This window comes from Nostoc sp. NMS9, assembly GCF_017114995.1.
Classification (GTDB): domain Bacteria; phylum Cyanobacteriota; class Cyanobacteriia; order Cyanobacteriales; family Nostocaceae; genus Nostoc.
Map to the genome: position 1 here is coordinate 1 of NZ_JABXKL010000088.1, position 92,913 is coordinate 92,913.

Annotated in this window: 72 protein-coding genes and 1 pseudogene; 43 read left to right on the top strand and 30 right to left on the bottom strand. The window is 40.0% G+C overall.

Going from position 1 to position 92,913, the window contains the following annotated elements; all coding sequences use genetic code 11:
• Window positions 1–54 precede the first annotated feature (54 nt).
• Complete coding sequence (locus HWQ40_RS28340; protein ID WP_292784841.1) at window positions 55–192, bottom strand: hypothetical protein; 138 nt, start codon at window positions 190–192, stop codon at window positions 55–57.
• Window positions 193–747: 555 nt separating this feature from the next.
• On the opposite strand from HWQ40_RS28340, the pseudogene HWQ40_RS28345 reads away from it, so the two are divergent.
• The 4 genes and pseudogenes from HWQ40_RS28345 to HWQ40_RS28360 form a co-directional block, all read left to right on the top strand.
• A pseudogene (locus HWQ40_RS28345) lies at window positions 748–4,041 on the top strand (phycobilisome rod-core linker polypeptide); the annotation flags it as partial.
• A gap of 397 nt (window positions 4,042–4,438) precedes the next feature.
• A complete protein-coding gene (gene apcA, locus HWQ40_RS28350; RefSeq protein WP_099100538.1) occupies window positions 4,439–4,927 on the top strand; it encodes an allophycocyanin subunit alpha in 489 nt (162 codons plus the stop codon).
• A gap of 65 nt (window positions 4,928–4,992) precedes the next feature.
• Window positions 4,993–5,481: an allophycocyanin subunit beta gene (gene apcB, locus HWQ40_RS28355; RefSeq protein ID WP_292784844.1), complete on the top strand. Its 489-nt coding sequence runs from the start codon at window positions 4,993–4,995 to the stop codon at window positions 5,479–5,481.
• A 222-nt stretch (window positions 5,482–5,703) separates the two neighbouring features.
• A complete protein-coding gene (locus HWQ40_RS28360) occupies window positions 5,704–5,910 on the top strand; it encodes a phycobilisome linker polypeptide (protein ID WP_292746978.1) in 207 nt (68 codons plus the stop codon).
• Window positions 5,911–5,990: 80 nt separating this feature from the next.
• Here HWQ40_RS28360 and HWQ40_RS28365 read toward each other — a convergent pair whose 3' ends face one another.
• Window positions 5,991–6,995 carry a hypothetical protein gene (locus HWQ40_RS28365; protein ID WP_292784847.1) on the bottom strand — a complete coding sequence of 335 codons (1,005 nt, stop codon included), beginning with the start codon at window positions 6,993–6,995 and terminating at the stop codon, window positions 5,991–5,993.
• 502 nt (window positions 6,996–7,497) lie between these two features.
• Here HWQ40_RS28365 and HWQ40_RS28370 point away from each other — a divergent pair.
• The 6 genes from HWQ40_RS28370 (at window position 7,498) to HWQ40_RS28395 (ending at window position 13,660) form a co-directional block, all read left to right on the top strand.
• A complete protein-coding gene (locus HWQ40_RS28370) occupies window positions 7,498–8,268 on the top strand; it encodes a class I SAM-dependent methyltransferase (protein WP_292784848.1) in 771 nt (256 codons plus the stop codon).
• A complete protein-coding gene (locus HWQ40_RS28375) occupies window positions 8,265–8,999 on the top strand; it encodes an iron-containing redox enzyme family protein (RefSeq protein WP_292784850.1) in 735 nt (244 codons plus the stop codon). Before HWQ40_RS28370 ends, HWQ40_RS28375 begins: the two co-directional genes overlap by 4 nt.
• A gap of 303 nt (window positions 9,000–9,302) precedes the next feature.
• Window positions 9,303–9,854 (top strand): heme NO-binding domain-containing protein, encoded by a 552-nt coding sequence (locus HWQ40_RS28380; RefSeq protein ID WP_292784852.1) that lies wholly within the window; start codon window positions 9,303–9,305, stop codon window positions 9,852–9,854.
• A 10-nt stretch (window positions 9,855–9,864) separates the two neighbouring features.
• Entirely contained in the window at window positions 9,865–11,313 is a 1,449-nt protein-coding gene (locus HWQ40_RS28385) for an ATP-binding protein (protein ID WP_292784855.1), read from the top strand.
• A 241-nt stretch (window positions 11,314–11,554) separates the two neighbouring features.
• Window positions 11,555–12,757, top strand: a complete 1,203-nt coding sequence (locus tag HWQ40_RS28390) for an FtsW/RodA/SpoVE family cell cycle protein (RefSeq protein ID WP_292784856.1) — start codon at window positions 11,555–11,557, stop codon at window positions 12,755–12,757.
• Window positions 12,758–12,814: 57 nt separating this feature from the next.
• Window positions 12,815–13,660: a class I SAM-dependent methyltransferase gene (locus HWQ40_RS28395; protein ID WP_292784858.1), complete on the top strand. Its 846-nt coding sequence runs from the start codon at window positions 12,815–12,817 to the stop codon at window positions 13,658–13,660.
• On the opposite strand, the gene HWQ40_RS28400 is transcribed toward HWQ40_RS28395, so the two are convergent.
• From HWQ40_RS28400 to HWQ40_RS28410, 3 genes are all read right to left on the bottom strand, one after another.
• Window positions 13,635–15,944 carry a hypothetical protein gene (locus tag HWQ40_RS28400; protein WP_292784860.1) on the bottom strand — a complete coding sequence of 770 codons (2,310 nt, stop codon included), beginning with the start codon at window positions 15,942–15,944 and terminating at the stop codon, window positions 13,635–13,637. The two genes, HWQ40_RS28395 and HWQ40_RS28400, sit on opposite strands and share 26 nt — an antisense overlap.
• Before the next feature lie 13 nt (window positions 15,945–15,957).
• Window positions 15,958–18,192, bottom strand: coding sequence for a hypothetical protein (locus HWQ40_RS28405; protein WP_292784863.1), 2,235 nt, complete (start codon window positions 18,190–18,192; stop codon window positions 15,958–15,960).
• A gap of 292 nt (window positions 18,193–18,484) precedes the next feature.
• A complete protein-coding gene (locus tag HWQ40_RS28410; protein ID WP_292784866.1) occupies window positions 18,485–20,548 on the bottom strand; it encodes an outer membrane protein assembly factor in 2,064 nt (687 codons plus the stop codon).
• A gap of 138 nt (window positions 20,549–20,686) precedes the next feature.
• Between HWQ40_RS28410 and HWQ40_RS28415 the strand changes: the two genes are divergently transcribed.
• Window positions 20,687–22,051 (top strand): lipid-A-disaccharide synthase-related protein, encoded by a 1,365-nt coding sequence (locus HWQ40_RS28415; RefSeq protein WP_292784868.1) that lies wholly within the window; start codon window positions 20,687–20,689, stop codon window positions 22,049–22,051.
• A 79-nt stretch (window positions 22,052–22,130) separates the two neighbouring features.
• On the opposite strand, the gene HWQ40_RS28420 is transcribed toward HWQ40_RS28415, so the two are convergent.
• Complete coding sequence (locus HWQ40_RS28420) at window positions 22,131–22,853, bottom strand: response regulator transcription factor (protein WP_104908003.1); 723 nt, start codon at window positions 22,851–22,853, stop codon at window positions 22,131–22,133.
• Window positions 22,854–24,111: 1,258 nt separating this feature from the next.
• Between HWQ40_RS28420 and HWQ40_RS28425 the strand changes: the two genes are divergently transcribed.
• Together HWQ40_RS28425 and HWQ40_RS28430 are read left to right on the top strand one after the other, a co-directional pair.
• Window positions 24,112–25,467 (top strand): hybrid sensor histidine kinase/response regulator, encoded by a 1,356-nt coding sequence (locus HWQ40_RS28425; protein WP_292784870.1) that lies wholly within the window; start codon window positions 24,112–24,114, stop codon window positions 25,465–25,467.
• A 16-nt stretch (window positions 25,468–25,483) separates the two neighbouring features.
• A complete protein-coding gene (locus HWQ40_RS28430; RefSeq protein WP_292784873.1) occupies window positions 25,484–26,608 on the top strand; it encodes a hybrid sensor histidine kinase/response regulator in 1,125 nt (374 codons plus the stop codon).
• A gap of 556 nt (window positions 26,609–27,164) precedes the next feature.
• On the opposite strand, the gene HWQ40_RS28435 is transcribed toward HWQ40_RS28430, so the two are convergent.
• Window positions 27,165–28,961 (bottom strand): ShlB/FhaC/HecB family hemolysin secretion/activation protein, encoded by a 1,797-nt coding sequence (locus HWQ40_RS28435; protein ID WP_292784875.1) that lies wholly within the window; start codon window positions 28,959–28,961, stop codon window positions 27,165–27,167.
• 372 nt (window positions 28,962–29,333) lie between these two features.
• A complete protein-coding gene (locus HWQ40_RS28440) occupies window positions 29,334–31,109 on the bottom strand; it encodes an SWIM zinc finger family protein (protein ID WP_292784985.1) in 1,776 nt (591 codons plus the stop codon).
• Window positions 31,110–31,573: 464 nt separating this feature from the next.
• Between HWQ40_RS28440 and lpdA the strand changes: the two genes are divergently transcribed.
• The 4 genes from lpdA to HWQ40_RS28460 all read left to right on the top strand — a co-directional run bounded on the left by lpdA (window position 31,574) and on the right by HWQ40_RS28460 (window position 35,267).
• On the top strand, window positions 31,574–33,004 hold the full coding sequence (lpdA, locus tag HWQ40_RS28445; protein WP_292784877.1) for a dihydrolipoyl dehydrogenase: 1,431 nt from the start codon (window positions 31,574–31,576) through the stop codon (window positions 33,002–33,004).
• A 97-nt stretch (window positions 33,005–33,101) separates the two neighbouring features.
• Window positions 33,102–33,992: an indole-3-glycerol phosphate synthase TrpC gene (gene trpC / locus HWQ40_RS28450; protein WP_292784880.1), complete on the top strand. Its 891-nt coding sequence runs from the start codon at window positions 33,102–33,104 to the stop codon at window positions 33,990–33,992.
• Between the two features lie 243 nt (window positions 33,993–34,235).
• Window positions 34,236–34,487 (top strand): DUF5340 domain-containing protein, encoded by a 252-nt coding sequence (locus HWQ40_RS28455; protein WP_069072137.1) that lies wholly within the window; start codon window positions 34,236–34,238, stop codon window positions 34,485–34,487.
• A 117-nt stretch (window positions 34,488–34,604) separates the two neighbouring features.
• Window positions 34,605–35,267, top strand: coding sequence for a carbonic anhydrase (locus tag HWQ40_RS28460; RefSeq protein WP_292784883.1), 663 nt, complete (start codon window positions 34,605–34,607; stop codon window positions 35,265–35,267).
• Window positions 35,268–35,542: 275 nt separating this feature from the next.
• Here the strand turns inward: HWQ40_RS28460 and HWQ40_RS28465 are convergent, their stop codons facing one another.
• From HWQ40_RS28465 to HWQ40_RS28490, 6 genes are all read right to left on the bottom strand, one after another.
• Entirely contained in the window at window positions 35,543–35,701 is a 159-nt protein-coding gene (locus HWQ40_RS28465; protein WP_179065728.1) for a YqaE/Pmp3 family membrane protein, read from the bottom strand.
• A gap of 142 nt (window positions 35,702–35,843) precedes the next feature.
• Window positions 35,844–36,191, bottom strand: a complete 348-nt coding sequence (locus tag HWQ40_RS28470; RefSeq protein WP_292784886.1) for a translation initiation factor — start codon at window positions 36,189–36,191, stop codon at window positions 35,844–35,846.
• A gap of 218 nt (window positions 36,192–36,409) precedes the next feature.
• Window positions 36,410–36,904, bottom strand: a complete 495-nt coding sequence (locus HWQ40_RS28475) for an ureidoglycolate lyase (RefSeq protein ID WP_292784889.1) — start codon at window positions 36,902–36,904, stop codon at window positions 36,410–36,412.
• Between the two features lie 116 nt (window positions 36,905–37,020).
• The gene (locus tag HWQ40_RS28480; protein ID WP_292784891.1) at window positions 37,021–38,040 is read right to left on the bottom strand and encodes an RpoD/SigA family RNA polymerase sigma factor; all 1,020 of its coding nucleotides are present in this window, start codon (window positions 38,038–38,040) and stop codon (window positions 37,021–37,023) included.
• A 1,246-nt stretch (window positions 38,041–39,286) separates the two neighbouring features.
• Entirely contained in the window at window positions 39,287–39,715 is a 429-nt protein-coding gene (locus HWQ40_RS28485; RefSeq protein WP_292784894.1) for a deaminase, read from the bottom strand.
• A gap of 74 nt (window positions 39,716–39,789) precedes the next feature.
• Window positions 39,790–40,173 carry a hypothetical protein gene (locus tag HWQ40_RS28490; RefSeq protein ID WP_292784896.1) on the bottom strand — a complete coding sequence of 128 codons (384 nt, stop codon included), beginning with the start codon at window positions 40,171–40,173 and terminating at the stop codon, window positions 39,790–39,792.
• Window positions 40,174–41,292: 1,119 nt separating this feature from the next.
• Between HWQ40_RS28490 and HWQ40_RS28495 the strand changes: the two genes are divergently transcribed.
• The 10 genes from HWQ40_RS28495 (at window position 41,293) to HWQ40_RS28540 (ending at window position 53,765) form a co-directional block, all read left to right on the top strand.
• Window positions 41,293–43,497 (top strand): polysaccharide biosynthesis tyrosine autokinase, encoded by a 2,205-nt coding sequence (locus tag HWQ40_RS28495; protein ID WP_292784898.1) that lies wholly within the window; start codon window positions 41,293–41,295, stop codon window positions 43,495–43,497.
• Between the two features lie 70 nt (window positions 43,498–43,567).
• On the top strand, window positions 43,568–44,521 hold the full coding sequence (locus HWQ40_RS28500) for a glycosyltransferase family 2 protein (RefSeq protein WP_292784900.1): 954 nt from the start codon (window positions 43,568–43,570) through the stop codon (window positions 44,519–44,521).
• Between the two features lie 108 nt (window positions 44,522–44,629).
• Window positions 44,630–45,952 (top strand): flippase, encoded by a 1,323-nt coding sequence (locus tag HWQ40_RS28505; RefSeq protein WP_292784903.1) that lies wholly within the window; start codon window positions 44,630–44,632, stop codon window positions 45,950–45,952.
• A gap of 25 nt (window positions 45,953–45,977) precedes the next feature.
• Entirely contained in the window at window positions 45,978–46,904 is a 927-nt protein-coding gene (locus HWQ40_RS28510) for a glycosyltransferase family 2 protein (RefSeq protein WP_292784987.1), read from the top strand.
• 17 nt (window positions 46,905–46,921) lie between these two features.
• Window positions 46,922–48,151, top strand: a complete 1,230-nt coding sequence (locus tag HWQ40_RS28515; protein WP_292784905.1) for an O-antigen ligase family protein — start codon at window positions 46,922–46,924, stop codon at window positions 48,149–48,151.
• Between the two features lie 48 nt (window positions 48,152–48,199).
• A complete protein-coding gene (locus tag HWQ40_RS28520) occupies window positions 48,200–49,471 on the top strand; it encodes a glycosyltransferase family 4 protein (RefSeq protein WP_292784907.1) in 1,272 nt (423 codons plus the stop codon).
• A gap of 24 nt (window positions 49,472–49,495) precedes the next feature.
• On the top strand, window positions 49,496–50,512 hold the full coding sequence (locus HWQ40_RS28525) for a hypothetical protein (RefSeq protein ID WP_292784910.1): 1,017 nt from the start codon (window positions 49,496–49,498) through the stop codon (window positions 50,510–50,512).
• A 130-nt stretch (window positions 50,513–50,642) separates the two neighbouring features.
• Window positions 50,643–51,536: a glycosyltransferase family 2 protein gene (locus HWQ40_RS28530; RefSeq protein ID WP_292784913.1), complete on the top strand. Its 894-nt coding sequence runs from the start codon at window positions 50,643–50,645 to the stop codon at window positions 51,534–51,536.
• A 107-nt stretch (window positions 51,537–51,643) separates the two neighbouring features.
• Window positions 51,644–52,795, top strand: coding sequence for a glycosyltransferase family 4 protein (locus HWQ40_RS28535; RefSeq protein WP_292784989.1), 1,152 nt, complete (start codon window positions 51,644–51,646; stop codon window positions 52,793–52,795).
• A gap of 145 nt (window positions 52,796–52,940) precedes the next feature.
• Window positions 52,941–53,765 (top strand): WecB/TagA/CpsF family glycosyltransferase, encoded by an 825-nt coding sequence (locus tag HWQ40_RS28540; protein WP_292784915.1) that lies wholly within the window; start codon window positions 52,941–52,943, stop codon window positions 53,763–53,765.
• A gap of 283 nt (window positions 53,766–54,048) precedes the next feature.
• Here the strand turns inward: HWQ40_RS28540 and HWQ40_RS28545 are convergent, their stop codons facing one another.
• Window positions 54,049–55,206, bottom strand: coding sequence for an endo-1,4-beta-xylanase (locus HWQ40_RS28545; RefSeq protein WP_292784918.1), 1,158 nt, complete (start codon window positions 55,204–55,206; stop codon window positions 54,049–54,051).
• Between the two features lie 406 nt (window positions 55,207–55,612).
• On the opposite strand from HWQ40_RS28545, the gene HWQ40_RS28550 reads away from it, so the two are divergent.
• The 6 genes from HWQ40_RS28550 (at window position 55,613) to nifJ (ending at window position 64,750) form a co-directional block, all read left to right on the top strand.
• Window positions 55,613–56,200 (top strand): TetR/AcrR family transcriptional regulator, encoded by a 588-nt coding sequence (locus HWQ40_RS28550; RefSeq protein ID WP_292784921.1) that lies wholly within the window; start codon window positions 55,613–55,615, stop codon window positions 56,198–56,200.
• Between the two features lie 135 nt (window positions 56,201–56,335).
• On the top strand, window positions 56,336–57,625 hold the full coding sequence (locus HWQ40_RS28555) for an ABC exporter membrane fusion protein (protein ID WP_292784924.1): 1,290 nt from the start codon (window positions 56,336–56,338) through the stop codon (window positions 57,623–57,625).
• Between the two features lie 72 nt (window positions 57,626–57,697).
• On the top strand, window positions 57,698–58,858 hold the full coding sequence (devC, locus tag HWQ40_RS28560) for an ABC transporter permease DevC (protein WP_292784927.1): 1,161 nt from the start codon (window positions 57,698–57,700) through the stop codon (window positions 58,856–58,858).
• A 74-nt stretch (window positions 58,859–58,932) separates the two neighbouring features.
• Entirely contained in the window at window positions 58,933–59,685 is a 753-nt protein-coding gene (locus HWQ40_RS28565; protein ID WP_292784930.1) for a DevA family ABC transporter ATP-binding protein, read from the top strand.
• A gap of 57 nt (window positions 59,686–59,742) precedes the next feature.
• Window positions 59,743–60,603, top strand: a complete 861-nt coding sequence (locus tag HWQ40_RS28570; RefSeq protein WP_292784933.1) for a nucleotidyltransferase family protein — start codon at window positions 59,743–59,745, stop codon at window positions 60,601–60,603.
• A 511-nt stretch (window positions 60,604–61,114) separates the two neighbouring features.
• Complete coding sequence (gene nifJ, locus HWQ40_RS28575; protein WP_292784936.1) at window positions 61,115–64,750, top strand: pyruvate:ferredoxin (flavodoxin) oxidoreductase; 3,636 nt, start codon at window positions 61,115–61,117, stop codon at window positions 64,748–64,750.
• A 454-nt stretch (window positions 64,751–65,204) separates the two neighbouring features.
• On the opposite strand, the gene HWQ40_RS28580 is transcribed toward nifJ, so the two are convergent.
• Complete coding sequence (locus tag HWQ40_RS28580) at window positions 65,205–66,119, bottom strand: DUF1338 domain-containing protein (RefSeq protein WP_292784939.1); 915 nt, start codon at window positions 66,117–66,119, stop codon at window positions 65,205–65,207.
• Between the two features lie 108 nt (window positions 66,120–66,227).
• A complete protein-coding gene (locus tag HWQ40_RS28585; protein WP_292784942.1) occupies window positions 66,228–67,547 on the bottom strand; it encodes an acetyl ornithine aminotransferase family protein in 1,320 nt (439 codons plus the stop codon).
• 324 nt (window positions 67,548–67,871) lie between these two features.
• Here HWQ40_RS28585 and HWQ40_RS28590 point away from each other — a divergent pair, with 324 nt between their 5' ends.
• Complete coding sequence (locus tag HWQ40_RS28590; protein WP_292784944.1) at window positions 67,872–68,921, top strand: serine/threonine-protein kinase; 1,050 nt, start codon at window positions 67,872–67,874, stop codon at window positions 68,919–68,921.
• Between the two features lie 16 nt (window positions 68,922–68,937).
• On the opposite strand, the gene HWQ40_RS28595 is transcribed toward HWQ40_RS28590, so the two are convergent.
• The gene (locus tag HWQ40_RS28595; protein WP_292784945.1) at window positions 68,938–69,132 is read right to left on the bottom strand and encodes a hypothetical protein; all 195 of its coding nucleotides are present in this window, start codon (window positions 69,130–69,132) and stop codon (window positions 68,938–68,940) included.
• Window positions 69,133–69,344: 212 nt separating this feature from the next.
• Here HWQ40_RS28595 and HWQ40_RS28600 point away from each other — a divergent pair, with 212 nt between their 5' ends.
• Both HWQ40_RS28600 and HWQ40_RS28605 read left to right on the top strand, forming a co-directional pair.
• Window positions 69,345–70,658, top strand: a complete 1,314-nt coding sequence (locus HWQ40_RS28600; RefSeq protein ID WP_292784947.1) for a serine/threonine-protein kinase — start codon at window positions 69,345–69,347, stop codon at window positions 70,656–70,658.
• A 202-nt stretch (window positions 70,659–70,860) separates the two neighbouring features.
• A complete protein-coding gene (locus tag HWQ40_RS28605) occupies window positions 70,861–71,133 on the top strand; it encodes a DUF2281 domain-containing protein (RefSeq protein WP_292784950.1) in 273 nt (90 codons plus the stop codon).
• 442 nt (window positions 71,134–71,575) lie between these two features.
• Here the strand turns inward: HWQ40_RS28605 and HWQ40_RS28610 are convergent, their stop codons facing one another.
• From HWQ40_RS28610 to HWQ40_RS28620, 3 genes are read right to left on the bottom strand one after another with little or no spacing between them, the layout of a single operon-like run.
• Entirely contained in the window at window positions 71,576–72,133 is a 558-nt protein-coding gene (locus tag HWQ40_RS28610; protein ID WP_292784952.1) for a DUF2808 domain-containing protein, read from the bottom strand.
• Window positions 72,134–72,156: 23 nt separating this feature from the next.
• Window positions 72,157–72,594 carry a DoxX family protein gene (locus HWQ40_RS28615; RefSeq protein WP_292784954.1) on the bottom strand — a complete coding sequence of 146 codons (438 nt, stop codon included), beginning with the start codon at window positions 72,592–72,594 and terminating at the stop codon, window positions 72,157–72,159.
• A gap of 35 nt (window positions 72,595–72,629) precedes the next feature.
• The gene (locus HWQ40_RS28620) at window positions 72,630–72,992 is read right to left on the bottom strand and encodes a Spx/MgsR family RNA polymerase-binding regulatory protein (RefSeq protein WP_292784956.1); all 363 of its coding nucleotides are present in this window, start codon (window positions 72,990–72,992) and stop codon (window positions 72,630–72,632) included.
• Between HWQ40_RS28620 and HWQ40_RS28625 the strand changes: the two genes are divergently transcribed.
• Window positions 72,981–73,118, top strand: a complete 138-nt coding sequence (locus HWQ40_RS28625) for a hypothetical protein (protein ID WP_292784958.1) — start codon at window positions 72,981–72,983, stop codon at window positions 73,116–73,118. The genes HWQ40_RS28620 and HWQ40_RS28625 overlap by 12 nt on opposite strands.
• An 87-nt stretch (window positions 73,119–73,205) precedes the next feature.
• A complete protein-coding gene (locus tag HWQ40_RS28630) occupies window positions 73,206–75,380 on the top strand; it encodes a DEAD/DEAH box helicase (RefSeq protein WP_292784960.1) in 2,175 nt (724 codons plus the stop codon).
• A gap of 29 nt (window positions 75,381–75,409) precedes the next feature.
• Here HWQ40_RS28630 and HWQ40_RS28635 read toward each other — a convergent pair whose 3' ends face one another.
• The 5 genes from HWQ40_RS28635 to HWQ40_RS28655 form a co-directional block, all read right to left on the bottom strand.
• Entirely contained in the window at window positions 75,410–76,195 is a 786-nt protein-coding gene (locus HWQ40_RS28635) for an FHA domain-containing protein (RefSeq protein ID WP_292784962.1), read from the bottom strand.
• A 495-nt stretch (window positions 76,196–76,690) separates the two neighbouring features.
• A complete protein-coding gene (locus tag HWQ40_RS28640) occupies window positions 76,691–79,384 on the bottom strand; it encodes a PAS domain S-box protein (protein WP_292784964.1) in 2,694 nt (897 codons plus the stop codon).
• Window positions 79,385–79,847: 463 nt separating this feature from the next.
• Window positions 79,848–81,026 (bottom strand): DNA double-strand break repair nuclease NurA, encoded by a 1,179-nt coding sequence (locus tag HWQ40_RS28645; RefSeq protein WP_292784966.1) that lies wholly within the window; start codon window positions 81,024–81,026, stop codon window positions 79,848–79,850.
• Window positions 81,027–81,310: 284 nt separating this feature from the next.
• Window positions 81,311–82,096, bottom strand: coding sequence for an HAD family hydrolase (locus tag HWQ40_RS28650; RefSeq protein ID WP_292784968.1), 786 nt, complete (start codon window positions 82,094–82,096; stop codon window positions 81,311–81,313).
• A 137-nt stretch (window positions 82,097–82,233) separates the two neighbouring features.
• Complete coding sequence (locus HWQ40_RS28655; protein ID WP_292784970.1) at window positions 82,234–82,800, bottom strand: Rieske 2Fe-2S domain-containing protein; 567 nt, start codon at window positions 82,798–82,800, stop codon at window positions 82,234–82,236.
• Between the two features lie 332 nt (window positions 82,801–83,132).
• Between HWQ40_RS28655 and HWQ40_RS28660 the strand changes: the two genes are divergently transcribed.
• A complete protein-coding gene (locus tag HWQ40_RS28660) occupies window positions 83,133–83,465 on the top strand; it encodes a hypothetical protein (RefSeq protein WP_292784971.1) in 333 nt (110 codons plus the stop codon).
• Window positions 83,466–83,578: 113 nt separating this feature from the next.
• On the opposite strand, the gene HWQ40_RS28665 is transcribed toward HWQ40_RS28660, so the two are convergent.
• From HWQ40_RS28665 to HWQ40_RS28675, 3 genes are all read right to left on the bottom strand, one after another.
• Window positions 83,579–83,890: a hypothetical protein gene (locus HWQ40_RS28665; RefSeq protein ID WP_292784972.1), complete on the bottom strand. Its 312-nt coding sequence runs from the start codon at window positions 83,888–83,890 to the stop codon at window positions 83,579–83,581.
• Window positions 83,891–83,940: 50 nt separating this feature from the next.
• Complete coding sequence (locus tag HWQ40_RS28670; RefSeq protein WP_292784974.1) at window positions 83,941–84,546, bottom strand: PDDEXK nuclease domain-containing protein; 606 nt, start codon at window positions 84,544–84,546, stop codon at window positions 83,941–83,943.
• Window positions 84,547–85,572: 1,026 nt separating this feature from the next.
• Entirely contained in the window at window positions 85,573–87,012 is a 1,440-nt protein-coding gene (locus HWQ40_RS28675; protein WP_292784976.1) for an RtcB family protein, read from the bottom strand.
• 419 nt (window positions 87,013–87,431) lie between these two features.
• Here HWQ40_RS28675 and HWQ40_RS28680 point away from each other — a divergent pair, with 419 nt between their 5' ends.
• The 3 genes from HWQ40_RS28680 (at window position 87,432) to HWQ40_RS28690 (ending at window position 90,466) form a co-directional block, all read left to right on the top strand.
• Window positions 87,432–87,626, top strand: a complete 195-nt coding sequence (locus HWQ40_RS28680) for a heavy-metal-associated domain-containing protein (protein ID WP_094350009.1) — start codon at window positions 87,432–87,434, stop codon at window positions 87,624–87,626.
• Window positions 87,627–87,879: 253 nt separating this feature from the next.
• A complete protein-coding gene (locus tag HWQ40_RS28685; protein ID WP_292784979.1) occupies window positions 87,880–90,219 on the top strand; it encodes a heavy metal translocating P-type ATPase in 2,340 nt (779 codons plus the stop codon).
• A 19-nt stretch (window positions 90,220–90,238) separates the two neighbouring features.
• Window positions 90,239–90,466 carry a hypothetical protein gene (locus tag HWQ40_RS28690; protein ID WP_292784981.1) on the top strand — a complete coding sequence of 76 codons (228 nt, stop codon included), beginning with the start codon at window positions 90,239–90,241 and terminating at the stop codon, window positions 90,464–90,466.
• 6 nt (window positions 90,467–90,472) lie between these two features.
• Here the strand turns inward: HWQ40_RS28690 and HWQ40_RS28695 are convergent, their stop codons facing one another.
• Window positions 90,473–90,898 carry a heavy metal-responsive transcriptional regulator gene (locus tag HWQ40_RS28695; protein WP_292784983.1) on the bottom strand — a complete coding sequence of 142 codons (426 nt, stop codon included), beginning with the start codon at window positions 90,896–90,898 and terminating at the stop codon, window positions 90,473–90,475.
• Between the two features lie 346 nt (window positions 90,899–91,244).
• On the opposite strand from HWQ40_RS28695, the gene HWQ40_RS28700 reads away from it, so the two are divergent.
• Window positions 91,245–92,333, top strand: coding sequence for an aromatic ring-hydroxylating dioxygenase subunit alpha (locus tag HWQ40_RS28700; RefSeq protein WP_292784984.1), 1,089 nt, complete (start codon window positions 91,245–91,247; stop codon window positions 92,331–92,333).
• Window positions 92,334–92,913: the final 580 nt, after the last annotated feature.

Genomic DNA, 92,913 nt, shown 5'->3' on the forward strand with positions numbered 1-92,913 from the left:
TTTAACTATTGAGCTTTAGCCACTTGACAAGTTTCTATTTTTCTTAACTTGACACTAATGGCAAGATGCCGACTTAACAACGGTGCTGATGTTTTGCTCTGGAAGTGCATTTGCAGGAGTAACAGTCAAAATAACTGCGATCGCAGATAGGGTAGCATTGAATAAATAGTTAAAATTACAACTTTTGTCCATAGTATTTATCCTGTATGTAAATACTGACTATTTGCAGACCAAACCACCACAAATCAAGAATTACTTCCCCTACGGTGTCAGTTGTGAATATGAGTCTATCAGTAGCAAAAACCACTTAGTATCGACTAATAAACACTGTCCAGTGACTAAGTGCAACCTTTAATTAATCCATAGCTAATTCTCTGCGTGCCTCTGCGCTTCCCTCTGCACCCCTACCCTGCGGGAAGGCGAAGCGCCTATGCGTTTAAATAAAAAAGAAATCAGTAGACAGTTCCCAACCTACTACTTAGTTACAAAACTTAGACTAATCTCAGACAAACTGGAGTATACACTTTTAAGACTGGAGACATTTAAGATACAGGTTCTACACACTTCTTAATAAATCCGCCTTGAGAACGCAAAACGTTCTAATCTAAAAGCTAACTGGGTTAATTTACTGGCAGTTTTGCAGGCAATACTCTCAAGCTCATATAGCATAAACACAGCGATGTGTCAAGCCTCAAAACAATCCAGACTTAACATATAAACGCTTATGATGGGAGTTTTACAAATCCGATGAGTGTTAAGGCGAGTGGTGGAAGCTCGGTTGCGCGTCCGCAACTATATCAAACCCTAACTGTATCCACAATTACCCAAGCGGAGCAGCAAGACCGCTTCTTGGGAAGTGGTGAATTAAATGAACTGGCAAGCTATTTTGCATCTGGTGCAAAACGTCTAGAAATTTCCCAGACGTTGACGGACAATGCCGAGATTATTGTGTCTCGAGCTGCCAACCGGATTTTTGTCGGTGGTTCGCCAATGGCTTTTTTAGAAAAGCCCAGAGAAATAGAAATAGTACCTGTTAGTGCTGGTGCTAATGTTCAGCAAGGGATGCAACTGGGAACCGTAACCTACGTTGAAAGTCGTGGTGGGTTCCTAGAAAATCTACGCTCAATATTTAATTCATCCCCCAGTGGGCCGACACCTGCAGGTTTCAGACCAATTAACATTGCTCGTTATGGCCCAAGCAACATGGCCAAGAGCTTGCGGGATTTATCCTGGTTCTTGCGCTACGCTAGTTATGCGATCGTTGCTGGCGACCCCAACATCATAGCGGTGAATACAAGGGGCTTGCGGGAAATCATTGAAAATGCCTGCTCTGGTGAAGCAACGCTAGTAGCTTTACAGGAAATCAAAGCCGGGGCACTTTCATTTTTCCGCAACGATGCTGAGGCTACAGAAATTGTGTCTCAGTACATGGATGTTTTGTTAACAGAATTCAAAGCAGCCACACCTTCAAACAAAGTCCGCCAACGTCCCTCTAGCGACCAGCAAGGGTTGCAATTGCCGCAAATCTACTTTAATGCAGCAGAACGTCGTCCCAAGTTTGTGATGAAGACTGGGTTATCAGCTAGCGAAAAAAATGAGGTAATCAAGGCTACATATCGGCAAATCTTTGAGCGCGACATTACCCGTGCTTATAGCTTATCCATATCTGACCTGGAATCCAAGGTTAAGAATGGTGACATCTCTGTGAAAGAGTTTGTCCGTCGTTTAGCTAAATCTCCTCTTTACCAAAAACAGTTTTACCAGCCTTTTATTAACAGCCGAGTCATCGAGCTAGCTTTCCGTCATATTCTAGGACGGGGGCCAAGTAGCCGCGAAGAAGTACAAAAATACTTCTCGATTATTTCTAACGGTGGTCTACCAGCCTTAGTAGATGCCTTAGTAGATTCTGCTGAATACAGCGACTATTTTGGTGAAGAAACAGTACCCTACCTGCGGGGTCTGGGTCAAGAAGCACAAGAATGTCGCAACTGGGGACCGCAGCAAGACCTGTTTAATTACAGTGCGCCTTTCCGCAAGATACCTCAGTTCATCACCACATTCGCGGCTTACGAGCAACCACTACCAGATCAACATCCCTACGGTTCTGGTAATGACCCCTTGGAAATTCAGTTTGGGGCGATTTTCCCGAAAGAAACTCGCAACCCCAGTACCAGTCCGGCTCCTTTTAGTAAGGATACCAAACGCATCCTGATTCACCAAGGAGCAGGGATTAATAACCAAAATAGTAATCCCAGAGCGCGGGGTGAAGCTCCAGGTACCCTTGGCCCCAAGGTATTCAAGTTAGATCAACTGCCTGGTACTAGAGGTAAAAAGGCTGCCAAAAATTCTAGCGTCAGATTCTCCGAAAGCTCCACGCAAGCAGTAATTAGAGCTGCTTACCTGCAAGTTTTCGGTCGTGATGTCTACGAAGGTCAGCGCCCGAAGGTATTAGAAATTAAGCTGGAAAACGGCGACATCTCGGTACGGGAATTTATTCGTGCTTTGGCTAAGTCGGATGTATTCCGCAATCTGTACTGGTCATCGCTGTATGTTTGTAAAGCGATCGAGTATATTCACCGTCGCTTGTTGGGTCGTCCGACTTATGGTCGTCAAGAAATCAACAAGTACTTTGATATCGCTGCAAAACAAGGCTTTTACGCGGTGGTTGATGCCATTATTAACAGCGTAGAATACAGCGAAGCCTTTGGTGAAGATACAATTCCTTACGAACGATATCTGACTCCTGGTGGTGTAGCAGGGCGACAATTGCGTGTTGGTAGCATTGGCGAAGATATCGGTACTCAAGTCAAGAAGGAAGTAACGCCGAGCTTTGTGACACTGGGTACTGTAACAGAAAATCGGTCAGAACCAGATATTCAGTTCCGCATTAACCAAGGTGTTAGCAAGCAACGGGAACAGACCAAAATCTTCAAGCTTGTGGCCAATACCAGTGACAAAGTTGCAGTCAAAACTTTGATTAGCGCTGCGTATCGTCAGATATTTGAGCGGGATATTGCACCCTACATCGCCAAAAACGAATTTACCAAATGGGAAAGCAAGCTGGGAAATGGCGAAATTAGCGTCAAGGAATTTATTGAAGGTTTGGGTTACTCTAACCTCTACCTGAAAGAGTTCTACACACCTTACCCCAACACCAAAGTGATTGAGTTGGGAACCAAACACTTCTTGGGACGTGCGCCACTAGACCAAGCAGAAATCCGCAAGTATAACCAGATTTTGGCTACTCAAGGTATTCGTGCCTTTATTGGTGCTTTGGTAGATAGTGTGGAATATAACCAAGTGTTTGGTGAAGATACGGTTCCTTACCGTCGCTTCCCGACCCTACCTGCGGCAAACTTCCCGAATACGGAGAAGCTTTACAACCAGCTTACCAAGCAAAACGATGACGTGGTTGTACCAAGCTTTAAGCCAGTACAAGCCCGTGTCGGAGCTAGTAACGATACACCGCTTGTGCTACAGGCAATCGCGGATATCGCAGCCCAAACAAATGGTCAGCCATCCTTTGCTGAACTAGGTCGTTCCTACAACGATGCTAGCGGACAAACTGTGGAAATGGGAGTGCGTAAACATGCACGCATTTACCGTCTAACAGAAAACACCAACCAAGAGGAAAAACAACAGGCAATCAACGCCATTTATCGTCAAGTATTGGATGTATTTAGCGGTGAAGTGCCCGATCATTTCCGTCGCACTGACCTAGATAGCAAACTCCAGAATGGTGAAATTTCCGTCCGCGAGTTTGTTCGTGAACTAGCTAGTTCCCAAATCTATCGCCAACGCTTCTTATCACCTTACCCTCATGCCAAGGTCATTGAGTTCCTCTTCCATCATCTGTTGGGGCGTACACCTGCAACTCAGGAAGAAATTGGCCAGTACAACAAGCTGCTAGCCGATAGTGGTTTGTCAGCTGCTGTAGAAGCAATAGTCGAAAGTCCAGAATATAGCCGCTACTTCGGTGAAGATGTTGTACCTTACAACCGTTTCCCATCTTTGCCAGTAGGTAACTACCTCGGCAGTGTAGCGGTTGATTAAGGAGTAGGAAGTCGGGAATAGGGAATAGGGTACAGATTATTTACTGTCCCCTATCCCCTGTAACCTGTCCCCTGTCACCTTCGTAACCTTTCGTAATACCGCTCTCAGATTGCAGTTAAAACAGTAAATTCTGAAAAGCAATATTACAAAGTATTAAGAGCAGTCATAAATGCTCAACAGAATGCCGGAAAATGTTTTGCGGAAGGTAGCTGAGTTTGAAAGCTTGTGTACTTATGTTGACTCAAGCAAACTCGTAATTTTTTAACCGTAGCAGTTGTGAAACTGTTGTGTCTAAAAGGACGAGAAAACAAACTCAGTAAACCAAACTCAAAGTCGCACCAGTTTAATCAAATCCTGGTTTCATTCGTATTGGAGGAATCCATTAATGAGTATTGTCACGAAAGCTATCGTGAATGCTGATGCAGAAGCCCGCTACCTCAGCCCTGGTGAGTTAGATCGGATCAAGTCCTTTGTTGCAAGTGGCGAGCGCCGTGTGCGGATTGCTCAAGTTTTGTCAGAAAATCGCGAACGGCTCGTTAAGCAAGCTGGCGATCAACTGTTCCAAAAGCGTCCTGATGTTGTATCTCCTGGTGGTAACGCTTACGGTCAAGAATTGACTGCTACTTGTCTGCGTGACCTAGATTATTACCTCCGCCTCGTTACCTATGGTATCGTTGCTGGTGATGTCACCCCCATCGAAGAAATTGGTGTTATTGGTGCCCGTGAACTGTACAAGTCCTTGGGAACTCCTATCGATGGTGTTGCTGAAGGTATCCGTGGGCTGAAGAATGGCTCTACATCATTGCTCTCTGGTGATGACGCTAGTGAAGCTGCTGGCTACTTCGACTACCTAGTTGGTGCCCTTCTAGGATAGGGTAAAGCTGTTTACCTACTTAAACAGAAGTATTGCAATACGGTTGGAAATAAGGAATTAACAACATGGCTCAAGACGCAATTACCGCTGTCATTAACTCCGCAGACGTTCAAGGGAAATATCTTGACTCTTCTGCTTTAGAAAAGCTAAAAGTTTACTTCTCTACTGGCGAACTGCGGGTACGTGCTGCTAGCACCATCAGCGCTAACGCTGCTGCGATCGTCAAAGAAGCTGTAGCAAAATCTTTGCTATACTCTGACATCACCCGTCCCGGCGGCAATATGTACACCACCCGCCGCTATGCTGCTTGTATCCGTGATTTGGATTATTACCTCCGCTACGCTACCTACGCTTTGTTGGCTGGAGATCCTTCCATCTTAGATGAGCGTGTGCTAAATGGCTTGAAGGAAACCTACAACTCCTTGGGCGTTCCCGTTGGTGCTACCGTGCAAGCTATCCAAGCAATTAAAGAAGTGGCTGCCAGCTTGGTAGGTTCCGAAGCTGGTAAGGAAGTCGGTGTTTACTTAGACTATATCTCCTCTGGCTTAAGCTAAGAACTAGTTTGCGCTTAAAAATTTAGGTGCGGCTTTATTAAGGTCTGGAAATCAACCGTGAGTGCTAGAACGTTATATTGCTTATCTTGGTAAATTATCAGTGATGAGTGTTGGTGGTCTAGTATTGATGTTTGATTTCCAGCCTTTGAATGATTAAAAGATTTGCACTCAAGATTTTGAGATAAAAAAGTTTTCACAAGGTATACAGGAGATTTTCAAAATATGTCCCGTTTGTTTAAAATTACTGCTCTAGTTCCCAGCCAAACCCGAATTCGTACCCAACGCGAACTGCAAAATACTTACTTCACTAAGCTAGTTCCTTATGAAAACTGGTTCCGCGAACAGCAACGCATTCAAAAAGCAGGTGGTACAATCATCAAGGTGGAACTGGCAACTGGTAAGCAAGGCGCTAATACTGGCTTGTTGTAATTCTGTAAATAGAATATTATTTTAGGGAATTGGTAAGAGGTCGAGAAAGACCTCTTTTTTATGGCTTAGATTTTTGCAAATCAAAAGTTAAACATATTTAAAAGGCGATACCCGCGAGTGTAAAGTGGAACTGGAGCGTCAGCATTCTGTCTATTCTTAGTCTGTTCAACAGTTTCATCAAACACAATTAGCGTTTCTTTCCCAACCTTCAGCCAGTCTTGATATGGCACACTCATATCTTCTTCAATACCACCAATATTAGGTGCAACCATTGCTCGGTAAGCTTCATTGAATTTCCTGCGGAACCGGAAATCTACTGAAATTCTTAGACCTTCAGTTTTCCTTCTTACTGTTTGATGCAATCCACGGGCATCATTAAAGTACATTGTGCCGTGTTGTAGTTGTGCTTCCGTGTAGGAGACAACCATCGGAATATCCCGACCTTCATCAAAGTCTGACATCACTTGCATGGACTGTAATTCCATTTCGCGGGGCATTTCACCTGCTTCGATAGTGATATTATCGATGTCGCCAAATAATGGTAGAACCACTACAGTTGCATCAGCAGCAACACCTGCCCAGACATCGCTATGGCACTTTGAGCTAGCAAAGGGCAAACCCAACTTCTTGGCGTCAGTCTTGCCGTAGACCATACGGAGATTTACTGGTAAATCCACTGCATCAATCAGGTCATTTGCTCCTAGTTGGTAAAAAGCCTCTGCGACGCTTTTTTGAAAGAGGTTAAATGCCAAAGTATGTTCTCGCTTGGGCATCAAAAGACCAGTGCCGGTGTAGTTCGGCAAAGTACTTCTTGCTTCCAGTAGTCGTTCAAGCATTTCAGCTTCCGAAAGAATGATGGGACTATTCAGACACGCTGAAATATAACCCGCAGCAGCAATTCGGATTTGCTGAAATAATTCAGGCTTTAATGTGTGTTCAAACAGTAGTCGGTACTGTCGCCTTGTAGCAATTTTATCGGCAAGCTCATCAAATAGGCGATCGCCAAGCTGAGAAAATGTGATCGCACATTCATATTGTAAGCGATCGCGCACTGGTGATTCTGCTAACAGTTCTTCTAACATCATTTCTTCCAACGTTATTCTAAATCGGCTAAATAACTCATACATTCAAAGCCATTCCGTTTGCAAAACGAATCTGGCTATTACAAATTAACAATATTCTTCCCTTTATACTTCGTAAAATATACTGTTTTATTTTTCTTAATTTTCTTAATTAAAATAATTAATTTTAACTTTATTAGTAAAGCCCAGATGAAGTTATAGTTTAAAAACCGAAATTTCTATATATAAAGTTGCTGTTAACTAAGTAACAATTCCATTTTATGAAGTTAAATCTAATTTAGCTGCTTATATTTAAAGAAACTAACAAGCTAATAATATTCAAGGTAGTTTTTCCTTGGAAAAGAATAGTTTTTAAACGCAAAACTCATCAATAAACTAAAACCAGTAAAATCAACATTCTCAGCAAAGTATATTAATTGTTAAAACATATACATCAGCTATTTTAGTCTAGCAAGACTAAATTGATGAAGATAAGCATAAATCAAGTATAGATAAATACTTAAAAATGTCAAATGTGAATCACAAAAACTCAACTAAAAACTTATATAATCGCACAGCATCAGAATGGATTAGAGGAGAACCTACTTCTTTATCAGACTTTACAGCACGCCCTTTTGTACTAGAGCTTTGTCAGCCTGTTACTGGGTTGCGAGTACTTGATATAGGTTGTGGAGAAGGTTATTGTAGTCGAGAATTAAGCCGACGTGGCGCTGCATGGGTACATGGAATAGACCTTTCCGAAAGCATGATTGCAGCAGCAAAATTGCAAGAAATAGAAGATGCATCGGGTATTAGCTATGAAGTAGGATGTGCTACCAATCTCAAGCAGTTTGATGATGGCGAAATTGACTTAGTTGTTGCAGTGTTTCTATTTAACTATTTGACAATTGCTCAGACCCAAGAATGTATGGCAGAAGTTGCACGCATTCTTCGTCCAGGCGGTCGATTTGTATTCAGCGTTCCCCATCCATCTTTTCCATATATGCGGGAGGCGGCATATCCGTTTTATTTTCAAGTTGAAGGTACAGGCTACTTCAGCAAGCGAGATCAACAGTTTCCTGGTCGTATTTGGAAACGAGATGGTTCTTGGCTAAATGTGCAATTGATTCATAAAACTCTTGAGGATTACTTTAATGCTCTTAAAATTGCTGGCTTCAATACGATGCCAATTTTACAGGAATTGCGTGTGACTCCAGAACATATCGCAATAGACGAATCATTTTTTAGCCCGTTACTTGACCAACCCCTTCATCTCGCCCTACAAATATCACGATGACACAGACATCTTCTTTAGTTAGAAATTCTTTCCGTGAAATAACGATTAATCATCCTCTATGGAATCATGAGTTTTTAATGCGCTGTCGGACTGGAAATTTATTTTTACCAGACGTACAGGTACTAGCTGTCCAGATGTACAAATTCTCCAAAGAATTTAATCGTATTTTGGCTAGCATTTTGTCTTGCTGCCAAGATGAAAGTAGTCAGTTAGTCATCTTGGAAAATCTATTTGACGAAATGGGACACGGAGATATAACTCAGTCTCACCCAGAATTATTTCGTCAATTTACCCGCGCACTTGGTATCCACGACGAAACTCTAGCATCACTACCCACTGCACCTGAAACTCGCGCCCTTATTGAAACCTACTTGCAGATGCCACATAAGTACGGCTATTTAGCTGCACTCGGTGCCGTCTGTTATGCTTCCGAAGGGATTGTTAGCTCGCTGTACACGCAACTATACAAAGGAATTGTTGGCGCTACTCCTTTACCCAAAGAATCGCTGATCTTTTTTGAAGTCCATATTGATGTGGATGATAGTCATGCAGCGAAGCTAGCGGCAGTGATTGAGCCTCAAATTACCATGAATGAAGAAGATATCAAGATAAAGCTGGCTATTGCAGAAGCTATGGATGCTCGTCTCCAATTTTTTAACGGTATTCAGCGTCAAATCTCTAAATATAGCTTGTATCCTGATTCATGGCTGCCTTTTGATGAATCCCTGTAGTTAGTCTGTCAAGCTTAAATTGATGGGTAAAGAAGTTCGTAGTAAGGACTAAAGTCCTTACTACAAACCTTCAAAACTAGCTAGGTAAAGCGAATAAGTTAAAATACGGTTGTAATAATTAAAACTTGTGTCATAAAGTACAAATAGTTTTCCCTACTTTTTTCGATTTTTAAAGCTGTAATAAAACATTTTAAGATTTGATTACAGAAAGTTTTGTCATTTAAATAAGCTTTTTAAGAAATTAGTTGTCGAGTCTTGGGCAAATTCACAAAGTAAAATTAGGTACAGCAAGAGGAGGCTTCCATGTACGGATTAGTGAACAAGGCGATTCAAGACATGGTGTGCAGTCGCTTTGGCGAAGATACTTGGAAAACAATCAAGCAGAAAGCAGAGGTGGATGTAGATGTTTTCCTCAGTATGGAAGGCTATCCCGATGACATCACCCACAAGCTGGTAAAAGCTGCTAGTGTCATTCTCGGTTTATCTTCCTCAGAGATTATGCAAGCCTTTGGGGAATTTTGGGTTCAGTACACTGCTCAAGAAGGCTATGGCGAATTGATGGATATGAGTGGAGATGCACTCCCTGAGTTTTTAGAAAACCTTGATAATCTTCATGCTCGTGTAGGAGTTAGTTTTCCTAAACTCCAACCCCCATCATTTGAGTGTACTGATATAGAAGAAAATTCTCTGAGCTTACATTATCGCTCTGATAGAGAAGGGTTAACGCCAATGATTCTTGGACTAGTCAAGGGATTGGGAACCAGGTTTGATACAGAAGTTCATATTACCCAAACCCAAAGTCGAGATGAGGGTGCTGAACATGATGAATTTTTAGTGATTTATAAACCAAATTGAGTGCAGTAGCATGGCTCCTCCTCACCTTACACTTTCGCCAGAGTTGCTGGCGAAAGCTTTTCCTTTCCACTTTGCCTTTAACCGTAATCGGGAAATTGTACAAGCTGGTGATGTCTTCGGGCGCATTTGTCCTGAACCATTAGTTGGTAAATTGATTGAGCAGCATTTTCAGATCAATCGTCCAAAAATTTTGGTCGATTTTGATGTTATTAGTAAACAGTCTCGTGCCCTGTTTATATTAGAGTTTCTCCACAATGGAATGCATCTCAAGGGTCAGATGATGTATCAACCAGAGGAGGAGGTGATATTTTTTTTAGGTTCTCCCTGGATTACAGATACAACTAGCCTCGCTCCTCTGGGTATAAAACTCAAAGACTTTGCAATTCACGACCCAATTGTTGATTTCTTGTTTCTACTACAAGCTCAGAATACTGCTTTGGCTGATGCTAAAAAGTTAACAAGTGAACTGAAACAGCAAAGAGCACAACTACGGAGCGCGCTACAAATCAAGGAGAATTTGGCTGAAATTGCTGAGGCTCAGTCTAAAAAATTGGAAAAATCTCTCCGGGAGCTACAACAAACTCAAGCCCAATTAGTTCAGGCTGAGAAAATGTCCAGTCTGGGTCAGTTAGTTGCAGGAGTGGCTCACGAAATTAACAATCCTGTTAACTTTATTTACGGTAATTTGAAATATGTAAAAGATTATACGCAGTGTTTGCTGAATCTTGTGTATCTTTACCAGCAATTTTATGCCAATCCTGTGTCAGAAGTTCAAGAATACATTAAGGAGATTGAGTTAGATTTTTTACTAGATGATTTGCCCAAAATCCTAAATTCGATGGAAGTAGGAGCCGAACGGATCTCTGAAATTGTCTTGTCTCTGCGGAATTTCTCTCGTCTTGATGAGGCGGAGAAGAAAAGAGTTGATATTCACCAGGGACTGGATAGTACTTTGCTGATTTTACAAAGTCGCTTTAAGGATAGTGTTGATCGTCCTGGGATCAAAGTAGTGAAAAATTATGGAGATTTACCTTTAGTAGATTGCTACGCTGGCCAACTCAATCAAGTATTCATGAATATTATCAGTAATGCAATCGATGCGCTCGATAACTATGATAGTAGACGCGCGATCGCAGAAATTAATGCTAATCCTAATATAATTACAATTACTACGGAAATCATCGAAACGAACTGTGTAATCCGAATTGCCGATAATGGTTCAGGAATAACAGAAGCAGTTAAGGAACGACTGTTTGATCCATTTTTCACAACTAAGCCAGTTGGTAAGGGCACAGGATTAGGTTTATCAATTAGCTATCAGATTATAGTTGAAAAACATGGGGGAACACTAAGATGTATATCAGAACCTGGGCAGGGAACTGAGTTCTGGATTGAAATTCCCCTATCTATGAACAAACAAGCAGATCATTGTGTGAAATCATTAAGTTTAATTAAATAAATACTTTTAGTCAATTTTCGAGCGATCGCTCTTAACTATAGCAATTCTAAATCTTTAGTATAAAATATTACTTTTTTATTGCGGAGTAGAGATTGCAATTTGTCAGAAATATTGAACTAGTGGTGTATTGAAGTTAACAACTCTAAGATTTATGGTTGTAAAGCCTACTTATGAGTTATAAGTTATGATTTATGAGTTTTATTTTTAACTCCTAATTTCTAACTTTTTACCTGTACTGATCGTGAATCTACGCCACCTGATTCCAATTTTTGATAGTTCAGTCTCCAACTGGGCATTAGAAGCGCGGTTGTTGCGCTGGTTAACCTTGATTTGGCTGTTTGTCGGCTTGATCATGCTATTTTCAGCATCATATCCTGTTGCTGATGCCCGTCAAAATGATGGTTTGTACTACTTTAAACGTCAACTGCTTTGGGTCTTAGTTTCCTTAATCGGATTCAATATTATTGTTAATTCGCCGTTGCAGAAAATTTTGGGATTATCCCATTGGTTTTTGTTGCTGTTTTTGGGGTTAATTTTTGTCACACTGATCCCAGGGTTGGGAAAAAAGGCTTTTGATGCAGCACGTTGGATTGCGATCGGGCCAATTCCGATTCAACCTTCAGAACTAATTAAACCCTTTTTGGTATTGCAAAGTGCGCGGCTTTTTGGTCAGTGGGAACGAATTAGTTGGCAGGTTCGCTTCGCTTGGTTGGGCGTTTTTGGTCTGGTACTTTTAGGAATTCTTGCCCAGCCTAACTTGAGTACAACGGCACTTTGCGGCATGACTATCTGGCTAATTGCTCTAGCAGCTGGCTTACCTTACAAGTACCTGGGAGGAACAGCAATTGGTGGAGTAATGTTGGCACTACTCAGTATTAGTATTAAAGAGTATCAGCGTAAGCGGGTGATGTCATTCCTCAATCCTTGGGCGGATGCTACAGGAGATGGCTACCAGTTGGTGCAAAGTCTACTAGCTGTGGGTTCTGGTAAAACTTGGGGAGCTGGATATGGGCTTTCTCAACAAAAGCTGTTTTATTTACCAATTCAAGATACCGATTTTATTTTTGCGGTGTTCGCTGAAGAGTTTGGCTTTGTTGGCAGTATGGTGTTGTTGGTACTTTTAGCTACATTCGCTACTCTCGGATTAGTTGTGGCGCTGAAGGCTAAAAATATAGTACATAGATTAGTAGCGATCGGCGTGACGACTTTGATGGTAGGACAATCATTGCTCCACATCGGTGTTGCTACAGGTTCTCTTCCTACTACTGGCTTACCTTTGCCCATGTTTAGTTATGGTGGTAATTCCATGATTGCCAGCTTAATAGCTGCTGGGTTGTTGATTCGGGTAGCACGTGAGAGTAGTGAAGCTGAGATAGTACCGTTGCGAAAACCTCTGTTTGAAAATGGGAGCAGACGCCGAGCTTTTCATAAAACTAGGAATTGAGCTAGCAAAAGCTACGATAGACAAAGTTTTACGCTCTTTGCAGGAATTGAATAGATTATGGAAGACTTAAAACAAGCAATAATCAGCTACTCTAGCACAGACCTCGAACAACGCAAACATTGGTATTCTCCGGCAGCAGAAGCTTACAATCAGGCAAGACCACGTTATCCTCAAGATTTGATTCACCAAGTTGTGGAACTTGCTCAACTCTCCACTAACTCAAAAATTCTGGAAGTGGGATCTGGCCCTGGAACTGCAACAGTAGGCATCGCTCAATTGGGTTGCTCTATAATCTGCTTAGAACCCAATCCAGATTTTTTCCGGTTAGCTCAACAGAATTGTCAACCGTATTCCAATGTAGAGATACAGAACACATCCTTTGAAGAGTGGGAACTTAAAGCACTTGAATTTGATGCAGTTTTAGCCGCCAGTTCTTTTCATTGGATATCACCAGAAGTTGGATATCCAAAAGCAGCAAATGCCCTAAAAGAAAATGGCAACCTAATTTTATTGTGGAATAAGGAACTTCAACCCAGCTACGAAATATACCAAAGTTTATCGCAAGTCTATCAACTACATACTCCATCTCTTAACCGATATGAAGATCAAAAAACTCAAGAATATATCTTGAGACAATTAGGAAATATGTCCATTGATTCGGGGCAATTCCAAAACTTGAGAACAGGACAAGTTATATCAGAAGTAACCTACACTGTCGATGAATATTTAACACTTTTGAACACCTACTCGCCATACATAAAATTAGAACCAGAAACTAAAGAGTCTTTATTTTTGGGATTGAGGCGTTGTATAGAAGATGATTTTGGAGGCAGTCTGCAACTTTCATATATCTCTGCTTTTCACATCGCTCAAAAAGTTACCTCCGAGGTAAGGGAGTCTTAAATGGGCTATTGTTAGGTGGCAGAATAGGTGGAATTGGGTTAATGCCAGGTATAGGAGTAGGCTCTACTTTTTTGAGCACTGTGATTGCAAATCCTCTTTGCTGGGGTTGTTGCTTACCAGATATATCATTGACTAGCAGTCCGATTTGAGGGGGGAAGGCTTGATTGACTGGAAACTTCATTGAACCAACTGCTGGAACGTCATTGCCGTATGGTAGAAGTTTAACCTGAATATTTTCTCCCTCTACTCTCCAACTCAGAATAGCAGATGTCCCTTCATTGAGAACCAAATTTGGTTGCTCACTACCGTTGATTTTAAAATAGACAATCTTAAATGGTTTGGGTAATATTTGAATTTTTGATTCAGCTTTTTTAGAACTAATTTTGTCGCTTCCATTGTTAGAAACAGCTTTGATTTCAAATGCAAAATTTCCCACTTTATTTGCTACTAAAGGAATATTTTTACATTGCAGTTGTTGATTTTTTTGTGTACATAGTTTTTTAAGTTTAGGGTCTGTAATATTGCCTTGATTAAATTTGTAGGTAACTGGTTCACCATAAGATGTACCATCATCTGCATTGCCAACAACCTGAAGTTGTGATAGCAATAATGGACGTGCAATTGTCCAACTAAAAAGAATATTTTCAGCTTTTGTATACTGTGGCTTATCTAGCTGAAAATCAATTATTGATGCAATTGGTTTTTCCGCAATTTCTACCTGGGTAGTTTGCGGCGGTGCTACTTGGTTATTTCGGGAAAATATTTGTATACCATTGCGATAAAAGGCTTGTAACTCAAAAGTGTAATTCCCTTTTGTTTTCACTCCAGTTTTAACGTTGCTACAAATTAGCTCTTGTTTATCTTGCACCTGACAAGGAGGTATTTCATTAGCGCTTCCTTTACCCAGTGTTTCAGGAATGCCATTGCTAAAGTCATAAGTAATAGGCTGAATAGGTTGGGAACCTTTAGCCGTCAAAACTAACTTTGTTAACTGTTTATAGGGGTGAATTTCCCAGTTTAAAGCTACCTCATCACCTTCAGTAATTTGAGAGTCATTTGCACTAAAATTTTCTAATCTCAAAGGTTCGGGGTTTAAAATTCGCCAAATGATAAATCCTATCCCTCCCAATAACCCCAAAATTGCCAAAATTAACAGAAGAAATTGCCACCAAGGACGGGGTTTCCATACCAAAGTTCCTTGAGGCAGTGTATTCGGTAGGGGTAAATTTTGTTGGTCTTTGATGTTGAGTTGAAAGTTGACCACTAGCCCTGCACCAAACCACGGTCGTCGCCACCAAGGTTTGGGTTTGACCGTCAAATTAGCCAGAGCACTTCTATTAGGTAATAATCTTACTTCAGTGGGATCAAATTTGTAAGTATATAGTTCTTCTTCGTCTCGACTTTTTAAGTTTAATATCAGTTCGCGGACAATATTACCTTGGTTAGCGAGTGATAATTCGTACTTGCCAAGGCTACGGCTAACTTGTCCCAAGATGGTATTAAGTTCTATATCTAAGCGATAATTTGTCGGAATTTGGATATAGACCAAATCCAGCAGTACTAAGTCTGGAGAGTTTTCTGAATACAAGCGGATTGTCGGAGAATAGCTTCCTGCAAGGGTATCCCCAGGTGGGTGAAATTTCAATAATATTTGACCTTGAGTACCAGGATTGAGTTCTAGTGCAGTCACGTCAGACACTAATCCTGGTCCCTCAAATCCAGTTGCAGGATAATTAATTGTGAACCAGTCATCGTCTAAATCTGGACAACTCAAGCGGAATCTGTCTACGAGATAAGAGCGATTGTCAACTATTACCTCCACTTGCAGAGGCTGACTAGGATTGAAAATTAACGGTTTGTTGGGGTTGGTGTTAGGTCTAATGGAAAATGTCGGGTCGTTCACCCGAATTGCGGTCTGTTCTTTTAGCAGAACCTTAATTTGGTTTGGGAAGGTTATGGGTGTATCTTGTGGATAATGTAGAGGAGAATCTGCGACTAGTGTATAGTCATAGGTTCCTGGGAGAGCATTTGCGGCGATTTGAAACTCAAATCTTACTTCGTCACTATTTTGCCCTGGAGCTAATGCTAAACTTTCTCTAGGAGAACTAGACCAACCGGTTAAATTTTGAAATACTTCGTCAAAAACAAAATATAAGTCAATAACCGCACTCGGATCTCCCTGATTGATTACAACAATATAGAGTTCAATCGCATCTCCTGGCATCCCAAATTGAATTCCAGGTGGGTTGATAATAACTTGCAGTGGATTGAATTTAGCTTGCATGTCATTGATTCCCTTATTTGATGCGGTGTAATTTAACCTGAAAATCTTCACCACCACTCACAATCATGGTTCCTTGATTGGTTTTCAAGTCGATACTATTGATTTTTTTAGAGCTTTGGTAAATTGTTTTACCTTCTGCTGCTCTTGTTTTGTCAAGCTTATGTTCGGGAGTTAAGTACCAAACTACGACTCGTCCATCATCGCCACCACTTACTAAGAGACTACCATCGTCACTAAATGCTAGAGTCCGCACAGATGTTTTTGATGCTGACCAACGGTCTAGTTGTGAACAATTAAGTTCATTTACTTTTTCTAGCGGATTCGGATTTTTGATAGTTTGACACTGATTTAAATCCCAAATCGTAATAAATCCCGCAGAATCAGAAGTTGCGAGGATTTTTCCTGTTGAGTCAGGAACAAAAGCTAATCCCCAAATATAGTCTTCAGGCCCAACTAATGGGTCTAGTTTTTCTAGATTTTGCACTGATAAACTTGGGGATTGTTTATCAGATTGAGTTTGATTCCACTGCCATAATATAAAACGCTTAAAGTTTCCAGCAATTACTAGAGTTTTTGCATCTGGGCTGAGATTTAATGCCCGGACTTGGAAACCTGAGAGTTTCAATCTACTTTGTACGTCAATAACTTGCGGTTCTGGCAGAAAATCGCTGTTAGGCGCTGGTCTTGACCATAGTCTCACTTTACCACTGCCATACCCACTGAATAAGTTAAGTGAGTTTGAGGTGAAAGCTAGGTCAAAAACGCGATCGCCTTTTGCTTTAGGATCTTTAAGGTCTTGAAGTTGGCTAATCTTTGCACCTGAAGGAACATCTCTGAGTTCAATTACACCATTATCTAAACCAACAGCAGCACGATTATTTTGTAATGGCATGAAGCGCAAGACTTCTACAGCGTCACCGGTAATTGCCATCAAGCCTTTGGACTGTTGCGTTTGGTCACAAGCAAGGGGCTGCCCAGCGTATCTTACTGTATCATCAGGGTCTAAGCTATCAGCACCAATTCTCCAAAGTCTTAAGGTGCAATCATCTGAGCCACTGACCACAGATAAACCAATGCCACTAAAGCGCACTGAGTTGACAGAACGAGTATGCATTACACCTCTTGGTTGCAAGATTAATGCTAAGAGTGCGGCTAATAGTGCGATCGCAGCCAATTGTAGCCATAAAGGTATAATTGGCAGAGTCTTTACTTCTAATGTCTGCGTGGCTGGGTCTGTACTCCCTAAACGTTGGTCGGATAATTCTGATTTAGCCTCCAGCAACAAAGTTTTGCCGATTCCAATCCAAGGACGTTTTGTTTTAACATCGAGAATAACTTTACTTGTCTCTCCTAGATGAAGATTGGCAGTTTCAGGAAGCTTTTTAAAACTACATTTTCGCCAGTCTCTACCCTGCACCTGCACATTAATTTCCTGGTTGAGATTGCTAGAGTTTTTAAATAGTAATTCAAAGGAAGCTGTATCAGATTTCCAGTCAGGCAACCATGCAGATTTACTGGGAATTTTCAGGTGTTTTTGGGTGGTAGTAAAGTCTATAAAACCCACTGGTAAAACTTCGATGTTGCCTTCAGCATTAGTTGGATAACCATTATTGCTAACAGCTTCAATAGTAAAAGGGTAATTTTGACTGGGCGCTTGCACTACAGAAGGAGGTTGGCATTGGAATGTAGCTTCTGCTAAACCACCTGGATCTAAGGGTAATCGGCGTTCTGCACTGCCAGCCAGCCAAGACGGATCGACGCCTGTAAAACGTAGCATTACCTCAGTTGGTTGTTGCCCCAAGTTCCGCACCCGTACTGGTATATCGACAGAATTGCGGGGATAAACTTGGAACTCTCGTACAGGCAACTCTACACTTAAATGCGTTGGTCTGTTGTCTCGCTCGATTTTCAGGCGTAGCACAAGTCTGGACTGTTGTGCTAATTGCGGTGAAAAAATATTTACCATCAGGTTGACAGTACCAACAAATCCCGGAATGGGTGTATTGAATACGAAAACTTGGAAGATGGTACTACTGCCCGGTGGCTTGGCTGCCGCTACCTCTGGTTCGAGTCTATACCAGCGATATCCTGTGTTGCGGATTTCTCCGGCTGCGGTAATTTCTATCTGAAAATTAACGAAGCGATCGCTGTCATTATTGACAGTTACCTCAAATGATACAGGAGTATCACCTGGACGAAAGGTTAGGTTCTGAGTAGAAAGGCTGGCATTAATAACACTTTTTTCCATGCTATTACTTATAATATTTTTTTATATTCTGCACGACTAGCACTATTAAAAAATTAATGTCTCGTGAAAACGTGACAATAGCTTTTTTCCTTTGATTATTGAAATTTATATACTATTAAATATTGTGTAATAAATTGGCCAATTTATAAAAGTCATTTTCAAAGGCGATCGCTAATAGAGATATCAGCCAAAAAGAATGTAGAGACGTAGCACTGCTACAGTCTCTACAAGGATTCTAGATAACGCATATTTAGTTTTTGGATATGACCTCTCAGCAACGCCTTAACTCAAATTAAAATCGCTGCCCAATTCCTAGATGCACTTTGCCTTCTCCCTGGTCGTTAATGCCATAGTCAGCCCGAATTAAGCCTAGTGGTGAATTTAATCGCACTCCCGCCCCATAACCAAAACCATAACCTGGTTTATCCCGTACACCTGCCGGATCTCCTAATACAGTATCACCAGAGCCTAAATCTGAGGCGAAGTCGGCAAATAACACACCGCCTACAATTGGTAAGACGGGAAAACGATATTCTGCGGAAGCCAACACATAACTGCGACCACTGCCAACTTCTCCAGAATCGTAACCGCGCACTGAATTAGAACCACCCAAGTTAAAGCTTTCGTAAGGCGGTAAATTCCCAATGACAGTACCAGCTTGCACATTCACCGCAAATACTTGTGGCTGTTTGCTGTTAAATAACTGCACTGGTAAATATTGGCTGTAGTTAGCTTTGAGGCGATTGAGGGAAATATTACCTTCACCAATGGGCACAGATTGTTCTGTACTGAGACTCAAAACGGAACCTTGAGTTGGATTGAGGGGATTATCCCGTTGGTCTTTGGTGGCGGTGAAGGATACGGTAGTTAGGTCGTCAATACCAGTTCCACTCGCAGAGAGGGGATTGCCCTGAGCGTCGGTTGGGGTAATATTACCTTGGCGATCGCGAATACTAGTTCGGGTATAATTTAATCCTAATGAGGTATTCCAGTCGTCGATTGGTCGCTGCAAGCTGACACCACCGCCAATTTGACCTTCTCGCACTTTGTCGCCGTTAGCTAACTTAATCTTGTCATCAAAAGTTTCCGAAAGTTCCTGACTACGAAAACCATTTACAGTGTAGCCCAAGCGATCGGGGTTAGTTGTCCAATAAGGACTGGTAAATTTGGTATTAAACTGCAAGTCTCGGCTACTTACACCAAGATTCACACCGAAAGTATCATTAACACCGCCGACATTCTGATCTTGATAGTTGATTGTACCTACCAATCCCTGATCGGCATTGTAACTACCACCTAAGTTAACACCACGTGCCCCAGTTTCTTTGAGTTGATAGACTAAATCAAGTTTTGTCGCATCTCCTTCTAAGGCAACATTCACGGTCTCAAATAAACCAGTACGATATAGCTGTTGGATGTCTTGTTTAACAACATTTTCTTGGAAAATTTGACCGGGTTTCAACTTGAGTTGTTGTTGTAGGAAATCTGGTTTGGTGCGTCCTCCAACGGGATTACCCTTGCTATCAACGGTTTTACCCTCATCGTTGACAAAGCGAAATTTGATATCACTCACCAAACCTTCAGCGACATTCACAGTGAGAATGCCTTGAGAACTGGGTTTAATTGATAGCACCCGTGCTAAGTTATAACCATTGTCGGCGTACCACTTGTTAATTTGTGCTACTGCTTGTTGCAGTCCACTGGGACTAATAGTGGTTCCAATCTGAGATTGCAAACGTTGTTGGGCGACTTGATAGGTAAGTACTTTAGCACCAGATAGTTGCAGCGATCGCACAATCACCGGTTGGACTTGGTATACTACATTCAATCCAGCCTGTGTGCTAAAGCTATTCACACTGACACTGCTAAATAAACCTGTATCCAAAATTGCTGTTACATCTCTTTGTAACTGGCTTTGACTGGTTTCTCCACCCACCTGGGTTTTAATTACCTGGCGAATGATTTGCTGTAATTCTTGATTGGTTCCCACCACTTGTACATCTGTAGCTGTGACTACCAAATTGCCTTCAGTCGCGGGGAATGAGGGAGAGGAGGAGATGAGAGGGAGTGTTACTGATGAATTTCCCTTGTCTGCTGATTTTAAAACTACTGGGGAATTTTTGTTTGCACCTATTTGCACGGCGACAGGATTTTGGGAAAATTGTTGTGCAACTATAGTTTCTGGGGAAGCAATTGTCTCTACCCGTGCGGGAGTGTCTTCAATTATCGGCACCACCAAGTTACCAGCTTTTGCAGTTGGAGTAACGGTTTTAGCAGGTGCAGCCGTTGCTTGCTGAGTCACATTGCCAGTAGCTAAAGTAGCTAAAGTAAAAATTGCAGTAGCAGAAACTCGCATAATATTTAACCTAATTAACTGGGAGTTAGTTGTAGAGACGCTAGCGAATAGGGATAATACTAACTTCCAGCTTCTTCGTCGATTTCCCTATTTATACCTCTTACCCAAACAGACAGTTAATTTTGATATTTTGTTTCTATGAGTAATGTATCTCGGTCATCTCTAGCTTCTAACTCCCAATCTGCAACTTCTCCTTTGCGGTTACTTGTATTAAGTAATGGTCATGGGGAAGATGTGATTGCAGTTCGGATTTTGCAAGAACTCCAACGACAACCAAACCCACCAGAGATATTTGCTTTGCCTCTGGTCGGTGAAGGACGTGCTTATGAACAGTTGGATATCCCCTTTATCGGTTCAGTCCTGAATATGCCTTCTGGCGGCTTTATTTATATGGATGGCCGCCAATTAGCGCGGGATGTACGTGGTGGTTTATTGCAACTTACCCTCAGCCAAATTAAAGCTATCCGTCGTTGGGTAAGTTCTCAAAAAAAATTAGGTAATAGAAGAGCGATTTTAGCAGTGGGAGATATTGTCCCGCTGTTGTTTGCAACATTAAGTGGCGCTAATTATGCTTTTGTCGGTACGGCAAAATCTGAATATTATGTGCGAGATGAAGCTGGATTATTACCACGAAAATCTAAAGACGCAGGTTGGGAAAACTTTTCTGGTTCAGTTTACCATCCTTGGGAACGTTGGTTAATGAGTCGTCACCGTTGTAAGGCTGTGTTCCTTAGAGATGCGCTGACAACGGAAACATTAAAACAATGGCCAATTCCAGCTTTCTATTTGGGTAATCCCATGATGGATGGTCTAGAATCGACGTTTTCACGCCAACAATTTTATAGTCAGAATATCCAACAGCAAGAGACAGTTCGACCTTTCGTAGTGACTCTTCTTCCTGGTTCTCGTCCACCAGAAGCTTACAGGAACTGGGAAACAATTATGATTGCTATATCTGCATTGATGGCAAGTTTTCAACAGCGAGATTCAATCTTCTATAGTTCTAACAAAGTAGTATTTTTAGGTGCGATCGCTCCTGGTTTAGACTCTAATATTTTATCCCAAAGTGTGCAATCCCAAGGCTGGCGCGCTGAATCAGCATCTCCTATCAAACTTCGCGATCCAAATATCTTGACATTTAAACAGAGAAATGCTTATCTGCTATTGACACAACAAGCCTATAATGATTGCTTGCATTTGGGAGATTTAGCGATCGCAATGGCAGGTACAGCTACAGAACAGTTTATCGGTTTAGGGAAACCTGCGATCGCGATTCCCGGTAATGGACCACAATATAATCCTGGCTTTGCTGAATCTCAAAGTCGTCTTCTCGGATCGTCTTTGATTTTAATCGATCAACCAGCAGAAGTAGCGAAGGTTGTACAATCCCTATTTAAAAACCCTGATAATTTGCAAATTATTGCTGAAAATGGTGGGCGACGCATGGGCAAACCGGGAGCAGCACTACGTATTGCTAATTGCTTGCGGGAAAAATTTGGATAATGGGGCAGTGAGTATGGGGCATTGTGGCAGGTTATTCTCCTTATCCCCTTGTCCCCTCATCTCCCTTGTCCCTAATTCCTCACGCCACCAACCCCGAACGTAAGGCCCTTACAGCAGCTTGGGTACGGTCATCAGCACATAGTTTATTTAGAATATTACGAACATGGGTTTTGACAGTACCAACTGTAATGTAGAGTTTCTCGGCAATTTGCCCATTGCTACACCCAGCTACAATCAACTCTAGGATTTCCAGTTCCCGTTGAGTTAGAGGGTATGTTTCCAAAACTTGCTCGTATTCTGTTGCCAGTGCCTCAATTTTTACAGTCTTCGGCTTGTCAGAACCTTGACTTTCTCCAGGAATACCTTGGCGCATCTTCCGCAATACCACGTTGGCAATTGCCGGATCAATCCAAGAGTTACCGCCGTGAGTTGCTTGAATTGCCTCAGTTAATTTACTGATGCTGGTTTCTTTCATATAATAAGAATCAGCGCCAGCTGCGAAGGCTGCAAGTACAGCATCCTCTGTATGATCCATTGTCAAGATGAGAATCTTCGTAGTAGATTGCCCATTTTCAGCCTGGGAGCGTTTAAATTTACGAGTCAGTTCGATGCCATCCATGTCAGGCAAGCCGATATCTACTACCGCTACATCTGGCTTTGCCGTTTCTAAAAGTTTTAATCCTTGGGTAGCATTTGCCGCTTCCCCAATTACTTTCAATGCACTATGAGACTGTAATGCTGCTCGTAGCCCCATTCGCGTTAAATCATGATCTTCAATTAAAATAATACTAATTTCATTCATCGCTACACTCATCTCTTGCGCTGTTTGCATCTTTCAAAGTATTGCCTTTTGTAACTATTATCTCTTATTTTCCCAAACTCAAGATAGATGATATTTTAACCTGTCTGCATCCACCGATAGAAATAAGAAGTATCCAAAATTTTCATATTTAGATAGAGGACAAATCTAGCTGGAGATATATAGATACTTACACAAAAAGTATGAAATATTGAAACAAATGCCAAATTGCTGCTCCTTGTTGATAATTCAGCTTTGAGTTGCGATGTTCCATTCGTTAATTAGTATTATTTTGGATAAAACTTTAAAAAAAGCTTACGAAAATGAAAAAATTACACCGGCTGAAAGTTGCTTTACGAGAAAGTGAACGATGGTTGCGAACGATTTTTAATCAAACCTTGGGATTCATCCGATTGATAGAGCCAATAGAGATCCTGATGCAAGGGAATCAGGCAGCGTTAAAATTTTGTGGAATCACGAACAGCAAAGTAATTCGTAATTCTTGGTGGCGAACTTGTTCGTCTGACTTTTCACAAGATATAATACAAACCCTCTGTGCGAACTTCTCCCATTTTAGGTTTTGAATTTTTGCCTAACTTTTGTCGGGAACCTTTCTTCGGCATTAAGATTTGGTAATTTTGCGAAGATTTATAAGTTCGATATACCTGGATAAATTCTAACACAGACGTGGCGATCGCTAAGAAAATTGTTGAAATTTCCGGAGCTAGGATTACTTCAGATTCACAAATAGCTATAGATATTACTTTTTTATTTACCTGGTCTAACTAACCTGATAGGTAAAACTTTTCAAGCTTATGGTACACGATAATGGGATGCAACTCTCACCAATGACTGACGACGGTAGCTTGTTCACTCATCTACAATTGTTTTAACCTTGGTAAAGTATTTTATTTTACTTTATATCAGCGGTGTCTGCTTGTTAATTACTAATTTTTTGCAGGACATTGGTCATTTGCTAGAAGTTTAGTTACCAGAGTCTGGTAAATTAACCAGATTGAAGATACAACAGACTCAATTCAACCCAAGGAAAGGCCCAAAAGAACGATTAACATACTACTAATGGAGGATAACAAAGTTGATGTGATCAATGTCAAGCAGGCATTGTGGATATTATGCAAAATATCTTAGTCAATCAAATTACAGATTTTAGATGTCCGAAAATCTTATATTCTTTAGTTGGATAATCTCAAAAGAGAAATGTTATACATCAACCTATGTTTGGCGGCGAAAATAAAAACTGATGGAAGAGACGCTGAAAATTTTGGTTGTAGACCATGACGAAGTAGACCGGATAGCAATCCGTTCGGCCTTGACTAAAGCAGGTGTTCAGATGGAACTGTCTGAAGTAAGCAACGGTAATGATGCATTCTCTGTCTTAAGCATCACTGCTTACGATTGTGTTTTCCTCAACTATTGCTTACCAGATCGGGATACACTAACCTTGATTCAACAGCTACGTTCTTCGGATATTAAAGTTCCTTTAGTAGTTCTAACTGGTCAAGGAGACGAACAAATTACTCTCCAATTATTGAAAGCTGGTGCTACAGACTATCTTTCTAAGTCTAGGATATCCCCAGAAACTTTGTCGCAGGTTTTGCGGAATGTGATTCGGATTTATCGGGCGGAAATACAGGCAGATTTGGCAAACCAGCAGCTAAAAGAAAGTCGTGAACAACTCATTTGTAAGAACCAAGAATTGGAGAGACAACAGCAACAGATTCAAATGCAAAACTTCAAGCTATTGGAGGCATCACGTCTAAAATCACTTTTTTTGGCAACTATTTCACATGAACTTAGAACGCCAATGAATGCGATTATTGGTTTTTCGCAAATACTGCTGCGTCCTAAGTTCGGGCAACTAACGCACCAACAAGCAGATATGGTTGAGCGCATTTTGAATAATGGGAAGCATTTACTGATGCTACTCAATGAAGTTCTCGACTTTTCCAAGCTGGAGGGAGGAGGATTAGATTTAAAGCCAGAAATATTTGATATATCAAAGGTAATCAATCTCGTTGTCAGTGAAATGCGTTCCCTAGCTGATGCTAAAAATCTTTCATTGTTAGTACAAACCGATTTGCAAAACCCTTTGATATTTAACGATCCGGTTCGTGTCAAACAGATTTTGATTAACCTGCTTTCCAACGCCATTAAATTCACAGAATCTGGTGAAATTTGGGTTGAGGTTAAGGAACTACCTGCAAATCGAGTAGTAATTATCGTTCAAGATACAGGTATTGGCATAGCCCCCAGAGATTTTAAACATATTTTTGAAGCATTTCGACAAATCGATCAAACTATCACTCGTAAATATCCAGGTACAGGTCTGGGTTTGGCAATTACAGATTCGCTAGTGCGAATGATGGGCGGTAAAATCTTTCTTGAGAGTAAATTGGAGGTGGGTTCAAAGTTTAAAATTGAATTGCCACGTCAAATTACATTACCGACTGTAGCAGCCAATGCTCCAGCTTCACAGTTAGATAACGATAACGACGATTTTTTTTGCCCTGCTAAAAATCCTCATCAGTCATCTTCTCAAGCCAGGAAAGCACCAATAGAATATCCTAAATTTAAAAATTACTTCCAAAAAAACTGATAAAAATTTATAAATCATGTCTGTAGTTGAAAATAATAAAATTTATCGGATCTTAGCAGTTGACGATACTCAAGATAATCTCATTTTGGTTCAAGCAATTTTAGAAAGTGAGGGGTATGAAATTGATTTGGCTTCAGATGGAATAAAGGCTTTACGGCAAATTGAGCAATCTCCACCCGATCTGATTCTGTTAGATGTAATGATGCCGGGAATAGATGGTTATGAAGTCACACGTCGGATTCGGAAGAACCCTGCAATCTCTTATATTCCAATTCTGTTGATTACTGCCTTTCACCAATCCAGTGTTGTCGAAGGTTTGGATGCAGGTGCTGACGATTTTATTCGTAAACCATTTGATACTGATGAACTATTGGCAAGAGTGCGATCGCTATTACGTCTCAAGCACAGTCTGGACGAACAACAAAAAATGGCCCGCCAACGGGAAGACTTTGTTTCCCGTCTGACTCATGACTTGCGAACTCCCCTAGTAGCCGCCGATCGCATGTTGAATTTGTTTGAAATGGAAACATTCTGCAAAATTTCGCCGGAAATGAAACAGGCGATCGCAGTAATGATTCGCAGTAACCAAAATTTGATGGAAATGGTGAACACGCTCTTAGAAGTCTATCGCTTCGAGGCAGGAAAAAAAACGTTGAATTGGGAGGAATGCGATTTATGTGAGATATCTCAAGAAGTAGTCAGCGAACTAAGTCCTCTAACTAGTGAAAAAGGCTTGACTCTGGAAATTCATACCCGTGAATTAGATCCACTGAGTCAAAACGCCGGTATTATCATGGGCGATCGTTTAGAATTACGGCGAGTGTTAAACAACCTGATTGCAAATGCCATCAAATTTACAGATACAGGAGGCATAACAATCCGCATTTATGAAACATCATCTAATCCAGGAGATCCAGATTCAGTAATAATTGAGGTACAAGATACAGGATATGGGATTGCACCAGAAGATCAGGCAACAATTTTCGAGCGATTTCGCCAAGGCAGAAATAAACGCTCAGGTAGTGGCTTAGGACTACATCTATCCCATCGCATTGTAGAAGGGCACGCAGGAACTATCAAGGTCGCTTCTGAACTAGGTAAAGGAAGTTTATTTACTGTGCAACTACCTAAAAACACTTAACTTATTCTCCTTCACCACCGATTATTTTGCGGATATCTCCTAAGAAATTACATTTAATTTTTGATGTGTTTTTATGCCCACAACAAAAATTAAATTAGCTTCAATTATATGGATTAATTACAGTACCATTTGAAGGTTAATCCAATCAGAATATTGCCGGATAATATCGTGTCCGACTAAAGACTTATCATTTAGCTCGCAGGGGGCAGGGAGCAGGGGGAAAGAGGCTTTTGGGATTTTTGTACAGATGCGGTAATCATAAGTAATTAACCGGACTTGATATAACTTGCCTCTTCCAATATTTGTATACTCCCAACGGTAGATGTATTGATAGACTAGAATAACTAAATTCTATTTTTGTATCATTCTATAGATAGTAGAAATAACTATTTTACCAAGTTATTATTCAACCTATTAATGCCTGAAAAACGTGTATGCACCCTGGAATCATAACCCAGGGTCTTTTTTATAAAAACCTAGATAATCATCGTTTTTTCATCATTGACTACTGTCCATGTCCACCCTCAACTCGTAATAGGGTGGACATGGACAGCGGTTAAAAAGGATTATAAAGTAAACTAAAATACAGACCGTTTTCTTGTAATGTTCTCTCATCATTTGAGTTAACAGATACTAAAGGAATACCCCAGTCAAGACGAACGGTGAAGCGATCGCCCTGTGCCCAACGCAACCCCAGACCAACAGCAGCTAAAGTATTATGGTCGGGATTGTCTTCACCAGAACTATTCCAGCCAACACCAAAATCCACAAACGGGACAACTTGTAATGTGCTATCTATCTGGGGTAAGCGCAGAATCGGTACTTGAACTTCCGCAGAAACAAAAGTGCCATTATCTGTGAGCAGGTAATCTTGACGGTAGCCTCGAATGCTATCCTGTCCACCTATGCCAAATTGCTCTATAGGCAGAAGTTTTGTAGATGCTAGTTGCGTATTTAAACGTAATAACAATAAGGTTTCAGGAGCTAAAAGGCGTGCCCACTGTGCTTGCCCTTGCCAAGCAAAAAAACGGCTATCGGGAGCATCTTGATTAACTGTGGCATTCAACACATCTATGCCCAAACTGAATTGAGAGCGTAGGGCGATAACTTCCCGACTGTTACGACTCGTCCATTCTTGAAAAAATCGCAACGCAGATACCTTAGTGCGTCCCTCATCATCAGCACCAGGCGAAAGTTCAGAGGCAGGAACCCCTTCTCTCTGTAAAAAGGACGAGATATCACTTTCTCGTCGGGAGGCTGTTAACCCTAGAGCCAATTCTTGTGTAGGAGTTTGGATTATTGGCTGGCGAAATGTCAGTTCGTAGTAGCGAGAAGCTGATTCGATATCTAGGAAGTCGAAAGGAGGCTCAATGACATTGCTCGACGTAGTGCCATAGTTAAAGGTAAGCGTTCCGTTGCGGGGATTAAGAGGCAATGTGTAACTAGCGTCAAAGGAGTTGCTACCATCAGTGTTGGTGTATCCTAAACTCAGACCATCTCCAAATCCGAGTAAGTTGGCTTCATTCAATCGTAATCCGCGTCGAAAACTGCCAACACTAGGCGATCGCCCATTATCAAGGACTATTTGACCACTAAAGGTTTTTGCCTCACTGATTTTAACTTCCAAAAGACTCGTACCCGTCCGCGATCCTGCTGAGAGTTCAGCAGTCACGTTTTTAATCAAAGGATTAAGTTGCAAAAGTTGCAGGGCTTCTAATAGACGCTGGCGATTGAGAGGCGGTGATGTCGCGATTGCTAGTCGGTTACGGACATAATTCGGATTTAACCGCCGAGTTCCAGTTACCTGGATATCTTCTAATTTACCTTCGACCACCTGAATTTTTACAACATGGGATTGGAATTTTTGGGGTGGAATCAAGGCACCAGAAGTAATGTAACCATTTTTGACATATAGATCAGTGATTTTAGAACGTGCTTGAAACAATTCAGTCAGTGAGATCGGTCGTTTGGTAAATTCAGCAGTGGCTTTGGCTAATTCTTGGGCACTGAAAACTGTGCTACCAACCACTTCAAAGCGTTCAACAACAATAGTTTGAGGAAAGTTGCCAGAGGGTGGTTCCTCAGGTGTGGGAGTTGGGGCAGAGGGTGGAAATAGTTCTGCTGGTGGGGGGAGTGGCTGTGGCACTTCAGGTGAGGGAAGTGGTGAAGGTGTGGGTGGTTGGATATCCTGTGGTGGTGGAATTTGTTGTGATAGGATGAAATTACTAGTTGGTAATTGTGTAGTATTAACAGCCTGAGCTTTCAGTGGACTTAAAGATATACTGCTGAGTAATAGAAGCATACTCAGCGGTAAGCAGGAAACTATAAGATTCTGAGGGTATTTATCAATCATCGCACTGGACTATTTTTTGTCAGTAACTATGGGATTATAAAGGGACTGCTTCAGATGTGAATCTTACTTCATCTTTTGTCGCTAAAGTTGATATCTTGAGCAAATCTCAATTTAAAAGCTAAATCATCTGGTTATTGCAGACTTAAAAGTATCAATAAGATACAGCAGTTTTCTTTTGCATGAAGTACAAAGCTACGGGTTTTGAGGCAGGAGGCAGGAGGGAGGAGGGTGGAATTTAGATGAGGCTTCACTTCCACCTAAATCAAGTCCACCAAATAGGAGATTTTGGTGGGAGACTTAAACCCTTGCTTCCTTTGATCGCAGCAGAAAACAGAGGTCAGTATTTCTTCTACCTCCTAACTCCTGCCTCCTTCACTCCATACCCCTTTCCTTAAACATTCCCATCAATTTACGTTTACGAGCGTGGGTTTGCATCAAGTTTTCCCGATAGCTTAACCAGTCAGCTTTCTTCCCAGATTCCAGGTAAGCATTACGCGCCTTTTTCAACCATTCAACCGCGTAATAGTAGTATTCTGCTTTACCTGCATCCATAATCTTTTCGGCACGGCGACGAGCATTAGCAATCACCCAACCAGGATTATGAGTGATAGCAGCATCCATAACTCGGTGAATTAACTCTGAACGCTCAGAACTTAGTTCACTAGTGATCGCAATTGCATCATCAATTAGCCCCTCATGCAAGAATATATCTACCTTGGCTGATTCTGTTCCCCAACCACTATAAGTACGGACAATTCTCAGCAGGTCTGTTTTGACACTTTCCCAGTTTTCCCCAGCCAATTCTGCCATCCTTTGGTAGTCCACAAAGGAGGGCTTCATTTGAAAAGCTGCCTTGATTGCTAATAAGGCAGCTTCACTATTACCCAACTCAATAGCTAAATCACTTGTCCAAATTCCCAATTCGTACTGACAATTACCCGGTAAATTTAATCCACTCTGGGCTATATCTAGTGCTTGCTGTAATGCTCCCTGAACGCTGAGTGTTTTCGCTAGGGCAAAGGCTTCTTCCATTGAGTTCATCTGGGTTTGAGCAGCATCAATTGCTTCTTCCACCCTGCCTAAACGCCCCAACATTGTCAGATATTGCTGGGTTTGCCCTTCCGCTTCTGCTAAATACAGGTATTCTTGATAACGTTCTTGACGTTCGAGAATTTTCAGACGAATTAATGCCAAATCATCAGCATAATCTGGTACGTCTTCTTCCCAAGCTCCCCTTTCAGTAATGTTACCTTGGAGAACTTGTATCAGCGGCGGATAATCCCAACCTTGGCGTAAAGCCTCCATAACTAGACCAAAATCAGCATTCCACTCATCTTGCCAAGCTTCTAAATTTATTTGAATATCAACTTTTTCTTCTGGAGTAAGTTCGGCGATTAGAATTGCTTCACACCAAGCATTATTTAATTCCCCGACAACTTCATCGTTTTCAGCGCCGTATTCGGCAACATCATCCCAATTTTCCGCACAGGTAGAGGTAATCGCTTCCAAAATAGCGATCGCATTTTCACCTTCTCCCCGTTCGCTAAAATCAACCGCAGTTTGCACTACACTCAGCAAATCTTCACCAATCGGATCTTCTTCGTATCCCTCCTCAAAGTAGCGCACGGTATCCTTGAGAATCTGCCGTACTTGCCGCCGAAACGGAGCGGGATCAAGAGTATTGCGGCGCACGAATTTTATGGTTGTTTGATTGTCAGCAGGATTTGTCATCCAACTTACATGACGGTCAATCGCCTCAATTAGGGGGGGGTATTCTGCTACCAACTCTTGCAACAGCCTTTGAGTTTGAATATGATCCAGGCGATTTAATAGTTCTTCAAGGGTGGGGCGCTGCTCAATTTTTTCTGAGTTACGCGCACAAACGAGCATCGTCGCTACAATGTGTTTGCACCACCCTTCATAGTCGTAGGCACAGGTGCATTTTACTGAGGTTAACCCACTGCTATCGAAATTCAGGTTGACATGATAAGGTCTAGCTTCGGTGCCTACAACATCTGCCTGAAGCAGATGACCACGTTGGATAACAGCATTAACAGCACCAGCGTTATAATATGCCTCGCCCCGCTGGAAAGATTTGGCGTTGGCATGACGGCGGATAGTAAATTCACTAATTTGGGGAATAGACATCGAGCGATCGCCTGCGTAAATCTTCTGGATCAATCCTAAATCCAGCTTAGTGTTAGGCTAACGCGCTGTAAAGAAAAAGGTGTGGAGAGTTGGGAAGGTGGGGCCCCCTCTGGGGATAAGAGGTAATGGGGAGTCTAGATGAGACTGCAATTTCTATTTATTAACTAGCTCAGAACTGAAATCAGCTTCATTACCCTGCAAATACTCACTTAATTTCTTGTCGCTTTTCTGGGAAAACCAACCCATATAATGAAAATATCCATATTTTCGCCAGAAGTGAGTGAATCATAATTTGAGTTAGCAATACCCGAACCTGAAATCAGTGAACAGTCAACAGTAAACAGTCAGGGTAATGTAAGGTGAGGGATTTAGAGGTCAGCGATAAAACTGATAACTGTTAAAAGGGTTGCGCTGATTGTCGGTCAAGTTGAGAATAAATAGGCGAAGCACACGGGGAAACTAACGTGAGTCAAGGATATGATTACGATTTAGTAATTATCGGCGCTGGTGTAGGCGGACATGGCGCAGCCTTACACGCCGTAAGTTGTGGTTTGAAAACAGCAATTATTGAAGCTGCTGATATGGGAGGAACCTGTGTTAATCGGGGCTGTATTCCTTCTAAAGCGCTACTGGCAGCATCTGGACGTGTGCGGGAGTTACGCAATGCTCACCACCTCAAGTCACTGGGAATTCAAATTGGTAGCGTGGAATTCGATCGCCAAGCGATCGCCAATCATGCTACCAATCTTGTTTCAAAACTTCAAGGCGACTTAACCAACAGCCTCAAACGTCTAGGAGTCGATATCATCAGAGGTTGGGGAAAAATCGCTGGGGCGCAAAAAGTTTCTGTAACCGGAGACGGCGGTGAAAAAACCATCACAGCCAAAGACATCATCCTTTCTCCTGGTTCAATTCCTTTTGTGCCTCCAGGGATTGAAGTAGATGGCAAAACTGTCTTTACCAGCGATCAAGGTGTCAAATTAGAGTCGTTACCAGACTGGGTGGCGATTATTGGTAGTGGTTACATCGGCTTAGAATTTTCTGATATTTACTCAGCTTTGGGTTGTGAAATCACCTTGATTGAAGCCCTAGATCAGTTAATGCCAGGATTTGACCGCGATATTGCCAAACTTGCCGAACGGGTGCTAATTACTCCCCGTGATATTGAAACGAAAGTCGGGATATACGCCAAAAAAGTTATCCCAGGTTCACCTGTGGTGATTGAGTTAGCAGATTTCAAAACCAAAGAAGATGTAGATGTCATCGAAGTAGATGCTTGCTTGGTGGCTACGGGGCGCATCCCGGCGACCAAAAATCTTGGTTTAGAGTCAGTGGGTGTAGAACTCGATCGGCGGAATTTTATCCCAGTAGACGATCGCATGGCAGTGCTATCAGCAGGTGAAGTCGTGCCGCATTTGTGGTCAATTGGCGATGCTAATGGGAAGATGATGTTAGCACATGCAGCTTCTGCTCAAGGCATCATCGCGGTAGAAAATATAGTTGGGAGGGAAAGAATAGTAGACTATCGCAGCATTCCCGCAGCGGCGTTTACCCACCCAGAAGTCAGCTATGTAGGCTTAACTGAAACAGCAGCTAAGGAGTTGGGACAAACCGAAGGGTTTGAAATCGCCACCAGTCGGAGTTACTTCAAAGGGAATTCCAAAGCGTTGGCAGAAAATGAAGCCGACGGTATTGCCAAGGTGATATATCGCAAAGACACCGGAGAAGTCTTAGGAGTCCACATTTTCGGACTACACGCCTCAGACTTAATTCATGAAGCGTCAGCTGCGATCGCAAACCGTCAATCTGTCCAAAGTCTCGCACATCTAGTTCATGCCCACCCGACACTTTCGGAAGTCTTGGACGAAGCTTATAAACGAGCGATCGCAATTTAGTCATTTGTTCTTAGTCATTTGTCCTTTGCTAAAAAACAAGGGCAAATGACCACCGATCAATGATTAATGACTAATGACCAATGACTAATGACTAATTATGCAAATCCGTCGCCGTTCACCTAACCCAGCTATTTCCGTGTCCATATTACGTTATCAGGCTGCCGTACCTGATGCAGCGCCAAACAATATTTTGGAAGAAATTGTCTGGCATAAAGAGGTAGAAGTTGACCAAATGCGTGAAAGGCTGCCTTTACGGGAATTGCAACATCAGGCACTCTCTGCGCCACCAACCCGTGATTTTGTTGCCGCTTTGCGTCAAGGTAAGACAAAGCCAGCATTGATTGCCGAAGTTAAAAAAGCTTCACCGAGTAAAGGCGTTTTACGAGCAGATTTTGACCCAGTAGCGATCGCCCTTTCTTATCAGCAAGCCAAAGCTAGTTGTCTTTCTGTACTAACAGATGTCAAGTTCTTTCAAGGTAGTTTTGACAATCTAGCTAAAGTTCGGGCTGCCGTAGATTTACCTTTACTATGCAAAGAGTTTGTCATTTATCCTTACCAGATGTACTTAGCGCGGGTTCAGGGTGCAGATGCGATTTTGTTGATTGCAGCGATCCTGAGCGATCAAGATTTGCAATACTTTCTGAAAATTGCTAACAACCTGAAAATGGCAGCCTTGATTGAAGTCCATAGCTTGGCAGAACTTGACCGTGTGTTAGCCTTAGATGGAGTCTCCTTGGTAGGAATCAATAATCGCAATTTGGAAGATTTCTCTGTTGATCTGCAAACTACTTGCCAACTTTTGGCTGCAAGGGGTAGACAATTGCAAGAGAAAAATATCCTTGTTGTCAGCGAGTCAGGACTACACAACCCAGAAGATTTGAGTTTAGTGCTGACAGCAGGTGCATCTGCTGTACTCATTGGAGAATCTTTGGTAAAACAACCAGATCCCGGCGCTGCGATCGCCCATATATTACCGAGGAATTTTTGAAAGAAACACCCCACCTGCCCTAAAAGGCGCACGGCAACTGCACATAATAGTTGAATAATTGGGCACACTATGCGTATACACGCAGCACTTTGCCATCAAATATCATCAATATCTTTGCCAAATCTTCATTGCTAATCAAATCAAAGCCATAAGTAACTAGTTATTTATTATGTAACAATTTATTAACAAGATACAAACTGTAACTAATACAAAATCCCAAATATGAAATCAAAATTGAACTTCATGGAGCAAATTCCTCTACCTTCACCTATTCACTACGAACTTATACTTCAACTCTTAGAAAGACAAACTATGTTAGCAGTCAATGATAACCCAGATTTACGGCATCAGGTGAATCAGCTAATTATTACTCTCCGTAAAGCTGCTGTACAGCAAAAGCGACTAGAAGAAATTTGCGAGTTTTCCTCTGTAACTATCGATCACCGTTGGTCAATCAACCATCATAACGATAGCAAAGTTGTTGCCCCCGATTGAAAAAAATTGTCATCTTTATAAGATTTTAGTTCTGAGAAAGTTCATCTTGATTTAGACAAAACTGTAGATCAGTTAAAATAAAATATTGATGAGATTCTCTCTCGAATTTGACGAAAGATGAAATACAACAGCATTGATGAACTCCTCAGAAATAATCAGGCTTGGGTTGCCGAAAAACTAGCTCTAGATCCAACTTACTTTCAAGAATTATCTAGTGGACAAACACCACCTTTTCTATACATCGGGTGTTCTGATAGTCGTCTAGCATTAACAAAGTTTACCCGTACAGAACCAGGAGAGTTATTTGTACATCGTAATATTGCCAATCAAGTCTCTCTAACGGATATAAACTTTTTAGCCATTTTAGAATACGCAATTTTACACCTGAAAGTGGAACACATTATCGTTTGTGGTCACTACGATTGCGGAGGAATTAAGACAGCTTTAGAAGGGAGAACTATCGGAATTCTTGATAACTGGGTAAATCCGATTCGGGAACTATATTTAGAGAAACAAGAAGAAATTGATGCCTTGCCAACAAGAGAAGAACGTCTGAATCGCTTGGCAGAAATCAATGTTGTGGCGCAAGTGAAAAATATTTACCAAACTTCCATCATGCGTCAGGTACTTTATGAGCGAAAAGCGCCTATGGTTCATGGCTGGGTACTAGATATACGCACTGGTTTAATCAAAGATTTAAACGTTTCAACTGTGCAATGGCAATTGCACATCTGCCCCTTGCTTCTAGAGTTTAGACTCTATGCCATGTTAAAAAGTTAGAGTTAATTCGGTATTTTCCGCCACACAAAAGCTTATATTAGAGACTCGATAAATATTGTTTTTACAACTTTTATTTAGATATCGGGTTTTCTGGGGTATTGTCTATGTATATTCTAAAAATAAAGTAGTATTCTTAGAGATTTTTATTTAATTAAAATTACGAATACAAAGTAGTTAATTTCATGAACTTTTTTGTAGAGGCAATTCATGAATTGCCTCTAGAATAATCACTAACACAGATATTGGTACGCTTAACCTACTTCTTCTACAAAAAATTATTTCTTAGCAATTATCCATACTGCATGAATAATCCCAGGAATGTAACCAAACAGCGTCAAAAGTATATTAATCCAAAAGTCTATACCAAAACCTACTTGTAAAAAAACTCCCAAAGGCGGCAGGAAAATGGCACACAGAATCCGAACTAAATCCATTTAAACCTCCTGTTCATCTCAAAAAAGACAGCTAGTTGGCAAACTAATTTACCACTGTTCAAGCATATTTGTACCTCTCAAAGATAACATTCACTCTCTTAATCTAGATAGCGGTTTAAGATACGGTAAACCGCACTCAAGATTAGCCACCGCTAATTTTGGCTTTGTAACCTAGCTTGGTCAAAATCTCGACAATTTTCTGTTTGTGTTCGCCCTGAATTTCAATTTCGTTGTCTTTAAGGGTCCCACCTGTCCCACACTGGGTTTTCAACTGCTTCACCAAATCTGCTAAGGTTTCCGGTTTCGCTTGAAAACCGCTAACAACTGTGACGGTTTTGCCTTTGCGTCCTTTGCGGGAAGCCTGTACTTTCAGATTTTGTTGTTGTGGGGGCAGTTCTGGAATTGGTCTTTCTGTGGCGGCGGAGTTATCGTTGCCAAATTCGCGGTAGACAAAGCTTTTGTTAGAAGATTGAGAATTGGAAGAAGCCATAAAATGAATATTTAAAAAAATTTCAAAGGCAGTGGAAACTTCCACGCAACCATTCTGCTGGGATATCAATTTCTAGGCTAACATTAGACAATCCATACATTATAACCAAACTGACGTAATACTTGAACTAATTTTTCCTTCTGTGGAAAGTAGATTCAAATGGTTGAACTGATTCAGAAAAATGGCTTGTCTATATCTATAATTAAATATAATCTTACCTAAACCATCTCAAACTCTAATTGATGACTCTTGAGAAAATCATGGGTGAAATGATCCACCATATTTGTATCAGCTAGTTCCAAATTATAAAAATCCACAGCTTCATGGTCAAAATGGGGCCCAGCGTGCCAAGTACCCTCATGTAGCTTGATAAAACAATTCCCCGGAATGCGGAAAGCAGCAATCTCTTCTAATGCTGGTTCATTCACATCATTATGAGGAGGACAAACTGCAATTAACCAATCCTTCCCTTCCAAAGAACCCAGACATTGAGTGCATTGCACATGGCGAGTAATTTTGTGGAACTTTCGCCCTATCTTCTCCAAGCGCATAACATAAAATCGTGGAATCCCGTTTTGCAGGTTTAACTGGGCATCTTCCCCATCGTAAGTTTTGCCATCAAGACTTGCAAAAATTACCTGTCCATAACGCCGAAAGTTTTCAGAAGTCACCCATTGTACCTGCAATTGTTGCACTGTCTTTGGTGTACTCATATCAAATCTTTAAGAGAGATTATTTAGGTTTATTTTCCCCCAGAATGACTGAATTTTATACAGCCATTATGGTGATTTCCTAAGTTTCAATGTCTTAAAATTATGAAAAAATAACCTTAGCTAGCTAGATAACTACGTACTTGTTCCTTTTGGCGTCGGAGGAGACTGAGAGCTTTTTGTTCTATCTGACGCACGCGTTCTCGACTAATACCCATGCGATCGCCAATCTGTGCTAAAGAAAGTTCATAGCCATCCGTTAGACCAAAGCGCAGAGTTAATATTTCTCGCTGCTGGGGAGATAGCTTTGCCAATAAGTCTTGTAAGTCTTGGTGGAGAGATTCTTCAACGGCATAATCTTCGGGGGAAGGGCCATCATCCTCCAATATATCCTGCAATTCTGTATCTTGTTGTTCACCAACTCGTGCCTCTAGAGAGAAGGGTTGACGAGCTAAGTACAAACACTCTCGAACTTGGCTAGGTGTCAAAGATAAGGCAGTGGCAATTTCAGCAGTAGTAGGAACGCGACCCAACTGTTGAGATAATTCTCGCTGCACCCGTTTAATTTTGTTCAGTTTCTCAAAGACGTGGATAGGTAAACGAATTGTACGCCCTTGTTGAGCGATCGCCCGTGTAATTCCTTGACGAATCCACCAGTAAGCATAAGTAGAAAACTTGTAACCAAGAGCGGGATCAAATTTATCTACCCCTCGTTCTAAACCTAAAGTACCTTCTTGAATTAAATCCATAAATTCTAGGTTCCGGTGCTGGTATTTCTTTGCCACAGCTACCACTAACCGGAGATTAGCCTGAATCATTTTCTGCTTGGCCTGGTGTCCTAAATTTAGCTGTTGCTCTAGCACCTCTACACTTAACTCCACCCGATCTGCCCATTCTTGCAGCGTGGGTTCGTGGTTTAATTTCACAGCCAATTCTTCCTTAGCAGCTAATAAATTCATCATCTGCTGCACTTGTTGGGCAAAAATAACCTCTTGTTCGCGAGTCAACAAATCTACACGCCCGATCTCTTGCAGATAACTACGCACAATATCATCTGTAGCTCGAGGCTTTTTATCTGCGGCTAAACTTTTTTTCTTCGTTTTTTGAACTTCGGTATGTGGAGATGTTAAGTTGCTCATGGTTATTTGCTCCTCTGTAACCTCATCAATTTATTGGTATCAAGTCTAGATATTCAGACCCACAGCCATTTCACACTGCTAATCAATAGATATCTTGCAAAAGTGTTTAATACCCCATCCCTTAATCTCCTTCCCGCTTGCGAGGAGGGGATACAAAGCTACGCTTTGGCGGTGTGGGGTTCTTAACTTGTAATTTATGCAAGAGGTCTAATCAATTTGCAACACTGATGAATTCTGGTCTATGATACATTACAAGTTAATTGTTGGAGATAATAAACCCAAAATCAACCCACCCCTAAATAATAACATCATCACTAGTCACAAATCAATTATCTAAAGTATCATTCACATATCCTTTGAAGTAATTACATTCTTTTATCATTGATTTTTGCATATTCTAAAATCCAATTAACAATTATATTGAGCCTAGTTATCCAATGCGGTTACTGGAAAAAGTAAAAAATACTGAGCAACGATTTCATTAGATGTAATCTCATTAATTAAAAACTCATTAAATATAAAATCTCCATTTTTCACCTCATTTTTTTGTAAGACAATCTAATCATATCAAGCCAGGTACATAGCGGGCGCTCGTTAAACATGAAAGAAATAACTTCTCCTGCTCCCTCTGTTTAAATAACAGCTTTCTTTAAGAATATGGTCAAATACTTAGTAATTAGGCGTCTGATGAAATTAATTATGCGGTATCCAGAACACTTGCACAGACGCAGCACTGCTACATCTCTACATTCATTCTTACTCATATCTCTTTCCTGGGATTTAGAATGGTCAAGAAGACGCAGACATTTGTGACAATTGCACTTGTGTCATAATTCCACGCAGACATCTGCACTGGATGCGGTATTATCAATTTGATTACTGCAAGAGACATTTTGTGGACTAAAAGTACTAACAGTGGTAACATTAACATCAAGGATAATACTTGGCAAGACACCAACACCCGCGATCACCCTAATATCCTCTTAAAGCGAAAATATTTTGGTGTAAGAGTGCTTAGTTGATTGTTATGCACTATAGCTTGAAGGACAACATCCCCACTTTTTGGATAAGTCGAAAATAGTCTAAAACTCCTAATTAAGCAACATCTCACAGCTTTCTTGCTTACTAGTTTAAACTTTAAGTTGACACAACAGCATAGTTGTGAATTTATACAGATGATTGGCTTATTGCAAATATTTTTGGAAAAATCGTACTATATTAAAGTTTTAATCTAACTTTTCAACCATCATCTTAGTAGATATTGGTTAAGAAAAACATTCACCTCATTGGCGCATAACCCGACATTAATTATCTTTCCTGCTTTTCTAAGAATGTCTAATCCTTTACCATTATTGCGGGGGTCTGGATCAAGTATAGATACATATATATCATGTATCCGACGATCTTCAGCGATCGCTAAAGCACATGCAGGTGTGCGTCCATGAAAAGAACAAGGTTCAAGAGTTACATACATTTTCAAGAAGTTGAAAGCTTTGCCTTGAATCTGTTTAAGTGCGTCAGCTTCAGCATGGTATTTTCCTGGTGTTCGCGTGTATCCTTGAGCTACTATCTCTTGTCCATCTACGATCACACAACCCACTGGTGGATTCGGCAAACATTCCGGCAAAGCTTTTCTGCTTTGAGCTAAAGCAGCCAGCATAAATATTTCATCCATGTTTGAGCGTATAAATTATCTAGATAAATCACATTACCAAGAATTAGCTATCTATTGTTAAAAAAGTTCCTATATCAAAACTTAGTAACTGTCACACTAATACCAGAATCCAATTTAGGAACCTTGAGATACTCAATTGGCTCAGTACTTTGAGTCTTGGTTGGCTCCTGACATTGTTTAAAAAAAGCGCTTGGGTTATTGATGAACTCAAGCGGGTTAATTTTTTGGCATCCTCGCTCCTGCATTAGCGAAATTGATTCAGCAGTTTGTTTTGGATTATTAGTCTGTTCAATAAAATTGCTCCATCTAGCGTTAATCGTAGCTGGTTCTGTCAATAAAACTCCAGCCTGGTTGCGATCGCCTATTGTTATAGGAACATTCTCTTGGTTAGCATAGGCACTCTGACTGAGAGTGAGTGCGCTAATCACAACAGCTAAGATCATAGAAGAGGATTTCATAATTCAATCTCTCAACATTTAATGTCAGTTTAATAATTACAATTGCTTAGATACAGAAACCAAGAAATAGCAGGCTAGCTTGAGTACTTCAGATTAACACAGGTAATAATAAATATAGCTAAACTTCATTAAAAATATAGTGAATTCTAGTAAAATATGACGGAAGTTTGCCTACCTTGAACAAGTTGCTTGAGCTATTTGTCTGGTTAATTGAGATAGTAGGTGGATTTCCGCTGTCTTGTACTAGTCTGATGTAGACTAATTTCTTGCTCTAACCACGCTGTTATTTGATACTCCTTTGCTAGGCTACGTTAAATTTAAGCTGATGCCAATTTACTTACTAGCCGTTTATATTTCATGCGTGTTACCATACATATACATTTGTATTACAAAATGTAATATGCTTATACATAAAGGCAAATTAAACTGATTGTGAGTCCTTATAGGTTCAATACTCAAATCATGCAATTTTATGATTGCTAGTCCCGTATTATTCCCAAAATTGACTATTATTCAGAGCAAGAATTAATTGTTACTTAAAGTTTTGAAGTAGCTTACGTAAAGATTCATCCAGTCTTTATAAGTATCTGTTTTCACTGTCCAAAGCCTACCTCCGAAGTGCTTCCATTCCTTATAGGCTGGCACAATTGTTCTATTCCTTGCGAGTAAGGAATTAACTCCTCTTGTCTTTTCAAAATCAGCAAACCGAGAGTGAATATATTAGTATATTGTATGAATTTTTTGTAAAGTTATCAAATTCCGTGTTCTTACATAATATGATAGTGATTGTTAGTTTACTAATCAATACTTGCATTAGTAGTAACATAAAACGAAGTTAACCAAAATTAATCCTCAAAAATGGAAAGCGACTAAATCAGGGATAAAATTGTAAGTTATCCTGTTTTTGCTGTCAGTAGAATGTCAATCTAAGTTAAAGTTGCGATTTGCAAAACTATTAGTTAACTTCAGATATTGAAGAACCTCAGCAACAACGTATTAGCTAACGATCAACGCAAATATTAATATCGCAAAGTAGAGTACAGTAGTACTGTAGTCCAAAATTCCGAGAAGAATCTGCTGTAAGTAAATAGTCTTTTTTATAAAACTTTACATAATATTATGACGATGGAATCTTTACCAAACTTTGAAGAAGTAAATATTCAGAAATACTTAGAAGTTCTTCAACGGCGTTGGCTACCTCTAGTTGGAATTTTCGCCATATCTGTTAGCCTTGGATGCTTGTATGCATTTTCACTAAAACCTTCATACAAGGCAGAAGGTAGTTTGATGATTAAAACAAATCGCTCTTCCTCACTCACGGGTTTATCGGATGATATAGGACGCCTAGAAGCTTTGAATGTGAACGACAATCCCTTGGAAACTCAAGTGAGAGTTATTGGATCAAATCCAGTAATTGAGAAAACGATTAATTCCTTAAATCTTAAAGATAGTCAAGGCAAACTGCTCTCGATTCCCGACTTGGCAAAACAACTAAAAATAGAAGGAATTAAAGGCACTGATGTTGTACAACTTTCTTATAAAGGTGGTGATCCAGAACTAGCTGCCAAAATCGTCAATGAAGTTATTGACAGTTATATCGATCTAAATATCAAGGCTAATCAGAATGAAGCGCGGACAGCTAAACAGGTTCTCGTAACGGAAGTACCTAAAGCTGAGGAAGTTGTCAGAAGAGCCGAATCAAAACTGCGGCTATTTAAAGAAACGAATAAAGTTGTTGTCCTAGAACAAGAAGCAGCCGCAGCAGTCGATACAATTTCTAAGTTAGGAAACCAAATTTCTCAAGCTTTAGCTCAACTAGATGATGTGAAGGGTCGTCTAGAACAGTTAAGCAGTGAAGCTCAGGTAGATTCACGGCAAGGTGTAATCGAATCTGAATTGAGTCAAGCACCTGGAGTTCAGAAAGTGCTAGCCCAACTTCAAGAAACAGAAAGCCAACTTGCACTAGAGCGTACCCGTTTTTCACCTGAACACCCTACAATTACTAACTTAGAAGAAAAAGTTGCAGCTCTTAACAACTTGCTAAAAGAGCGGACAGGACAAGTAGCGGGTAAAGCGCAGATAACACAGGGAAGTTTACAGGTTGGACAACTGCGACAAAGCCTAATTGCAGATATTACTCGTGCTCAGGCAGAACGCGTTGGTCTGGAGAGACAAATTGCCACACTCAAACAACAACAAAATGCCTACATCAAACGAGCAAATAATTTGCCAAGGTTAGAACAGAGTCAACGAGAGCTAGAACGGAAACTGCAAGCAGCTCAAACGACTTACGAAACACTCTTAAAGAAACGCCAAGAGATTGATATTGCACAGAACCAAAAGATTCCTAATGCTCGTGTTATTTCCTATGCTTTAACCCCTGATAAAGCAGAAGGGCCTCGGAAAATGCTGTTTATTGTTGGTGGAGCGGGAGTTGGTTTTTTCTTAGGTATCATTGTCGCTTTTACTTTAGACTTGATAGACCGCTCGGTGAAGACCGTCAAAGAAGCCAAAGAAGTCTTGAGATACAGTGTTTTAGGAGTAATTCCTACACAAGCTAGAAATGGTAAAGATCATTCTTCTATAGCAGGACTGGATAGAGCTATTCCCAAAATTATTGGCAGAGATATTCCTTACTTCCCTGTTGGCAATGCATATCAAATACTACAAGTGAACTTGAAGTTCCTCTGTTCTGATAAACCGCTCAAAAGCATTGTAATTACAAGTTCCGTTGCCAAAGAAGGAAAGTCTGACGTATCTGCAAACTTAGCTGTAACTATGGCTCAGGCGGGGCGTAGGGTGTTGTTGGTGGATGCAGATATGCGTCATCCCATACAGCATCATATCTGGGGGCTAACAAATACAATGGGACTAAGTAATGTCATAATTAATCAAGCTTCTTTAGATACAGTTGTTCAGGAAGTAATGCCTAATTTGGAAGTTCTTACTTCTGGAGTTTTGCCTCCCAATCCAGTGGCAATGCTAGATTCTCAACGTATGGCAACATTAATTAGTAACTTTGGGAGAGATTATGATCTTGTAATTTTTGATACTCCACCATTGTCAGGAATAGCAGATGCTGCTGTTTTAAGCACCTTGACTGACGGTATCTTATTAGTTGTTCGTCCTGGAGTGGTTGACTTGAACAGTGCAAATGCAGCTAAAGAGTTTTTAACTCAGTCAGGTCAGAAGGTATTAGGGATAGTCATCAATGGTGTGAATACTAAAAATGAACCTAATAATTATTTTTATGACACTAAAAAACGACAAATTGAACAAGATTTGGTATCTAGCAGCTTAACTAAATTTCGCAAAGAGCGTTAAGTTCTCTTATAAATTGTGAAAGCTACCATCACTACAACCATCTAAACCAAATTTTTTGACTGTAGGAATAATGGATAAAACTAAAATTAAAACTTCCTGTTTAATTAATAATTACAATTATGCTGAATTTCTCTGTGAGGCAATTGATAGCGCTTTAAATCAGACAGTTAAATTTGATGAGATTATCATTGTTGATGACGCATCTACAGATAATTCTGCGGAAGTTATCAATAAATTTACTCAAGTAACTAATGTTAAATCTATCTTGAAAGAAAAAAACCAAGGACAATTATCATCTTTTAATGAAGGTTTTTTAGCTGCTACTGGTGACATTATATTTTTTTTAGATGCCGATGATATTTATGAACCTCAGTATTTAGAAAATGCCCTAAATTTTTATAATAGACGCAGTGAATGTGATTTTATATTTTGTGCGTATAGAAAATTTGGAGCAGTACAAGGGACATTTCAAGACGATACAGTTGATTTAGATTTGGGTTATTCAGTAATTAGAACTTTATATAATGGTGAATGGATTGGTTCCATAACTTCAACATTATCAATACGTAGAGAGATAGTCAGAAAATTTTTACCTATTCCAAATATAGAAGATTGGCGTACAAGGGCTGATGACTGTTTGGTGTGGGGAGCTTCTTTGGTGGGGGCTAAAAAGTTTTATATGTCTAAACCTTTAGTGATGTATAGAATACATAAGAATAATCAGTATCATAATAAGAACTTTTTAGATGTAGACAAAAACTATGAATATAAAAGATTCTGGAAACGCAATTCCCTCTTTAATTACATTCTGCAAAAAAATAATTTTAGCTCCCCATTATTCTTAGCTTTCACATCTATAAATGAGCTACAAACAATACCATGCCCAAAATATCAAGATTTTGTTACTTATTTGAAAATAATATTTTTATTCGAGCATAGTTTTTATTGGAAAATAAAGGGTATTATTTTCTTATTTAGCTATTTTTTGAAAATTTTGATTAGTGGTAAATTAAAACCCTTGTAGGTGATAAATAATGTGAGTTACTGAATAAATGTATTTGAGAAAATGAAAAAGTTGCACGAGCGAGATTGATAGGTATAAAGAATGTCAGATGATTAATTCATAAAAATAATGTTAAGTAAATTAAAAATTAAAAATTTATCGAAATTTAAATCTCGTTCTAAACTGCGTGCAATTATTGCTAATACAGGTTGGTTATTTGCTGACCGCGTTCTACGTATGGGTGCAAGCTTAGTTGTAGGAGTATGGGTAGCACGTTATTTAGGAGTACAACAGTATGGTCTATTTAACTATGCTTTAGCTTTTGTTGCCTTATTTAGCCCAATTTTTACTCTCGGACTAGACGACGTAGTAGTTCGCCATCTTGTTCGTCAATCATCAAACAAAGAGGAAATTTTAGGAACTACTTTTTGGCTAAAATTTTTGGGTGGAATTGCTTCTGTTTTATTGGCAGTTAGCACGATGTTTTTCTTAGGTGAGCATGAAACACTAAAGATATGGCTAGTTACAATTTTAGGAATAGCAGGAATTTTTAGGGCATCTGATACTATTGAACTGTGGTTTCAATCACAGGTACAGTCAAAATACACTGTAATAGCTAAAAACACAGCGTTTCTGCTAAATACTGTCATCAAAATCGCACTAATTTTAACAAAAGCACCATTGCTAGCTTTTGCTTTGGTAACATTAGCAGAATTTGCAATGAGTGCAATTGGCTTACTGATTGTTTACCAAGTCAAAGGGTCTTCATTATGGTTATGGCGCTGGAGTGTTGCAACTGCCAAAACTCTTTTGAAAGAGAGTTTACCTCTAATTTTTTCAGGGTTCGCCATCATGATTTTTATGAGAATAGATCAGGTGATGTTAGGTCAAATGATCGGAGATAGTGAGGTTGGAGTTTATTCTGCTGCTGTGCGTATTTCTGAAATTTGGTATTTTATTCCAGGGGCTATTGTTTCTTCTGTTGCTCCGGCAATTTATGCAGCAAAGGAAAAATCAGAAAGTCTTTACTATCAGCGAATAGGACAATTACTCAGTCTAATGACATGTATATCTTTAGCAATTGCTCTTCCAATGTCCTTTTTATCAGACAAGATAATCATGGTGATGTTTGGAAGTGGATATGCAGAGGCAGGAACAATATTAGCAGTTCATATTTGGACTTCTTTGTTTGTATTTATGGGTCTTGCAACATCACCTTGGTTTATTGCTGAAGGTTTAAACCACGTTTCTTTAGGTAAGACTTTATTTGGGGCAATACTAAACATTATTCTCAATTTATTACTTATTCCTAAATATGCAGGACTTGGAGCTGCGATCGCAACAATAATATCTCAAGCTGCTGCTGCTTTTATATGCAACGCATTTGATTCAAGAACACAAAAACTATTTAAAATTCAGGTGCGATCGCTTATTCATTTTTATAAATACTAACCGTTATTATTTAACTTTTATTATTATGCAAACACCCGTAACTTTTATTATTTTTAAACGTCCACAAACAACAGAGAAAGTTTTTGAAGTTATTCGCCAAGCCAAGCCAACAAAACTTTTTGTAATTGCAGATGGACCCCGCACTGACCACGAAGGTGAGGCAGAAAAATGCGAATTGACTAGGGCAATTATTGAGAGAGTTGATTGGGATTGTGAAGTAATAAAGAATTATTCTGAAATCAACTTAGGTTGTGCAAAACGGGTATCAAGTGGTTTGGATTGGGTCTTTAATAATGTCGAGGAGACAATTATTTTAGAAGATGATTGTATACCTCACCCAACTTTTTTCAGGTTTAGTCAAGAACTGCTGGAAAAATATAGAAATGATACCAGAATCGCCACAATCTCTGCTCAAAATCTTCAACTTGGACAAAAACGTACAAATTACAGTTACTATTTTTCTCGCTACAACCACTGCTGGGGTTGGGCAAGTTGGAGACGTGCTTGGCAACATTATGATTTGACTATTAAACTCTGGAAAGAGGTGCAAGCAGAAAACCTTTTACATGACATTCTTATAGACCAAAAAGCAGTAAATTCTTGGCAACGAATATTTCAATCTGTTTATGATAATCCTACAGGTATAACCTGGGATTATCAATGGACATTTGCTTGTTGGATGCAGGGAAGCTTAAGTATTATTCCCAGCGTCAATTTAATCTCTAATGTTGGTGTTGGTGCAGACGCAACTCATTTCACTTCAAATCAAGAATTTTCCTTCATCAATATGTCCGTGCAGGCAATGGAATTTCCATTAAAGCATCCACCATTTATTGTCAGGAATGTAGAAGCAGATAATTTTACACAGAAAACAGTCTATAAAGTAACTGCATTGGATATTTTTAAAGAGGAAGTGAAGAAAAAATTGAATTACTCAACGATAAAAAAATAGATAAATAAATCTCCAAAATGAAAGTTAAATTAACAGAGAAAATATTAACCATCTTGCTATTACTGATTGCTGTAGGTGCATTAACAATACACCCCGCACAAGAAGTTTCCATGTCTACACTTGGAGGGGATAAGCTAGATACTTTGTTCAATATAATTTCATATTTAATCCTATTTTATTTCCTAATTTTATACTGGAAAGGTTTTATTTATGTAATCACTAGAAGTCCATTACAGTTTTTTTTACTAGCAATAGTTATATTTTCTCTTTTATGGTCAGAAGACCTAAGTTCTAGTCTTACTTATCTAAGAGGTCTAATCCGAATATATTTTCTTGCCATCTATTTAGCAATGCGTTATCCGCTTAGAGAACAAATTAAGCTGATAGCTTGGGCACTTGGCGTAGCTGCAGCATTATCTATGCTATTTTCTGCATTCGTACCAGGTTATATTCACGAATCACCGGAATTACTAGGTATGTGGAGTGGAATTTATGGTCATAAAAATGAATTAGGTTACATGATGGCTTGGAGTGCAGGAGTTTTTTTGCACCTTGCTCTTAGTGGCCATCGATATCGCTGGTTGATGTGGGCACTATATGGGATCTCTACATGTCTAATTATCCTCTCACGTTCAACAACATCTTTAACGATTTTGTTGACAATGATATTACTTTTACCTTTCTACCGATCCCTGAAGAAAACTAATTATAAATTACAAGTTATTATGATTACTTCAACTTTGATGTTACTGATGATTTCTTCAATATTACTTCTCAATAATGCCGAAACTGTAGTTGGTACTTCTGGTAAAGACCTTACCTTCAATGGACGCTCTGACCTCTGGGAGCTAGTGATTTCCAAGATTTTGGAAAGACCTTGGTTAGGTTATGGATTTTCGGGATTTTGGACTAGTAATGCTGCATCTAAATTAAGAGCTACTTATGATTGGGCAAGTAATGCCCATAATGGTTTTTTAGAATTATTGTTAGAATTAGGATTCTTAGGTTTTTTGACTTTTGCAGCAGGGTTTATCAGGTTTTTTGTAATGGCATTGACTCGAATTATTTCTGTCGCTAAAAAACCGGAAGATTATTGGCCAATGCAGATGCTACTTATCATAGTCATAGTTAATTTTTCAGAAGCCAGATTATTAACTCCTAGCTGGAATTGGTTAATGTATATCACCATGTCATTATCTTTGACTGTTGAATATCAACGAAATCGTAAAAATATTTTAGTCAATTAGTTTTATGGCAGTCAAGAAATAGTTTTAATGATTATTAAGTGAATAAAAATGAAAATTTTACATATTAGTACCCATGATATTAGTGGTGGTGCAGCGAGGGCTGCATATCGTTTACACACAGGTTTACAGGATATAGGACTACAGTCACAAATGTTAGTTCATGAAAAATCTAGTAATGATAAAACAGTAGTTGCACCTAAAATTAGACTGTTTCAAGGCATCGCTAAGGCAAAGTTGACAGTTGAAAGTTTGCCATTAAAGCTTTATCGTCAAAAGAAAAATACTCCATTTTTTACTCAATGGTTGCCAGATAGAGTCATTCCTAAAGTTGCTCAGATTAATCCAGATATAATCAATCTGCATTGGATTAGCGGAGGTTTTATGCAAATAGAAACCTTTGCTAAACTGAAGCATCCTTTAGTTTGGACTCTCCATGATATGTGGGGGTTTACTGGAGGGTGTCACGTTACTGGAGAATGTGATCGCTACAAAGTATTCTGTGGGGCTTGTCCTCAACTCAACAGTGGTAATGAATGGGATTTATCCCGTTGGGTATGGCAGCGCAAAGTAAAAGCTTGGAAAAATTTAAATTTAACTCTGGTTTCACCAAGTTCTTGGTTAGCAGAGTGTGCTCGTTCCAGTTCTTTATTCCAGAATTTGCGAATTGAGGTAATTCCCCACGGACTAGATACTCGAAAATATCGACCGATTAATCAACATTTTGCACGAGAAGCACTCAATCTACCTCAAGATAAAAAGCTGATACTCTTTGGAGCGATAGAAGCAACAAGCGATAGAAATAAAGGATTTCATTTGTTGCAACCAGCTTTACAAGAATTAAGTAAATCTGGCTGGAAGGATGACTTGGAAGTTGTGATTTTTGGAGCATCTCAACCCGAAAATCCACCTGATTTAGGCTTCAAAAGCCACTATTTGGGACACTTACATGATGCTATATCTTTAGCAACTGTTTACTCAGCAGCCGATGTAATGCTTGTACCGTCTCTTCAAGAATCTTTTGGACAGACAGCTTCGGAATCATTCGCTTGTGGTACTCCAGTTGTGGCGTTTAATTCTACTGGCTTAAAAGATATTGTTGATCATCAACAGAACGGCTATTTGGCTAAACCTTATGAAGTTGAAGATTTTGGCAAAGGAATTACCTGGGTTCTTGAAAATGAACAGAGGTTGCAAAAACTGTCATTTTATGCTCGCGATAAAGCCGAGCAAGAATTCACTCTGGAACTTCAAGCACGTCGTTATTCAGCCTTGTTTCAGGAAATATTGATGATAGCAAAGAAATCTTCATTGAGTAATTAACTTAGTAAATCAATACTTCATAATATGTCAATACCTATAGCTTTTATAATTTGTACAGAACCTGGTCGTTTAGAAGGTCAATCTTTGATGCTTGCAGAAAGTATTCGTAAGTTCTGCGGCGAATTGAAAAATACACCTATATATAGTTTTCATCCTAGAGTAGGTGAACCGATATTAAAGCAAACCCAACAAGCTTTTGAAGCATTGCAGGTGAGTCATCAACAAATTCCAATAAATCGAGAATTTCATGAATATTATTTAGCCAATAAACCTTTAGTTTGTGCCTATGCAGAACAAAATGTCGATGCAGAAATATTGGTTTTTTTGGACAGTGACAAATGCTTTTTTTCTGAACCAAAAGAATTTTTATTGCCAGTAGATTGTAACGTACGGATGCGTCCTGAGTATGGTCAAGGAATTGGTTCTACAGGTCTGCAAGATTCTCAAGAATGGTATTGGCAAAAACTATATGAAGTACTGGGAGTAAAGCGTGAGGTATTTGTTGACACACCAATTGGTAATAAAAGAATCAGGGCTTATTGGAATTCTGGTTTGGTTGCTGTAAGAAGGAGTGCAGGTATATTTACAACTTGGAAAGAGAACTTTGAAAAAGTAATGCGCTTGGATATTACTCCTCCCCAGGGTATTTATTTTGTTGAGCAGTCTGTTCTGTCTGTAACTTTATGTGCATTGGAAGAAAATGTTGAACATCTTCCCCCTAATTATAGTTATCCATTACCTTTACATAACCGTTTATCAAAAGGACTACAAATTAAACATTGGGATGATATTATATCCATTCATTATTTCAACTTATTTTTTTATAACGATTGGCATGAACAAATAAAAAGATTGAAAAAGTTTAATATCAATTCAGACAAATATCAATGGTTATGTGAAGAAGTTGTCAGATTTAATATGCCTCGTGTATCAGTTTGGCATAGATATCTATTGGGAATCAGAAGAATGGAACAAAAACTGAAAAGCTTTAAGTTAAATATTAATTTCAGTGGGTGGATAGAAAGCAGGGTTAAGTTTTAAACTGATATAGCAATACATGAAAGTTAGAAGCTTGAGAATTGAGATATGAATGTAATCCGTCAAAATAACGTGTGAGTTTATTACTTGGATTAATTATTTTTGTACATTTTAATTATATGAGGTAAATGAGATGGAAAAAGCGAATCTAGCTGTAATTATAACATGTTATAACAGACGGAATACAACTCTTGCCTGTCTAAATGCTTTATATCAGCAAAAAAATTATTGTGATGTTTATTTAACTGATGATGGGAGTTCTGATGGGACTACAGAGGCTATTAAAGCAAAATATCCAGAAGTACAAATTCTTCAGGGTAATGGCAATTTGTTTTGGGTGGGAGGAATGCATCTCGCTTTTAGTGAGGCAATAAAATATAAATATGATTATTATCTGTGGTTGAATGATGACACATTTCTGGAAGCCAATGCTGTGAGTAAACTATTACAGGTTCATCAAAATTTGACGGAACTTGGTTATCCAGACTCAATTGTAGTTGGTTCAACTAAAGACTCAACTACTGGAAAAGCAACCTATGGAGGAGCAGTAAAGTCTAAAAAGTGGTATTCTAATAAGTTTGAATTTTTAGAACCAAGTTCTGTTATCCAAAAATGCGATGCTATGTATGGTAACTGCGTGCTAATTCCTAAAAGTGTTGTTGCCAAAGTTGGCAATATTGATACAGCTTTTGTCCATAGTTTAGGAGATTTAGATTATGCCCTGAGAGCGTGTAAATTGGGTTGTAAAATATGGGTAGCTCCTGGATATATTGGTACTTGTACTAAAAATTCTATCTGCAATAGCTGGGCAGATACCAATTTAAATCTATTAGAACGCTTGAAAAAAGTACTACAAATTAAAGGATTTCCATTGAAATCATGGACTATATTTTGTAGCAGACACTCTGGGCCATTCTGGATATTTTACTGGTTACTACCCTATATCAGAGCAGTTATTGGTTACAAACATTTGGCAAGCTCTCCCACATTTTCTGAGGATATTAATCAAACTATCTCAGAAGTTTAATACTTGCACGAGAGTCATTAGTGGATGATATTTGGAGAAGTTATAAATATGTTAATAATTTGACAAATGTAGTTTCAGATTATAAAATAATAATCAGCAATCATTTTATGGGTAAACGCTTACTGATTGTCTCAACTCTCGATTCTAGTCAGCCATTTGGTGCATTTACTAGACCTTTTTATCTAGGACAATATCTTACTAAACATTTTGATGTTTTTCAGCTAGGTTTAGATTGTTCATCTGTTAATTATGCACCTTCTCTTTCTATTGGATCAAGAAGCCTGAAGTCATATATTCAATCCATAGAAAAGTGTATCGACGAGTTTTGTCCAGACATTGTGTATGCTCAAGAAACACTACCTGGATTGGCTGCTTTAGTTTCACTAAAGCTTAGAAAACACAGTAGTTCCTCTCTTGTCTTAGATTTTCATACATTTTCGCCTTATGAATACTGGATGCGCTTGTTTTCAGTTGCCAATCCTTTCAAAGAGTTTGCACAATGTATTAAGACATATATTGCTCAGGGAATTTTAATATTCTCTGGTAGTCCAATTATTGCAGCAGGTGAATCAATTCCTAAACTAATTTCCCAATGGTATGGAAAAACTCCACAGCAAATTTATTCTATCGGGAATGGAGTGACTGAAGACTTACTTGATACTGAAATTTTTCCAGATAAAGACCCCTATCAGGCATTTAGACCAGCTAAAATAGTGGTTATTATTGCTCCCAAAACATTTCAATTTCCAACTAATGATATATCTGTATCAATGGCTATTGAGGTTGCTAAATCTCTTGAAAGTCATCAAGAAAAAGTACATTTTGTTGTCATTGGTAGAGATAGTAGTGATATTTCAGAACGAATACCCTCTAACATTTCTTTTTTAGGTTTTCTACCTCAAAGGGAAGATTTTGTCACCCATCTAAAATATGCAGATATTGCTTTGTTGCCATTTTCAAAACAAGCAGTAGCAGGTGGCGCTCGCAATAAAGCACTAGATTATTTCGCTAGTAGAAAATTAGTTGTATCAACACCAGAAGGCTTGCGAGGTTTAGAAGAATTTCGCCACTTAGAACATCTGTTAGTAACAGGATACTCTAGCGAAGAAGTTGCTAACACAATACTTGATGCTGCTTCAAATCTTGATAAATATCAATCACTTGTAGAAACAGCATATACTTTAATTACAGAAAAGTATTCCTGGAATGCAAGAGCACAGAATATTGCGGAAATCCTCATGAAAACAAGTTTTTTTTAGTTAGATTTAGATAATAATTTTTAACTAAAAAACTTACCTATTTCAATATTTAAGTACTTTAGTATTGAAATATTGCTAATTAATTTTACAATACTCACCTTGACATTGAGATAATATCTCATATTTATCAAAAGAAAAACAAAATATGAAAAAGCGATTTTCTTATAAAGTTATTGGTGCTCAAGTGGATGCACTCTCTATCCTTGACTTAAATTTATTGATTGAAGAATCTATTGATCGGGATGAAAAATGGATTATTGCTAATCATAACTTACATAGTCTTTATCTCTTCCATAACGATCTAAAAATGCAAGCTTTTTATTCCAAGGCAGAATATACCCATATTGATAGTATGCCTTTAGTATTTATTGGAAAGCTGTTGGGTTTTCCAATTAAACGTGAACAAAGAGTAACCTATGCTGACTGGGTATGGCCTCTGATGGCAGAAGCTGCTACTAAAGGCTGGCGTGTATTCTATTTAGGTTCAAAGCCAGGAGTTGCTGAAAAAGCAGCAAATATTTTATGCCAGAAATTTCCTGGTTTACAGATTGCTTGTGCTCATGGCTATATTGATATAGATAAAGATAGTCAAGAAAATCTTGCCACTGTAGCTGAAATTAATGCTTACAAACCCCATATATTAATGGTGGGAATGGGTATGCCACGCCAAGAGTATTGGATTTACGAAAATCTTGAACATCTTCATACCAACACCATTTTGACTAGTGGAGCCTGTATGGACTATATAGCAGGAACAATACCTACTCCTCCTCGCTGGATGGGAAAGGTGGGGTTAGAATGGTTGTATCGCTTGTTATCTGAACCGAAAAGGCTTTGGAGACGTTACTTACTTGAGCCTTGGTTTGTTGGCACATTATTTTTACGAGAAATTTGGAGTATCTCAAGTAAACGAAAAAAAAATAACCTGCTGGTATTTCTAAGTACGAAATTTCACAAGTTCGTAGCTTGATCGAGTGTCTCAAAGTCTTACCAGCAGGTCGCTCAATTCGTCACGAATTTATGAAATGTTGTACTAAGGTTTAATGATTAATTAGTCAGTAAGTCTTATTCAACTTTCATAATCGTGAATAACGAAAAATATCTCTATCTATTTTGCTTAGAATAATACTTAAAAGTACTATAGCAATTCCCGACATAATGAGGTACATTTTCAAAGCTACTAAGCTTGGTAAACAAGAATTGGGTGTACCTCAGTTGCTGAGGAAATGCTATATTTACGCCTGGGTGGAGTATTAAGTTGATTCCTGAAAAGCCTGGGCTATAGAATTGCGGGCTGGTTTAGATTGCAGGTTCTCATCGAAGGGAAGCGGACGCAGAAATTTCCAGAGACTTGGATTGTTTCTAAAGGTTTTTCTTGGCATCCATTCGGGATGACGTATCCAGGTATGACGGTCGGTAAGTCCCCATGTAATCACAGTATCGACTTTAGCTGCAAAGCACAGGTCAAGATATTGCTTGTAACTATCGGCTACCATTTGGTCTAGGCTTTTGATACTATTGGGTAGCGGAGTATCAATGATAATATCTAATTCCGTAATTATTGGTTTCACTTCAAGATCGTTAAGCCGTTTTAAGACCGAATTAAATCCTTTCTCGTCAAAAGGATATGCAGTAGAAAACCATAGATGTGATTGGATACCTGCCCCGTCAATTTTAACACCACTATTCTTCAGATATTCGACCATTCTTAAGAAACGTTCTGATTTCCATGTGGTGCCTTCAATGCCAAAATCGTTTAAGTAAAATTTCTTGCTGCTATCAACTGAAGCGGCAATTAAAAACAAGTCTCGAATCAATTCTGGTTTTACCCCTTTACGCAAACCGTAGGTAGGGTTATCAGTTTCATTTTCACTATCAGCGATAATTTCATTGGCAATATCCCAAGACTTTAAAACGGGACTATTGCGATAATGCCCCATGACTCCGTTAACATGGCGTTCGATCATCTTAAGTGTAGGAGGATAAGGAACCCAATCTGGTTTTCCCATGTGCCAGAAAAGGGTATGCCCATGCATTTCTATATTATGCTTTCGGCAGAAATCAGCGATCGCATCTGCTGACTCAAAGGTAAATAATCCTTGCTGTGGTTCAGTAGCGTCCCATTTTAATTCACCATTCGGTGTCACAATGGAACATTCACGAGCCATCAGGTTAGCGTAATCTTTGTCTGTTTGCAAAAATTCACTAGAAATTGCTGCGCCATAACGCTTTCCTTTGGCGGCAGCTAATTGTCGAAGGGGAGAATTTAAATTTTTACTTGTATAATTTGCTGCAATTGCATTCACGCCTTGGTCTTCTTTTTGGTCATCCTTTTGTAAAAACCCCATAGTTAATAAGGCAGAAAGGGTTGTGTATCCAGCTTTCCTTAAAAAATTTCTCCGATAAGGCATAAATTGTATTTGATACAAAACATATAAGATTATTATATTACATAATAAGTTTTGATACTTGTGGAGGTGTAGTAATGATTCCCACAGTCATTGCACCCAAAAAGACAAAGTTACCGTTTGTCTCACCCTTTCGTAACACCCTGTATTAAATAATACCTTAATTTCTAATACATAATTACAAGTATTTATTAATCTTCACCGAGATATACAGGGTTTTTTCCAAAATCAAGTCATAGTCTCATACTTAAGGGGCAAAGATGAAAATTGATAAGTATTACATCTAGGGCAAAACTAGATTAAACTATAACGCATGTTCGATTTACATCAATTAACTGTGCTTTTACATACCAGCAGAAAACATGCTATAGTAAAATATAACAATTGTTCGATATAAATATTCTAAGTCATGCCTAAGATTGTTGACCATGAGCAATACCGTAAAGAACTGCTTAACAAGTGCTTTGATTTATTTGCTCAAAAAGGCTATGGTTCCATCACTATGCGCCAGATTGCTGAAGGATTAAGGGTTTCTACTGGTACGTTGTACCACTATTTCCCTAGCAAACAAGCTCTATTTGAGCAATTGGCCCAAGAAATATGTGAGCAAGATTTAAGTGCAGCATTGGCTGAATTGGAAGGAGCGCAAACACTACAAGAGGGAATGGAAGCACTAGGAAGATATCTAGTAAAAAACGAAGATTACTTCATTAAATGGACTTATATTTGGATTGATTTTTGTCAACATCAAGACTCTAAGGAAATGTTAAGTAATAGTGTTTTTAAGCGGACTAATCAGCGTTATCAGCAAGCTGCTTGCGATTTTGTAGGTATTCAAGATCCGATATTGGCTTCCTTTGTCTTGAGCTTTGTCAATGGGTTAATTCTGGAAAAATTATGGGGTGATGAAACAATTGATTTTATGGAACAATGTGCGTTATTAGGCAAAATGCTCACGGCATATTTGCCGCAACATAGGGCAATAGTTAAGGGTTAGATTTGATACCTAAATAAATTGCAAAATATTCATATCTAACAATTATCAATTATCTGATATTCATTGATGGCTAAGAATTAGTTGCTACCACTATTAACTCAGTAGATAAAATAATTTTTGAGGAGAGTAAAAAAGATGGTTCAAAAGCTGTCAAAAAAAGCTTCCAATAAAGGGTTGGTTGCATTAGTAATTGCAGCTACTGCTATTACGGGTGGAATTATTGTTTATGGGATTTCTCAGTTTGGGTTAGTTGGTCAAACGGAGAAATCTGAGCCAGTAGAAACCACGCCCAAAAGTCAAAAAGTGGCTGCGTTAGGACGACTAGAACCGGAGGCTGAGGTAATTAGCTTGTTTGCGCCCTTGGCATTGGATGGCGATCGCATTGCTCAAATCCTAGTCCAAGAGGGCGATCGCGTTAAAGCCGGACAGATGGTAGCAATATTAGATGCCCGCGATCGCTTGCAAACTGCTGTACTACAAGCCCAACAACAAGTCAGAGTTGCCCAAGCTAAACTCGCTCAAGTGCAAGCTGGAGCCAAAGCAGGAGAAATTAACGCCCAGCAGGCAAGTGTTGAACGCCTCCAGGCCCAATCCCAAGGAGACAAAACAGCGCAACAGGAAGCGATATTCCGCATAGAGGCACAGTGGTCAGGAGACAGAATAGCGCAACAGGCAACCATTAAGAAGCTAGAGGCAGAACTCAAAAATGCCGAAGCCGAATATCAACGTTATCACCAGCTATATTCTCAAGGAGCAGTTTCTAATTCTTTGTACGATAGTAAGGGCTTGACTGTAGAAACTGCCAAACAGCAAGTAGACGAAGCCAAAGCAGTTCTCAACCGAATTAACACCACTGCTAGCAAACAATTAGCTGAAGCTAAAGCAGCACTCGTCCGCACTAATGCCACTGGTAGCAAGCAAGTTAGTGAAGCCAAAGCCACGCTGACCAGTATTGCAGAAGTCCGACCCGTAGATGTAGCCGCAGCCAAGACAGAAGTTGAAAATGCCATCGCTACACTCAAACATGCCCAAACCGAGTTGGCAGGTGCTTACATTAAAGCACCGATGGCGGGACAAATCATTAAAATTCATACGCGAGTCGGAGAAAAAATTAGTGATTCTGGCATTGCAGACTTAGCGCAAACAGACCAGATGATGGCGGTAGCAGAAGTTTATCAAACCGATATCGGTAAAGTGAAATTAGGACAAGAGGCAGTGATTAGCAGTCAGGCATTTGGTGGCGAACTGCGAGGAACCGTTGCCCAAATTGGCTTGCAGGTGAATAGACAAAACGTTTTCAGTAACCAGCCAGGGGAAAACCTGGATAGCCGAGTAGTTGAGGTGAAAATTCGCCTTAATCCTGAAGACAGCAAGCGAGTTGCAGGTTTCACTAACTTACAGGTACAGACAGCAATTGAATTGTGAAAGTTTTGGGGCATGGGGAGATAAATAACTCCTAACTCCTAACTCCTAACTCCTAACTCCTAATCCCCAATTATGAAACTATTTCGCAAAACGCCGCTAGCATGGCGGCAGTTAATGAAAGAAAAAACCCGTCTGGCTGTTGCAGTCGCAGGTATTACCTTTGCCGATATGCTGATGTTTATTCAGTTGGGATTTGAAAGTGCGCTTTTTGATGCAGCTGTGAAACCTCATCGCAATTTACAGGCAGATTTGGTTTTAATTAGTCCCCAATTTCAAACTTTGTTTTCTGTAAAAAACTTTTCCAGAGAGCGACTATATCAAACATTAGGTTATGAAGGTGTTCAGTCAGTTAATGCTGTCTATATCAGCACCGGACAGTGGCGAAATCCTGAAACACGTCTTGAGCGTGCCATTTTGGTTTGGGGTGTTGATCCGGCACAACCTGCTTTCAAATCGCCCGAAATTAAACAAAATCAGGATCACCTTAAACAGTTGTATCAAGTTCTGTTTGACCAGGCAGGTCGTCCAGAATACGGGGCAGTTGGCGATATCTTTAAGAAAACAGGTAAATTTGACACGGAACTCAATAGTAAAGCCGTATTTGTTAAAGGCTTGTTTACTGATGGTGCTTCCTTTGCTGCCGATGGTAATGTAATCGCCAGTGACTCTACCTTTCTCCAGCTATTCCCAGAGCGTAAACCCGATCGCATCGAAGTTGGGTTAATCATGCTGAAACCAGATGCCGATTCTGAAACAGTGCGATCGCAACTTGTCAATGGACTACCTAAAGATGTCAGAGTGTTGACTCCAGAAGAGTTTGCCAAAGTGGAGAGAACTTACTGGGAAGCCGGTACTGGCATTGGTTTCATTTTCGGTTTAGGTACAGGAGTCGGGTTTATCGTTGGCATTGTGATTGTCTACCAGATCCTTTACTCTGATGTTTCTGACCACTTGCCAGAATACGCCACCCTCAAAGCAATGGGATACACCGATAACTATCTCTTGGGAGTCCTAATTCAAGAAGCATTGTTATTGGCTATCTTAGGTTTTCTGCCTGGATTCATTCTTTCTTTTGGATTGTATCAAGTCACCTATGCTGCAACAATGCTTCCCATTTTCATGAAAATGGAACGGGCGATCCAGGTTTGGATTTTGACCGTGATCATGTGTAGTGTTTCTGGGGCGATCGCAATGCGAAAACTACGATCTGCTGACCCTGCTGATGTTTTTTAGTGGAGACGCGATTAATCGCGTCTCTGCAAAAATTAAGAATTATCTCCCCCATACCCAATGCCCTATAAAATCCTATGTTGCAAAAATCTTTACCAGTAAATCCTAACTCAACACTTTCTGCTTCAGAACCCGTGATTTCTGTTAGTAACCTCAACCATTACTTTGGTGAAGGTCCGCTTCGTAAACAAGTATTATTCGACATTAATTTAGAGATTAGTGCTGGGGAAATCGTAATTATGACTGGCCCCTCTGGATCGGGGAAAACTACTCTGTTGACTCTAATGGGTGGATTGCGTTCTGCTCAAGATGGTAGTCTCAAAATCTTAGGGGAGGAAATTCGTGGTGCTAAAAAGTTGCAATTAACAAAGCTTCGCCGCCAGATTGGCTATATTTTCCAGGCGCATAACTTGATGACTTTTTTGACAGCAAGAGAAAATGTGCGAATGTCCCTAGAGTTGCATAACGATTTTTTGAATCAGGATAGCGACGCCAAAGCGATCGCCATTTTGGAAACTGTCGGTTTAGCAGATCGTGTAAATTATTACCCAGAAAAACTATCTGGAGGGCAAAAACAACGGGTAGCGATCGCTCGTGCTTTAGTTAGCCATCCTAAGATTGTTTTAGCAGATGAACCCACTGCTGCACTCGACAAAAAATCTGGGCGCGATGTCGTAGAAATAATGCAGAAGCTAGCCAAAGAACAAGGTTGTACAATTTTGCTAGTTACCCACGATAACCGCATCCTCGATATTGCCGATCGCATCATTTATATGGAAGATGGTCAGTTGAAGACCGATGGTACAGATACCACTACAACAGAGAAATAATATTATTTTAGGACTTAACAGTATTAAATAAAAATATGGACCCAATAATGACCAACGATGGAAATCCAACAATCGCCCCAATTCATCAACCATATTGTTTCAAGTTTGCGGTCAATTGAGGGAATTACAGCGATCGCACTGGGTGGTTCACGGGCACGGGGCAACCATAATAACAAGTCAGATGTGGATTTGGGGATTTATTACAATCCAGAAAATCCGCCCGATTTAATTGCTCTAAATCGTCTCGCCTGTGAGCTTGATGATAACCATCGCGTAAATTTGATAACTGCGATTGGTGAATGGGGAAAGTGGATTAACGGTGGCGGTTGGCTTGTGGTGGAAGGTGTAAGTGTAGATTTTCTCTATCGCGATTTGGCGAAGGTCAATCGTGTCATTGATGATTGCCATATAGGACGCATTACTATTGATTATCAACCAGGACACCCTCATGGCTTTGTGTCCTCTATTTATATGGGTGAAATTGCTCTTTGTCAGGCACTTTACGACCCTGATGGTGTCTTAGAAGCTTTGAAGGTAAAAACAAAGCTCTATCCAGTTGGGCTAAAACAGGCAACTATTGATACTTTCGCCTGGGAAATAAGTTTCTCGCTATTGGTCGCAAAAAAGGCGATTGCACGCGATGATGTTGTTTACGCAGCAGGTTGTTGTTTCCGCAGTGTGGCGTGTATGAATCAGGTTTTATTCGCACTCAATGAAGATTACCTGTTGAACGAAAAGGGGGCGATGGCACTTGCTAATAGGTTTGCTATTTGCCCGGAGGACTATCAACAACGGGTTGAGCGAGCGTTTACACTTTTAGCTGCCGATGCAAAATCAATAACTGAGGCGATCGCGATTATTGAGGCGATTGAAGATGATTTGAGTCAATGGTATGGAAATCGGCGATTAGCGATGTAATTTTTATTGCCATCTGACTTCTGTTGCTATGCGATTGAAAGTGATATTTGACCATCGTACAAAATAGTCCCAATACTGCGTAGGTTTTGCTTAAAAAACAACTTCAGTGTAAGTTGATTGAGTAACTCAACGTAACATTTTTAGCGCTTTGTTGGGTTTCATGACCTTCAACCAACCTACAAATTTTCTTAACCGAGTAGTATTATTCCCGACCCTATACCCCAAAAAGAAGAATAAATTGTTTTAAAGTGTTATCAAATAAAGACTTTGGTCATTGAGTACATTATTAATACATATTAATAGATGCAGTATTGCGGATGAGATATTAATAGATGCAGTATTGATGGAAAGTTAATTTAAGAGCCTAAAGCTATCCTTTAAACACGGAGTAAATCCTACCGATAAATCTTTAATGCAGATAATACACTCACTTTCTAGTTCTGGCTATTTCTGATTCTTATATTCACGTGTTCTGATCATGCAGCTTAGAGGCGGGGACAAAAATCAAATTATGAACAAAACCTTTGCAACTATCGATGGGAATGAGGCTGTTGCCCGTGTTGCTTACAAATTAAATGAAGTGATTGCCATTTATCCCATCACCCCCTCTTCAGCGATGGGTGAATGGGCAGATGCTTGGTCAGCAGAAGGTCGTCCTAACCTCTGGGGTACTATTCCCAGCGTCGTGCAGATGCAGAGCGAAGGGGGAGCGGCTGGTGCTGTGCATGGGGCATTGCAAACAGGTTCCCTGAGTACCACCTTCACGGCATCTCAGGGATTATTGTTGATGATACCCAACTTCTACAAAATTGCTGGTGAGTTGACTAGCGCCGTGGTTCACGTTGCCGCCCGTTCCTTGGCTACTCATGCTTTATCAATTTTTGGCGACCATAGTGACGTAATGGCAGCTCGTGCGACTGGTTTCGCCCTGCTGTGTTCCGCTTCGGTGCAAGAAAGTCAAGATTTTGCTCTCATCGCCCATGCTGCTACCCTAGAGACGCGAGTCTCCTTTATGCATTTCTTTGACGGCTTCCGTACATCACATGAAGTGCAGAAAGTCAAATTGCTTTCAGATGATGATTTACGATCGCTCATCCACGATAACTTAATACTCGCCCACCGCAGCCGTGCGCTGACCCCAGATCGTCCAGTCTTGCGCGGTACTGCCCAAAACCCCGATGTCTACTTCCAAGGACGTGAAGGCGCTAACCTTTACTACAACGCCTGTCCAGAAATTGTCCAGCAGATCATGGATGAATTTGGAGAACGTACGGGAAGGCATTATAAAATCTATGAATATTATGGTGCTAACGATGCCGATCGCGTTATCGTTCTTATGGGTTCAGGTTGTGAAACCGTCCATGAAACAGTAGATTACCTGAACGCCCGTGGTGAAAAACTTGGTGTAGTCAAAGTGCGACTTTACCGCCCCTTTGATGTTCAAAGGTTTGTTGCAGTATTACCAACTAGTGTAAAAGCGATCGCTGTTCTTGACCGCACCAAAGAAGCAGGTAGCGCCGGTGAGCCCCTCTACCTTGATGTAGTTACAGCTTTGTATGAAGTATGGGGAGCAGGGGAGCAGGGGAGCAGGGGAGCAGAGGAAAAATTAGGATTAGATTCCCCTCTGCCCCTTTGCCCCTCTGCCCCTCTGCCTAAAATCATCGGTGGTCGCTACGGTCTTTCGTCCAAAGAATTTACTCCGGCGATGGTGAAGGGCATTTTTGACAACCTTGCCCAAGCTAAACCAAAAAATCACTTTACGATTGGGATTAATGACGACGTTAGTCATACTTCGTTGAGCTTTGACCCTAATTTCTCTACAGAATCGGATAATGTTGTCAGGGCAATGTTCTATGGGTTGGGTGCTGATGGCACTGTTGGCGCTAACAAAAACTCCATTAAAATTATTGGTGAAGAAACTGACAATTACGCCCAAGGCTACTTTGTCTACGATTCCAAGAAATCTGGCTCGATGACTGTCTCTCATCTACGCTTTGGTAAAGAGCCAATTCGCTCCACTTATCTAATTGACCAAGCTAACTTTATTGGTTGTCATCACTGGGGATTTCTAGAACGCATAGATATTTTGAAGGCTGCTATTCCTGGAGCGACTTTGCTGCTTAACAGTCCATACAATGCAGATACCGTTTGGGAATATCTGCCGTTGAAGATGCAGCAGCAAATTATCGATAAGCATTTGAAGTTATACGTAATTAATGCTAGCCAGGTTGCCCGTGAAAGTGGCATGGGTGGCAGAATTAACACGATTATGCAGGTATGCTTCTTTGCTTTAGCAGGTGTCTTGCCACAAGAAGAAGCGATCGCTAAAATCAAACAAGCGATTGATAAGACTTACGGTAAAAAAGGTGCAGAAGTTGTCCGCATGAACTTGCAAGCTGTAGACAACACCTTAGACAACTTACATAAAGTAGATATCCCACAGACAATCCCCACTTTTAACTCCTCACTCTTAACTCCTCACTCCTCACTTAACTCTGCTCCCGAATTTGTGCGAGAAGTTCTGGGCAAAATCATGATTTGGGAAGGTGATGATTTACCTGTTAGCACACTACCAGTTGATGGCACCTTTCCCGTAGGTACTGCCAAGTGGGAAAAACGTAATGTTGCCGAAGAGATACCTGTGTGGGAGCCTGATGTCTGCATACAATGTGGTAAGTGTGTCATGGTTTGTCCCCACAGTGCCATCCGTGCTAAAGCTTATCAAGCCGATGAGTTAGTTAATGCACCAGAAACCTTTAAGTCAACTGGTGCAAAAGATAAAGACTTTGCCAATCAAAAATTTACCATTCAAGTTGCCCCAGAAGATTGCACGGGATGCACTATTTGTGTAAATATTTGCCCTGCTAAAAATAAATCTGAGCCATCGCTGAAAGCGATTAACATGGCACAGCAGTTGCCATTGCAAGAACAAGAGCGAAAAAACTGGGATTTCTTTTTAAGTTTGCCCAATCCTGACAGGCGATCGCTAAAATTAAATCAGATTCGCCAACAACAACTGCAAGAACCATTATTTGAATTCTCTGGTGCTTGTGCAGGTTGTGGTGAAACACCTTACTTAAAATTATTAACACAATTGTTTGGCGATCGCGCCGTCATCGCTAATGCTACAGGTTGTTCTTCAATATATGGTGGGAATCTCCCCACAACACCTTGGACAACCAACGCCCAAGGACGCGGCCCCGCGTGGTCTAATAATCTATTTGAAGATAACGCCGAATTCGGTTTTGGCTTCCGCCTCTCCCTCGATAAACAAGCTGAGTTTGCAGGGGAATTGTTGCAACGGTTGGGGAGTGAAATAGATGAAAACCTTGTTTACTCCATCCTGAAAGCTGAACAAAAATCTGAGGCTGACATTTGGGAACAGCGAGAAAGGATAGAACTGTTGCAGCAGAAGTTAGATAAAATCGTAACTTTCGACCCCAATCTCAAATCTCAAATCCAAAATCTCAAATCCCTTGCAAATTACTTAGTGAGAAAAAGCGTCTGGATTGTTGGCGGTGACGGTTGGGCTTATGATATTGACTTTGGCGGTATCGATCATGTAATTGCTAGTGGTCGGAATGTCAACATCTTGGTGATGGATACAGAAGTGTATTCTAATACAGGCGGTCAATCTTCCAAAGCTACACCACGAGCCGCAGTTGCTAAATATGCCGCTAGTGGTAAGCCTTCCCCAAAGAAAGACTTAGGGATGATTGCCATGACCTACGGAAATGTCTACGTAGCGAGTGTAGCCCTTGGTGCTAGAGATGAACATACTCTCAAAGCATTTTTGGAAGCAGAAGCTTACAATGGCCCATCACTGATTATTGCTTACAGCCATTGCATCGCCCACGGCATTAATATGACTACAGGGATGAATCATCAGAAAACTCTGGTAGAATCAGGTCGTTGGTTGCTGTATCGGCATAATCCAGAGTTGCTTAACCAGGGTAAAAATCCTTTGCAATTAGATATGCGATCACCGAAGCAATCTGTAGAAGATTCCATGTATCAAGAAAATCGCTTCAAAATGCTCACTAAGAGCAAACCCGACGTTGCCAAGCACTTATTAGAACAAGCCCAAGCCGAAGTAGATGCCCGTTGGCAGATGTACCAATATCTGGCAAAACGCGACATTCTCTGAACATCAGCCTTGGTTTTAGTTATAAACATTGCGACTTGAGTTACTCAAGTCGCAATTTTCGTTACAAACATCAGAATTTTCGTTACAAAATTATCATTTTGGTTACTAAAGTCATTCTTTTCGTTACAAACATCAGAATTTTCGTTACAAAATTACCATTTTGGTTACTAAAGTCATTATTTTCGTTACAAAATTACCATTTTAGTAAAATCGTTATTTTTGTTACTAACGCTGTAGTTTAAGTTGTGTTTAACCCAAACTTTAGCCAACAAACGCGCAAATCTTGGGTTTCGTTCTTCAATACAATTTGTTTGGCAGTGGTGGTCTATTTGCAACTCTAACTGGTACGCCAACTCTCACGGCATCAGATTTTGTCTTGCAAGCGTAGTTCCTCCAAAACACGAAACTACTAGCTCGGAATTTTGAAATTGAATCCTTTACTAACAAAGCTGGACTATTTAGATAGACGAGTCATTTCAAACAATTGCTGGGCATTACTTCCTAAAAAAGCATCAAAAAATATCTGCTTTCCAGGTTCCACATCTACTAGATAGCGCTGGGCAATTTCATAATAGGCGTAAGTCCAAGGGATTTGAATTTCTGCACCACTGTTATCATCTAACACCGTCACCATTTCTGTTACTGCTTGAGTTGCGGTTTGCCGCAAACCACAAGCAACATTTCCCTCTATCTCTGCTTTCATTGGTACACCCAGGTTAGCCAAAGCATTGGCGGTAGTATCAATATCTGGATATTCTGGGGTATTCTGTCCGTTAACGTAGCCTGTAAAGTGATTGACAGCATATCCGTGCAGCAACACCCAAGCCCCATACTGAGTAACCTGATTCACCTCTTCGACAACCGAACGCTGGGGAGGTAGCCAAGGGCGGGTGAAGACTTGCTGGAGTTGTTTGGCGATAGTTTCAAGGTTCCCGTCTTTTTGTAGAAAAGTGAGGGGTGAGGTCAGTTTGTCTGGGATTGAAGATACTGTTTTAAAGATGAGTTGAGCAATATTAGCAGGCAATTCATCGACAATCAACTCGCTGATAAACAGCTTGGGTAAGTTAAATTCCTCTTGCTGTGGATGACGATAATGACGGGCGTACAAATGAGTTTGAGCAAAAGTATACTCTCCAGCCGCCACATAACCTAAAGCTTCTGCAAGTTGTCCCAGGTAGTCAATTCCCAAGTTAACTTGACCTTGTGGAGTATCTACTAATAAACGCAAAGACCGAAAGGCGATGTGGTCGTTGGCGACAGTTCCACCCGCAGCAGTAATCATTTGCTGGTAGGTACGAGCATGATTTACCCTGGCGCTGTATTCTTGCCAAAGTAATTTCCATAAATTAAGGGCAATTTCGGGTTTCATATAGATTAGTTATTTGTCAAGAGTAGAGACGCGATTAATCGCGTCTGTGCAAGAGTCAAAAGTTAGGAAATCTCCCTCTGTGACACATTTCTCACTCCCCTTCATCTTTTAAGAACTTAAAATCTCGCTGATAATCTGAAGGGCAATTTGAATTTGGTCGCTGTCGATAACTAGAGGGGGACAGAAACGAATTGCTGCTTTACCGCAACCTAGTAATAATAAACCGCGTAAAAAAGCTTCTTGAATAATGCGATCGCGCAATTTATAATCGAGATTACCTTGTTCATCCAATAAATCTACCGCTACCATCAAACCCTTACCTCGTGGCAACGATATTCTGGGAAACCTTTGATGCAACTGGGTAAGACTAGCTTGTAATAATTCTCCCATTTGGGTAGCGTTGGTCATCAAACCACTTTCTAGCAATCGCAGTGTGGCAATACCAGCAGCACAAGCTACGGGATTACCGCCAAATGTAGTAGCGTGAGAACCGGGAGGCCAAGTCATTAACTCTGGTCTGGCAAGTATCGCTCCTAAAGGCATACCACTGGCGATACCTTTAGCAGTAGTAATGATATCAGGCATCACACCCCAATGCTCGATCGCAAATAAGCGACCAGTCCGCCCCATCCCTGCTTGCACTTCATCCACTACCATCAGAATACCGTGGCGATCGCATATCTCCCGAATTCGCTGCAAAAAACCATCTTCGGGTACGATATATCCACCTTCTCCTTGAATTGGTTCGACTACGATCGCCGCTACTTCTTGCGGTGGTAAAATCGTCGTAAATAGCTGTTGTTCCAAGTAATCTAAGCTAGCGTGAGTGCCATAAGGGATATGAGTCACCCCAGGAACTAAAGGCCCAAAATTAGCTCGTTGCACTGCTTTGGAACCAGTGAGAGACATTGCCCCATAAGTGCGTCCGTGAAATGCACCTAAGAATGCTACGATTAGCGATCGCTTGGTGTAATATCGAGCTAGTTTGATTGCTCCTTCGTTGGATTCTGCCCCAGAATTGGTGAAAAATACTTTTGCGGGAAACGCAGTATCACTATGCGGCTGCGGAAAAGGGGCGCGAATTGCTAATTGTTCCGCTAGTTCCACCATCGGCTCATAATAAAAATCTGTCCCTGACATGTGCAGCAAACGCGCCGACTGTTCTTGAATTGCTTTGACGACTTCCGGGTGGGCGTGTCCGGTGGCGGTAACGGCAATACCTGCGGTCATATCCAGAAATACATTGCCATCCACATCTTCTACCATACAGCCCTGACCGCGAGATACAACTAATGGGTAATCGCGGGTATAAGAAGGAGAAGTCACAGCGCGATCGCGTTGTACAATTGCTTGAGCGCGAGGCCCAGGTAAGGAAGTGACTATACGGGGTATACGAGGTAAATTTAGGTTAATAGGGATACTTAACATAATTTTTTCAACTTTTTAAAGATTACTGATGATTAAACGCTAAATGTTGATTGCTTACAGTAGCATTTGATTCCATTGCTGTAAGAATTACGCATTTACCGAAAAAGCTTCATAGTAAAGATTTTCGTATTTGGTAAGACTTTGCCCGTTTTTATAACACAACTTCTGCAATCGCGTCATATTATATTTTTTGAAGCAAGGATAAAGCTTCACTATTGGATGGCAGGGGACAAGCTACAGAAGATTTGCGGAAGGAAGTGTATTAAATCCACAGAATAATTGCTATATGCAAAAATTAATAAAAATCTCTGAGATAATCAACCAATGACTTGGGTATCTGGACAAAAGTTACACCGCGATCAGTATGAAATTAAGCAACAGTTAGGACAGGGGAACTTCGCTATTACTTATCTTGCTGAGGATCGGGATGGCAAAAATGTTGTAATTAAAACATTGGATTCTAATTTGCTTAATCAATTAAGTAACGTAGACCGCGATCGCTTAAAATCAGGTTTTGCAGATGAATCCCGTAAACTAGCAATATGCAAACATCCGAATATTGTTCAAGTCATTGATACCTTCGAGGAAGGTGATTTAAAATGCATGGTCATGGAGTATATTCAAGGAGATAATTTAGCCAAGATTGTCCAACCGCGAGGATTTCTCCCTGAAAAAGAGGCTTTAGATTACATCCAACAAATTGGAAAAGCACTCATGGTAGTGCATGAACAAGGATTTTTGCATCGAAATGTGAAACCAAAAAATATCATTTTGCGGGCAGGTACGTATCAGGTTGTTTTGATAAACTTCGACTTAGCACGAAGATTTGTTGATAACCCAGTGTCAAGTCGTGGTAACTTGGTTGATAAATTTACGCCAATTGAACTGTATTCCAACTCTCCTGGACAACAGGCGCGACGTAAACCTTGGACTGATATTTATTCTCTTGCGGCAACTTTATATTTTTTATTAACAGGACAACTGCCAGAAAGTGCTATTGAGCGCCAAGATAACAATAAACGTTTAATTCCACCTAACGAATTGAATGATAAGATTAGCGATCGCGTCAATCAAGCGATTCTCCACGCAATGGAACTACAACCCGACAAGCGTCCCAAAACAGTAGAAGACTGGTTAAAGGAATTGGGTTGGAGAAGGAGATTTACTTTTCCTAGTTTAAAAAATAAACGTTTACAGGCACTGCTAGTAGCAATCCTCGCAGCTGGCGCACTTGTAGCTAAGATAGAACCTTTGATTTCAGCACTTAATAATGGTGTTCAATTGATTGATAGATTTTTCTCAAGTCCATCAACACCGACTAATCCCTCAACACAACAAACGCCATTATCCCCCACTCAACCACAAAATAGGTAATAACGGCCAGCCACGCCTACGCAATAGTTAGTTTTGAAGTTACATTTGTTGTTTTTGCGACTCCAAAAGTTAGTTTTAAAGTCGCATTTGTTGCTTTTGCGACTCCAAAAGTTAGTTTTGAAGTCACATTTGTTGCTTTTGCGACTGCAATAGTTAGTTTTGAAGTCACATTTGTTGCTTTTGCGACTGCAATAGTTAGTTTTGAAGTCACATTTGTTGCTTTTGCGACTGCAATAGTTAGTTTTAAAGTCGCATTTGTTGCTTTTGCGACTACAAAAGTTATTTTAGCAATAGCCAGAAAACCTCAATCTTTGTCTCTGCGCCTCTGCGTGAGCTATCCGTCTTCTAATTCACCAACGTCAACTACCATAACTCACAAAAAGCGTGTCAGAATAAACATTAGCCATCAATAAATGTGGGTATATGTTCTGGCAAAACGGACAGCTAATACATAACGGCAAATACAAAATAGAAAAACAGTTGGGTGGTGGCGGTTTTGCAGTTACCTACCAAGCAATGCATACCAAGCTAAACCGTCGAGTCGTCATCAAAACCCCCAACATCAGCGTCCAACGAGATCCAGATTATCCCAAATATGTTGAACGCTTCAAAAAAGAAGCACAGATGCTAGCAATGTTTTGTACAGACTCACATCCCCACATTGTGCAAGTATTCGACTTTTTTGTTGAAGAAGATGGTCGCTACTGCTTAGAGATGCAATATATAGCAGGCGAGAGTTTATGGGAATACGTGCAACGCCAAGGGAAATTACCCGAAACTGAAGCTATAAGATACATCCGCCAAATGGGTTTAGCTTTGGTAGAGGTACATAAAAAAGGAGTCTTTCATCTTGATGTCACTCCTCCTAATATTATGCTCAACTTTAATTCAGGGATTCCTAACTCAGGCAAAGCCGTGTTGATAGATTTTGGTATTGCCGGGGATATGTCCCCACCGAGTACATTGTCTAGGTCTTTTGGTAACAAAGTATTTGCACCCTATGAGTTAACACGCAAAGGGATTCGTAACTCAACAGTTGATATCTACTGCTTGGCTGGATCATTGTACTATGCCATCACTGGACAACGCCCCACCAATTCCTTTGATCGTAAGTATGCTCAAGATGAATTAGTATCACCAAAGCAACTTGTCCCTAGTCTTAGTGATGCTGTAAATGAAGCGATTCTGCAAGGCATGGCATTAGAGGCAAAAGATCGACCCCAGACAATGGAAGAGTGGTTGAATTTTCTCTCCTCCTCGCAAGCTAATCTAACAGAAGTGATATTAGCTTCAGATGTGGGGGTAAGTTACCAAAATCTAGAAAATTTACTCAAAGCGGGTCAATGGAAAGCAGCAAACCAAGAAACCACCATAGTCATGCTGAAAGTAGCCAAAAGAGAACGGCAAGGCTGGCTTGATTATGAATCCATTGAAAATTTTCCCTGCACAGATTTACGCACAATTGACCAATTGTGGGTAAAATACAGCAATGGTCATTTTGGCTTTAGCGTACAAAAACGTATTTGGCTAGAATGCGGTGGCAAAGTAGATTATGAAACGGAGTGTTTTTTGGGCGATCGCTTAGGCTGGCGCGATAATGAAGGCTGGGTAGGAGAAAAAAAAGTTAACTATTCGCTAGACTCTACCCAGGGGCATCTCCCAAAGGCTTTAATAATTTACCCAAAGAGTTGGAATGTTTCTTCTCTCGCGTCCAGACTTCTAAATTGTAATGTATAAAGGTTTACGAGATTTGTAAAACTTTGTGAACAAGATATATTCCACGAAGCCTTGCGGGTTCTAGCTTTTCGTTACCTGGCACTGTTTAAATAAGCGAGGTACTCAGGCGCACGCTTTGCAAACACAAAAAGCCGCAATCAATATTAGATTAGGATATAAATTCAATACCCAGTTTTTCAACCATGTAAATACAGGGGTAATAATGACTATTAAAGAACAAATTAACCAAGAACTAGAAAAATTACCTGAACCCTTATTGCAGGAAATTTTAGACTTTGTGCAATTTTTGCAAGTCAAACATGAAAAAAATAGTATATCTTCAGATAGCCAACCTGCTCAAACGCTTACAACAGAGCACACCTTAACAGGTTCTACTGCTGAAGATTTATTAGAATTTGTGGGCAGTTGGGAAGGTTCAGATATTAAAGGATGCCTGCAATTAGTTCATGACAGTCGGATACCTCTAGAATTGTAATTATGTATCTCTTGGATACTAATCACTGTTCCTTTTTGATGTATAAGAAGGGGAAGTTACGGCGCGATCGCGTTGTACAATTCCTTGAGCGCGAGGCCCAGGTAAGGAAGTTACTATACGGGGTATACGAGGTAAATTTAGTTTAATAGGAATACTTAACATAATTTTTTTCTATTTTTTAAAGATTACTGATGATTAAACGCTAAAGCTTGATTGCTTACAGTAGCATTTGATTCTATTGCTGTAATAATTACGCATTTACCGAAAAATCAGAGTATACGTCAGCGACTCAGGAAAAATACAGCTAATTTTTCCTGAATCCTCAAAGATATTTAACGAAAAAGCTTGATGGTAAGCCATTTCGTATTGTTTAAGACTCTTGCCCGTTTTTATAACACAACTTTTAGAAAATATCCCCTATTCCCTATTCCCTCTATGGAAACTACCAGCCTCCCCTATTGCTGTAAAACTGAAACCGTCCAAAGCCGAGAAATTGACCGTGAGATTTTTCACCCACAGGGAATGCTGTAACACCCAATAAGTAAACACCAGAAAAGCTGGGATTACTCAAAGGGCGGAGGGCGATTGTAATTGTCTGTCCTGGAGTTACAGGTGGATCAAAGATTACAGAAACAGTGCGTATTTTGCTCTCGTTTATGACTGAACCTAGTTGCAGTCGCGTTTCTTTGCGATGGCGTGTGCCGACAAATGCATAGGTATCATCAAGATTGTAGCGGATGTTTTCCGGTCCCTCTTTTTGGGCGATCGTTACCTTCTGGAGGGATTCTCCAGCATTTTCCGGCAGATTGATGGTGAAATAGTAAGTTGCGCTCAAAACATTCACTTCATTGTAAGTAGTTGTCGCCTTAACAAGTGACGGCGGTTGGACGAAATAGACTAGGCCATCTCTAAGCTGCACAGCTTGAGTTACCGGAAGCGTAACTTCTCCAATACCTATTGCTAACGAGAGTGTTATTCCAAACAAAGTTGTGAGGCGCATGATTCAGATATAAAAAAACGCACTTATTCTAATTCTAGTTCCTTGGGAATCAGTGACTTAGGAATGATAGAAGCTTGTTTTTCCCCAAAGGAAGATTTTGTGTACCACCAAGCCCAAGCAATTAAAACAGCTTGCAAGGGAAGTCTAACTACGTGTACCCAAGGTGAATTTGGTATATGTTCTAGCTGAATGTGATTAACCGCCATATTGATGTTGGCAGGGAAAACCGCAATAAAAAGAGCAATAAGTCCCCAAGCAGCAGCTTGACTTACAGGCGGAACTAATAACCCAATACCACCCAAAATTTCATAAAAACCACTGAGATAAACTAATCCTAAAGGGTAAGGAAGTTGCGATGGCATAATTTTGACATAAGGTTCTGGAATCACAAAGTGTGTCACTCCAACCACAATGATGGATATAGCAAGGATGACGCGTAATGTTTCCTTATACTTCTTCATGGTTTTTGCTTCATTATATACTTGCTCTTATTACTTCAGTTTGACTGACGGATGTTAATCTGCAATAAAATTCCCTGATCTCTAAAGCCAACCAGCACAGCTATTCCATCTTTGACGAAAAGTGGACGTTTGAGCAGCATTGCGTCGTGAGTGAATGCATCAACCCACTGTTGATCACCCCAAGTCTTCTTTTCATCTCCTAAAGCGCGGTAGGATTGACCAGAGGTGTTTCGCATAGGAGCAAAACCCAAAGACTTTACCCAGTTTTGAATCATCTCATGAGTCGGTGGAGTATCTTTAGTGTTGATAAACTCATGGTCAATGTTGTTGTGTTGAAGCCACGTCAAAGCTTTTTTGCAAGTGCTGCAATTGGGAATTCCGTAGACTTGAATAGACATAAAAGAATTAAGCAACAATCTCCATATATATATGACATAGCAGGTGGAACTTCTGCCACCAATGCCTTGTCCTTGAATCTCTACGACATAAATTTAAGGGTAGCGATCGCTTTTAGTAATCGGTAATTCCAAGTATAGACCTCGTCGATCCATGATTCGAGGGTTCTGAAATACCAAGGAGTAGTTTTACTAACACTTTCATCCATAAAAAATATGAGCGATGCCTTTAGCCGACTTGCACCCTTCATCCAAGAATATATTTATCATCACCAGTGGACTGAATTACGTCCAGTTCAAATTGCCGCTTGTCAAGTTATATTTGACACTGATGCTCACTTGCTAGTTACTGCTGCAACTGCTGCTGGTAAAACAGAAGCAGCTTTTCTACCAGTTTTGACTCTATTACATGCCAACCCTGCCGCCACAATTGGCGCATTATATATTAGTCCAATAAAAGCTTTAATTAACGATCAATTTGAGCGTCTCAACGACTTACTCAAAGAAGCAGATATTCCAGTTTGGCACTGGCACGGCGATGTTTCACAAACTCGAAAAAACAAGCTTTTAAAGAATCCTCAAGGCATTCTCCAAATTACCCCCGAATCTCTAGAAAGTTTGTTAATTAACAAAAATAACGACTTACTTCGCTTATTTGGTGATTTAAGATTTGTCATCATTGATGAAATTCACGCCTTTATGGGTTTAGAACGCGGTTGTCAAATTATTTGCCAATTACAACGTTTAGCAAAGTTAACGCAAAAACAACCGCGTCGTATTGGTTTGTCGGCAACTCTTGGTGATTACTCAATAGCTGAAAATTGGCTGCGATCGGGAACAGATAAGCCAGTAATTACACCAAAAATTGACGGTATAAAACGCCAAATAAAACTAGCTGTAGAACATTTTTATATTACTGATGAAATAGATGAATCAGAAGCGACAGCAGATGAACAATATATTTTCAACCTCAGCAAGTATCGCAAATGCCTAATATTTGCTAATAATCGCACACGAACCGAATCTGTAATTGCATCTTTGCGACAAATTGCCACACAACAAGGATTACCAGATATATATCATGTGCATCATGGGAGTATATCTGCTAGCTTACGACAAGCTGCTGAAAACGCAATGCGTGAACCCAACAATCCAGCTGTTACCGCTGCCACTCTAACTCTAGAATTAGGGATAGATATCGGTCATTTAGAGCGAGTGATTCAGTTAGAATCACCCTTGTCTGTAGCTAGCTTTTTACAGCGCTTGGGACGCAGTGGTAGAAGAGGTGAAGCTGCTGATATGCGTTTCGTTTGCGCTGAAGAGAAGCCATTACCAGAAGATTCTCTGCCAGAACAAATTCCCTGGCAACTTTTACAGTGTATTGCGATAATTCAACTTTATTTAGAGGAACAATGGATTGAACCAATCAGACCAATTAAATATCCTTTGAGTTTGCTTTATCACCAAACAATGAGTATTTTAACAGCAGCAGGGGAAATTTCAACTAATGCTCTAGCTAAACAAATTTTTAGTCTGCCACCTTTTGCTGCGATTTCCAAAGAGGATTTACAACTATTACTACGCTATTTAATTGATATTGGTCATATTCAGCATACTGAACAAGGTAAATTAATCCTGGGTTTGGTAGGAGAAAAGGTGGTGAGAAAATTTCAGTTTTATGCTGTCTTTGCTGAACAGCAAGAATACATTGTTAAGCAAGGTTCAACAGAAATTGGCAGTATTGTCACGCCACTTCCTGTTGGTAATCAATTTGCTTTAGCTGGCAGAACTTGGGAAGTCGTAGAAGTTGACTTTAAAAAGAAGGCTATTTTTGTTAAACAAGCTGAGGGTAAATCTAGTATTTATTGGCGTGGTGGTGGTGGGACTATTCATACCAAAGTTTTGCAACGAATGCAGCAAGTCTTATTAGAAAATATTGAGTACAGTTACTTACAAACAAATGCTTTGCAACATTTGCGTCAAGTTCGTCAATTGGTGCAGCAAGTTGGATTAGATAAGCGGAATATTTTGCAATTGGAAAAAGGGAAATGCTGTATTTTTCCTTGGATGGGTACGGTTGCTTATCGTACCTTAGAAAGATTACTCAACTCGTACTGCCGGGAATCGTTGGAAATTACAAGTATTGGTGGAGTAAATCCCTATTATTTGACAATTAAATTAAGCAAGGATAAATTGAAATATCTTTATCGTGAGATTACTTCCTTGTGTGAACAAAGAATTACCTCAGAAGATTTAGTTAGTACTTCAGAAGCACCGGAAATTCAAAAATATGATGGTTTTATTCCTCATCCACTTTTATGGAAAGCTTTTGCTAATGATTATTTGGATATGACAGAACTGAAACAAGTAGTGGCATTATGGAGAGAATAAAAAGATAATTTGGAATTATTTAAAATCAGCTATTTTTTAATTAATTTGTGGAGCGATCGCAAATTATAATTTAAGATTTTTCCAGTATTAAAAAGTTGATATCCAGCGAAAAAGAAAGCAGATGATGCTACAACAACTAAAAGATTAACTGACGCGAACACATTGCCAGTAAAAGCTATGACTACAATTCCTAGCGCTATCAAAATCCATCCTAAGTTAGGGTTTATTCGCTGCTGACAAAGGACGAAAATACCGCAAATACATAGTAATAAACCAGGAATACCAAAAAATATACCAATACGAATATTTGCAGTTAAAATGATGATGCCTGCAACCATCAAAGCAAAGCCTATATACCTGGTTGTTTGATTCACCGGAGTTTGTCTGCTGTTCAGATCAATTTGAGGCTGCATTTTTGTAGAACTTGCAAAAGGAAGAAGATTTTGTTGATGTTGTATCTTACCTTGAAATATAAATGTAACTTTTTCCCCTTGACCAAGGTCTATTCTATCTCCTAAATTTATTTGACAGGGTGTTCTAGGTTCTAATCTAGTGTTATTGACAAATGTCCCATTAGAACTTCCTAAATCTTCAATAAAGTAATTATTTATATGGATTTGAATTCGTGCATGGATGCGAGAAACTACATCTGCATCTGGCAAGTTGGAAACATCAATATCCGGTGAAATTTGGTCATTTGGTTTACCGATATGAAACACCGCAGTATTTGGTGATAACTCAAAAGCAGTGTTGGTTTGGACATGAAAAAGCTCTAAACTCAGTCCTATAGCGTTGGATGTACTTAAATTTTGCATAGTTTTTAGTCAATAATTTCTCTAGACTTTTGATTTTTGCAAATTAGTAGACAATTTAAATCCGTTATGGCTTAACGATTCCCCCATCTGATGCAAAGGAATCTCAATCCAAACAAAACTCTATAGTAACGAGCCACGGTGCTACTAAGCACTTGTTCATAAAATTCAATTTAAATTATAGATAAGTAAGTTGGTGAGAATAATTCAAACTATATTAACTAATGTAAAAAATATTCAAATTACTTTGTACTGAGGGCTTTAGTCCTCAAAGTAAGGCTAAAGCCCTCACTACAAACCTTTAATTATTTACGTCGTCCTACTTACTTGATCTTAGAGTACCGAACGACTAACTGACCTTAGTCTGCTCATGTGGACTAAGGTCAGTTATCAGTTACGCATAACATGTGAGCAGAGGGCTATTTACATATTTTTTCTTAAACAAATGTCAAAGTACAGCTTTGCGTAAAATTGTGGCGTTTTTAAACGTAGAGTATTTTAAATTGGAATTTGAATCCAGAATTCTGTGCCTTTTCCTGGTTCTGATAGACAATTCAAAATTCCACCATGTTTTTCTACTACAATTTGGTAGCTAATTGACAGTCCTAGACCTGTTCCCTTTCCTACCTCTTTTGTGGTGAAAAATGGATCAAATAACCGCTTTTTAATGTCTTCTACCATTCCTAATCCGTTGTCGGCAATTCGGATAACAACAAATTTACTCTCTAAAATTTCAGTATGAATTATAATTTCCGGTTTATGATTTATTTTTATGCTAACCATTGACTCTTCTAATGCATCGATCGCATTAGTTAAAATATTCATAAATACTTGATTAAGCTGCCCAGGATAGCAATCAACTAAAGGCAAATCACCATATTTTTTAACTATAGATATATTTAAGCCAATTCCATTATTTTTCCAGCGGTGATGCAAAATTAATAACGTATTTTCAATTCCTTCATGAATGTCAACTAGTTTTTTCTCTGCTTCATCATAACGAGAAAAATTTCGCAATCCTAAAACAATTTCACGGATACGATTAGTACCCATATTCATCGAGGATAGGAGTTTAGAAAGATCGCTAGTAATGAATTCCAAATCAATTTTTTCAGCGAAATCTTCAATTTCTAGTTCCGCTTGGGGATAATGTTGCTGATAAAGGTGCAAGAGAGTTAACATCTCTTGAAAGTATTCGTTAGCATAGGTTAAGTTACCATGAATAAAACTAACTGGATTGTTAATTTCATGGGCCACTCCAGCGACTAATTGTCCTAAGCTAGACATTTTTTCATTTTGGATCAGTTGAGATTGAGTTTGTTGCAATTTATGCAAGGTTTCGGTGAGTTTTTCAGCTTGAGTTTGAGCCTCTAAAGTAGCAGCGCGACTTTGAGTATAAAGTTGTGCATGATCAATGGCGATCGCTAGTTGATCGCAAACAGCTTGTAACAGGTTAATTTCACTGTTATTCCAAACGCGATCGCCACTACAATGACTGCACACAATTGCCCCAATCTCCCCGGAATTACTCTTAACTGGTAGCATTAGTTGAGATGTGATCCCAAACTCAGTTAAAAGTTCTTGCGTATCATAATCAAGTTGTGATTTCCTATTAATATTTTCTATACAAATTAGCTCTTGAGAGAGAAGAGTTTGGGTCAAAAAAGTACTTTTTTGCAGTGGAATACTGCCTAACATACTTGCCAAGTTAGGGTTTCGCGCTTCATAGGTAATAGTCAAGCTTGGTTGGGATGGATGCGGTAAGTAACAAAGAAAGTAGCAACGGTCAATTTGTAATAAGCTGCGAATTTCATTCACAGCTGTTTCTAAGATCATATCTAGGTTAAGAGAACTGCGGATTTGGCTAGCTAAACGCAGTAATAAGGCTTCCCGACGGCTGAGGAGTTCTTCTCGCGCCCAGATTCGGTCAATAGCTACAGCAATATTATTAGCAATCCAATTTAATAGGTTATGAGTTGGTTCGGTAAATAATTGCTTGCTGAATAAAGCAATTATGCCAATTAATTGCTGCTCTACTATCAGAGGATAAGCAGAAAATCGAGAAATTGAAAATGTAGACTCGATAAGCTTTTCTGAATGATTAATTGATAATTCTTTGTTAAAAATAGCTTGATGGTTTTGAATCATTAAGCCAATACTATTATTGACTAAAGCGATATGTTCTGGGAAATCTTGAGTATCGCTCAAAGCACTACAAGTAATATCTGTGCAATGAACGCCAGCTTGCAATTGTAGCTGGTTTGTCTGTCGTTCAAATGTCCAGATACAAACAAAGCCGATATCAAGGTATTGGGAAATAGTATTTGTACAATTTTGCAGAATTTCTGGAAGTGTGCCACTTTGAGATAAAGCTAAACTGACTTCTGCACTCAAAACTGACAAGCGCGATCGCTCTAATAAAGCTAACTCTGAAAGCTTACGCTGTGTAATATCTGTCCGAATCGATACATATTGATAGGGCTTTCCATCTTGTCCCAACATTGGGGCGATCAAAGTATCTACCCAATAAAAAGTTCCATCCTTAGCTTTATTTTGAATTTCTCCTTTCCAAATTTTACCTTGGACGATAGTTTTCCATAAGGTTGTAAAAAATTCTTTTGTGTGGTATCCAGAATTGATAATTCGATGATCTTGTCCTAGAAGTTCTTGTGGAGAATATTTAGAAACTTCACAAAATAGGTCATTGACATAGGTTATTTTTCCAGCTCTATCAGTAATAGCTACCAGTGAATGGGCATTTAAGGCAAATTTAAAAGCTTCTAATTCTTGGACAGAATTTTTTAGTGCTATCTCATTCTCTTTGTTAAGAGTTATGTCACGAGCTACTGCATAAATCAATTTTTCTTCACTGAAACCAGTCGCATTCCACGATAGCCATTTGTAAGAACCATCCTGACAAAGATAGCGATTTTCAAAGCTAACCGCATCTACAGATTGTGTAATGTTTTGGGCTGCTGCAATAGTAGATTCACGGTCTTCAGGGTGAATAAATTCGATAAAGGGTTTAGCAACAAGTTCATGAATAGACCAACCTAGTGTTTTTGTCCATGTCGGATTTAAATACTTAAAATAACCATCAAAGTTAGCAATACACAATAAATCTATAGAGAGTGAGAAAAATCGAGAGTATTTTTCTTCAGATTTTTTATACTCAGATTTAACTAGTTTCATCAATTTTTTAGGTATGAATCTTTTTGGAGGAAGGTTAAATAAGTTAGTACGTTTTTTCAGAAGTTTAACAACCATTTTGATAGGATATATCAACCTAGAGACTCACCTAATATCTAGTTATGGCAAAGACTGTTTCGCTTACGAATGAAAACGTAGTTAACTTGATGTAGAGCCAATAAGTATCTACTAGTTTTTACTGAGTAAACCAGCTAGCGATTCACTTATTTCTCTACTAAATAAAGGTTTCCCTAAAAAACTGTAAAGTAAACATTTATATTTTAAATTTAAAATAAGAAGTGTTACGTCAACTGAATTAATCTGAATTTTTATCTGTAATTGTCCTTAAGTAGCTAAGGCATTAGTACCGCAAAGCGTAATTCGTAGTTAAGAATTCTATTACGAATTACGTTAGCATAGCGTTAGCGAAGTACGAGCGTCCGTAGGAGCGTCATTACAAATTATTTTAAGCAATACTCCCACGCTTTCTGGCTTCTTTGTAAGAAGTTCCCACGTTTTTCAAACCAGCTTTAATCATTTGTTGTTCGAGAAGAGCAAAGAAACGCGCTCTATCGCCACCTTTTACTACTGCTTGATTATGCGCTTCGGCGATCGCTACAGGATAACCATACCCTTTTTGTACTTGTGCTAACATCAGTCCCAGTGCTTGATCTAACATGGTTGTATTCTCTGCTACCCATGCTGGAACTTCGATCCTAGCGATTTCAGTGCCAACGTGGACGTAGCAAAAGTAAATTGTTTGATCGCCATAAAGTTCCAAAATGGGAGAATTGCTGCGCCACAAGGTACTACGTTGTCCTGGTTTGAGTCGGGTTCCCCAAACAGAAGTATCTCGCAACTGTTCAAAAATTTTACAAGCTACTTTTTCTAGCTGATTTGGGCAATGACTTTTACAGTCTGGCGCTGGATGGGGACAAGCTAATAACCGTAAAAAGTTCATTGTTTCGATGCTACGAGAGGCGCTAAGATAGCCCATCAACGGAATTCGAGCATCACGCATCTGCTGCCAAGCTTCCAGAATGGGCGGTAAAATGCGATCGCGTGCATCCATCGGCAATTGTTCTAAAAACCAGTAAATTAGCGAACCATCTACCATTGCTAGCGCTGGCGTTTCTCCTGACGCTGCACTACAGGCAAGTTCTGCTAACACCGTTGTTTCTGAAGCAGTGCGGCGAAAACTCATCCATTCCTCAGTTCTAATTCCCCACTGCCGAGACATATATAAATCTTCTGGGCGGTAAAATACTTCTGGCAAACTATCGAGTAGCGGATGGCGATTTTGTCCGTAGTGCAAGACGACTCTGCCAATATTTAGCAGATAACAGTAAGCAATTTCATGATGGTTGGGGGCAATTTGAGAACCATCGGTAGCGATGACAGTATGAATTTTTGGGGGAACTGGGATATCGATGCAGGTTTCTAGTGGCTCAATTGGGGTAGCATTAGCAAAGAGAATGCGATCGCGCCATTTTTCCTGGCGATCGATTAAATCTTGTTGACACTCGTAAGCATTTTTTAAATGTTGTTGTGCCAGTTCTAAACGCTGACGACTGGCAGCAGCTTCTAAAGTAAGATGCTGACTTAAACCCTGCATTTGTCGCGCCAGTTTTGTTAGATCAAGCATAAAAGTAAGTGTGAAGTGAGGAGTGAATACTTGTGAGTTATTATTTCACCTAATTTTATAAAACACATAGTTTGATTTATATAGATATCTTGCAAAAGTCCCTAACACCCCTCCCCTTAGTAAGGGGAGGGGAGACAAAGCATAGCTTTGGCGGGGGTGGGGTTCTTATTTGTGATTTATGCAAGAGGTCTAATAGACATGTCCAAAAATTAAATATGTGTTATTCAGAATCCTTGTAGAGACGTAGCACTGCTACGTCTCTTTTTCACTGGATATTTAATATATTAAAGCCAAGCTGAGAAATCTTTGGCAAACTGAGAAAGTGATAACAACTGAATTCGCGGATCGTTTTGAGCAGCTTCCCTTTCTGCTTGGGTATTATAGCCCCAGTCTGCAAGGAAAAGTTTCACATCCTCAAGGTCTGCTTGCTGTTGGACTATCTGTAATGTCTTGAGCCTATCTTCTACAAACCAGAGACTAACTGGCTTGTCTTCTGCTGACTGGATTAATTCTCGCAAAATTTCATATTTGAGACGCTTGACTTCTTTCCCAAAGATTGCTTCTGGTGGTAAATTCACTCCTTCTTGTTGCAACAACTGCTGTACAAAACGCCCTTCTTTAGTTGTCACAATATAGAGCTTAACTCCATTGTCAATAGTTAATTTTATTTTTTCTACTACAGCCGGATAAAATCTATGCAGACTCAGCCAACTACCTAAATCCGTAGTAATCCATTCATCTCGCTGGTTATCTAGTTTCGCACCAATTTCTCTTGCTTGTAGCTTGTCATTTAACAAAATTTTTGGGGCAATGCTTATCCATTCATGAAGAATCTTTTCGTCAGGAATTCCATCTATCAAGGCTTTAATTAAAATGGGCATTTCCCAACCCGTTTCAATAACAGGCCTTAGTCGATAGAATCTCAAAGCTAAATCATCTGGCGGTGTGTCGTTAGCAGAAGACCAAATTTCACAGTAGGTACGCCATGCTACCTCAAAATATTCAATTAATCCGTCGCAAATCACTCCATCAAAGTCCAGGGCTAAAATTTTGGGACTACTTGCGGTCATTGGTTTGAGAATGAAACTGCTGTTGTCAGCTTATCCGACAAATTTAAATCATGCAGTATTTTTTGTTAGTCTTTTATAATTCATAACTTGCGGAAAAAGTATGGTGGGATTGTGACATTTGATTGGTTACTGGTGGGTTAACGAGGATCTACAGCAGGTTTGCGATCGACTAAACGAATTTGGTTTTGCTTGACTACTACAGTGATTAGTGGTAAAGAACGTTTAGCTGGCCCATGAACAACTCGACCCTGAGAATCGTATTGAGATCCATGACAAGGACAAATAAAGTGATTCTTCTCAAGATCCCACTCGACTGTACATCCTAAATGGGTGCAGATTGGACTGATAGCGTACTCAGCAATTTGTGGCCCGTCTTGAATAATCAGATAATCAACGCTACGATCTGGCAAGCCTTTTACCAGAATCGGAATTCCTGACTTTGCGGTTGCTAATAGTGCATTATCCTCAATTTGCTTGCCATCTTCAGTCAGTGCCACCGATCCTGGAAGATAATTTTGACAGCGTGAATTCTTTGGATAAAGTGAGCAAAGGGTTTCTAAGTCTATCTCACGACTTTGGCTGACTTTGGGAAATAGATATCCGATAGCTACTGATGCAACTGTAGTACCTAGCATATAGGTTAAGAAATCCCGGCGCGTTTTTATCTTCGCTGGAATTTTGCCATTACTAGAAGAATGTTCCATGATGATTCGATTTCCCGACAAAGGTCTACTAATATACTACGGTGCGATCGCATTAATATTAATGTACATTTGTGTTTGCTATGGGTTCATTTTCATAAAATTTGCTTTTTTTAAGAGTTGCGCCTGAACTGTAGTTTTTAATTATTATTTATTCCTGGAGTATGAGGTTATTTATAAGCTTCAGAGCTAGGCTATAACCTAAGATATGTTCCCTCACAAAATCTATTCATCAAAATATATTCTCAAACTCTCTCCAGAGAAAGAACTCTTTATGCCTTTGATTTTTTAAGCTGTTCTTAGTCAAGTTCTATATTTTAATAACTGAAAGCGCCATGAGTGATAAGAATCAAGAAAATCAAATTAATCAACCAGTAAGTGAAGATCGGGATTCTCGTGAAAAGCCAGATGTGAACGAAAGAAACTTAACCGCGAATCCAGGAGATAGAATTTCTGATCAGCCTCAATCAATTGAAGAGAAGGCTAAACAGGCAGCTGTTGATGATGTACCAGATATTACAGGTGACAGAATCACAGTCCCGACTTACTTCGTTGTGGATGAACCCAACGGCGAAAAGAAGGCACTCCACCACGTTAAAGATGCTGAAGAAATCTCCGACGTAATTCGGCAGGCACGACTTGACGAAAATGGAAATCGAATTTGGTAGTAGTTGTTTATGGAAGACGCAGGGATACAGAGAAGTTATCAAATACTCTCTGCTTCTTTGCGTCTCGCGCTGACAGCAGATTGAAGATATTTTCCTCTGCATTGGAATACACTCTAAATTAAATCAGAATCTTTAGTTGTATTATCATTTATTTCGCTCCGAATCTTTGTAACTTCTTTTCTTATTTCTTCTAGTGAGAACTCAGTTCTTTTTGTCTGTAGTCTAAGCCTTTTATATGCTTCATCTAGTGGGTAATGCATTACTTCCATTTTTCCATCTGAACCACTGAGTCCATTGATATTCTCCATAATTGACACCGTTTCTAATTCAGCTTCTAACTGCTCAATCGTTGACAAATTACCTTGCAAAGCCTCCGGCAAAATATCTTGTAGCTGATACACAGAAACACCAATTTGCTTATGCATATCTCGTAGAGAATATTCGGCAATTACCTTATTTTTACTCTTGCACAAAATCATCCTGTAGGCTGATCATCTGGTTGCCTTAATAAATCATCCACCGCACTAACATAGAAATTCATCTTACCGGAATACTCTGGTTTGAACTCTTCAATTTTTAGGTCAATCACTATATAGCAGTGTAAATGTGCGTGGTAAAACAACAAATCAATATAAAAGTCTTCACCACCAACTTCAAGATGGTATTGACTACCTAAATAACCAAAACCAATTCCTAACTCTAGTAAAAAATCACGGATGTGGTTGATTAAAGCACGTTCCAAATCGCGTTCCAGAAAATCTTCCCCTAAATTGAGAAAATCAAAAGTGTAGGGGTATTTTAACAATTGCTGTACTAATTCTGATTGTGCTTGAGGTAAAGTGCGGTTAAAGTTGGTGGTTACTTTACCCTGACGGTGATATAACTTGCTTTCAATCTGGTGAACTAAAATATTCCGACTCCATCCATGCTGGATAGTTTGTTGTACATACCACAAGCGTTCTGTTTGGTCTTTAACAGTATCCAAAATCCGAACATTATGACCCCAGGGAATTAGTGCAACAACTTGTTGCACTAATTGCTCATCTGGATAAGCTTCGGCAAATGCTATAGCAGAATTCAAAATTTAGGAGTAAAACACTCTTTCTAGCTGGGTAATAGACTTAGCTTGTTTACCTCACCAACTTGAAACTTGCTGTATACAAGTATCCAGCATTCTGTCAGGATTTTTGCTGTATCGGCGAAAGAAGGCTGTGAGTGAAATTTGCCATAATTTACGCAAGAGGGATCGCCACAACTTCAATATTTTTTCATTAAAAACATTTTTTAGCGCCCAAAGATTAAAATTTCTAAGAAGTCATCACTTGTACCTTTGACATCAGAGTGTATAGTCTGAATAATGTTCTTACGTAAAAATCCATACTTATATATAGACTCATATTTGATTTTTGCTAAATAGACTCAGAGCAAAACCCGATCGGGCTTGCTCTCGGTTAGCTTGGCTTTTAAAAATCAAATGTGATTGTTATATAAACTGGTATTAATAGGGTTGCATTATGCATTTCTCGAATTCAAGAACCAGCTTAAAAACTCGTCAAAAAAACAATAAAATAGGTACATTTATTTTGACTCATAACAAAATTGTACTGCTTACTGGATATTTAATCACTCTACCAATTTGTACATTGATAATTTTATCCTTATTATTACCCTTATTCAGTGCTAGCTTATTTGCTTGCATTGGAAACTCGTACCACTCTACATCGATTCCTTGGATAGATAATGCATCTGAATGCGAACATACTGGCAGAAATTGGAGCGATCGCAAGTGTTGGGATAATGAACACAATCCTATGTTCTGAATGGAGATTGCACTCATAAGGTATACAAACAATTAGAACTATTGCCTAATTTGACAAAACAGGCTAACAGCTTTGGAGTTAGATCAAAATGGATCTGTAACGCTGTGTGTAACTTTTACTCAAACCTAACCTCCCAGGCCCCTTTCATTTGTTGATTGCAAAATAATCATCATTAATATGCAGTTATCGCATTAATACGGATTTACTATAGCTTCATAGATGCGATTCTAAATGAGGGAATAAAGATGGATACCCCTGGTGTTTACCAGGGGCTTTTTATTTGGCAGCTACGCCTTAAACGTCAACACCGGACTCAATCGCGCCACAACGTCTACCATTTCTGCCTCAACCTGCACATCAATCACAGACTGAATCGGTTTGTAGGCAGCAGGTGCTTCCTCAATTCGGCGTTCTTCACGCAGGGTAATGCAGTCTACTCCGGTTAATCCCAGTTCTGTCTCACTTTGAGATGCACCTTTGCGACTAAGATCGAAGCGAGAACGAATTCTTCCCGCCCCATGTGAAGCCGAATTACAAAATGCTGCATTCCCTCTACCCACCATCAGATAAGAATAAGCACCCATTGAACCAGGGATAATCACTGGTTGCCCTGTATGGGCGGGACAAGCGCCCTTGCGTGTTACCCATCCTTCACCTTCTGACAAGGTGATGTTATGGGGTAAGTCATAAACTAGAGGTGCTTCCACATCTTTGTATACTTCCCGTAAACGCAGACGTAGCAATTCTGCTAACAACAGGCGATTGATAAAGCCATAGTTAGCAGCAGTGGCTTCAGCTTGCAGGTAACTGGCAACTAGTTCAGGGTGAGAATAAATAGAGAGAGGAAAAATCTGAGAATCAGGGTACTTTAGACCTTTCTGCCAAGTTGCCTTAGCTTTATCTCGCCACATTCCCCCAATATACTTACCCACGTTTCGAGAACCAGAGTGAATCATAAAAGCTAGCTGTCCCTCGCGCACTCCCCAAGCGTGGGCAAGTGGGCGATTTTCGACTTTATCAACCTGTTGCACTTCGACAAAATGATTGCCGCCGCCAATGGTTGCCAGTCCGCCATCGCGTACTAGTCCAGCATCGGGAACCAATTCTTCAGGTGCAAGTTTCCAGTCACCATTCATTGAACCACCTAAGAAGATGCGTTCGCTCTCTTGGGCAAGTTGCTGCAAATCAGATTTGACTACGCTCCCCGTAGCCCTATCTAGCATGGCATCCAGGCAACCGGGAACTCCATATTGAAACAAAGCTTGCATTGCGTGAGCAGTCATCGTCACATCACGTGTACCGAAGAAGTAATCCCCCTTCATCCGTTCTACGAATTGGTCGCGCTTTGCCAGGAATTCTTCAATTGTCAAATCAACGACATGCAGGTGCATTCCACAATTGATGTCAGAACCAACAGCACCAGGAATAACTTGACCCACAGTTTCTATGACTGAACCAATGGCAACACCCGCATCACCTGGGTGAAAGTCAGGCGTAGCACAGGCACGACAAACGCATCCACCTGACGGGTGACGGACGCTTGCTAAATTTGCTAACTGCTTCAATGCCTTAGCTTCTACGGGGAAGTCTTCAGGTAGTAGTACTTCTGCTACAGGGGCATCAGGAGAATTAACTAAACGAACTGAATAAGTGCGATTGTTATAAGTTACATCCAAACCCTGCCGCTCTAAAGCACGCAGGAGACGTTTCAGATTTTTTGGCTGCATGAAAACTCTAAATAAGGTCTTAAAAAAGACCTTTTGTTGTGAAGAGATGAGGAGACTTGGGTTCAGCAGCCGCGTCTCAATTAGTGCGGAAGGTCATTTTCCCAGAACTGTTGGGAAAACAACAGGTTAATTCTGACTAATGTGGTTATATAGCCTTAATAACACACAGTTTCATCGGATGACAAGTGTTTTGTAGTACGTTGTATTTTGGATGGGCAATGGTTACTCAGTCAAACCAAAGTTGTAAAGAAATTTGAAGTTTAGCGAAAAACTTTTAAAAATCTCTAGACTCTCCAGCCGGCTAGAGAGTCTAGGATGAATTCAAGGCGACTCTCAACCAGAAATTTCTGATGTGTGAGGGATACGTCTCAGTCATCCAGCTCGATCTGGCTAAGTTGTTCATTTTATCCCGTAAATCTATGACTCTCCAACTCACAGTTCCCAACATGGCTTGTTCTGCTTGTGCAAGCACCATCACCAAAACACTTCAGGCAGTCGATGCCAATGCTAGCGTTCAGGCCGATCCAACAACCAAGCTTGTCAGTGTAGAAACTCAAGCATCAGAAACAGCAATTAAGGAAGCGTTAGCTGCTGCGGGTTATCCAGTTGCTTAATATTTTAACAAGAAAGCAGGAGGCAGATAGCGCAGCGTAAAGCCTTCTCTTCTCCTTCTCCTGTCGGAGACGCTGCGCGAACGGAGATAACGCGAACGAGAGGCTTCTCTTTCAGAGACGCTAACGCGAACGGCAACGGCATAGCTTCTCTTAGAGCGAGTCCGCAAGCGTCGGACAAGGAGGCAGAAGGAATAATGTCTGGAGCCTCCTGCCTCTTTCACGCTCCTCTCACACCAATCACAGGGGTTTATCTATGGATACTCTCACACTCAAACTCCGAGGCATGAGTTGTGCCGCTTGCGCCAACAACATCGAAAAGGCAATTCGCTCTGTTTCTGGGGTAATTGACTGCAACGTTAATTTTGGAGCAGAGCAAGCTACCATCAAATACGATCGCTCTCTAGCGAATTTAGAGAAAATCCAAGCTGCGATCGCATCTGCGGGATACTCTTCTGACTCACTCCAGGAAGAATTGCTTTCCGAAGAAGATGATGCTGAGAAAGCGAGTAGGCAAGCATTACAACGCCAACTCTCCCTCAAGGTAGTGGTGGGAGGTGTAATCAGCATTTTCCTACTTTTGGGGTCGTTGCCCATGATGACTGGACTGAACTTACCCTTAATTCCAAGCTTCTTGCAAAATTCTTGGGTGCAGTTAGTGCTGACAACACCCGTCGTGTTCTGGTGTGGTGGATCTTTTTACCGGAATGGCTGGAAATCCCTCAAGCGCCATACGGCGACGATGGACACGTTAATTGCTTTGGGTACAAGTGCAGCGTATCTATATTCTTTGTTTGTCACTGTTTTTCCAAGATTTTTTATTACTCAGGGCTTAATACCTCATATTTATTATGAAGTCGCCGCCATTGTCATTACCTTAATTTTGTTGGGGCGTTTGTTAGAAAATCGCGCTAGGGGACAAACTTCTGAAGCTATCCGCAAACTCATCGGACTGCAAGCTAGAGATGCCAGAGTTATCCGTGATGGTAGAGAAATTGATGTTCCCATCGCCGAAGTCAGAATCAACGATGTGATTTTAGTGCGTCCTGGTGAAAAGATTCCGGTAGATGGCGAAGTGATTGCAGGCGCTTCGACAGTAGATGAAGCGATGGTGACGGGTGAAAGTTTGCCAGTCAAAAAGCAGCCAGGAGATGAGGTGATTGGGGCGACGATTAACGGTGCGGGTGCATTTCAGTTTCGGGTGACACGAGTCGGAAATGATACATTTTTGGCTCAAATTGTCAAACTAGTGCAACAAGCCCAAGGTTCTAAAGCACCAATTCAGCGTTTGGCAGATCAAGTCACAGGATGGTTTGTACCAGCTGTAATTGCGATCGCGATCGCTACTTTCGTGATTTGGTTTAATTTCACAGGCAACCTTACCCTAGCAACAATGACAACGGTGGGTGTACTGATTATCGCTTGTCCTTGTGCTTTGGGTTTAGCTACCCCCACATCTGTAATGGTAGGGACGGGCAAAGGTGCGGAAAATGGCATCTTGATTAAAGGCGCTGACAGTTTAGAACTAGCACACAAAATTCAAACCATCGTTCTAGATAAAACCGGCACTTTGACTCAGGGTAAACCTACGGTTACAGACTTTGTAACTATCAACGGCACAGCTAATGGTAATGAAATCCAGCTTTTACAATTAGCAGCAACGGTGGAACGCAATTCTGAGCATCCTTTAGCTGAAGCGGTTGTAAAATACGCCCAGTCTCAAGAAGTGAGTTTAATAGATGCAAAGAACTTCGTGGCTAATGCAGGTAGTGGTGTCCAAGCAGTTGTTTCAAATCAGCTTGTGCAAATTGGTACACAACGCTGGTTAGCAGAACTTGGAATTAACACCATGAGTCTCCAGCAGTATAAAGATGCTTGGGAAGCGGCTGGTAAAACAGTCATTTTGATTGCTGTAGATGGGGAACTACAAGGAATAATGGGTATTGCCGATGCCCTAAAACCTTCGTCAGCAGCAGTGGTGAAAGCCTTACAGAAGTTAGGTTTAGAAGTAGTAATGCTTACCGGAGATAATCGTAAAACTGCTGATGCGATCGCTCTACAAGTTGGCATCCAGCGAATCTTTGCCGAAGTGCGTCCAGATCAGAAGGCGGCGATTATTCAATCCCTGCAAAGAGAGCAGAGGGGCAGGGGTGCAGAGGTGCAGAGGGGCAGAGGAGTAAGGGGAGAGAATTCTCGTAAATTCTTACTCAAAACTCAGCACTCCCTTGTCGCAATGGTAGGTGATGGCATAAATGATGCGCCAGCGCTAGCACAGGCTGATGTCGGAATTGCCATTGGGACGGGAACAGATGTAGCGATCGCAGCTAGCGATATCACCCTAATTTCTGGAGATTTGCAAGGAATTGTGACAGCAATTCAACTAAGCCGCGCCACCATTAACAATATTAAGCAAAATCTCTTCTTTGCCTTTATTTACAACGTCATTGGTATTCCTATTGCGGCAGGAATTCTGTTCCCCATCTTTGGTTGGTTACTTAATCCAATTATCGCCGGGGCAGCGATGGCTCTTTCTTCGCTGTCTGTTGTTAGCAATGCCCTTAGATTGCGTAACTTTCAACCAAAAACTACCTCATAATTGCAGGGTAATTTAGCAAATGTTCAGTAAAAAAATGCTTTGGGGAAGCCTGATAGCTTTAGTGTTTCTCACTAGTACATCAGGTGTAACATTAGCAGAAATGCCAGCCCATTCATCAGAGCAAACCAGCCAATTTCAAAGCATTGAGCAACCTTTGGGCTTAAAAATTGGTGTTGCGATCGCAGGTTTAGCCTTAATTGGACTAGAGTTGTGGTGGTTTCTTGTTTATAAAAGTCCTGATTCCTGATTGGTGTCAGTCCTGAGAGGTGTTTTGAATAATCGGACAAATTGTCTTCTCATAATGGTCGCTGATGTTCTTCCAGCCTGAAAGTAATCCTTTTATTTCAGAGCGTAAAGTTAACAGCTGATCGATTTGGCGATCGATCTGCAAGACTTTATCTTCAAGCTTTTCTTTGATTTCACCACAGGGAGTTTGCCCTTGGTCGTAAACCTGAAGAATATTTCTAATCTCTTCTAGGCTAAGACCAAGATTTTGCGCCCTTTTAATGAATGCTAGACGAGTTAGCACATCCAATGAAAACTGGCGAAAGCCTCCCTCTGTTCGTCTCAATGAATTGATTAAACCTAAACTCTCGTAATAACGAATTGTCCTAATGGGTATTCCAGTTAAATCTGTTACCTGACCAATTAAAAGCAGTTTTTTCTCTTGAGTTAACATGGTAGATTTTCCCAACTCTTGTAATTATTATTACATATTTTGCTAAAGTTCAAGTGCTTTGAGAGTCAAACAAAATATTAGCATCAGTGTTGGAACTTTTTATCTAATTAGAGATTTTACTAAGTTGTAAATTTTCAAATATCTATTTTAAATGGATATTTGGGATTTAGCTGATATTAAATTGACATAAGTTTGACATTTATAATAATATTTGTTCAATATTTTACCTGATGATTTTTATCCATTTTTTGAGTAGCTGTTTCTCATGGTACTGAAAGTAACTGTTTTTTTGAAGTTTTCATGTTACTTCTAGATCAACTGCTTCACTTCAAGTGAAACCATAAAAATGAATCTCAACTCGCAGGCTTTTAGCTCAATCCGTAAACCTAAAATTTTCAATAATCCAGAGCGTTTTATTGAGGGATGGTATTGGGTAATACCCTCTCAAAATCTGCGGGTGGGTGAAGTAAAACCTGTCACGATTTTGGGTAGAGAATTAGTAATTTACCGTGGTAAAGACAAAAGAGTAGTTACCTTTGATGCCTACTGTCCACACATGGGCGCTCATCTTGCTGAAGGCAAAGTTGAGGGGAATGCACTACGTTGTTTTTTCCACCACTGGAAGTTTGATGCTGAGGGGATGTGTATTGATATCCCATGTTTAGATGTACCACCTTCCTTAAAGTTACAAACTTGGCCCACTGCTGAGAAGTATGGGATGATTTGGGTTTGGACTGGAGAAATACCGCAACAACCTCTACCTTTTGTTCCAGAGTTAGAACAAAAAGAGTGTCATGTCGCCATCCATTCCCACTTCTTGCTGAACTGTCACCCCAATGTGGTAATGATTAATGCAATTGATGCTCAACACCTCAATACAGTTCACAAATTGCCACTAGAAATTATTTTTGAAAGACACGAACTAAACGAGAATGCGATTATCTTCAGTAATACTACACCCATAAAAGATAATTTCTTTTTGATTAAGCTTATCCGTCTTTTCTACAAAAATGTCATAACTTACAGTATTTGTTATTGGTACGGTAGCATTGGCATTGTGACACTTGGCCCTGATTTCTTCCATGTCCACATGATGGTTGCAGTTCGCCTTCACGAAGGCGGAAAAACTGAAGGTCAAGTTGTGTTGATGACTAAAAAACGTAAAGGAATTTTTGGTTGGTTATGCAATCGAGTTGTGCTATGGCTGACTAAGATTGCAGCTAAGTACTTTCTCATGGGTGACATCAAGATTCTTCAAACAATTCAGTTTGATTTGAAAACTCCTATCAAAGCAGATCACTCAATTATGCAGTTTATTAACCATGTTGAAAAACAGCAATCCCTAATGTGGGGGACTTGGCAAGAAATGCGATCGCGCGATGTGGAGAGCAAGCCCAAGCGTGAAAGATGGCAAGATACAATGAGTAATGACTAACATCATGTCTATATGACCAAAATTCCGTCAGACTGCTGGGCCAAATAAACGCACATGATATCATAACTATTGTCAACAATCTTTGCAACACATGAATCGTTTGTAGGGGCGTATAGATGTACGCCTCTAGCAATGAATATCTAGCAGATATTTGGCGAAATGGTATAACAATTAATAAAGGTTAAAAGTTCAACAAAGTTACTTCTAACTTTTAATCGATTTTTTACTGGACTACTAGATAAATAAAAAGAAGTGGCAAAGCCACTTCCTAATTCCCAGGTAGAACCTAAGTTATGAGTATAACGACTACAAAGAATTGAAATAGTATAAACAAACACCAATTAACTGAATATCTCTATTTTCCTTGTTTCTAGGTGAGTAAATCCTGATTTACATGCACGAAATAACTGTATATTTACATAAGTCTCATGATTGCAATCCAGACTCAATTTTATCTAGTTCATCGCTAAGATGTGCCAGTTTTGTCTGTTCATCAAGAAGTTGCTGTTCTAATTGAAACTTAACTAACCTGAGTTCGGGATAAGGAAAGGGACAGGTAGTAAGCTGAAAATAGCGTTAA

Coding starts and splice junctions, on each gene's coding strand:
- HWQ40_RS28340 (WP_292784841.1), bottom strand. CDS start 192: ATGGACAAAAGTTGTAATTTTAACTATTTATTCAATGCTACCCTATCT.
- apcA (WP_099100538.1), top strand. CDS start 4,439: ATGAGTATTGTCACGAAAGCTATCGTGAATGCTGATGCAGAAGCCCGC.
- apcB (WP_292784844.1), top strand. CDS start 4,993: ATGGCTCAAGACGCAATTACCGCTGTCATTAACTCCGCAGACGTTCAA.
- HWQ40_RS28360 (WP_292746978.1), top strand. CDS start 5,704: ATGTCCCGTTTGTTTAAAATTACTGCTCTAGTTCCCAGCCAAACCCGA.
- HWQ40_RS28365 (WP_292784847.1), bottom strand. CDS start 6,995: ATGATGTTAGAAGAACTGTTAGCAGAATCACCAGTGCGCGATCGCTTA.
- HWQ40_RS28370 (WP_292784848.1), top strand. CDS start 7,498: ATGTCAAATGTGAATCACAAAAACTCAACTAAAAACTTATATAATCGC.
- HWQ40_RS28375 (WP_292784850.1), top strand. CDS start 8,265: ATGACACAGACATCTTCTTTAGTTAGAAATTCTTTCCGTGAAATAACG.
- HWQ40_RS28380 (WP_292784852.1), top strand. CDS start 9,303: ATGTACGGATTAGTGAACAAGGCGATTCAAGACATGGTGTGCAGTCGC.
- HWQ40_RS28385 (WP_292784855.1), top strand. CDS start 9,865: ATGGCTCCTCCTCACCTTACACTTTCGCCAGAGTTGCTGGCGAAAGCT.
- HWQ40_RS28395 (WP_292784858.1), top strand. CDS start 12,815: ATGGAAGACTTAAAACAAGCAATAATCAGCTACTCTAGCACAGACCTC.
- HWQ40_RS28400 (WP_292784860.1), bottom strand. CDS start 15,944: ATGCAAGCTAAATTCAATCCACTGCAAGTTATTATCAACCCACCTGGA.
- HWQ40_RS28405 (WP_292784863.1), bottom strand. CDS start 18,192: ATGGAAAAAAGTGTTATTAATGCCAGCCTTTCTACTCAGAACCTAACC.
- HWQ40_RS28410 (WP_292784866.1), bottom strand. CDS start 20,548: ATGCGAGTTTCTGCTACTGCAATTTTTACTTTAGCTACTTTAGCTACT.
- HWQ40_RS28415 (WP_292784868.1), top strand. CDS start 20,687: ATGAGTAATGTATCTCGGTCATCTCTAGCTTCTAACTCCCAATCTGCA.
- HWQ40_RS28420 (WP_104908003.1), bottom strand. CDS start 22,853: ATGAATGAAATTAGTATTATTTTAATTGAAGATCATGATTTAACGCGA.
- HWQ40_RS28425 (WP_292784870.1), top strand. CDS start 24,112: ATGGAAGAGACGCTGAAAATTTTGGTTGTAGACCATGACGAAGTAGAC.
- HWQ40_RS28430 (WP_292784873.1), top strand. CDS start 25,484: ATGTCTGTAGTTGAAAATAATAAAATTTATCGGATCTTAGCAGTTGAC.
- HWQ40_RS28435 (WP_292784875.1), bottom strand. CDS start 28,961: ATGATTGATAAATACCCTCAGAATCTTATAGTTTCCTGCTTACCGCTG.
- HWQ40_RS28440 (WP_292784985.1), bottom strand. CDS start 31,109: ATGTCTATTCCCCAAATTAGTGAATTTACTATCCGCCGTCATGCCAAC.
- trpC (WP_292784880.1), top strand. CDS start 33,102: ATGCAAATCCGTCGCCGTTCACCTAACCCAGCTATTTCCGTGTCCATA.
- HWQ40_RS28455 (WP_069072137.1), top strand. CDS start 34,236: ATGGAGCAAATTCCTCTACCTTCACCTATTCACTACGAACTTATACTT.
- HWQ40_RS28460 (WP_292784883.1), top strand. CDS start 34,605: ATGAAATACAACAGCATTGATGAACTCCTCAGAAATAATCAGGCTTGG.
- HWQ40_RS28465 (WP_179065728.1), bottom strand. CDS start 35,701: ATGGATTTAGTTCGGATTCTGTGTGCCATTTTCCTGCCGCCTTTGGGA.
- HWQ40_RS28470 (WP_292784886.1), bottom strand. CDS start 36,191: ATGGCTTCTTCCAATTCTCAATCTTCTAACAAAAGCTTTGTCTACCGC.
- HWQ40_RS28475 (WP_292784889.1), bottom strand. CDS start 36,904: ATGAGTACACCAAAGACAGTGCAACAATTGCAGGTACAATGGGTGACT.
- HWQ40_RS28480 (WP_292784891.1), bottom strand. CDS start 38,040: ATGAGCAACTTAACATCTCCACATACCGAAGTTCAAAAAACGAAGAAA.
- HWQ40_RS28485 (WP_292784894.1), bottom strand. CDS start 39,715: ATGGATGAAATATTTATGCTGGCTGCTTTAGCTCAAAGCAGAAAAGCT.
- HWQ40_RS28490 (WP_292784896.1), bottom strand. CDS start 40,173: ATGAAATCCTCTTCTATGATCTTAGCTGTTGTGATTAGCGCACTCACT.
- HWQ40_RS28495 (WP_292784898.1), top strand. CDS start 41,293: ATGACGATGGAATCTTTACCAAACTTTGAAGAAGTAAATATTCAGAAA.
- HWQ40_RS28500 (WP_292784900.1), top strand. CDS start 43,568: ATGGATAAAACTAAAATTAAAACTTCCTGTTTAATTAATAATTACAAT.
- HWQ40_RS28505 (WP_292784903.1), top strand. CDS start 44,630: ATGTTAAGTAAATTAAAAATTAAAAATTTATCGAAATTTAAATCTCGT.
- HWQ40_RS28510 (WP_292784987.1), top strand. CDS start 45,978: ATGCAAACACCCGTAACTTTTATTATTTTTAAACGTCCACAAACAACA.
- HWQ40_RS28515 (WP_292784905.1), top strand. CDS start 46,922: ATGAAAGTTAAATTAACAGAGAAAATATTAACCATCTTGCTATTACTG.
- HWQ40_RS28520 (WP_292784907.1), top strand. CDS start 48,200: ATGAAAATTTTACATATTAGTACCCATGATATTAGTGGTGGTGCAGCG.
- HWQ40_RS28525 (WP_292784910.1), top strand. CDS start 49,496: ATGTCAATACCTATAGCTTTTATAATTTGTACAGAACCTGGTCGTTTA.
- HWQ40_RS28530 (WP_292784913.1), top strand. CDS start 50,643: ATGGAAAAAGCGAATCTAGCTGTAATTATAACATGTTATAACAGACGG.
- HWQ40_RS28535 (WP_292784989.1), top strand. CDS start 51,644: ATGGGTAAACGCTTACTGATTGTCTCAACTCTCGATTCTAGTCAGCCA.
- HWQ40_RS28540 (WP_292784915.1), top strand. CDS start 52,941: ATGAAAAAGCGATTTTCTTATAAAGTTATTGGTGCTCAAGTGGATGCA.
- HWQ40_RS28545 (WP_292784918.1), bottom strand. CDS start 55,206: ATGCCTTATCGGAGAAATTTTTTAAGGAAAGCTGGATACACAACCCTT.
- HWQ40_RS28550 (WP_292784921.1), top strand. CDS start 55,613: ATGCCTAAGATTGTTGACCATGAGCAATACCGTAAAGAACTGCTTAAC.
- HWQ40_RS28555 (WP_292784924.1), top strand. CDS start 56,336: ATGGTTCAAAAGCTGTCAAAAAAAGCTTCCAATAAAGGGTTGGTTGCA.
- devC (WP_292784927.1), top strand. CDS start 57,698: ATGAAACTATTTCGCAAAACGCCGCTAGCATGGCGGCAGTTAATGAAA.
- HWQ40_RS28565 (WP_292784930.1), top strand. CDS start 58,933: ATGTTGCAAAAATCTTTACCAGTAAATCCTAACTCAACACTTTCTGCT.
- HWQ40_RS28570 (WP_292784933.1), top strand. CDS start 59,743: ATGGAAATCCAACAATCGCCCCAATTCATCAACCATATTGTTTCAAGT.
- nifJ (WP_292784936.1), top strand. CDS start 61,115: ATGAACAAAACCTTTGCAACTATCGATGGGAATGAGGCTGTTGCCCGT.
- HWQ40_RS28580 (WP_292784939.1), bottom strand. CDS start 66,119: ATGAAACCCGAAATTGCCCTTAATTTATGGAAATTACTTTGGCAAGAA.
- HWQ40_RS28585 (WP_292784942.1), bottom strand. CDS start 67,547: ATGTTAAGTATCCCTATTAACCTAAATTTACCTCGTATACCCCGTATA.
- HWQ40_RS28590 (WP_292784944.1), top strand. CDS start 67,872: ATGACTTGGGTATCTGGACAAAAGTTACACCGCGATCAGTATGAAATT.
- HWQ40_RS28600 (WP_292784947.1), top strand. CDS start 69,345: ATGTTCTGGCAAAACGGACAGCTAATACATAACGGCAAATACAAAATA.
- HWQ40_RS28605 (WP_292784950.1), top strand. CDS start 70,861: ATGACTATTAAAGAACAAATTAACCAAGAACTAGAAAAATTACCTGAA.
- HWQ40_RS28610 (WP_292784952.1), bottom strand. CDS start 72,133: ATGCGCCTCACAACTTTGTTTGGAATAACACTCTCGTTAGCAATAGGT.
- HWQ40_RS28615 (WP_292784954.1), bottom strand. CDS start 72,594: ATGAAGAAGTATAAGGAAACATTACGCGTCATCCTTGCTATATCCATC.
- HWQ40_RS28620 (WP_292784956.1), bottom strand. CDS start 72,992: ATGTCTATTCAAGTCTACGGAATTCCCAATTGCAGCACTTGCAAAAAA.
- HWQ40_RS28630 (WP_292784960.1), top strand. CDS start 73,206: ATGAGCGATGCCTTTAGCCGACTTGCACCCTTCATCCAAGAATATATT.
- HWQ40_RS28635 (WP_292784962.1), bottom strand. CDS start 76,195: ATGCAAAATTTAAGTACATCCAACGCTATAGGACTGAGTTTAGAGCTT.
- HWQ40_RS28640 (WP_292784964.1), bottom strand. CDS start 79,384: ATGAAACTAGTTAAATCTGAGTATAAAAAATCTGAAGAAAAATACTCT.
- HWQ40_RS28645 (WP_292784966.1), bottom strand. CDS start 81,026: ATGCTTGATCTAACAAAACTGGCGCGACAAATGCAGGGTTTAAGTCAG.
- HWQ40_RS28650 (WP_292784968.1), bottom strand. CDS start 82,096: ATGACCGCAAGTAGTCCCAAAATTTTAGCCCTGGACTTTGATGGAGTG.
- HWQ40_RS28655 (WP_292784970.1), bottom strand. CDS start 82,800: ATGGAACATTCTTCTAGTAATGGCAAAATTCCAGCGAAGATAAAAACG.
- HWQ40_RS28660 (WP_292784971.1), top strand. CDS start 83,133: ATGAGTGATAAGAATCAAGAAAATCAAATTAATCAACCAGTAAGTGAA.
- HWQ40_RS28665 (WP_292784972.1), bottom strand. CDS start 83,890: ATGCATAAGCAAATTGGTGTTTCTGTGTATCAGCTACAAGATATTTTG.
- HWQ40_RS28675 (WP_292784976.1), bottom strand. CDS start 87,012: ATGCAGCCAAAAAATCTGAAACGTCTCCTGCGTGCTTTAGAGCGGCAG.
- HWQ40_RS28680 (WP_094350009.1), top strand. CDS start 87,432: ATGACTCTCCAACTCACAGTTCCCAACATGGCTTGTTCTGCTTGTGCA.
- HWQ40_RS28685 (WP_292784979.1), top strand. CDS start 87,880: ATGGATACTCTCACACTCAAACTCCGAGGCATGAGTTGTGCCGCTTGC.
- HWQ40_RS28690 (WP_292784981.1), top strand. CDS start 90,239: ATGTTCAGTAAAAAAATGCTTTGGGGAAGCCTGATAGCTTTAGTGTTT.
- HWQ40_RS28695 (WP_292784983.1), bottom strand. CDS start 90,898: ATGTTAACTCAAGAGAAAAAACTGCTTTTAATTGGTCAGGTAACAGAT.
- HWQ40_RS28700 (WP_292784984.1), top strand. CDS start 91,245: ATGAATCTCAACTCGCAGGCTTTTAGCTCAATCCGTAAACCTAAAATT.